The sequence below is a fragment of the Microlunatus aurantiacus genome, from assembly GCF_039536605.1.
GTDB classification, from domain to species: Bacteria; Actinomycetota; Actinomycetes; order Propionibacteriales; family Propionibacteriaceae; genus Microlunatus; species Microlunatus aurantiacus.
In genome coordinates, this window is the sequence record NZ_BAAAYX010000020.1 from 170,133 (window position 1) to 285,475 (window position 115,343).

Annotated in this window: 105 protein-coding genes (2 of these 105 cut by a window edge); 71 read left to right on the plus strand and 34 right to left on the minus strand. The window is 71.7% G+C overall.

Translation table 11 applies throughout. The features are described 5' to 3' along the window. A protein-coding gene (glgX, locus tag ABD714_RS19175) for a glycogen debranching protein GlgX (protein ID WP_344814052.1) crosses the window boundary here: on the minus strand, positions 1–717 show its beginning. It extends 1,395 nt beyond the left edge of the window; 717 of the gene's 2,112 nt are visible here — the first part of the coding sequence; its start codon is at positions 715–717; the stop codon falls past the left edge of the window. 209 nt (positions 718–926) lie between these two features. Here glgX and ABD714_RS19180 point away from each other — a divergent pair, with 209 nt between their 5' ends. The 8 genes from ABD714_RS19180 to ABD714_RS19215 all read left to right on the plus strand — a co-directional run bounded on the left by ABD714_RS19180 (position 927) and on the right by ABD714_RS19215 (position 10,178). After that, positions 927–1,709: an electron transfer flavoprotein subunit beta/FixA family protein gene (locus ABD714_RS19180; protein WP_344814053.1), complete on the plus strand. Its 783-nt coding sequence runs from the start codon at positions 927–929 to the stop codon at positions 1,707–1,709. A gap of 45 nt (positions 1,710–1,754) precedes the next feature. Then, the gene (locus tag ABD714_RS19185) at positions 1,755–2,699 is read left to right on the plus strand and encodes an electron transfer flavoprotein subunit alpha/FixB family protein (RefSeq protein ID WP_344814054.1); all 945 of its coding nucleotides are present in this window, start codon (positions 1,755–1,757) and stop codon (positions 2,697–2,699) included. A gap of 130 nt (positions 2,700–2,829) precedes the next feature. Next, positions 2,830–3,555 carry an RNA polymerase sigma factor gene (locus ABD714_RS19190; protein WP_344814055.1) on the plus strand — a complete coding sequence of 242 codons (726 nt, stop codon included), beginning with the start codon at positions 2,830–2,832 and terminating at the stop codon, positions 3,553–3,555. Continuing rightward, on the plus strand, positions 3,548–5,014 hold the full coding sequence (locus ABD714_RS19195; RefSeq protein ID WP_344814056.1) for a hypothetical protein: 1,467 nt from the start codon (positions 3,548–3,550) through the stop codon (positions 5,012–5,014). The genes ABD714_RS19190 and ABD714_RS19195 overlap by 8 nt, the downstream gene beginning before the upstream one ends. Before the next feature lie 34 nt (positions 5,015–5,048). Then, entirely contained in the window at positions 5,049–6,215 is a 1,167-nt protein-coding gene (locus ABD714_RS19200) for a cysteine desulfurase family protein (RefSeq protein ID WP_344814057.1), read from the plus strand. Between the two features lie 325 nt (positions 6,216–6,540). Further along, positions 6,541–7,680, plus strand: a complete 1,140-nt coding sequence (locus ABD714_RS19205) for an endonuclease domain-containing protein (protein WP_344814058.1) — start codon at positions 6,541–6,543, stop codon at positions 7,678–7,680. A gap of 403 nt (positions 7,681–8,083) precedes the next feature. After that, positions 8,084–9,157 (plus strand): tRNA 2-thiouridine(34) synthase MnmA, encoded by a 1,074-nt coding sequence (gene mnmA, locus ABD714_RS19210; protein WP_344814059.1) that lies wholly within the window; start codon positions 8,084–8,086, stop codon positions 9,155–9,157. Between the two features lie 16 nt (positions 9,158–9,173). After that, entirely contained in the window at positions 9,174–10,178 is a 1,005-nt protein-coding gene (locus ABD714_RS19215; RefSeq protein ID WP_344814060.1) for a uroporphyrinogen decarboxylase/cobalamine-independent methonine synthase family protein, read from the plus strand. Here ABD714_RS19215 and ABD714_RS19220 read toward each other — a convergent pair. Continuing rightward, positions 10,169–11,017, minus strand: coding sequence for an NAD-dependent epimerase/dehydratase family protein (locus tag ABD714_RS19220; RefSeq protein ID WP_344814061.1), 849 nt, complete (start codon positions 11,015–11,017; stop codon positions 10,169–10,171). The genes ABD714_RS19215 and ABD714_RS19220 overlap by 10 nt on opposite strands. Positions 11,018–11,086: 69 nt before the next feature. On the opposite strand from ABD714_RS19220, the gene ABD714_RS19225 reads away from it, so the two are divergent. Genes ABD714_RS19225 through ABD714_RS19235 form a run of 3 tightly spaced genes read left to right on the plus strand, consistent with a single transcriptional unit; the run spans position 11,087 to position 12,499 of the window. Next, on the plus strand, positions 11,087–11,722 hold the full coding sequence (locus ABD714_RS19225) for a UdgX family uracil-DNA binding protein (protein ID WP_344814062.1): 636 nt from the start codon (positions 11,087–11,089) through the stop codon (positions 11,720–11,722). 10 nt (positions 11,723–11,732) lie between these two features. Next, positions 11,733–12,035 (plus strand): MTH1187 family thiamine-binding protein, encoded by a 303-nt coding sequence (locus tag ABD714_RS19230; protein ID WP_344814063.1) that lies wholly within the window; start codon positions 11,733–11,735, stop codon positions 12,033–12,035. Next, on the plus strand, positions 12,032–12,499 hold the full coding sequence (locus tag ABD714_RS19235; protein WP_344814064.1) for a nucleoside deaminase: 468 nt from the start codon (positions 12,032–12,034) through the stop codon (positions 12,497–12,499). Before ABD714_RS19230 ends, ABD714_RS19235 begins: the two co-directional genes overlap by 4 nt. Positions 12,500–12,512: 13 nt before the next feature. Here the strand turns inward: ABD714_RS19235 and ABD714_RS19240 are convergent, their stop codons facing one another. Next, on the minus strand, positions 12,513–12,977 hold the full coding sequence (locus ABD714_RS19240; RefSeq protein WP_344814065.1) for a type II toxin-antitoxin system PemK/MazF family toxin: 465 nt from the start codon (positions 12,975–12,977) through the stop codon (positions 12,513–12,515). Positions 12,978–13,027: 50 nt separating this feature from the next. Between ABD714_RS19240 and ligA the strand changes: the two genes are divergently transcribed. Continuing rightward, the gene (gene ligA, locus ABD714_RS19245) at positions 13,028–15,178 is read left to right on the plus strand and encodes an NAD-dependent DNA ligase LigA (protein WP_344814066.1); all 2,151 of its coding nucleotides are present in this window, start codon (positions 13,028–13,030) and stop codon (positions 15,176–15,178) included. 19 nt (positions 15,179–15,197) lie between these two features. After that, positions 15,198–15,431: a hypothetical protein gene (locus ABD714_RS19250; RefSeq protein WP_344814067.1), complete on the plus strand. Its 234-nt coding sequence runs from the start codon at positions 15,198–15,200 to the stop codon at positions 15,429–15,431. A 4-nt stretch (positions 15,432–15,435) separates the two neighbouring features. On the opposite strand, the gene ABD714_RS19255 is transcribed toward ABD714_RS19250, so the two are convergent. After that, positions 15,436–15,936 (minus strand): hypothetical protein, encoded by a 501-nt coding sequence (locus ABD714_RS19255; protein ID WP_344814068.1) that lies wholly within the window; start codon positions 15,934–15,936, stop codon positions 15,436–15,438. Positions 15,937–15,974: 38 nt separating this feature from the next. Further along, positions 15,975–16,595, minus strand: coding sequence for an ACT domain-containing protein (locus ABD714_RS19260; protein WP_344814311.1), 621 nt, complete (start codon positions 16,593–16,595; stop codon positions 15,975–15,977). Positions 16,596–16,673: 78 nt separating this feature from the next. Here ABD714_RS19260 and ABD714_RS19265 point away from each other — a divergent pair, with 78 nt between their 5' ends. From ABD714_RS19265 to gatB, 4 genes are all read left to right on the plus strand, one after another. After that, a complete protein-coding gene (locus tag ABD714_RS19265; protein WP_344814069.1) occupies positions 16,674–17,828 on the plus strand; it encodes a DUF1015 family protein in 1,155 nt (384 codons plus the stop codon). 506 nt (positions 17,829–18,334) lie between these two features. Further along, positions 18,335–18,628, plus strand: a complete 294-nt coding sequence (gene gatC, locus ABD714_RS19270) for an Asp-tRNA(Asn)/Glu-tRNA(Gln) amidotransferase subunit GatC (RefSeq protein WP_344814070.1) — start codon at positions 18,335–18,337, stop codon at positions 18,626–18,628. Continuing rightward, positions 18,628–20,136, plus strand: coding sequence for an Asp-tRNA(Asn)/Glu-tRNA(Gln) amidotransferase subunit GatA (gatA, locus tag ABD714_RS19275; RefSeq protein WP_344814071.1), 1,509 nt, complete (start codon positions 18,628–18,630; stop codon positions 20,134–20,136). Before gatC ends, gatA begins: the two co-directional genes overlap by 1 nt. After that, positions 20,133–21,626 (plus strand): Asp-tRNA(Asn)/Glu-tRNA(Gln) amidotransferase subunit GatB, encoded by a 1,494-nt coding sequence (gatB, locus tag ABD714_RS19280; protein ID WP_344814072.1) that lies wholly within the window; start codon positions 20,133–20,135, stop codon positions 21,624–21,626. Before gatA ends, gatB begins: the two co-directional genes overlap by 4 nt. A 15-nt stretch (positions 21,627–21,641) precedes the next feature. Here gatB and ABD714_RS19285 read toward each other — a convergent pair whose 3' ends face one another. Beyond that, positions 21,642–22,679 (minus strand): glycoside hydrolase family 43 protein, encoded by a 1,038-nt coding sequence (locus ABD714_RS19285; RefSeq protein ID WP_344814073.1) that lies wholly within the window; start codon positions 22,677–22,679, stop codon positions 21,642–21,644. A gap of 80 nt (positions 22,680–22,759) precedes the next feature. Between ABD714_RS19285 and ABD714_RS19290 the strand changes: the two genes are divergently transcribed. The 9 genes from ABD714_RS19290 (at position 22,760) to ABD714_RS19330 (ending at position 35,274) form a co-directional block, all read left to right on the plus strand. Further along, positions 22,760–23,761, plus strand: a complete 1,002-nt coding sequence (locus ABD714_RS19290) for a LacI family DNA-binding transcriptional regulator (protein WP_344814074.1) — start codon at positions 22,760–22,762, stop codon at positions 23,759–23,761. A gap of 135 nt (positions 23,762–23,896) precedes the next feature. Further along, positions 23,897–25,423, plus strand: a complete 1,527-nt coding sequence (gene arfA / locus ABD714_RS19295; RefSeq protein WP_344814075.1) for an arabinosylfuranosidase ArfA — start codon at positions 23,897–23,899, stop codon at positions 25,421–25,423. A gap of 30 nt (positions 25,424–25,453) precedes the next feature. Continuing rightward, complete coding sequence (locus tag ABD714_RS19300) at positions 25,454–26,788, plus strand: ABC transporter substrate-binding protein (RefSeq protein ID WP_344814076.1); 1,335 nt, start codon at positions 25,454–25,456, stop codon at positions 26,786–26,788. Continuing rightward, positions 26,785–27,744, plus strand: a complete 960-nt coding sequence (locus tag ABD714_RS19305; protein ID WP_344814077.1) for a carbohydrate ABC transporter permease — start codon at positions 26,785–26,787, stop codon at positions 27,742–27,744. Before ABD714_RS19300 ends, ABD714_RS19305 begins: the two co-directional genes overlap by 4 nt. Further along, complete coding sequence (locus tag ABD714_RS19310) at positions 27,741–28,646, plus strand: carbohydrate ABC transporter permease (protein WP_344814078.1); 906 nt, start codon at positions 27,741–27,743, stop codon at positions 28,644–28,646. The genes ABD714_RS19305 and ABD714_RS19310 overlap by 4 nt, the downstream gene beginning before the upstream one ends. A gap of 11 nt (positions 28,647–28,657) precedes the next feature. Then, positions 28,658–30,451 (plus strand): glycoside hydrolase family 2 protein, encoded by a 1,794-nt coding sequence (locus tag ABD714_RS19315; protein WP_344814079.1) that lies wholly within the window; start codon positions 28,658–28,660, stop codon positions 30,449–30,451. A gap of 11 nt (positions 30,452–30,462) precedes the next feature. Continuing rightward, the gene (locus ABD714_RS19320) at positions 30,463–32,679 is read left to right on the plus strand and encodes a glycoside hydrolase family 43 protein (protein WP_344814080.1); all 2,217 of its coding nucleotides are present in this window, start codon (positions 30,463–30,465) and stop codon (positions 32,677–32,679) included. Beyond that, positions 32,676–33,554, plus strand: coding sequence for an alpha/beta fold hydrolase (locus ABD714_RS19325; RefSeq protein WP_344814081.1), 879 nt, complete (start codon positions 32,676–32,678; stop codon positions 33,552–33,554). The genes ABD714_RS19320 and ABD714_RS19325 overlap by 4 nt, the downstream gene beginning before the upstream one ends. Then, positions 33,538–35,274, plus strand: a complete 1,737-nt coding sequence (locus ABD714_RS19330) for a gamma-glutamyltransferase family protein (RefSeq protein ID WP_344814082.1) — start codon at positions 33,538–33,540, stop codon at positions 35,272–35,274. The genes ABD714_RS19325 and ABD714_RS19330 overlap by 17 nt, the downstream gene beginning before the upstream one ends. A 31-nt stretch (positions 35,275–35,305) precedes the next feature. Here ABD714_RS19330 and ABD714_RS19335 read toward each other — a convergent pair whose 3' ends face one another. Continuing rightward, entirely contained in the window at positions 35,306–36,115 is an 810-nt protein-coding gene (locus tag ABD714_RS19335) for an MBL fold metallo-hydrolase (RefSeq protein ID WP_344814083.1), read from the minus strand. Between the two features lie 168 nt (positions 36,116–36,283). Between ABD714_RS19335 and ABD714_RS19340 the strand changes: the two genes are divergently transcribed. Together ABD714_RS19340 and ABD714_RS19345 are read left to right on the plus strand one after the other, a co-directional pair. Next, positions 36,284–37,162 carry a helix-turn-helix transcriptional regulator gene (locus ABD714_RS19340; protein WP_344814084.1) on the plus strand — a complete coding sequence of 293 codons (879 nt, stop codon included), beginning with the start codon at positions 36,284–36,286 and terminating at the stop codon, positions 37,160–37,162. Continuing rightward, entirely contained in the window at positions 37,159–38,772 is a 1,614-nt protein-coding gene (locus tag ABD714_RS19345; RefSeq protein WP_344814085.1) for an MFS transporter, read from the plus strand. Before ABD714_RS19340 ends, ABD714_RS19345 begins: the two co-directional genes overlap by 4 nt. Here the strand turns inward: ABD714_RS19345 and ABD714_RS19350 are convergent. From ABD714_RS19350 to ABD714_RS19360, 3 genes are read right to left on the minus strand one after another with little or no spacing between them, the layout of a single operon-like run. Continuing rightward, entirely contained in the window at positions 38,759–40,597 is a 1,839-nt protein-coding gene (locus ABD714_RS19350) for a S9 family peptidase (protein WP_344814086.1), read from the minus strand. The genes ABD714_RS19345 and ABD714_RS19350 overlap by 14 nt on opposite strands. A 28-nt stretch (positions 40,598–40,625) precedes the next feature. After that, a complete protein-coding gene (locus tag ABD714_RS19355; RefSeq protein ID WP_344814087.1) occupies positions 40,626–42,410 on the minus strand; it encodes an N-acetylglutaminylglutamine amidotransferase in 1,785 nt (594 codons plus the stop codon). A gap of 12 nt (positions 42,411–42,422) precedes the next feature. Then, the gene (locus ABD714_RS19360; protein ID WP_344814088.1) at positions 42,423–44,942 is read right to left on the minus strand and encodes a glutamate--cysteine ligase; all 2,520 of its coding nucleotides are present in this window, start codon (positions 44,940–44,942) and stop codon (positions 42,423–42,425) included. Between the two features lie 77 nt (positions 44,943–45,019). On the opposite strand from ABD714_RS19360, the gene ABD714_RS19365 reads away from it, so the two are divergent. Genes ABD714_RS19365 through ABD714_RS19385 form a run of 5 tightly spaced genes read left to right on the plus strand, consistent with a single transcriptional unit; the run spans position 45,020 to position 48,918 of the window. Then, positions 45,020–45,610, plus strand: a complete 591-nt coding sequence (locus ABD714_RS19365; RefSeq protein WP_344814089.1) for a biotin transporter BioY — start codon at positions 45,020–45,022, stop codon at positions 45,608–45,610. Beyond that, positions 45,607–46,545 carry an AMP-binding enzyme gene (locus ABD714_RS19370; RefSeq protein WP_344814090.1) on the plus strand — a complete coding sequence of 313 codons (939 nt, stop codon included), beginning with the start codon at positions 45,607–45,609 and terminating at the stop codon, positions 46,543–46,545. The genes ABD714_RS19365 and ABD714_RS19370 overlap by 4 nt, the downstream gene beginning before the upstream one ends. Then, a complete protein-coding gene (locus ABD714_RS19375) occupies positions 46,542–47,633 on the plus strand; it encodes a thiolase family protein (RefSeq protein ID WP_344814091.1) in 1,092 nt (363 codons plus the stop codon). The genes ABD714_RS19370 and ABD714_RS19375 overlap by 4 nt, the downstream gene beginning before the upstream one ends. Beyond that, complete coding sequence (locus tag ABD714_RS19380; protein WP_344814092.1) at positions 47,624–48,319, plus strand: energy-coupling factor ABC transporter ATP-binding protein; 696 nt, start codon at positions 47,624–47,626, stop codon at positions 48,317–48,319. Before ABD714_RS19375 ends, ABD714_RS19380 begins: the two co-directional genes overlap by 10 nt. Further along, entirely contained in the window at positions 48,316–48,918 is a 603-nt protein-coding gene (locus ABD714_RS19385; RefSeq protein ID WP_344814093.1) for an energy-coupling factor transporter transmembrane component T family protein, read from the plus strand. Before ABD714_RS19380 ends, ABD714_RS19385 begins: the two co-directional genes overlap by 4 nt. A gap of 31 nt (positions 48,919–48,949) precedes the next feature. Here ABD714_RS19385 and ggt read toward each other — a convergent pair whose 3' ends face one another. The 4 genes from ggt to ABD714_RS19405 all read right to left on the minus strand — a co-directional run bounded on the left by ggt (position 48,950) and on the right by ABD714_RS19405 (position 52,804). After that, positions 48,950–50,773, minus strand: a complete 1,824-nt coding sequence (gene ggt / locus ABD714_RS19390; RefSeq protein WP_344814094.1) for a gamma-glutamyltransferase — start codon at positions 50,771–50,773, stop codon at positions 48,950–48,952. A 50-nt stretch (positions 50,774–50,823) separates the two neighbouring features. Then, on the minus strand, positions 50,824–51,240 hold the full coding sequence (locus tag ABD714_RS19395; RefSeq protein WP_344814095.1) for a hypothetical protein: 417 nt from the start codon (positions 51,238–51,240) through the stop codon (positions 50,824–50,826). Positions 51,241–51,247: 7 nt separating this feature from the next. Beyond that, positions 51,248–51,901 carry a TIGR03085 family metal-binding protein gene (locus ABD714_RS19400; protein WP_344814096.1) on the minus strand — a complete coding sequence of 218 codons (654 nt, stop codon included), beginning with the start codon at positions 51,899–51,901 and terminating at the stop codon, positions 51,248–51,250. Between the two features lie 66 nt (positions 51,902–51,967). Beyond that, a complete protein-coding gene (locus ABD714_RS19405) occupies positions 51,968–52,804 on the minus strand; it encodes a polysaccharide deacetylase family protein (RefSeq protein WP_344814097.1) in 837 nt (278 codons plus the stop codon). A 177-nt stretch (positions 52,805–52,981) separates the two neighbouring features. Between ABD714_RS19405 and hisI the strand changes: the two genes are divergently transcribed. The 11 genes from hisI to ABD714_RS19460 all read left to right on the plus strand — a co-directional run bounded on the left by hisI (position 52,982) and on the right by ABD714_RS19460 (position 61,966). Continuing rightward, entirely contained in the window at positions 52,982–53,362 is a 381-nt protein-coding gene (hisI, locus tag ABD714_RS19410) for a phosphoribosyl-AMP cyclohydrolase (RefSeq protein WP_344814098.1), read from the plus strand. Then, positions 53,359–54,885, plus strand: coding sequence for an anthranilate synthase component I (locus tag ABD714_RS19415; protein ID WP_344814099.1), 1,527 nt, complete (start codon positions 53,359–53,361; stop codon positions 54,883–54,885). The genes hisI and ABD714_RS19415 overlap by 4 nt, the downstream gene beginning before the upstream one ends. After that, positions 54,882–55,532 carry a Trp biosynthesis-associated membrane protein gene (locus ABD714_RS19420; RefSeq protein ID WP_344814100.1) on the plus strand — a complete coding sequence of 217 codons (651 nt, stop codon included), beginning with the start codon at positions 54,882–54,884 and terminating at the stop codon, positions 55,530–55,532. Before ABD714_RS19415 ends, ABD714_RS19420 begins: the two co-directional genes overlap by 4 nt. Positions 55,533–55,539: 7 nt before the next feature. Continuing rightward, the gene (locus ABD714_RS19425) at positions 55,540–55,788 is read left to right on the plus strand and encodes an HGxxPAAW family protein (protein WP_344814101.1); all 249 of its coding nucleotides are present in this window, start codon (positions 55,540–55,542) and stop codon (positions 55,786–55,788) included. A gap of 11 nt (positions 55,789–55,799) precedes the next feature. Continuing rightward, positions 55,800–56,603 (plus strand): indole-3-glycerol phosphate synthase TrpC, encoded by an 804-nt coding sequence (gene trpC / locus ABD714_RS19430; protein WP_344814102.1) that lies wholly within the window; start codon positions 55,800–55,802, stop codon positions 56,601–56,603. Between the two features lie 129 nt (positions 56,604–56,732). Further along, positions 56,733–57,995 (plus strand): tryptophan synthase subunit beta, encoded by a 1,263-nt coding sequence (trpB, locus tag ABD714_RS19435; protein ID WP_344814103.1) that lies wholly within the window; start codon positions 56,733–56,735, stop codon positions 57,993–57,995. A gap of 11 nt (positions 57,996–58,006) precedes the next feature. Beyond that, positions 58,007–58,924 (plus strand): tryptophan synthase subunit alpha, encoded by a 918-nt coding sequence (trpA, locus tag ABD714_RS19440; RefSeq protein ID WP_425562424.1) that lies wholly within the window; start codon positions 58,007–58,009, stop codon positions 58,922–58,924. Then, entirely contained in the window at positions 58,911–59,432 is a 522-nt protein-coding gene (locus ABD714_RS19445; protein WP_344814104.1) for a MauE/DoxX family redox-associated membrane protein, read from the plus strand. Before trpA ends, ABD714_RS19445 begins: the two co-directional genes overlap by 14 nt. Next, the gene (locus ABD714_RS19450; RefSeq protein ID WP_344814105.1) at positions 59,429–60,220 is read left to right on the plus strand and encodes a DsbA family protein; all 792 of its coding nucleotides are present in this window, start codon (positions 59,429–59,431) and stop codon (positions 60,218–60,220) included. The genes ABD714_RS19445 and ABD714_RS19450 overlap by 4 nt, the downstream gene beginning before the upstream one ends. After that, entirely contained in the window at positions 60,217–61,209 is a 993-nt protein-coding gene (lgt, locus tag ABD714_RS19455; RefSeq protein ID WP_344814106.1) for a prolipoprotein diacylglyceryl transferase, read from the plus strand. Before ABD714_RS19450 ends, lgt begins: the two co-directional genes overlap by 4 nt. 4 nt (positions 61,210–61,213) lie before the next feature. After that, entirely contained in the window at positions 61,214–61,966 is a 753-nt protein-coding gene (locus ABD714_RS19460) for an SDR family oxidoreductase (RefSeq protein WP_344814107.1), read from the plus strand. A gap of 1 nt (position 61,967) precedes the next feature. Here the strand turns inward: ABD714_RS19460 and ABD714_RS19465 are convergent, their stop codons facing one another. Next, entirely contained in the window at positions 61,968–62,336 is a 369-nt protein-coding gene (locus tag ABD714_RS19465; protein WP_344814108.1) for a VOC family protein, read from the minus strand. A 304-nt stretch (positions 62,337–62,640) separates the two neighbouring features. Here ABD714_RS19465 and gltB point away from each other — a divergent pair, with 304 nt between their 5' ends. Together gltB and ABD714_RS19475 are read left to right on the plus strand one after the other, a co-directional pair. After that, positions 62,641–67,212 carry a glutamate synthase large subunit gene (gltB, locus tag ABD714_RS19470; RefSeq protein WP_344814109.1) on the plus strand — a complete coding sequence of 1,524 codons (4,572 nt, stop codon included), beginning with the start codon at positions 62,641–62,643 and terminating at the stop codon, positions 67,210–67,212. Continuing rightward, complete coding sequence (locus ABD714_RS19475) at positions 67,205–68,671, plus strand: glutamate synthase subunit beta (RefSeq protein WP_344814110.1); 1,467 nt, start codon at positions 67,205–67,207, stop codon at positions 68,669–68,671. The genes gltB and ABD714_RS19475 overlap by 8 nt, the downstream gene beginning before the upstream one ends. Before the next feature lie 6 nt (positions 68,672–68,677). Here the strand turns inward: ABD714_RS19475 and ABD714_RS19480 are convergent, their stop codons facing one another. Then, complete coding sequence (locus tag ABD714_RS19480; RefSeq protein WP_344814111.1) at positions 68,678–68,857, minus strand: hypothetical protein; 180 nt, start codon at positions 68,855–68,857, stop codon at positions 68,678–68,680. 289 nt (positions 68,858–69,146) lie between these two features. On the opposite strand from ABD714_RS19480, the gene ABD714_RS19485 reads away from it, so the two are divergent. From ABD714_RS19485 to ABD714_RS19495, 3 genes are read left to right on the plus strand one after another with little or no spacing between them, the layout of a single operon-like run. Then, the gene (locus ABD714_RS19485) at positions 69,147–70,031 is read left to right on the plus strand and encodes a GH25 family lysozyme (protein WP_344814112.1); all 885 of its coding nucleotides are present in this window, start codon (positions 69,147–69,149) and stop codon (positions 70,029–70,031) included. Positions 70,032–70,070: 39 nt separating this feature from the next. Beyond that, positions 70,071–71,081: a YdcF family protein gene (locus ABD714_RS19490; RefSeq protein WP_344814113.1), complete on the plus strand. Its 1,011-nt coding sequence runs from the start codon at positions 70,071–70,073 to the stop codon at positions 71,079–71,081. A gap of 25 nt (positions 71,082–71,106) precedes the next feature. Continuing rightward, positions 71,107–72,234 carry a serine hydrolase domain-containing protein gene (locus tag ABD714_RS19495; protein ID WP_344814114.1) on the plus strand — a complete coding sequence of 376 codons (1,128 nt, stop codon included), beginning with the start codon at positions 71,107–71,109 and terminating at the stop codon, positions 72,232–72,234. On the opposite strand, the gene ABD714_RS19500 is transcribed toward ABD714_RS19495, so the two are convergent. The 5 genes from ABD714_RS19500 to cobA all read right to left on the minus strand — a co-directional run bounded on the left by ABD714_RS19500 (position 72,227) and on the right by cobA (position 78,065). Beyond that, positions 72,227–72,691: a DUF779 domain-containing protein gene (locus tag ABD714_RS19500; RefSeq protein ID WP_344814115.1), complete on the minus strand. Its 465-nt coding sequence runs from the start codon at positions 72,689–72,691 to the stop codon at positions 72,227–72,229. The two genes, ABD714_RS19495 and ABD714_RS19500, sit on opposite strands and share 8 nt — an antisense overlap. Positions 72,692–72,734: 43 nt before the next feature. After that, positions 72,735–74,258 (minus strand): aldehyde dehydrogenase, encoded by a 1,524-nt coding sequence (gene adh / locus ABD714_RS19505; RefSeq protein WP_344814116.1) that lies wholly within the window; start codon positions 74,256–74,258, stop codon positions 72,735–72,737. Between the two features lie 190 nt (positions 74,259–74,448). Further along, positions 74,449–75,738 (minus strand): GAF domain-containing protein, encoded by a 1,290-nt coding sequence (locus ABD714_RS19510; protein WP_344814117.1) that lies wholly within the window; start codon positions 75,736–75,738, stop codon positions 74,449–74,451. Positions 75,739–75,828: 90 nt separating this feature from the next. Then, positions 75,829–76,968, minus strand: coding sequence for a uroporphyrinogen-III synthase (locus ABD714_RS19515; RefSeq protein ID WP_344814118.1), 1,140 nt, complete (start codon positions 76,966–76,968; stop codon positions 75,829–75,831). Further along, positions 76,965–78,065, minus strand: a complete 1,101-nt coding sequence (cobA, locus tag ABD714_RS19520) for a uroporphyrinogen-III C-methyltransferase (RefSeq protein ID WP_344814119.1) — start codon at positions 78,063–78,065, stop codon at positions 76,965–76,967. The genes ABD714_RS19515 and cobA overlap by 4 nt, the downstream gene beginning before the upstream one ends. 254 nt (positions 78,066–78,319) lie before the next feature. Between cobA and ABD714_RS19525 the strand changes: the two genes are divergently transcribed. The 4 genes from ABD714_RS19525 to ABD714_RS19540 are packed head-to-tail and all read left to right on the plus strand — an operon-like array spanning position 78,320 to position 85,179. Next, positions 78,320–80,866: a molybdopterin oxidoreductase family protein gene (locus tag ABD714_RS19525; RefSeq protein ID WP_344814120.1), complete on the plus strand. Its 2,547-nt coding sequence runs from the start codon at positions 78,320–78,322 to the stop codon at positions 80,864–80,866. Then, on the plus strand, positions 80,866–83,412 hold the full coding sequence (gene nirB / locus ABD714_RS19530) for a nitrite reductase large subunit NirB (RefSeq protein WP_344814121.1): 2,547 nt from the start codon (positions 80,866–80,868) through the stop codon (positions 83,410–83,412). The genes ABD714_RS19525 and nirB overlap by 1 nt, the downstream gene beginning before the upstream one ends. Then, entirely contained in the window at positions 83,409–83,738 is a 330-nt protein-coding gene (locus ABD714_RS19535; protein WP_344814122.1) for a Rieske (2Fe-2S) protein, read from the plus strand. The genes nirB and ABD714_RS19535 overlap by 4 nt, the downstream gene beginning before the upstream one ends. Positions 83,739–83,778: 40 nt before the next feature. Next, positions 83,779–85,179 (plus strand): nitrate/nitrite transporter, encoded by a 1,401-nt coding sequence (locus ABD714_RS19540; protein WP_344814123.1) that lies wholly within the window; start codon positions 83,779–83,781, stop codon positions 85,177–85,179. A 16-nt stretch (positions 85,180–85,195) separates the two neighbouring features. Here ABD714_RS19540 and ABD714_RS19545 read toward each other — a convergent pair whose 3' ends face one another. Then, positions 85,196–85,819, minus strand: a complete 624-nt coding sequence (locus ABD714_RS19545; RefSeq protein WP_344814124.1) for a hypothetical protein — start codon at positions 85,817–85,819, stop codon at positions 85,196–85,198. A 142-nt stretch (positions 85,820–85,961) separates the two neighbouring features. Between ABD714_RS19545 and ABD714_RS19550 the strand changes: the two genes are divergently transcribed. Both ABD714_RS19550 and ABD714_RS19555 read left to right on the plus strand, forming a co-directional pair. Next, entirely contained in the window at positions 85,962–87,542 is a 1,581-nt protein-coding gene (locus tag ABD714_RS19550) for an NCS1 family nucleobase:cation symporter-1 (RefSeq protein WP_344814125.1), read from the plus strand. A 59-nt stretch (positions 87,543–87,601) separates the two neighbouring features. After that, positions 87,602–88,396, plus strand: a complete 795-nt coding sequence (locus ABD714_RS19555; protein WP_344814126.1) for an SDR family NAD(P)-dependent oxidoreductase — start codon at positions 87,602–87,604, stop codon at positions 88,394–88,396. On the opposite strand, the gene ABD714_RS19560 is transcribed toward ABD714_RS19555, so the two are convergent. Further along, complete coding sequence (locus ABD714_RS19560) at positions 88,363–89,271, minus strand: formylglycine-generating enzyme family protein (RefSeq protein WP_344814127.1); 909 nt, start codon at positions 89,269–89,271, stop codon at positions 88,363–88,365. The two genes, ABD714_RS19555 and ABD714_RS19560, sit on opposite strands and share 34 nt — an antisense overlap. Positions 89,272–89,393: 122 nt before the next feature. Here ABD714_RS19560 and ABD714_RS19565 point away from each other — a divergent pair, with 122 nt between their 5' ends. Further along, positions 89,394–89,831 (plus strand): hypothetical protein, encoded by a 438-nt coding sequence (locus ABD714_RS19565; RefSeq protein WP_344814128.1) that lies wholly within the window; start codon positions 89,394–89,396, stop codon positions 89,829–89,831. On the opposite strand, the gene ABD714_RS19570 is transcribed toward ABD714_RS19565, so the two are convergent. Continuing rightward, positions 89,828–91,090, minus strand: a complete 1,263-nt coding sequence (locus tag ABD714_RS19570) for an MFS transporter (protein WP_344814129.1) — start codon at positions 91,088–91,090, stop codon at positions 89,828–89,830. The genes ABD714_RS19565 and ABD714_RS19570 overlap by 4 nt on opposite strands. 73 nt (positions 91,091–91,163) lie before the next feature. On the opposite strand from ABD714_RS19570, the gene ABD714_RS19575 reads away from it, so the two are divergent. Further along, positions 91,164–92,420 (plus strand): MFS transporter, encoded by a 1,257-nt coding sequence (locus ABD714_RS19575; RefSeq protein ID WP_344814130.1) that lies wholly within the window; start codon positions 91,164–91,166, stop codon positions 92,418–92,420. Here the strand turns inward: ABD714_RS19575 and ABD714_RS19580 are convergent. After that, a complete protein-coding gene (locus tag ABD714_RS19580) occupies positions 92,399–93,913 on the minus strand; it encodes an SDR family NAD(P)-dependent oxidoreductase (protein WP_344814131.1) in 1,515 nt (504 codons plus the stop codon). The genes ABD714_RS19575 and ABD714_RS19580 overlap by 22 nt on opposite strands. A 38-nt stretch (positions 93,914–93,951) precedes the next feature. After that, positions 93,952–94,668, minus strand: a complete 717-nt coding sequence (locus ABD714_RS19585) for a type 1 glutamine amidotransferase (RefSeq protein WP_344814132.1) — start codon at positions 94,666–94,668, stop codon at positions 93,952–93,954. A 126-nt stretch (positions 94,669–94,794) separates the two neighbouring features. Between ABD714_RS19585 and dnaE the strand changes: the two genes are divergently transcribed. From dnaE to ABD714_RS19600, 3 genes are all read left to right on the plus strand, one after another. Further along, a complete protein-coding gene (gene dnaE, locus ABD714_RS19590; RefSeq protein WP_344814133.1) occupies positions 94,795–98,358 on the plus strand; it encodes a DNA polymerase III subunit alpha in 3,564 nt (1,187 codons plus the stop codon). Beyond that, a complete protein-coding gene (locus ABD714_RS19595; protein WP_344814134.1) occupies positions 98,351–98,917 on the plus strand; it encodes a hypothetical protein in 567 nt (188 codons plus the stop codon). The genes dnaE and ABD714_RS19595 overlap by 8 nt, the downstream gene beginning before the upstream one ends. A 65-nt stretch (positions 98,918–98,982) precedes the next feature. Further along, the gene (locus ABD714_RS19600) at positions 98,983–99,282 is read left to right on the plus strand and encodes an excalibur calcium-binding domain-containing protein (RefSeq protein ID WP_344814135.1); all 300 of its coding nucleotides are present in this window, start codon (positions 98,983–98,985) and stop codon (positions 99,280–99,282) included. 21 nt (positions 99,283–99,303) lie between these two features. On the opposite strand, the gene ybaK is transcribed toward ABD714_RS19600, so the two are convergent. After that, positions 99,304–99,801, minus strand: a complete 498-nt coding sequence (gene ybaK, locus ABD714_RS19605) for a Cys-tRNA(Pro) deacylase (RefSeq protein WP_344814136.1) — start codon at positions 99,799–99,801, stop codon at positions 99,304–99,306. Positions 99,802–99,828: 27 nt separating this feature from the next. Continuing rightward, complete coding sequence (locus ABD714_RS19610; RefSeq protein WP_344814137.1) at positions 99,829–100,914, minus strand: NAD/NADP-dependent octopine/nopaline dehydrogenase family protein; 1,086 nt, start codon at positions 100,912–100,914, stop codon at positions 99,829–99,831. A gap of 107 nt (positions 100,915–101,021) precedes the next feature. Here ABD714_RS19610 and ABD714_RS19615 point away from each other — a divergent pair, with 107 nt between their 5' ends. Continuing rightward, positions 101,022–101,741 (plus strand): hypothetical protein, encoded by a 720-nt coding sequence (locus ABD714_RS19615; RefSeq protein WP_344814138.1) that lies wholly within the window; start codon positions 101,022–101,024, stop codon positions 101,739–101,741. Between the two features lie 9 nt (positions 101,742–101,750). Here the strand turns inward: ABD714_RS19615 and ABD714_RS19620 are convergent, their stop codons facing one another. Genes ABD714_RS19620 through ABD714_RS19630 form a run of 3 tightly spaced genes read right to left on the minus strand, consistent with a single transcriptional unit; the run spans position 101,751 to position 103,488 of the window. Beyond that, positions 101,751–102,068, minus strand: coding sequence for an AzlD domain-containing protein (locus tag ABD714_RS19620; RefSeq protein WP_344814139.1), 318 nt, complete (start codon positions 102,066–102,068; stop codon positions 101,751–101,753). Continuing rightward, complete coding sequence (locus ABD714_RS19625) at positions 102,065–102,754, minus strand: AzlC family ABC transporter permease (protein ID WP_344814140.1); 690 nt, start codon at positions 102,752–102,754, stop codon at positions 102,065–102,067. Before ABD714_RS19625 ends, ABD714_RS19620 begins: the two co-directional genes overlap by 4 nt. Next, positions 102,751–103,488 carry a DUF554 domain-containing protein gene (locus ABD714_RS19630; RefSeq protein ID WP_344814141.1) on the minus strand — a complete coding sequence of 246 codons (738 nt, stop codon included), beginning with the start codon at positions 103,486–103,488 and terminating at the stop codon, positions 102,751–102,753. The genes ABD714_RS19625 and ABD714_RS19630 overlap by 4 nt, the downstream gene beginning before the upstream one ends. A 435-nt stretch (positions 103,489–103,923) precedes the next feature. On the opposite strand from ABD714_RS19630, the gene hisD reads away from it, so the two are divergent. From hisD to ABD714_RS19675, 9 genes are read left to right on the plus strand one after another with little or no spacing between them, the layout of a single operon-like run. Further along, positions 103,924–105,270 carry a histidinol dehydrogenase gene (gene hisD / locus ABD714_RS19635; protein WP_425562421.1) on the plus strand — a complete coding sequence of 449 codons (1,347 nt, stop codon included), beginning with the start codon at positions 103,924–103,926 and terminating at the stop codon, positions 105,268–105,270. Beyond that, entirely contained in the window at positions 105,267–106,355 is a 1,089-nt protein-coding gene (locus tag ABD714_RS19640; RefSeq protein ID WP_344814142.1) for a histidinol-phosphate transaminase, read from the plus strand. Before hisD ends, ABD714_RS19640 begins: the two co-directional genes overlap by 4 nt. Next, positions 106,352–107,035, plus strand: a complete 684-nt coding sequence (gene hisB, locus ABD714_RS19645) for an imidazoleglycerol-phosphate dehydratase HisB (protein ID WP_344814143.1) — start codon at positions 106,352–106,354, stop codon at positions 107,033–107,035. Before ABD714_RS19640 ends, hisB begins: the two co-directional genes overlap by 4 nt. Next, positions 107,032–107,688 (plus strand): imidazole glycerol phosphate synthase subunit HisH, encoded by a 657-nt coding sequence (hisH, locus tag ABD714_RS19650; RefSeq protein WP_344814144.1) that lies wholly within the window; start codon positions 107,032–107,034, stop codon positions 107,686–107,688. The genes hisB and hisH overlap by 4 nt, the downstream gene beginning before the upstream one ends. Further along, positions 107,685–108,632, plus strand: coding sequence for an HAD-IA family hydrolase (locus tag ABD714_RS19655; protein WP_344814145.1), 948 nt, complete (start codon positions 107,685–107,687; stop codon positions 108,630–108,632). Before hisH ends, ABD714_RS19655 begins: the two co-directional genes overlap by 4 nt. Positions 108,633–108,641: 9 nt before the next feature. Then, a complete protein-coding gene (locus tag ABD714_RS19660) occupies positions 108,642–109,877 on the plus strand; it encodes a DUF6716 putative glycosyltransferase (RefSeq protein WP_344814146.1) in 1,236 nt (411 codons plus the stop codon). 51 nt (positions 109,878–109,928) lie between these two features. Further along, positions 109,929–110,564: a carboxymuconolactone decarboxylase family protein gene (locus ABD714_RS19665; protein ID WP_344814147.1), complete on the plus strand. Its 636-nt coding sequence runs from the start codon at positions 109,929–109,931 to the stop codon at positions 110,562–110,564. Then, positions 110,557–111,462: an RNA polymerase sigma factor SigJ gene (gene sigJ / locus ABD714_RS19670; protein ID WP_344814148.1), complete on the plus strand. Its 906-nt coding sequence runs from the start codon at positions 110,557–110,559 to the stop codon at positions 111,460–111,462. The genes ABD714_RS19665 and sigJ overlap by 8 nt, the downstream gene beginning before the upstream one ends. 27 nt (positions 111,463–111,489) lie before the next feature. Then, on the plus strand, positions 111,490–112,311 hold the full coding sequence (locus ABD714_RS19675) for a DNA-formamidopyrimidine glycosylase family protein (RefSeq protein WP_344814149.1): 822 nt from the start codon (positions 111,490–111,492) through the stop codon (positions 112,309–112,311). Between the two features lie 13 nt (positions 112,312–112,324). Here ABD714_RS19675 and ABD714_RS19680 read toward each other — a convergent pair whose 3' ends face one another. Next, entirely contained in the window at positions 112,325–112,921 is a 597-nt protein-coding gene (locus ABD714_RS19680) for an ATP-binding protein (RefSeq protein ID WP_344814150.1), read from the minus strand. A gap of 98 nt (positions 112,922–113,019) precedes the next feature. On the opposite strand from ABD714_RS19680, the gene ABD714_RS19685 reads away from it, so the two are divergent. After that, positions 113,020–113,535, plus strand: coding sequence for a hypothetical protein (locus ABD714_RS19685; RefSeq protein ID WP_344814151.1), 516 nt, complete (start codon positions 113,020–113,022; stop codon positions 113,533–113,535). On the opposite strand, the gene ABD714_RS19690 is transcribed toward ABD714_RS19685, so the two are convergent. Beyond that, the gene (locus ABD714_RS19690) at positions 113,483–114,883 is read right to left on the minus strand and encodes a polysialyltransferase family glycosyltransferase (RefSeq protein WP_344814152.1); all 1,401 of its coding nucleotides are present in this window, start codon (positions 114,881–114,883) and stop codon (positions 113,483–113,485) included. The genes ABD714_RS19685 and ABD714_RS19690 overlap by 53 nt on opposite strands. Beyond that, on the minus strand, positions 114,880–115,343 hold the 3' portion of the coding sequence (locus ABD714_RS19695; protein WP_344814153.1) for a glycosyltransferase family 2 protein. It continues 553 nt past the right edge of the window; only the last 464 of its 1,017 coding nucleotides appear in the window; its start codon lies beyond the right edge, outside the window; its stop codon occupies positions 114,880–114,882. The genes ABD714_RS19690 and ABD714_RS19695 overlap by 4 nt, the downstream gene beginning before the upstream one ends.

Here is a 115,343-nt window from a genome sequence, read left to right on the forward strand (position 1 = left end):
GGAGTGCGGCGCGAAGAAGCCGAGCGTGTTGTAGCCCCAGTAGTTGGACAGGCCGCGGGTGATCAGGAACGGCTCGGAGACGAAGTGGTGGACCGGCAGCAGCTCGACCGAGGTGACCCCCAGCTCCTTGAGGTGCTCGATCACGGCCGGGTAGGCCAGACCGGCGTAGCTGCCGCGCAGGTGCTCGGGGACGGCCGGGTGGAGTCGGGTGAAGCCCTTCACGTGCAGCTCGTAGAGCACCGTCTCGGCCAACGGCACCGGGGACGCGAGCGGCGTCGGCGGCGGGGTGTCGGCCACCACCACCCCCAGCGGCACGGCGTTGAAGGAGTCCCGCGGATCCGGCTCGTAGTCCGAGGCCTCGGTGTGGTCCAGGATCGGACCGCGGTAGTCGACCCCGCCGGTGATCGCCCGGGCGTACGGATCCAGCAGCAGCTTGGCGGGGTTGAAGCGCGCGCCGGAGTGGGGCGCCCACCCCCCGTGCACGCGGTAGCCGTACCGCTGACCGGCGGTGACCCCGCGGACCTGGCCGAGCCAGACGCCGTCGTGACCGCGGGTCAGGTCGATGTTGCGCTGGGTCTTGTCCTCGCCGATCAGCACCAGCTCGACGCGGGAGGCGCGGGGAGCCCACAGACCGAACCGGGCGCCGTCCCCGGTGAGCCGGGCGCCGAGACAGGACGAGTCCGCCGGGGGTGGCAGGATCGCCGGGGTGGGGCTCATATCGCTCGCTCGTTCGTCATGCCGCCTGGGGCGGGTCGGATCAGTCGGGCGACGCTGCCCACCCCGTCGTGGCGGGGCCTGCCCGTGGTCCGGGGGCCTACATTGTGCCCTGCACCACACGGGCTCGCTGACCGTCCGTAAGTTACCGGCGGGTAATATGGAGCGCGGGCGTCGACGTTCCGCCCGGTCGGACACAGAGAGGTGAGGACATGGAGATCCTGGTTCTGGTGAAGTACGTCCCCGACGCCACGGGTGAGCGGGGATTCGCCGCCGATCACACGGTGGATCGCGAGGCGACCGACGGGCTGCTGTCCGAGCTCGACGAGTACGCCGTGGAGCAGGCGCTGCGGGTGGCCGAGGGGTCCGACGACGTCGAGGTCGTGGTGCTCACCGTCGGCCCCGACGATGCCGCTGCCGCGATCAAGCGGGCGCTGCAGATGGGGGCGTCCGCGGGGATCCACGTGCTCGACGACGCGATCGCCGGCTCCGACGCGCTGGCCACCAGCGAGATCCTGGCCGCAGCGATCCGCAAGGAGGCGCCCGACCTGGTGCTCTGCGGGATGGCCTCGACCGACGGCGCCATGGGCGTGGTGCCGGTGATGGTCGCCGAGCGACTCGGCTGGCCCGCGGCCACCCTCGGCGCCACCCTGGAGCTGGCGGGCGACGTGGTGACCGTGCGGCGGGACACCGACACCGCCAGCCTGACCATCGAGGCGCACCTGCCCGCCGTGGTCAGCGTCACCGACCAGTCCGGCGAGGCCCGCTACCCGTCGATGAAGGGCATCCTGGCCGCGAAGAAGAAGCCGGTCCGGACCTGGGAGCTCTCCGACCTGGGCATCGACCCCGGCTCGGTGGGGTTGGACGCGGCGTGGAGCAGTGTCGCCGAGACCACCCCGCGCCCGCCCAAGGAGGCCGGCAAGGTGGTCAGCGACGACGACGGGGCCGGCTCGGCCGCGGTCGTCGAGTTCCTGGCCGCCGGCAAGTTCATCTGAGAAAGCGTTCTTGAACCCCGGTCCTGTCGAGAGGAAACCGCAGTCATGTCTGATGTCATCGTCGTCGCCGAGGTGGCCGACGCCTCGGTCACCAAGCCCACCCTCGAGCTGCTGACCCTCGCCCGCCGGCTGGGGTCGCCGGTCGCCGTCGTCTTCGGTGACGGGTCGGCCGTCGCGGGAACCCTGGGGGAGTACGGCGCCGCAGCGGTGGTGTGGGTGGCCGACCCGGCCATCGACGAGTACCTGGTCGCCCCCAAGGCCGAGGCCCTGGCGCAGATCGTCGCGGAGCGGTCGCCCGCGGCGGTGCTCATCACCTCCTCGGCCGAGGGCAAGGAGATCGCGGGACGACTGGCGGTCAAGCTCGGTTCGGGACTCATCACCGACGCCACCGACGTGGCGGGCGACGGGTCGACCACCCAGACCGTGTTCGCCGGCAACTGGACCGTGACCGCCACGGTGGGTCACGGCGTGCCGGTCGTCACGGTGAAGCCGAACGCCGTCGCTCCGGAGGTGGCACCGGTGACGCCGGAGGTGGTCGAGGCCGCGGTCACGATCTCCGACGCCGCCAAGGGAGCGCGGATCGTGACGTCGGAGCCGAAGGCGGCGAGCGGCCGGCCCGAGCTGACCGAGGCCGCGATCGTGGTGTCCGGTGGACGGGGGACCGGCGGCGACTTCGGCGCCGTCGAGGCGCTGGCCGACGCGCTCGGCGGTGCGGTCGGTGCCTCCCGAGCCGCCGTGGACTCCGGCTGGTACCCGCACGCGTACCAGGTCGGGCAGACCGGCAAGACCGTGTCCCCTCAGCTCTACCTGGCGGCCGGCATCTCCGGCGCGATCCAGCACCGGGCCGGGATGCAGACCTCCAAGGCGATCGTCGCGGTCAACAAGGACCCGGAGGCGCCGATCTTCGCCCTGGCCGACCTCGGGGTGGTCGGCGACCTGCAGACGGTGCTGCCGGCCGTGACGGAGCAGGTCACCTCGCGGAAGGGCTGATCGCTCAGCGGAGAGCCGGGGACGCGGCAGTCTGGCGAGCGACTGTGACTCAGATCACTGGGTTCGGGACGTGGGGGTGTGAACCACCGGTCGCCAGTGGACATGGACAGGGTGTCGAGAGGAGTCGCCCATGTCCATCGCCCGCGATGCGACCCCCCGGATCTCCGGGATCGCCCGAACCGTGCCGCCCGGTGAGCCGGCGGTCTCTGCGGATCTCCCCGTGACCCACGAGTCCCTGACCGATCGGCTCCGGCGCGGCAGCCGGGCCGCGATGTCGACGGTGTTCACCGAGCACGTGGACACGATCTACAACTACTGCCGCCGTCGCACCGGGTCGTGGTCGGCAGCCGAGGACCTGACCTCGGCGGTGTTCCTCGAGGTCTGGCGGTGCCGACGCCGGGCGGTCGAGCTCGACGGGTCCGTGTTGCCGTGGCTGTACGGGGTGGCCACCAACGTCTGTCGCAACCACTCCCGCTCCGTACGACGACGATCCAGCGCGATGGCGCGACTGGAGCTGGTCGAGGGGTCCCGCGACGATCTCGGCGACGCCACCGGCGACCACGTCGCCGGCCAGCTCGACAGCGACCGGCGGGTGCGGGCCATGATCGACCGGCTCAGCAGCCTGGCCGCGGCCGACCGGGACGTCTTCCTCCTGGTCTGCTGGGAAGGACTGAGCTACCCGCAGACGGCCCAGGCGCTCGGCATCCCGGTGGGCACCGTGAAGTCCCGTCTGTCCCGGGTCCGCCGCGAGCTGCGCCTCGCCGACCCGGACGGCGCCGACGGCGGCCTGTCCGGGCCCCCCTGCGACCTTGCTGTCTCGCCCGACTCGTCCCGCCGTGGAGGCGACCATGTCTGACCCCGTCGACCCGATCGACCGTCCGCCCGCCACCCGTCCGGCTCCGGACCACCTGCGGGAGCGCATCGCCGCTGAGCTGCGTGACTCCGAGGGGCGGGGTCTCCGCCCCCGCCACGCCCTCGCCCCACTCGCGGCCGCGATCCTGATCGTGGCGGTGGTGATCGGTGCGACCAGGTTCTCCGGTCGCACCGACGCCGTCCCCGCCGGGTCTCCCTCCGCGATCCCGTCCGGCTCGGCGTCCACGGGCACGGCCCCCTCGCCGACGCCGGACTCTCCGCGGTTCGTCACCCGGGAGCTCACCGAGACCGAGATCAGCGCCGACCTGGCCACCTGCGGGGTGGACGGCCGCCTTGTGGTCGACGCGCTGACCATGCCGACGATCGTGGGCGGTGGGCGGTTCGGCAGCGCCCGCTACCTGATCGCCCAGGGCAAGGACGGCACTGCTCTCTGCGTGGACGGCAAGCAGCAGGAGTGGGACGGGGACGTGCCCGAGGCGCTGCCGAAGGGCTACGACGCCGCCTCCCGTGGAGGGTCGGGCAGCTCGGCCAGCTGCTCCGACGACCCCGGCGATCCGCAGCACCAGGTCGACGGCCTCTGGACCTGGTCGGTCAGCGACCGGGTTCGGCAGATCCGGCTGACCGCCACGAGCGGCGCGTCGGACCGTGCCTCGACGATCGTGGTCGACACGCGGCAGGGTGGCGGTGGCACGTTCGGCGCGATCGTGGCTCTGCGCGGACCGGGAGCCTGGAAGGACGTCGCCGTGGAGCTCCGTTTCCTGGGCGCCGACGGTCGGACGCTCGGGGTCGAGTCCCGGGCCACCGGTCAGAAGGGCGCGGCGACGACGGATTCCTTCGAGGTGCAGGGCTGTCAGACCCTGATGGCCGAGCAGGCCCAGGAGAACGGCGCCGACGCGCCGAAGCGCCCCGCCTCCGACGACGCCGGGGTGGCCACCTGCCGGACCATGATCACGACGTGGGCCGAGACGGCGGACCCGACCGACTTCGACCCCGAGGCGGCCACGGTCGCCGCGACGGTGTCGACGAGCAAGCAGTGGGGCACGGTGCTCGCCGACGGCGACCGGTACGTGGGTTGCAGCCTGTTTCCCACAGCGGAGTTCACCGGCGTCCGGACGGCAGGTGCGGGGACGAAGAAGAAGGACTTCGGCTGGGCCCTGAACCCCATCGACGGCGGCGGCGAGACCCTGTGGGCCGCCGGCCGGCTGCCCGGGGTCCGCTCCGTGACGTACGAGCTGCCGGGTGGCCGGACCGAGAAGGCCGCCGTCGGGCGCGAGGGGCACTGGCTGATGATGGCGCGGACCACGACCTCCTTCGGTTCGGGTGACGACGTCAGCGGCTGGCCGCCGGTCGAGGTGACGGCGGTCACCGCCACCGGCACCGTCCGCTGGACGATCGGGTGGAGCGAGAAGACGATGTGCAACCAGGTCAGCCACGGGTGCTGACGGGGCGACGCGTCAGCGGCGGCACAATGGCGCCGTGACCCGGACCTACCTCGACCACGCGTCCACCACACCGGTGGTGGCCGCGGCGGTCGAGGCCATGGTGACCCAGTGGGGCACGACCGGGAACCCGTCGTCGTTGCACGCGTCGGGACGCGGCGCGCGGCGCGTGGTGGAGGAGTCCCGCGAGCAGCTGGCCGCACTGCTCGGGGCCCGGCCGGCGGACGTGATCTTCACCTCGGGCGGCACCGAGGCCGACAACCTGGCGATCAAGGGCTCGTACGGGGCGCGTCGGGGCGACGGCCGCTCGCGGGTGGTGATCAGCGCGATCGAGCACCACGCCGTGCTGGACCCGGCCCGCTGGCTGGCGTCGAGCGCCGGCGCCGAGCTGGTCGAGGTCGGGGTCGATCCGACCGGTCGGGTCGATCTGGAGGCGCTGTCCCGGGCGATCGACGACCGTACGGCGGTGGTCTCGGTGATGTGGGCCAACAACGAGATCGGCACCGTCCAGCCGATGGCGGAGCTGGTCGAGGTCGCTCACCGGGCAGGGATCTGGGCGCACAGCGACGCCGTGCAGGCGGTCGGCCACCTGCCGGTGGACTTCGCCGCCAGCGGTCTGGACCTGTTGACGGTGAACGCGCACAAGCTGGGCGGACCGGTCGGGGTAGGGGCCCTCCTCGCGCGGCGCGAGATCGGGCTCCAGCCGGTGCAGCACGGTGGAGGTCAGGAGCGCGACGTCCGCTCCGGCACGCTCGATGTGGCCGGGGTGGCCGGCTTCGCCGCCGCGCTGCAGCTGGCCGTGACGAACCAGGTCGCCGAGCGCGAGCGGCTGGAGTCCCTGCGGGCGGGTCTCCTGGCGGCCGTCCTGGCCGCCGCCCCGGACGCGGTGGTGCACGGACCGAGCGACCCCGCGCAGCGGCTGCCCGGGGTGCTGAACGTGGAGCTGCCCGGGTGCTCGTCCGACGCGCTGCTGCTGCTGCTGGACGCGGCCGGCATCGACTGCTCCACCGGCTCGGCCTGCACGGCGGGCGTGGCCGAACCGAGTCACGTGCTGCTCGCCCTCGGCCGGACCGAACGGCAGGCGGGTTCGGCGCTGCGTTTCTCGCTCGGGCACACCTCCACCCGCGCCGACGTGGACGCCCTCGCCGCCGCCCTGCCCGAGGTGCTCAGCCGAGCCCGGGCCTTCGGCGGCGTGGCCGGCTGAGCTGGCCATCAGGCGGGTCGGCCCCTGGCGGGCTGGAATGGCAATTTCCATCCACGGGTGGCGCTTCGGCTTCCCGGGCCGGATCTCGTTCGCAATTTTCATCCACGGGTGCTGATTCGGCTTCCCGGGGCGGATCTCGTTCGCAATGTCCATCCACGGGTGCTGATTCGGCTTCCCGGGGCGGATCTAGCTCGTCATGTCCAGCCACGAATGTGATGTCGCCCCCGCTCGCTGGCGAATGCGCAGATCCCATCCACAGGCGTGATCCGGGACCGCTCGGCGCTGGCGGAGCGGCATCTCCCACCCATGGACGTGTGGCGGCAGGGTGGAACAAGGGCTGTGCGGCGTACGTCAGGTCGGCGCGAGCCTACGCAGGGACCTCGGTCTCACGAATCGAGATCGGACAGCTCGACAGCATTCTGCAGGCATCGGACAACACCGCTGGCATATCCAAGACACCTGCCGGAAACGGACAACACGTCAGCCTGGGGACAGCGGTCCACGCACGCCCACGCAGCCCGAGGGTCAGAGCATGTCCTTCGATACCAGCAGGCCCTTCACCCGTCCCGCCGCACTGGCGGCTTCGCTCAGTGATCATCAACTCCAAGGCGCGCAGTACCAACGGATCTTCCAAGGGATCTACATCCGGGCGGGGGTCCGGCTGACCTGCCGCGTTCGGGCCGCCGCCGCCATGCTGGTCGCGCCGGCAGGTTCGTACGTGAGCCATCACACCGCCGCCGTGCTGTGGGGCGGCTGGGCGCCGGACACCACCGAGACCCACATCAGCTCGCCGGGTCCGCTCGCGCGCACCCAACGCCGGGGAATCGCGGCGCATCGAGCCGACCCCACGCTGCGTCCCGTGATCAGGTCGGGTTTGACGGTCGCGCCACCCACTCGAGTCTTCCTGGATCTGGCGGCCGAAGGGCTCGGCCTGGTCGACCTCGTCGCCGTGGGGGACTCGCTGGTGGCGGCAGGGCGAACGACCCACCAGGAGCTGATCGACGCCACTTCCCTGTGGAGCGGCCCCGGATGCCGACGAGCCCGGCGAGCAGCACGGTGGGTTCGGGCCGGCGTCGATTCGGTGATGGAGACCAGGGTGCGCATGATGCTGGTGCTGGCCCGGTTGCCCGAACCCCAGATCAACGTGATCCTGCGCGCCGAGGACGGATCGTGGGACGCACGGATCGAGCTCGCTTACCGAGGGATCCTGCTGGCGATCGAGTACGAAGGACGGCAGCACGCGGAGAGCACGCAGCAGTGGAACAAGGACATCCGGCGTCGAACCAGGCTGGAGGCGCTCGGGTGGCGCTTCATCCTGGTCACGGCCGAGGGTGTCTTCGATCACCCCGGGGAGACCCTCGACGTCATCCGGAACGCCCTGCGGGATCGGGGGATGCCCACGACGCGGCGCCAGCCATCGGTGGAATGGCGCCAAGAGTTCCTTGGTGCTCGGATGGCTGTCTGAGTGTCTGATGTGAGCGCCACGACCGGGGTGAGAAGCGGAGAACGAGACCATGTGGTCAGACGCCGTCCGTCAGAAAGCCGCCTGCGGAGGAGAAATTCAACGGAGACCACGGCGTGGCGCCGGAATCGGCGTCCGTGGGTGGAAAGTGGCGGTCAGGTGACCCGATGGCACGCAGTTCTGCGTCCGCGGATGGAGATTGCGGGTCCAACCGCCACCTGAGCGGAGAACAACCGGCCGCGGATGGAAATTGCCGGCCTCATCACCAACTTGAGTGGGGAAAAGCCGGCCGTGGATGGAAATTGCCGGGCCGGCGGCCCACTCGAGGATCCGCGCTGACGCGCTGACGCGCTGACCCGTGGCCGGACCGTGACACACTGGGCGGCTGACGAGTGAGGGGGAGGCCATGAGGGTGTTGGCGGCGATGTCCGGGGGAGTCGACTCCGCCGTGGCTGCGGCGCGCGCGGTCGAGGCCGGTCACGAGGTCACCGGCGTGCACCTGGCCCTGTCGAAGAACCCGCAGTCCTACCGCACCGGCGCCCGGGGCTGCTGCTCCAAGGAGGACGCCCACGACGCGCGGCGGGCCGCGGACGTGCTGGGCATCCCGTTCTACGTCTGGGACCTGAGCGACGAGTTCGCCGCCGACGTGGTGGACGACTTCGTGGCGGAGTACGCGGCGGGGCGCACCCCCAACCCGTGCCTGCGCTGCAACGAGAAGATCAAGTTCGCCGCCGTCCTGCAGCGCGGTCTGGCGCTGGGGTTCGACGCGGTCTGCACCGGTCACTACGCCCTGCTCGCCGACAGCCCGGACGGCGTCCAGATGCACCGGGCCGTCGACACCGACAAGGACCAGTCGTACGTGCTCGGCGTGCTGACCCAGGACCAGCTGGCCCACTCGCTGTTCCCGCTGGGCGGCTCGCTGAAGAGCGAGGTCCGGACAGAGGCCGAGCGTCGCGGGCTCGCGGTCGCCGACAAGCCGGACAGCCACGACATCTGCTTCATCGCCGACGGGGACACGGCCGGCTTCCTGGACCGCCACCTCGGCACGAGGCCCGGCACCATCACCGACCAGAGCGGCACCGTCGTCGGACAACACGACGGCACGCACCACTACACCGTCGGACAGCGCAAGGGTCTCCGGATCGGCACCCCGGCGGCGGACGGCCGGCCGCGCTACGTGCTGGACATCTCACCGGTGACCAACACGGTCACCGTCGGACCGCGCAAGGCGCTGCTGGTCCGCGAGATCGCCGGCATCCGGCCGACCTGGACCGATCGGCCGGTCACCGGCCCGTGGCGGGGTCAGGTGCAGGTCCGCGCTCACGGGGCACCCGTCACCGCCGAGATCGCCTACGACGGCGATCGGGTCGTCGCCCGGTTGGACGAGCCGATCGCCGGGGTCGCCGCCGGCCAGGCCCTGGTCAGCTACCGCGGGTCGCAGGTGGTCGGCAGCGCCACCATCGCCGACACCGCCTCATGATCAACGAAGGACGCTCATGATCACGACCGACGGCGTCGTCTCCACCGGCATCGGTTCCTGGCCCGGCACCGACCTGACGGACGCACTCAAGATCACCTTCGCCGAGTGCCCGGATCTTCCTCATCTGCCAGAACTCCCCGATCGTGGTCCGCACGCCGGCCTGGTCGGTCGTGGCACCGCGCTGCTCACCGGACTGGGCGTCGACCTCCAACCCGCGGGCTGGCGGCTGACCGACGTGTCGTCCCGTGATCACCGTCGCGCGATCGGCACCCTGCGGTCCGATCTCGACCAGCTGGAGGAGATCGCCCAGGGCTACGAGGGCCCGCTCAAGGTCGCCGTCGCCGGGCCGTGGACCCTGGCCGGGTCCTTGGAGCACCCGCGCGGGGACCGGGTGCTGCCCGACACCGGTGCCCGACGGGACGTGGTCCAGTCGCTGGAGCAGGGGATCGTCGACCTGGCCGCCGAGGTGGCTCGACGCCTGCCGGACACCAGCCTGGTCATCCAGCTCGACGAGCCGTCGCTGCCGGCCGTCCTCGGCGGCGACATCGCCACCGCCAGCGGTCTCGGCCGGCACCGTGCCGTGGACATCCCCGAGGTCAGTGACGCCTACACCCGGCTGGTGGAACGCCTCGGTGACACGCCGGTCGTCGTGCACTGCTGCGCGCCCGGTGCCCCGATCGGGCTGCTGACCACGGCCGGCGTGCGCGGTCTGGCCCTCGACCTGAGCCTCCTGGGCACGGCCGACTGGGACGCCCTCGGTGCGGCCCTGGAGCAGGGCCACTGGTTGTTCGCCGGGGCCCTTCCCACCAACAACCCCTCGGCACCGCCGCCCACCGCGGACCAGGTGGCCTCGGCCGTGCTGGCGCCGATCCGGCGCCTCGAGCTGCCGCCGGAGTTCTCCACCCACACGGTGGTCACTCCGGCCTGTGGTTTGGCCGGCTTCTCCCGTACGGCAGCGATCTCGGCCTTGCGCACGGTGCGGACGGCCGCCGGCATCGTCGCCGAGGGTCTCTACGACTGAGCTGACCCGCCGCGTCCGGTCATGGCCGCGATCTCCTCGGCGAACTCGATCTCGGAGTCGTCCTGCGGCGCGTAGCCGATCACCGCGCGCGCGTTGCTGATCGACCAGAACGTCCGGGCGTTGCCGCTGACCCCGTAGAAGATCTGGAACGGCACGCCGTCGGGATCGGCGATCGAGTCGGCCTCGATCGAGCGGACGTAGAGCTGCTGCAGGTCGCGTTCGCTGATCCAGCCGGTGATGTCGCGCAGGTAGTCGACCAGCTGTCGGTCGGTGAACGACTCGGCCCTGATCGGTCGCGGGGCGACGATGCGGATCTGCACCACCTCCAGCGGTCGGCTCACCTCTCCGGTGGCGAACAGGAACCCCAGCGTCTCGTACGCGGTCTTGGCCCAGCCGTAGAAGGTGTCCGGGCGGGGGTAGTCCTCCGGGGTCACCCGGTCCCGTCGGCCCTGCTTCCAGGTCCGCTCGTACCACTTGGCGGCCTGGTTGGTGCTGGTGCAGACCACCCGTCGGACGCCCGTGGCCGCCGCCACCTCGTAGACCCGGGCCGTCATGTCCAGGTTGACCCGCTCGGCCGCGTACGAGGGTGTCCCCGACGGCGGCCGCATGCCGCAGTGCACCACCGTGTCCACCTCGCGGCACAGCTCGCTGAACCGGTCGGCGGGGTCGTCCAGCAGGTCCAGCAGCTCGACGCCCTCGACCTCCGCCCCGGTTCGGGCGTGGGTCCGGGTCACGTCCACCAGGGTCAGGTCGTAGCGGTCGCGGAACGCCGGCAGCAGCTGCCCCGCGATGTACCCCGCGGCACCGGTCACCAGCACGCGTCGTCGGTCGTCGGCCATCGCCCCAGTCTGCATCCACGCGCGCGCAGGGCTGCATCCACCACTGCGCGGGAGGGGGAACCACCGCCGATGAGTGCTGCAGAGTGGGTACCCGACCAGGCCGACGTCGCCGCCCTGCGGACGGCCGCGGCCGGCTGCGCGGGGTGCGAGCTGCACGGTCCGGCCACCCAGACCGTGTTCTCCGCCGGCAACCCGCGGGCTCCGCTGATGCTGGTGGGGGAGCAGCCCGGTGACGTGGAGGACCGCGAGGGGATCCCGTTCGTCGGTCCGGCCGGTCGGTTGCTGCAGGAGGCGGTCGACGAGGCCGGCATCGAACGGACCCGGCTCTACGTGACCAACGCCGTCAAGCACTTCCGCTTCGAGCTGCGAGGCAGACGGCGGATCCACCAGACCCCGCAGATCCGCCACCTCAAGGCCTGCCGGCCATGGCTGAGTGCAGAGATCGCCGCCGTCGCTCCCGACCTGATCGTCTGCCTGGGAGCGATCGCGGCCAAGACCCTGCTGGGCAACGACTTCCGGCTGACCCAGGACCGGGGCCGGCTGATCGACGCCGAGGTCGACGGTCGGCCGCGGCGGCTGATCGCCACAGCCCATCCGTCAGCGGTCCTGCGGACACCGGCCGGCACGGAACGGGACGAGGCGTACGCGGCGCTGGTGGCCGACCTGCGGACGGCGGCCGCAGCGTTGGAGCAGTCCTCCGACTAGGTTGTCGAGCATGCTGGTTGCCTTCTCCGTCGCGCCCTCCGGCGGCGACCCGTCCGTCGGCGACGCCGTGGCCGAAGCCGTCCGCGTGGTCCGTGAGTCGGGTCTGCCGAACGAGACCACCTCGATGTTCACCACGATCGAGGGCGAGTGGGACGAGGTGATGGACGTGGTCAAGCGCGCCACCGAGGCCGTCTCCGCCGTCTCGCCGCGGACCTCGCTGGTGCTCAAGGCCGACATCCGGCCGGGTCACACCGACATGCTGCACACCAAGGTCAGGAGGGTCGAGGACGCTCTGGCCGGAGACGCGTCGTGAGCGACCACCCGCGGCTGGATCTGGCGGTCGAGCAAGCCCGACTGGCCCGTGAGGCCGGCAACCACCCGTTCGGCGCGGTGCTGGCCGACCCCGACGGCACCGTCGTGCTGAGCGCCCAGAACACCGTGGTCACCGAGTCCGACGTGACCGGACACGCGGAAGCCAACCTGGTCCGGCTGGCCAGCACCACGATCGGCCGCGACCTGAGCGGCTACGTCCTCTACACCAGCACCGAGCCCTGCGCGATGTGCGCGGGAGCGATCTACTGGGCCGGGATCGGCAAGGTGGTCTTCGCCCTGGGCGAGGACGACCTGCGGGCGATGACCGGCGACGATCCCGAGAACCCCACCCTGGCCCTGCCCTGTCGGCAGGTGTTCGCGGCCGGTCAGCGACCCACCGAGGTCCTCGGGCCGTACGAGCTCCCCGAGGCCCGCGCCGTCCACGAGGGTTTCTGGCGCTCCTGAGGCCGAGGGCCTGTCAGCCGCGGGCCTGTCGGACCTGGACGCGCTGCACCTCGCGGGCCACCTGGGCGAAAACGGCGCGGTCCAGCGCCGCGCCCTCCCGCCGGACCGACGCGGGATCGAGCCGCAGCAGCCGGTCGAGCCGGACCTCGCTCGGTCTGCCACGGCTGTCCCAGGGCCCGGACCCGATGTCCAGCCAGAACCGACCGTGGCGCGCCTCGTCGGCGGCGTCCCGGTCATGGTCCTTGCTGGTCATGGTCAGCGCGAGCAGCACGTCGGCGTCCCGCCCGACGACCAGCACCGGACGGTCCTTGCCGCGGCCGTCCTGCTCGTCGTACGGCACCCAGGCCCACACCACCTCGCCCGGGTCGGGTCGGCCGTCGCGCCGCGGTGCGTAGTCGAACCGCGTCGGGACCGGTGCCGCGGGCGTCGGCGCGGGACGAGAGGGCAGCAGGCGACGAAGACGAGACCAGAGCGGCACGACGTCATTGTCGCGGACCCCTGTCAGTGGCGCGCACTAGTGTTCCGGACGTGACAGACCGTTTTGTGCAGGCGGAGCTCGGGGCAGCCGAGGGGGGTGCGGAGCAGACCGCACCCGACGCGAGGGCCCGGGCGCGGCACGCGGAGCTGACCGAGCGGCTGGACGAGGCGCGGTGGCGCTATCACGTGCTGGACGCCCCGACTATCTCCGACGGCGAGTTCGACGCCGCCATGCGCGAGCTGAACGCGATCGAGGAGGAGTTCCCGGCCCTGCGGACCCCCGACTCCCCGACGCAGAAGGTCGGCGGACCGCCGGCCACCACCTTCGCCGCCGTCGAGCACCCGATGCGGCTGCTCAGCCTGGACAACGTGTTCAACCGCGAGGAGCTCGACCGGTGGGCTGCTCGTGCCGTGCGGGAGCTGGGGGAGGACCAGATCGCCCGCTCGGGCTACCTGTGCGAGCTGAAGGTCGACGGTCTCGCCATCGACCTGCTCTACACCGACGGGCGGCTAACCCGGGCCGCGACCCGGGGTGACGGACGGTTCGGGGAGGACGTGACGGCCAACGTCTCCACCATCGACACCATCCCGCGGCGGTTGACCGCGAGCGACGAGCACCCGCTGCCCAGCACCTTGGAGGTGCGCGGCGAGGTGTTCTTCGCGGTCGAGGAGTTCGCCAAGCTCAACGAGTCGCTGGTGGCCGACGACAAGGCCCCGTTCGCCAACCCCCGCAACGCGGCGGCCGGCTCGCTGCGGCAGAAGGATCCCAAGATCACCGCCTCGCGTCACCTCGGTTTCGTCAGCCACGGTCTCGGCGTGATCGAGGGCGTGCGGTTGGACCGGCTGTCCACGGCGTACGACGCCCTGGAGTCGTGGGGTCTGCCGGTCAGTCCGCAGCGCAAGGTCTGCCCGGACCTGGATGCGGTGTGGGCGTTCATCGAGCACTTCGGCGTGCACCGGCACTCGGTGGTGCACGAGATCGACGGCGTGGTGATCAAGCTCGACGAGCGGTCGGTGCAGGACCAGCTCGGCTCGACCTCCCGCGCACCGCGCTGGGCGATCGCGTTCAAGTACCCGCCGGAGGAGGTCACCACCAGGCTCCTGGACATCCGCGTCAACGTGGGACGGACGGGCCGGGTCACGCCGTACGGGGTGATGGAGCCGGTGCTGGTGTCCGGCTCGACGGTCGGCATGGCCACGCTGCACAACGCCAGCGAGGTGAAGCGGAAGGGCGTGCTGATCGGCGACACCGTCGTGCTGCGCAAGGCCGGCGACGTCATCCCCGAGATCGTCGGTCCGGTGGTGGAGCTGCGCAGCGGCGACGAGACCGAGTTCGTGATGCCGACCCACTGCCCCGAGTGCGCCACTCAGCTGCGGCCGGAGAAGGAGGGCGACGCCGACCTGCGCTGCCCGAACACCCGCTCCTGCCCCGCCCAGCTGCGGGAGCGGTTGTTCCACCTGGCCAGTCGACAGGGCCTGGACATCGAGGTGCTCGGCTACCAGGCGGCCCAGGCGCTGCTCGACGCCGGGCTGATGGTCGACGAGGGCGACCTGTTCGACCTCACCGAGGAGAAGCTGCTGGGCACCGAGCTGTTCACCACCAAGGCAGGCACCCTCAGCGCCAACGGTGCCAAGCTGCTGGCCAACCTGGACGAGGCCAAGACCCGACCGCTGGACAAGTTCCTGGTGGCGCTGTCCATCCGGCACATCGGCAAGGGGGTCGCCCCGGACGTGGCCCGGGCGTTCGGCTCGATCGACGCGCTGGCTTCGGCGACACCGGAGCAGCTGGGCGAGGTGGAGGGCATCGGGCCGACGCTGGTCACCGCCATCACCGACTGGTTCGCCGTCGACTGGCACCGCGAGATCGTGCGCAAGTGGCAGGCCGCCGGCGCCGTGATGGAGGACGACCAGCCCGAGCAGCTGGACCAGTCCCTGGCCGGCCTGCCGATCGTGGTCACCGGTTCCTTGGAGGGCTTCACCCGCGACTCCGCCGCCGAGGCGATCACCTTGCGGGGCGGCAAGGTCGCCGGGTCGGTGTCGAAGAAGACCGCGTTCGTGGTGGTGGGGGAGTCGCCCGGTTCCAAGTACGACAAGGCCGTGACGCTCAAGGTCCCCATCCTGCGCGGGGCCGACGCGTTCCGGGTGCTGCTGGACGACGGACCCGAGGCCGCGACCGCCGTCGCCACGGTGGGGGAAGCCTGACGCCGACTATCCTGGCCCGGTGCCGAAGGTCTTCTCCAACCTCAATCTGAACGCGGGTACGCCGCCGCGGGTCCAGCCCAACCTGGGCGAGTGGGGTCCGGGGATGGTGCCGACGACCAGGTCGAAGCGACGGATGCGGATCTGGGTCGGTCTGGCCCTGTTCGGCGCCCTGCTCGCCTGCTTCCTGCTCGGGTGGTACGTCTACTACCTGATGACCGGCAGCTTCGGCTTCGGCCTCGGCGACCAGGGCTGACCGCTCACCAGAACGGCAGCACCCCGACCCCGTACGCGACCAGCAGGAACCGGGTGACCCGGCCGACCAGGACGATCGGGGCGAAGTAGCGCAGCTTCATGGTGGTGGCTCCGGCGAGAAGGGCGACGGCGTACAGGGGCGGGAAGCCCACGACAGCGGCCAGCAACGTGATCGGCAACCCCCAGCGCTTCGTCCCCACCAGGCGCAGCAGGGCCTGGATCGCGTCGTGCCAGGCCTGGCGCAGGCGACCGCGCGGTTCGACGCGACTCCTGGCCCGGTGCTCGCGGACGAAACGGAACCTCCGGCCACGCCGGACGCCGAGGAACAGCAGGCACTTCCCGACGGTCTGCCCGATGCCCACCCCGACCGCCACCGGCACGATGCCGGCGACCGCGGACACCTGGGACACGAGCACGTAGACCTCGGCGTTGACCACGGGCACGATGGCCGACACCACCCCGAACGCCACGGAGGTGAGCCACGCCAAGAACACCCCCCAGGTCACCGGGGCAGGGTACGCGACCGGGGGCCACGCTTCGGGGGCTACGGGATCAGCGCGGCGAGGTGGTGCAGGCGGGCGATCTCGGAGTCCAGGAACGCCGGGCCGCCCAATCGGCCGATGGCGATCGCCCGGCCCCGGTTCAGCGGGACCACCACCACCGTGGAGTCGGCCCAGCCCGGGAGCCAGCCGGAGGGGAGCTCCAGCCGGTGGGTGATGTCGAACGGCGCCAGGACCGCGGTGCTCGCCGTGTCGAAGTCCGGCGCGAGGGTGGTCGAGGCCAGGCTGACGACCTCGCCGTCGCCCACGCCCAGCAGCACCGACCAGTGCGACCGGAACACCACGGGGCTCAGCGACACCAGCGTCTCGGCCGCGTTCGCCGGGTCGGCGGTCATCCGCTCGAGGGCTTCGAGGTCGGACTGCAGCCCACCCCCCTCGGGATAGCGGGAGATCCACTCGACCCGCACGCCCTCCAGGTGGTGGCAGGCGGTGATGATGGTCTCCGGCAGCTGACCGGGGGGGAGGTCCACGATGAAGTCGTCGACGACGACGCCGGATCCCTTCTCCACGATCTCGACGGCGTTGATGTCGCCGCCCACACTGCCCATGGCACTCGCGACCGCACCCAACGAGCCGGGGCGATCGGGCAGGGCCACACGCATCAGGTACACGGACTCATCCTCTCCCATCTTGCGTTACCCGTATGTTTCAGCCCGGATGATGGCGCGTGACAGGGTGTCCCCGTGCCCCGCTTCCTTCCCTTCGCCGCTCTCCGGTACGCCGCTGTCGACCACCTAGCCCGCCTGATCGCGCCGCCGTACGACGTGCTGTCCGACGCCGACCTCGACCACTACCTGGCGTCGGACGAGCACAACATCACCCATGTCGACGTCCCGCGCGGCGGCGAGGGCCGCTACCAGATCGCTGCCGAGACCCTGGCGGACTGGCGGGGGGCCGGGGTCCTGGTCACCGACGAGCGACCGAGCTTCACCCTCTACCGCCTGGCGTTCACCGACGAGACCGGGGAGGCCCGGGAGATCGTCGGCGTGCTGGGCGGTCTCGAGGTGGTCGACGTCGACGCCGGCGGCGTGCTGCCCCACGAGCGCACCACACCGAAGGCCTCGACCGACCGGCTCGATCTCACGCGCGCGACGCAGGCCAATCTCTCCCCGATCTGGGGGTTGTCCCTGGCCCCCGGACTGGCCGCGCTGCTGGCCGAGCCGGGCGAACCGGTCGGCGAGGTGGTCGAAGGTGGGGTCACCCACCGGGTCGAGCGTGTCAGCGATCCCGAGCGGATCGCCGCGATCAGCGCCGCGATCGGGACCGACGACGTGCTGATCGCCGACGGCCACCACCGCTACGGCATCAGCCGGACCTACCGCGACGAGGTGCGCGGCGCGACGGGTCGCACCGACACCCCGGCCGAGGAGACGCTGGCCTTCGTCAGCGAGCTGGTGGCCGACCAGCTGAGCGTGGCCGCGATCCACCGGCTGTACGACCGGATGTACGCCGAGTTCAGCCACACCTTCCACCTGACCGAGATGGGCCGCCCGACGCCGGAGACCCTGGCCGCGATGCAGAACGAGGGGTTCCTGGTCCTCTACACCCGCGACCGGACCTACCGCCTCGACCCGATCCCGGGCGCCTTCCACGAGATCCGCTCGTTGGACGGGGCCTGGCTGGAGCACACCCTCGGCGACGTCCCGGTGACCTACCAGCACGGCCTCGCCGAGACCATCGCCGCCGTCGACGACGGGCGGGCCGAGGCCGCTGTGCTGATCCGGCCGGTGAGTGTGGCGGAGATCGAGCGGACCGCCCGGGAGGGCCTGCTGATGCCACCGAAGTCGACGTTCTTCACCCCCAAGCTGAAGACCGGCTTCGTGGTCCGCCCGCTGTGAACGCCCGTGCGTGCGGTGCCGCCGAGACGGGGTGGGGTGAACCGGGGAGCGTGCGGGTGACCGGGTGTGCGTTCGGGTGACCGGGTGCACGATCGTTTGACCGGACGTGACTCGGCGACGGCAACCGGGCGGCCGGGGAGGCGTGACGACTGGCCGGATGCGACTTCGAAGTCACGTACGGCGTCCCGCCCCGCGGGCCGACTGGCCGGATGTGACTCCGAAGTCACGTACGGCATCCCACCCCGCCGGCCGACTGGCCGGATGTGACTCCGAAGTCACGTACGGCGTCCCACCCCGCGGGCCGACTGGCGGGATGGGACTCGCCGGCGACGAACGGCTCTCCCGGAGGCGTGACGGTCGGCCACACGTGACTCTCGAGTCGCGAACGCCCCGCCCTCGGCGCCGTGCGCGTGCCGGAGGGGCCACCTGTCCCGGTGGCGGGCCTAGGATGGGCGACCGACTCCGTAGGCGAGTCGGCAACGACGACCTGAAGAGAGAGCTGACCCGTGGCACTGAGTCCTGACGACGTGGCCGCCCTGGCCCGGCTGGCGCGGATCGAGATGACCGCCGACGAGCTGGCCCACCTGGCGCCGCAGCTCGACGTGATCTTGGAGTCGGTGGCCAGCGTGTCCGACGTCGCGACCGAGGACATCCCGCCGACCTCGCACGCGCTGCCGCTGACCAACGTCTTCCGCGAGGACGTGGTCCGGCCGTCGCTGCCGGTGGCTGACGTGCTGGCCGGCGCGCCGGCGTCGGAGCAGGACCGCTTCCGGGTCCCGCGGATCCTCGGGGAGGCGTGATGGCCACCGACGTCACCCACGCCACCGCCGCCGACCTGGCCGCCGCCATCGCCGCGGGCGAGACCACCTCGGTCGCCGTCACCGCTGCCCACCTGGACCGGATCGCGGCCGTCGACGGCGAGGTGCACGCCTTCCTGCACGTCGACGGCGAACGGGCGCTGGAGCAGGCCGCGGTCATCGACCACCGGATCGCCGGCGGGGAGAAGCTCGGACCGCTGGCCGGGGTCCCGTTGGCCCTCAAGGACATCCTGACCTACCGCGGCGCCCCGACGACCTGCGGCTCGAAGATCCTCGAGGGCTGGCTGCCGCCGTACGACGCCACCGTCACCCGGCGGCTGCTGGACGCCGACCTGGTCATCCTGGGCAAGACCAACCTGGACGAGTTCGCCATGGGCTCCTCGACCGAGAACTCCGCGTACGGCCCGACCCGCAACCCGTGGGACACCACCCGGATCCCGGGCGGCTCCGGTGGCGGCAGTGCCGCCGCGCTGGCCGCCTTCGAGGCGCCGCTGGCCATCGGCACCGACACCGGTGGCTCGATCCGCCAGCCGGCGTCGGTCACCGGCACGGTCGGCGTGAAGCCGACCTACGGCGGCACCTCCCGCTACGGCGTGGTGGCCATGGCGTCCTCGCTGGACCAGCCCGGCCCCTGCGCCCGGACGGTGCTGGACGCCGCCCTGCTGCACGAGGTGATCGCCGGTCACGACCCGATGGACTCCACCTCGATCGACGCCCCGGTCCCCCCGGTGGTGGAGGCGGCCCGCTCCGGCGACGTGGCCGGGCTCCGGATCGGCGTGGTGAAGGAGCTGAGCGGCGAGGGCTATGCGCCCGGCGTCGAGCAGCGCTTCCGCGAGGCCGTCGAGCTGCTGGCCTCCCTCGGCGCCGAGATCGTCGAGGTGTCCTGCCCGCACTTCGTCTACGCCCTGGGTGCCTACTACCTGATCATGCCGAGCGAGGTGTCCTCCAACCTGGCCAAGTTCGACGCGATGCGGTTCGGGCTGCGGGTCGGCGACGACGGCAACCACAGCGCCGAGCAGGTGATGGGGCTGACCCGCGAAGCCGGTTTCGGGGCCGAGGTCAAGCGCCGGATCATCATCGGCACCTACGCCCTGTCCAGTGGCTACTACGACGCCTACTACGGCTCGGCCCAGAAGGTGCGGACGCTGATCAGCCGCGACTTCGCCGCCGCGTTCTCCTCCGTCGACGTGCTGGTCTCGCCGTCCACCCCCGTCACCGCGTTCCCGTTGGGGGAGAAGGTCGACGACCCGCTGGCCATGTACGCCAACGACCTGTGCACCATCCCGTCCAACCTGGCCGGCAACGCCTCGGCGTCCTTCCCCGTGGGGTTGGCGCCGGAGGACGGTCTGCCGGTCGGGTTGCAGGTGATGGCCCCCCCGCTGGCCGACGACCGGCTCTACCGGGTGGGGGCCGCGCTGGAGCGGGCTCTGACCGCTCGCTGGGGCGGACCGCTGCTGGCGCAGATCCCGGACCTGGAGGTCGCCCGATGAGTGAGCCCGTGGTCGACTACGCCGACGCCCTGGACCGGTACGACCCGGTGCTCGGGCTCGAGGTGCACGTCGAGCTGAACACCGCGTCCAAGATGTTCTGCGGCTGCTCGACGGTGTTCGGGGCCGAGCCCAACACGCAGACCTGCCCGGTCTGCCTGGGGCTGCCCGGGTCGCTGCCGGTGGTGAACGCCAAGGCCATCGAGTCCGCCATCCGGATCGGGCTGGCGCTGAACTGCTCGATCGCCGAGTGGTGCCGGTTCGCGCGGAAGAACTACTTCTACCCCGACATGCCGAAGAACTACCAGATCTCCCAGTACGACGAGCCGATCGCCTACGACGGCTGGTGCGAGGTCGAGGTGGACGGCGAGAGCTACCGGGTCGAGATCGAGCGCGCCCACATGGAGGAGGACACCGGCAAGTCGCTGCACGTCGGCGGCGCCACCGGACGCATCCACGGCGCCGACCACTCGCTGCTGGACTACAACCGCTCCGGGGTGCCGCTGATCGAGATCGTCACCAAGCCGATCGAGGGCGCGGGGGACAAGGCGCCGCAGGTCGCCCGGGCGTACGTCGGCATGCTGCGCGAGCTGCTGCGCGCCCTCGGTGTCTCCGACGTGCGGATGGAGCAGGGATCCTTGCGCTGCGACGCCAACGTGTCCCTGCGCCCGTCCCCGGACGCGGAGTTCGGGACCCGGACCGAGACCAAGAACGTCAACTCGCTGCGCAGCGTCGAGCGGGCCATCCGCTACGAGATCACCCGCCAGGCCGCGGTGCTGGACGACGGGGGGTCCGTCACGCTGGAGACCCGGCACTGGCACGAGGACACCGGGGTGACCACGTCGGGCCGGACCAAGGAGTCGGCCGAGGACTACCGCTACTTCCCCGAGCCGGACCTGGTGCCGGTCGCCCCGAGCCGGGAGTGGGTCGAGCAGCTGCGAGGCACGTTGCCCGAGCCGCCCGGGGACCGGTTGAAGCGGATCAGCGCCGAGTGGGGCTTCACCGAGATGGAGATGCGGGACGTGGTCAGCGCCGGCGCGGTGGACCTGATCGACGCCACGGTGGCCGCGGGGGCGTCGCCTCAGAGCGCCCGCAAGTGGTGGCTCACCGAGATCTCCCGGCACGCCAACGACGCCGGCCAGGAGCTGGCCGACGCACCGATCACCCCGGCCCAGGTCGCCGAGGTGCAGGCCCTGATCGAGGCCGGGACGATCAACGACAAGCTGGCCCGGCAGGTCATCGAGGGTGTCCTGGCGGGGGAGGGCTCACCGGCCGAGGTCGTGGCGTCCCGCGACCTCGCCGTGGTCTCCGACGACGGTGCCCTGGGCGCGGCCGTGGACGCGGCCATCGCCGCCAACCCGGACGTGGCCGACAAGATCCGGGCCGGCAAGGTGCAGGCCGCCGGGGCCCTGATCGGTGCGGTGATGAAGCAGATGCGCGGGCAGGCCGACGCGGCCAAGGTCCGCGAGCTGATCCTGGCCAAGCTCAGCTGAGCCCGGCCGCCGATCTCAGAGCGGGCGGCTGGGGTACTGCGTGGTCGGCGGGGTCACGACGACCTCGTCGGCGCCCAGCCGCACCTCGGTCAGCCACATGGTCCGACCGGGGATGGTGGACCCCACGGCGTCGGGCGGCCAGGCGTGGAACGCCATCCACGTCCGGTCCCCGACGGTGACCAGGGCGCAGTGCCCCGGGCCGGCGGCCACGTCGTTGCTCATCAGGACCGGATCGGGGAGCTTGGTGAACGGCCCGGTCGGCCGGGTCGCCCGGGCCACCCCCACGGCGTAGTCGGCGGAGTCGTAGGCGTTGGCGGAGTAGAACAGCCAGTACGTCCCGCTCGCCTCCACCACGAACGGGGCCTCGACCAGCGATCCCTCCCACTGCTGGTCCTGCTTGATCAGCTTGGTCGGCTTCCCGACCAGACGGGTGCCGGACGCGTCCAGCTCCTGCACCGAGATCCAGGTGTCCACACCGACCCGGTTGCCGTCGTTCTTCCAGTACAGGTAGCGCTTCCCGTCCGGAGCGGTGTACGGATGGGCGTCGATCGAGCCGCCGTCGTCGGTCTCGCAGACCAGGGGCTCGTCGGAGGAGTCGACGTACGGGCCACCGGGGGAGGTGGCGACCGCGAGCCCGATGCTCTGGATGTCGCCCCGGTCGGCCGGGGCGGGGGTGGTGTAGTACATCAGCCAGCGGCCGTCGCCGCCGCGGGCCACCTCCGGTGCCCACACGTCGCCGCCCGTCGTCCAGTCGGGTACCGACGGCAGGGAGTCCGGCATCTGGTCCCAGGTCACCAGGTCGCGGCTCCGCAGCGTCTGGATGTTGGCCCCGTTGCCGTTGGTCGCGAAGACCCACCAGCTGCCGTCGTCGTCGGCGATGATCATGGGGTCGGGCACGTTGCTGTCGATCACGGGGTTGGTGAAGCCCACCGGTCCTCCGGTCGCGGAGCCGTTCCCCGGGGCGGGATCGGCGGGGGTGGGTGAGCAGGCGGAGCCAGCCGCCCCGACCATGATCATCGCGGTGATCAGCTGCCGCCGTGTGGTCGTGGGCACCCGGGGTGACCTCCTGGTCGAGTGGCTGGGTCAGCGAAACCCCGAGGACGGAGTCCGGCATCGCTGATAGCGTCCGCGACATGCGCGCAACCGTCAAGGACGTTGCCCGCCTGGCCCAGGTGTCGCCCAAGACCGTGTCGAACGTCGTCAACGCCACCACCCCGGTGAGCGACACCGTGCGGGCCCGGGTCGAGTCGGCGATGCTCGAGCTCGACTACGTGCCGAACCTCTCGGCGCGGGCCCTGCGGAACGGCCGCAGCGGCCTGATCGCTCTCGCCCTGCCCGACCTCAGCACCCCGTACTCGGCGGAGATGGCGCACCACATCGTCACCGAGGCGCGCGACCGTGGACTCGGCGTCCAGATCGAGGAGACCGCGGGGAGCGGTGAGCGGGAGCTCAACCTGATCTTCAAGGCCCGCGCGCACCTGATCGACGGTCTGGTGCTCAACCCGGTGATGTTGCAGAACGTCAGCGTGCAGCCAGGTCTCTCGCTGCCCCCGACCGTGTTCATCGGCGAGGTCGACCAGGACGTCGGCGATCACGTCTGGGTGGACAACGTCGCGGCCGCCCGTGATCTCACCGAGCACCTGATCGGGTTGGGTCACCGGCGGATCGCGATCATGGGGTTGATGGCGTCGGAGACGTCGCGCCTGCGGCTGAAGGGCTACCGGGCCGCACTGCGTCGCGCGCGGATCCCGCGACAGGTAGCGCTCGAGATCGTCGACGCGGAGTGGTATCCCGCCGGTTCCTTCGCTGCGCTGAACGCCTACCTGGACGGCCACGAGCTGCCCGAGGCCTTCGTCTGCCTGACCGACTCGATCGCGATCGGTGTGCTCAGTGCCCTGTGGACCCGCGGTCTGCGGGTGCCGGACGACGTGTCCGTGGTGGGCTACGACAACGTGGCCGACGGCGCGTTCGCCGCACCCCCGCTGACCACCATCGACTTCGACAAGCCGGCCTACGCGGCCACCGTCCTCGACCTGCTGGGCGCCCGGATCGCCGACCCGGAGCGACCGGTCAGCCGGGTCGTGATGACCCACCGACTGGTCGTCCGTTCCAGCACCGCCCCGCCCCGCCGGTGAGCCGGGGGCGGCCGGTCCGCCCGCCGCCCGACACGGTGCAGATCGTTGTCCGCCGACCATTGCATCGTTGTAGGCCGTGCGTTAGGGTCCGTCTACACCGCCGCAATACAACGATGTAGAGAGGCTCGTCACCGAATGCCCCGTGCTCGTCTGGTCCTGGACGCCGCCTTCGCCCTGGCCCCGGTGCCGCGTCGCCTGTTCGGGTCCTTCGTCGAGCACATGGGTCGCTGCGTCTACACCGGCATCCACGAACCGGGCCACCCGACCGCTGACGACGCGGGCTTCCGCGGAGACGTCCTCGAGCTGACCCGGAGGTTGGCCCCCACGGTGGTCCGCTACCCGGGCGGCAACTTCGTCTCGGGGTACCGCTGGGAGGACGGCATCGGTCCGGTGGCCGATCGGCCGTCCCGGCTGGATCTGGCCTGGCGCTCCCGGGAGCCCAACGAGGTCGGCCTGCACGAGTTCGACAGTTGGGCCCGTGAGGTCGACACCGAGGTCATGATGGCGGTCAACCTGGGCACCCGCGGTCTGCAGGAGGCCTGCGACCTGCTCGAGTACGCCAACCACCCGGGCGGCACCTACTGGTCGGACCGCCGGATCGCCAACGGGTCCACGGATCCGTTCGGCTACCGCCTCTGGTGCCTCGGCAACGAGATGGACGGACCGTGGCAGATCGGCCACAAGACCGCGTACGAGTACGGACGGCTCGCCGCCGAGACCGGCCGGGCGATGCGGCTGGTCGACCCGGACATCGAGCTGGTCGCCTGCGGTTCGTCGCACGCGCAGATGCCGACCTTCGGTGCCTGGGAGAGCGAGGTGCTCACCCAGTGCTACGACACCGTCGACTACGTCTCGCTGCACGTCTACTACTCCGAGCACGACGGCGACACCGACAGCTACCTGGCCTCGGCCGTGGACATGGACGGCTTCATCGAGGCCGTGATCGCCACCGCGGACGCGGTCCGGGCCCGCGGGCGGCACACCAAGACCATCGACCTGTCGTTCGACGAGTGGAACGTGACGCGGCCCAGCGAACGCGGCGGTGACGACCTGGCCCGACAGGCGCCGTGGGCGCTCCACCCGCGCCTCGGGGAGAGCGAGTACGGCATCGTCGACGCCGTCGTCGTCGGCACCATGCTCAACTCCCTGCTCCGGCACGGCGACCGGGTCACCGTCGGCTGTCAGGCCCAGCTGGTGAACGTCCTCGGGCTGATCCGATCGGAGGAGCTGGGAGACGCCTGGCTGCAGACGATCGCCTATCCATTCGAGCAGATGCGTCGGCTCGCCCGGGGCAGCATCCTGCAGGTGGTCGCGAGCAGCGACCACCAGGACACCGCGCGGTTCGGGGACGTCCCGGTCGTGGACGCGACCGCCACCTACGACGCGGAGACCGGCACGGCGGCGGTCTTCGTGGCCAACCGGAGCCGCACCGAGGCGGCCCGGCTGGAGGTCGACTGCCGGGGACTTCCCGTCGGCCGGCTGACGGCGGCCACCGTGCTCGCCGTTCCGGACGGCACGCCCGTCGATCTGACCAACCGCGACCGACACGACGCGATCGTGCCGAAGCCCTTCCACGGCGCCCAGCTCGACCAGCAGATCCTGCGCGCCGACCTGCCACCCCTCAGCTGGACCGTCTTCGAGCTGGCCCGACCCGCGGCCTAGCCCTTCCCCACCCCTCTCTCAAGGAGAAGCATGACAACGTCGTTCTCGATCTCCCGCCGCTCGTTGCTGGGCGGCGCTCTCGGTCTGGCGGCCACCGCCGGGCTCGCGGCCTGCTCACCCGGCTCGGCCGGCGCCCCTGGTCAGCAGGAGTCCGTGGCCGGAGGGGGCGGCGCAGAGGGCTATGACGGCCCGGCCGTGTCGCTCGCGTTCTGGAACGGCCTCACCGGCGGTGACGGCCCGATCATGCGCAAGATGATCGACGCGTTCAACAAGGAACACCCCAACATCAAGGTCAGCATGACCGCGATCGCCTGGGCCGAGTACTTCCAGAAGCTGCCGGCGGCGGTCAGCAACGGCAAGGCCCCCGAGATCGGCCTGATGCACAACGACGACCTGGCCACCAACGCCGCACGTCAGGTCATCACGCCCCTGGACGACGTCGCCGAGGCGCTGAAGCTGTCCGAGTCCGACTTCGTCCCGATCGCCTGGAACGGCGGTCTCTACCAGGGCAAGCGCTACGGCATCCCGCTCGATGTCCACCCGGCCGGCTTGTTCTACAACAAGAACGTGCTGGAGAAGGTGGGTGCCGACCCGGAGAAGCCGCCGACCACCGGCGACGAGCTGATGGCCATCCTCGACCAGTGCAAGTCCAAGGGCATCCAGGGGATGTGGACCTCGGCCCTCAGCGTCAACGGTCTCTCCTCCCAGACGACGGTCTACCAGTTCGGCGGCAAGATGGTCAGTGACGACGGCCTCTCCGCCGACTTCGGGGAGGAGCCGGCGCAGAAGGCGATCTCCTGGTGGAAGAGCCTGATCGACAACGGCTACAGCCCCAAGAACGCGGCGAGTGACGGTGACTTCGTGTCCTTCACCAACGACAAGGCCGCGTTCATGATCAACGGACCGTGGAACACCACCCCGCTGGACGCGATCAAGAAGCTGAAGTGGGGTGCCGCCCCGGTGCCCAACATCGGTGGGGAGCAGGTCACCTGGGCCGGGTCGCACCAGTTCGTGCTGCCGAAGCAGCAGAAAGCCGACGAGAACAAGCAGGTCGCTGCCCGCGTGTTCGTCAACTGGATCTCCCAGCAGTCGCTCACCTGGGCCACCGCCGGGATGGTCCCGGCCCGCAACTCGGTCCGCGAGGATCCCGAGTTCGCCAAGATGGGCCCCGTCACCGAGTTCGCCAAGGAGGTCGACTACATCCGGTTCGTGCCGCCGATCCCCGGCGTGAACGACGTGATGCCGGAGTGGGTCACCGCCACCAGCGAGGCGATGCTGGGCAAGAAGCCGGTCAACGAGGCGCTGCCGCAGGCGGCGGAGAAGGCGAACAAGATCCTGGCCGCCAACCAGAAGAAGTACGGATGACCAGCAGCACGGTGAGCCGTGCGGAGGCGGTGGGGGCCGCGAGTCAGGCCCCCCCGCCCCGCAAGGGGAAGCTCCGGCTCAACCACACGCTCACCCCGTACCTGATGCTGCTGCCGTACGTCGCGCTGCTCTGCGCGTTCGTACTGGGCCCGGCCGTGTTCGGTCTCTGGGTGAGCCTGCACGACTGGGACTTCCTGCTGCCGAACAAGCCCTTCATCGGACTGCAGAACTACCTCGACCTGGCCGATCCGGACTCCATCACGTTCGAGCCGTTCTGGAAGGGCATGCGCGCGACAGCCATCTTCGTGGTGGCCAGCGTGCCGTTCCTGGTGTTCGTCCCACTGGGGATCGCGCTGCTGCTGAACCGCACGTTCCCCGGACGATCCTTCTTCCGGGCGATGATCTTCGCCCCGTTCGTCCTCGGCATCGCCGTCATCGGCGTGCTGTTCCGCTACCTGCTGGACAGCCAGTTCGGCCTGATCAACTACGCGCTGGGACTCGTCGGGATCCCGGCGATCGGTTGGACCCAGACCCAGCCGTGGGCCTGGGTGGGACTGGTCGGCGTGACCGTCTGGTGGACCCTCGGCTTCAACACCGTGATCTACCTGGCCGGACTCCAGGGCATCCCGCGGGACCACTACGAGGCCGCGTCGCTGGACGGCGCCGGCACGTGGGGGAAGTTCGCCTACGTCACCGTGCCCGGTCTGAGGAACATCCTCGTCTTCATCGTCACCACCACGGTGCTGGCCAGCGCCAACATGTTCGGCCAGTCCTACCTGATCACCAACGGTGGTCCCGGTGACAGCACCAAGACCGCGATCATGGTGATGACCCAGGAAGGTCTGCGCAGCTTCAAGATGGGCTCCGCGACAGCCATGAGCTACGTGCTGGCCGTCTTCCTGATCCTGATCTCGATCATCAACTTCCTGGCCCTGCGAGAGAGGGAGAAGAAATGACCACCACCGAACCCTCCAACGCCGAGCTGATCGGGAACGGCGGGCCCGCGGCACCCGCCGTACGCCGTCGCGCCTACCGCCAGGACCGCAACGGGCCGTTCTTCTGGGTGGGACTGGTCGCGCTGTCGTTGATCTTCGTGATCCCGCTGGTGTGGATGGTGCTGACGTCCTTCCGTACCGTTGAGGACTCGCGCCGGATCCCGATGACCCTGATCCCGGACGAGTACACCCTGCGCGCCTACCAGCTGATGTTCGCCGACGAGCAGAACCCGGTGTTCACCTGGGCTCTGAACTCACTGCTGGCGGCCACGGGTCACGCCATCCTGGTGCTGGTGACGGCCTCGATGGCCGCCTACGCGCTGGCCCGGATGCAGTTCCGCGGTAAGAACGTGCTGTTCGGGATCATCGTCGTCACCCTGTTCGTGCCGGGCTTCATCTTCTTGATGCCCAACTACCTGATCATGGACCAGCTCGGTTGGCTGGACACGCTGATCGCCCTGATCGTGCCCGGAGCCGCGGGTGCCTTCGGGGTGTTCTTCCTCCGGCAGTTCTTCCTGGCCATCCCCAAGGAGCTGGAGGAGAGCGCCCGGATCGACGGGGCGAACACCTGGCAGATCTTCACCAGGATCGTGCTGCCCAACTCCAAGCCGGCCCTGGTGACCCTGGCCCTGATCGCGTTCCTGGCGAACTGGAACGACTTCGTCTGGCCGATCTTCGTGTTGTTCTCGCCGGAGCGGCTGACCCTGCCGGCCGGCCTGGCCACCCTGCAGGCGGCCTACAACATCGACTACCCAGTGGTCATGGCCGGTGCCACCGTCGCCGCCCTGCCCGTGTTGATCCTGTTCGTCTTCGTCCAGCGCTACGTGATCGAAGGCGTAGCCACGAGCGGCCTGAAAGGCTGATCCCCGCCCTCATGATCCCCAAACCCGAGCACCCCCGTCCGCAGTTCCTCCGCCCCGACTGGTTGAACCTGAACGGTCACTGGCAGTTCGAGGTCGACACCGCCAACAGCGGGCTCGAACGCGGGCTGCGGACCCGAGACCTCACCGACGAGATCCTGGTGCCGTTCGCCCCCGAGAGCGAGGCGTCGGGGGTCGGCACCACCGACTTCCTGGAGGCGGTCTGGTACCGCCGGACGGTCGTCGTGCCCACCGACTGGTCCGGTCGACGGGTCGTGCTGCACTTCGGCGCCGTCGACCACGACGCCACGGTCTGGGTCAACGACGTGGAGGTGGTGCGGCACCGTGGCGGGTTCAGCTCCTTCGACACCGACATCACCGCCACGCTGGGCGGAGGCGTCGAGGCGACGATCGTGGTGCGGGCCCGCGACACCCGGCACGGTCCGCAGGCCCGGGGCAAGCAGGCCCGTGAGTACGCCAACCACGACTGCGTCTACACCCGGACCACCGGCATCTGGCAGACCGTCTGGCTGGAGGCGGTGCCGGAGGTCCACCTGCAGCGCGGGGCGGTCACCCCGAACGTCGGGGCGTCCTCGTTCACCGTGGCGCTGCCGGTCAGCCAGAACCGACCGGGCTGGACGGCCACCGCGACCCTGGCCGACAACGCCGGGCAGGTGGTGGCGGCCAGCAGCCGGGTCGACCTGGACCGGGCACCGACGGTCACGCTGGCGGTCCCGGACGACCGCGTACGGCTGTGGTCACCCGACGACCCGCACCTCTACGACCTGACCCTGGAGCTGCACGACGACACGGGCGCACTGGTCGACCGGGTGCAGAGCTACACCGGTCTGCGCTCGGTCGCCCTGGACGGCCAGGCGATCATGATCAACGGACAACGGGTGTTCCAGCGCCTGGTGCTCGACCAGGGCTACTGGGCCGACTCGTTGATGACCGCCCCGGACGACGCGGCGCTGCGCCGCGACATCGAGCTGTCCCTGGCCGCCGGGTTCAACGGCGCCCGGCTGCACCAGAAGGTGTTCGAGGAGCGGTTCTACCACCACGCCGACCGGCTCGGCTACCTGGTCTGGGGCGAGTTCGGCGACTGGGGTGCCAGCGTCGGTGGGCACGACACCGACCACCAGCAGCCGACCGCCAGCTTCGTCACCCAGTGGCTGGAGGTGCTGCGCCGGGATGTCAACCACACCAGCATCATCGGCTGGTGCCCGCTGAACGAGACCCACCAGGGTCTGCACGACCGGATCACCCAGCTGGACGACGTCACCCAGGCCATGTTCTGGGCCACCCGACTCGCCGATCCGACCCGGCCCGTGCTGGACGCCAGCGGCTACTCCCACCGGGTGGCCGAGACCGACGTCTGGGACAGCCACGACTACGAGCAGGACCCGGAGCGCTTCGCGGCCAACCACGCCGGGCTGGCCGACGGCCGGCCGTTCGCCAACCGCCACCTCGACCGGGACCTCTCGCTGCCGTACGCGGGCCAGCCCTACTTCGTCTCCGAGTTCGGCGGCATCTGGTGGAACCCGGACGCGCTGGACGCCGACGGTCGGGTCCGGACCGAGTCGTGGGGCTACGGCGACCGGGTCGGTGACGAGGAGGGCTTCTACGCCCGCTTCGAGGGACTGACCGGGGCACTGCTCGACGACCCGCGGATGTTCGGCTACTGCTACACCCAGCTGACCGACGTGTTCCAGGAGGAGAACGGCATCTACCGGTTCGACCGCAGCGACAAGCTGGACGTCGAACGGATCCGCAAGGCCCAGCAGCGGCCCTCCGCGTACGAGCTGTGAGGGAGTAGGCGGTGAGGGCGCTGATCGCGATCCTGACGGTGGTCCTGCTGCTCCTGACGACGTCGGCCCCCGCCGACGCGCGGCCCCCGCGGGAGCCGATCCGGAACCCGGTCAGTGCCTCCTTCGCCGACACGTTCGCCGACCCCGCGGTGATCCAGGGCAAGGACGGCTGGTGGTACGCCTACTCGACGGCCGACCCGCTGCGGGCCGATGACGCCCCGGGCGTCATGCACATCGCGCGGACCCGCGACTGGCGGTCCTGGAGCTACCTCGGCACGGTGTTCGACGGGAGCAACCGGCCCTCGTGGGCCACCGCGACCTCGGGGTTGTGGGCGCCCGACGTGCGCTACGTCGCCGGTCGCTACGTCCTCTACTTCACCGTCACCGACACCACCCTCCACCCGGGGGACGACTCGGCCATCGGTGTGGCGACCGCACCGACCCCGGTCGGGCCGTGGACGCCCTCGGACACCCCGGTGGTGGCGCCGCGCGCGGCGAGCGGTGGCGGGTTCCTGTGGACCTTCGACCCGGCCGCCTTCACCGACGTGGAGGGCCGTCACTACCTGTACTACGGCTCCTACTTCGGCGGGCTGTGGGTGACCCGGCTGAGTGCCGACGGTCTCACCCCGGTCGGCGCGGCCACCCAGGTGGCCATCGACAACCGCTACGAGGGCAGCTACGTGGTCCGCCACGACGGCTGGTACTACCTGATGGGCTCGGCGGCCAACTGCTGCGCCGGGCCGACCACCGGCTACTCGGTCTTCGCCGGCCGCTCGCGCTCACCCCTGGGTCCGTTCCTGGACGCCGACGGGATCTCGCTGCTGGCCTCGGCCGTCGGCGGGACCACCGTGCTCACCCAGAACGGCAACACCTGGGTGGGCGCCGGCCACCACGCCGTGGTCACCGACGCCCGCGGGCAGACGTTCGTCGTCTACCACGCCATCGACCGCAACCAGCCCTGGCTGACCGAGCCGTTCGGCATCAACCGCCGACCGATGCTGATCGACCGCCTGGACTGGATCGACGGCTGGCCGCGCACGCGTGCGGGTCTCGGACCGAGCGACGGACCGCAGGCGGCTCCGGTGACCGGCTCCGGCCTCGGCATCACCGCCGAGGATCCCGCCGCACGGGGGATCTGGGGCGCCACGGCGGGACCGACCGATCCCCAGTCCGGCCCCACGGCCCGGGTCCGCGGGGTGGCCACCACGCAGCGCCCGGCGCCGGCGGACCGGGTCCGGCTCCGGGCCGACCTGCGCGGCGACCGGGCCACCACCGTCGTGCTCGGACGCGGTGACCGTCGGCTGCGGGTGACCTTCGACCCGACCGGTCAGCGACTGACCGTCCGTGCGGGGACCGGGGCGACGGTCCGCACCCCCGTGACCTTCAGCCCGGGCTGGCGGACCCTGACCGTGACCGCGGACGGACCCCAGGTGACGGCCCAGGTGAGCTCGTCGGATCTGGCGGACCCGGCCGCCGAGGTGACCACCCGGGTGCGCGGCTTCGCGGTCTCCTCGGCCCCGGTCCAGGTGTCCGGCTCCGACACCCTGCTGGACAACCTGACCATCCGTCCGCTGGCCCGACCGCACACCACGGCGGCTCCGGTGCCGCAGGTCGGCCGGCTGCTGGGAGGCGACGAGTTCGACAGCCCGGCGCTGACCGGCTGGGACGTCGTGCGTCCCAGCGGCGACGTCACCGTCGCCGACGGCGCCCTGAGCTGGCGGCTGACCTCGACCGACCTGACCGGGGGGAGCAACAACGCCACGGTGCTGCTGCGGCAGCCGCCCGCGGGGGACTGGATCGCCGAGACCAGGCTGCGGTTGGACCTCGGCACCGACACGGTCCGCAACTACCAGCAGGCGGGTCTGGTCGCCTACCGCAGCGACGACGACTTCGCCCGGCTCGGCTCGGTGGCGATCTGGAACACCCGGCAGACCGAGTTCGGTCGGGAGCTGGTGGCCACCGCGGACGGGGGCACGTCCTACGGCGGCGCGGTCATCGGCACGCCGGCGCCGGAGGTCTGGCTCCGGCTGGCCCACACGACCGACGCGGCGGGGGAGCACCTCTTCCGGGCCGGCACCAGCCGCGACGGGCGGGCGTGGACCTGGGGGGCGACCTGGACCTTCGCGCCGGGAGCCACACCGAGGATCGGGCTGGTGGCGCACGGCGGCGCCGAGCCGGCCACCACCGCGACGTTCGACTACCTCCGGCTCTATCGTCTGGCCCCATGACCTACACCACGTCGACGCTGCCGTCAGCGACCGAGGGACTCACCCTCACCACGTACGCCTGGGAGGGGGTGGAGCAACCGAAGGCCGTGGTCCAGCTCTCGCACGGTCTGGCCGAGCACGCCGGTCGCTACGACCGGCTGGCCACCGCCCTGAACGGGGCCGGCTACCTCGTCCACGGTCACGACCACCCCGGGCACGGTGCCACCGGCGAGGCCGCCGACTCCCTGGGTTCGTTCGGCGCGGCGGGCTGGACCGGTCTGGTCGCCGACGTGGCGACCGTGGGTCGGTGGGTCGCCGCGCAGCAGCCCACGCTGCCGCGGTTCCTGATCGGCCACTCGATGGGCTCGTTCGCCCTGCAGCAGGTGATCGTCGACCACTCCGACCTGTGGTCGGGCGTGGTGCTGTCGGGCACCACCGCCCTCGACCAGCTGGCGGCGGGGATGGCGGCGAGCGCGGACGACGCGAGCGGCGACCTGAGCGCCTTCAACGCCGGCTTCGAGGACCGGACCGGCTACGAGTGGCTGAGCCGGGACGAGGCCGAGGTCGACCGCTACGTGGCCGACCCGTGGTGCGGCTTCCAGACCACGCCGGACGTGATGCCGCAGATGCTGGGTGCGGCGGACCGGCTGGCCGACGGGGCCGTGCTGGCCGGCATCCGCCCGGACCTGCCCGTGCTGGTCGTGTCGGGAGACGCGGACCCGCTCGCGGGCGGCGGCACGCTGGTCGAGCTGGTGGGTCAGCGCTACTCCGACGCCGGTCTGACCGACGTGACCGTCCGGCTCTATCCCGGGGCGCGGCACGAGATCTTCAACGAGACCAACCGCGACGAGATCACCGCCTTCGTGATCAACTGGCTGGATGCCCACACGTCCTGAGCTGGTCGGTGACCTGGGAATGGTCGCCAGCACCCACTGGATCGCCTCCGCCGTCGGGATGGGGGTGCTGGAACGCGGCGGCAACGCCGCCGACGCCGCCGTGGCGGCCGGCTTCGCCCTGCAGGTGGTCGAGCCGCACCTGAACGGGCCCGGCGGTGACCTGCCGCTGCTGCTGTGGGACCCGACCCGCGCCGAGGTGCGCGTGGTCTGCGGTCAGGGGGTCGCCCCGGCGAGCGCCACGGTGCAGGCCCTGCGTGACCGCGGCGTGGAGACGGTCCCCGGCACGGGTCTGCTGGCCGCTGTCGTCCCGGGCGCCTTCGGTGCCTGGCTGACCCTGCTGGCCGGCTGGGGCACCTGGACGGTCGCCGACGTGCTCGAGCCGGCGATCGCCCTCGCGGCGGGCGGTCACCCGCTGCTGCCGACCGCCGCCGCCACCATCAACGCCTCGGCGGAGCGGTTCCGGCGGGACTGGCCGACGTCGGCCGACCTCTGGCTGACGGCGGGTCGGGAACGGGCGGCCGGTGAGCGGATCCGGAACCCGGTCCTCGCGCGGACGTACGAGCGGATCATCGCCGAGTCGGCGGCGGCGGGCCCGGACCGGGAGGCCCAGATCGAGGCGGCCCGCCGGGCCTGGTACGAGGGCTTCGTGGCCGTGGCGGTCGACCGCTTCTCCACCGAGCAGGGCGGTCTGCTGACCGGACAGGATCTGGCCGGGTGGTCGGCGACGGTCGAGGACCCGGTGCTCGGCGGCTATGCCGGCATCACGGTGGCCAAGACCGGACCGTGGGGCCAGGGACCGGTGCTGCTGCAGCAGCTGGCCCTGCTGGAGGCGGCCGGACTCGGCGAGCACGAGCCCGGCAGTGCGGGCTGGATCCACCTGATCACCGAGGCGGCCAAGCTGGCCTTCGCCGACCGGGACGCCTGGTACGGCGACCCGACGGTGACCGACGTTCCCCTGTCCACCCTGCTGTCCGCGGCGTACGCGACCGAGCGGGCCGCCCTGATCGGCGGCGACGCCTCCCCGGAGCTGCGGCCGGGGTCGCCGGACGGGCGGGTGCCGGTGCTGCCGCCGTACTGGACCGAGGGTGCCGGAAGCGGACCGGAGGCCGGCGGCGGGGAGCCGACGCTGAACCCGCCACGGGGCGACACCTGCCACCTCGACGTCGTCGACGCGAACGGGATGATGATCTCCGCGACCCCCAGCGGCGGCTGGCTGCAGTCGTCGCCGACCATCCCCGAGCTGGGATTCTGCCTGGGCAGCCGGGCCCAGATGTTCGCGCTGGTGGACGGGCTGCCCAACACCCTGCGCCCCGGCGCACGCCCCCGGACCACGCTGTCCCCGTCGCTGGCCCTGCGGGAGGGCGAGCCCTGGCTGGCGTTCGGGACACCCGGCGGCGACAGCCAGGACCAGTGGAGTCTGCACGTGCTGCTCAACCTGCTGCACAGCGGCGACAACCTGCAGCAGGCCATCGACCGGCCGTCGTTCGACACCGCGGCGATGATCGACTCCTTCCACCCGCACGGGTTCCGACCCGCGAACCTGCGGCTGGAGGGTCGGCACGCCCGAGCGGTCCGGGACGACCTCGCCGACCGGGGCCACCGTCTCGAGGTCACGGCGGACTGGTCGCTGGGCCGGGTGAGCGCGGTGGCGCGGGAGGACGGCTGGCTGAAGGCCGGTGCCAACGCCCGTGGCCACCAGGGCTACGCCGTCGGCCGGTGACGACTCCGGCGCCGCCTGCCGGGCCGCCGCGTCAGCCCAGCCGACGCAGGGTGAAGGGCTCCCCGGGTGCGAGCACGTGGATCCGGTCCGGGTTCGTCACCCGGTCGACCAGGGTGGCCGGATCGGCGTTGAACGGCGGGAAGTCCGGGGCGTCGACCGAGCCCCAGTGGTGCAGCAGCAGCGGCGTGCTCGGGTAGGCGTTCGCCATCTCGACGGCCCCGGCCAGACCGAAGTGCCACTCGCTGTCGGAGAAGTCGAACAGCATCGCGTCGGGGGCCGGCCTGGTCAGGTGGTGATCGCGGATCAGGCGCGAGTCGCCGGGCGCCCAGATCGTCCCGTCCGGGGTGTCCAGCCAGAAGCCACAGGCGTCCTCCTTCTGGTGGATCCGATCGCTGGCCCCGGGGACCTCGTTCTGCCAGGCGTGGTCGGCGGGCGTGAGGGCGACAGCGGCGTGCCCGACCGTGAACTGCTCGCCGATGTCGTGGCCGTGGGCCGGCAGGTCGTCGGCGGCCATCAGGGACGCCACGTACCGGGTGGAGTGGTAGGCGGCGGTGACCGGTGCCAGGTCACGGCAGGTCGGGACGCTGTAGTGGTCGTTGTCGCTGTGGGTGACCAGCACCGCGTCGAGCCGTTGCACGTCGGTGGCGGCGATCGGCATCTCGATCATGATCGGCATGTCGAAGCCACCCAGCAGCGGGTCGATCATGATCGTGGTGCCACGGCTGTTGATCAGGAAGCCGGCCATGCCCAGCCAGCGCAGCACCGTGTCGGTGGTCTCGGTGAACGCCTCGGGACCGAACCGTCGGGTGGCGGGCGCCTTGGCCTGCCCGTGTTCCGCCATGGTGCTTGCTCCGTTCTTCGAGGACGCCGTCGCAGCCGGCCGGCGAGGTCGCCCGGTGGGATGCTCGTGATGATGTCACCACCTCGGTGGCGTCCGCACCAGTCCCTGGCGGAAGGGGTACTGACGGGGCCTCCCACCCGGGCCGGTCCGCGCCGTAACGTCGGGACCGTGGACAACCAGGCCGAGGTACGCGAGTTCCTGTCGTCGCGGCGCGCGAAGGTGACACCCGAGTCCGCCGGGGTGATCAGCTTCGGCGCCCGCCGGGTCCCGGGTCTGCGCCGGGCGGAGGTGGCTCAGCTGGCCGGGGTCAGCGTGGAGTACTACACCCGCCTGGAGCGCGGCAACCTGGCCGGGGTGTCGGAAGCCGTCCTCGAGGGGTTGGTCTCGGCCCTGCGGTTGGACGAGTCCGAGCGGGCCTACCTGTTCGACCTGGCTCGGGCGGCGTCCGCTCCCGCCACCCCTCGGCGGCCGCGCCGGGCGGCGGAGCTGCGCCCCAGCATCCAACGGCTGCTGGACGCGATGACCGGGCTGCCCGCGTTCGTCCGCAACGGCCGGCTCGACGTGCTGGCCGTCAACGCGATGGGCCGGGCGCTCTACAGCCAGGCGTACGAGGGCCACCGCGGAGCGCAGCCGCTGAACCTGGCCCGCTTCGTGTTCCTCGACCCGCGAGCCCACCTGCTGCACCCGAACTGGTCGGAGTCGGCCAGCACCAGCGTCTCGATCCTGCGGACCGAGGCCGGCCGGAACCCGTACGACAAGGGCCTGACCGATCTGGTCGGCGAGCTGTCCACCCGGAGCGAGGAGTTCCGGACCCGGTGGGCGGCGCACGACGTGCGGCTGCACCGCTCCGGCACCAAGCACTTCCGGCACCCGGCGGTGGGGGACCTCGAGCTCAGCTTCGACGCTCTCGAGCTGCCCGGGGAGGTGGGGCTGACGCTGACCGCCTACAGCGCCGAGCCGGGCACGCCCGCGGCCGACAACCTGGCCCTGCTGGCCAGCTGGGCCGCGACCGCTCGGGTGGCCGAGACCACCGTCGACGACCGGTGAGCGCCTCGCCGTTCGCGCCGTTCCGCCACCGCGCGTTCTTCTGGCTCTGGGTCGGGGTGGTGATCGCCAGCATCGGCACCTGGGGCCAGATGGTCGGCGCCCAGTGGCTGTTCGTGAACGACCCGAACGCGGCCACCATCGTGCCCCTGGTGCAGACGGCGAGCACGCTGCCGATGATGCTGCTGGCCCTGCCCGCCGGGGTGCTGGCCGACGCGTTCGACCGGCGCTCGATGATGATCGTGATCCAGGTCTACGTCGTCGTGGTCGCGGCACTGCTGGCCGTGCTCACCGCCCTTGGCCTGATGCCGCCCGCCCTGCTGCTGGCCTTCACCTTCGCGGTCGGCGCCGGACAGGCGATGCTCTCGCCGACCTGGCAGTCGATCATCACCGAGCTGGTGCCGCGGTCGGAGTTCGCCGCCGCGACCAGGCTCGACATGGTGAGCGTCAACGTGGCCCGGGCCGCCGGCCCGGCCCTGGCGGGCGTCGTGATCGCCACGTGGGGGGTGCCGCCGGTCTTCGCCCTCACCGCGGTCACCGGCTCCGTCCTGGCGATCATCCTGCTGGCCTGGCGACGACCGACCGTTCCGGTGACCTCCCGCGAGCGGTTCCTGCCGGCGCTGCGATCGGGCAGCCGCTACGTCCGTCACGAGCCTGTGGTGCGCACCATCCTGCTGCGGTTCGCGGTGTTCATCTTCCCGGCGGGAGCGGTCTGGGCCCTGCTCCCGCTGATCGCGAGCCAGCAGCTGGGGCAGGCCGCGAGCGGCTACGGTCTGCTGTTCGCCGCGCTGGGTACCGGGGCGGTCGTGGCCGCGCTCGGACTCGGTCCCGTCAAGCGACACCTGTCCTCGAACTCCCTCCTCACCGTCGCCGGGGTCGGCTTCGGGGCCGCCTTCGCCGGGCTGGCCCTGGCCCCGACCATGGGGGTGGCGCTGCCGCTGCTGGTGGTCTGCGGGTTCGGCTGGACCGCGACCGTGGCCACGGCGATCTCCGAGCTCCAGCTGTTCCTGCCCACCTGGGTCCGGGCCCGAGCCATCGCCATCTACCTGATGGTCTTCCTGGGGACGCAGGCCATCGCGGCGCCGCTGTGGGGTCTGCTCACCCAGTACGCCGGCCTGCGCGCCGCGCTGCTCACCGCCGCCGGACTGGTGGCGGTGAGCGCGCTGACCGGGATCGTGCTCCGGGTGCCCGACAGCCAGGGTCTGGACCGCTCGCCGCTGGCCTACTGGGACACCCCGCGGCTGGCGCTGGACCCGGACTCCGCCGACGGCCCCGTCACGGTGTCCATCCAGTACCGCCTCGACGACGCGAACCGGGACGCCTTCCTGGCCGCGATGCCGGCCATGCGGCGCTCCCGACTGCGATCGGGATCGACCCGCTGGGACCTGTACCGGGTCGGGGAGGACCCGCACCTCTACGTCGAGCAGTTCAGCGTGCCCAGCTGGGCCGAGCACGAGCGCCAGCACGAGGTGCGGCTCACGGCCGAGGACAAGGCCATCGAGGACGCCGCCTTCGCGTTCGTCACCGGCGAACCGGTGACCCGGCACCTGCTGCCGGCCACCACGACGACCCCCGCGACGACGACCCCCGACGGGGACCCTAGCCGGAGCTGACCCGCAGGGCCTCGGTCAGGAACTCCAGCATCGTGGTGATCAACAGGGTCCGCGAGTCCACCCGCCGGTACTCGTGGCCCTCGCCGTCGAGCTGGAGGTACTGCACCGGTCGGCCGAGCTCACGCAGCGCCGCCACGATCTGGTGCGCCTCGCCGATCGGCACGTTGGTGTCCAGCTCCCCGTGCACGACCAGCAGCGGCACGGCGATGTTGTCGGCGCGGTGCAGCGGCGAGATCCCGGCCAGCAGACCGGCGTCGGTCACGGGGTCGCCGTACTTGCTGACCGCGGCCGCGGCGATCCAGGGCTCGGTGTCGCGGTAGAAGGTGTGCAGGTCCGACATGCCGCAGATGTCCACCCCGCAAGCGAAGTAGCCCGGGTAGAAGGCGAGCCCGGCCATGGTCAGGTAGCCACCGTACGAGCGACCGGTGATCGCGATCCGGTCCGGGGCGGCGATCCCGAGCCGGACCAGCTCGTCGGCGCTGGTGACCACATCCTCGAAGGCGTCCCGGCGTCCGTGCACGTCGTCGGCGTGCACGAAGGCGCGACCGAAGCCGGACGACCCGCGGATGTTCGGGGCCAGCACCGCGATCCCGGCGGCCAGCATCGCCTGGTGCTGGGGGGAGAAGACGGGGCGCTCCTGCGCTTCGGGTCCGCCGTGCAGCGACAGCATGGCCGGCCCCGGCTCGGTGCGTCCCGGCACCCGGTAGAGCCAGCCGGTCAGCTCGAGGCCGTCGTGAGCGCGGTAGCGGATCAGCTCGGGCTCGACCAGCTCGTACAGGGCCCGGAACGGCACCGCACCGACCCGGGTCCAGCGCAGCGTCCGGGTGCTCAGGCACCACAGCTCGCGGGGCCGGTGCGGACCCTCGACGCTCAGGATCACCCGGCGCCCGTCCCGGCTGAGCAGCGCCCCGGAGGCAACGGCCCCGGGCATCCCCGGCAGCAGCCGACCGACCCCGGTCTCGGTGTCGAACAGCTCGAGCTCGCTGCGTCCGGCCACGTTCCAGACCAGCAGCAGCTGGCGCCCGCTGTCGTCGGCGTCCAGGCTCTCCAGCTCGGCGTCGTCGCGGGCGGCCAGCACGCCCGAGACCCCGCGCCACCCCTCGGCTCCGAGCGGCACCGCCACCAGCTGGCGGCGGGGCAGTCCCGCGTCGGTGCAGACGTAGGCGACCAGGGGCGTCGGGTCGCCCGGCGGTGACGGCCGGATGATCGCCACCTCGGTGGAGCCGGTGGCCGGGTAGGGGAGCAGCGGATGATCTTCGTCGGCGACCCGGTCCACCACCACGCAGAACTGCTTGCCCCGTTGGCCGTCCTTGATGATCAGGAGGTGCTCGTCGACGGACAGGTCGAGCACGCCGAGCAGGTCGCCGGTGGCCAACGGGTGCAGCTCGCCGGTGGTGGGGTCGGCCAGGAAGCAGTGGGTGCGGCCGTCGCCGGCGTAGTCGGGGATCACCACCGTGACCCGGTGGCCGCTCCGGGTCCAGGGACCGAGCTCGGCGTGCTGCTCGGCCGAGCCCGCGACCCGCCGGGCGTCGCGACCGTCCGGCCGCACCACCCACACCTGCGTCCGGACGCCGCCGTCGGTGGCGACCGCGCAGGCCAGCCAGGCGCCGTCGGCGGACCAGCTGACCGACACCACCGGGTCCTGGCCGAAGCTGATCAAGCGGGGTCGGTCGACGCTGCCGTCCATCCGCAGGTCGGAGACGAACACCTGCGGGCTGCCGTTGCGGTCGCTGAGGAAGGCCAGCTGCTCGGCGTGGGGGCTGAGAGTGGGTCCCCAGCTTCCCCAGGCCTCGACCAGCTCGGCACCGAGGTCCGCGGCCGGCACCTGCGGTCCCGATCGCGTCCGGACCGCGCTAGATCCCATGGTGCTGCAGCCACATCTCCAGCAGGGCCAGCTGCCACAGCGCGTTCGAGCCCAGGGTCGTCCGCGTGGTGTTCGGGTCGGCCAGGAGCCGGTCGACCAGGGCCGGGTTGAACAACCCGCGGTCCCGAGCGGCCGAGTCGGTCAGCGCCGTCCGCACCCGGTCCAGATAGGGACCTTCGAGCTGGCGGATCGCCGGAACCGGGAAGTAGCCCTTGGTCCTGTCGATCACCTCGTCCGGCACGACCCCGCGGGCCGCCCGCTTCAGCACGCCCTTGCCGCCGTCGGCGAGCTTCAGTCCCGGCGGGATCCGGCCGGCCAGCTCGACCAGCTCGTGGTCCAGGAACGGCACCCGGGCCTCGAGCCCGGCCGCCATCGTCATGTTGTCGACCCTCTTCACCGGGTCGTCGACCAGCATGATCGTGGTGTCGTTGCGCAACGCGGCATCCACCGACGTCTCGGCCCCGACCCGTCCGAAGCGGTCGGTGATGAAGGCGGTCGGCTCGTCGACCGCAGCCATCCAGTCCGGGTTCAGCACCTCGCCGAGCGCGGCCCACCGCCGGTCGAAGAACACCGACGAGTACGCCTCGACGGCGTTCGTCCGCGGCACCGTGGCCAGCGGGGGATACCAGTCGTACCCACCCAGCACCTCGTCGGCGCCCTGCCCGGACTGCACGACCTTGACGTGCCGGGACACCTCCTGGCTGAGCAGGTAGAAGGCCACGCAGTCGTGGCTGACCATCGGCTCGCTCATCGCGCCGATCGCCGCGTCGATGCCGGGCAGCAGGCGGTCCGACGGGATGGGGATGCGGTGGTGGTCGGTCCCGAAGCGCTCGGCCACCAGGGTCGAGTACTCGAACTCGTCGCCGGACTCCCCGCCGGCGGACTCGAACCCGATGCTGAACGTCTTCAGGTCGTGCTGCCCGGCTTCGGCCAGCAGCGCCACCACCAGGCTGGAGTCGATGCCACCCGACAGCAGCACACCGACCGGCACGTCGGCCACCATCCGGCGGTCGACCGCCGTCCGCAGGGAGGAGAGCAGCGCCTCCTCCCAGTCCTCGTCGGTCCAGTCGGCCTTGTCGGGGTCGCGCGAGAAGTCCGGCTCCCAGTAGAGCCAGTCGCTGCTCGTCGTCCCGTCGGCCTCGATCACCCGGACGGTCGCCGGCGGCAGCTTGGTGACCCCGGCCAGGATCGTCCGCGGCGCCGGCACCACCGAGTGGAACGTCATGTAGTACGACAACGCGGTGACGTCGACGGAGGTGTCCACCCCGCCGGCGGCCAACAGCGCCGGCAGGCTGGAGGCGAACCGGAGCCGGTCGCGGGTGTGGTCCAGGTAGAGCGGCTTGATCCCCAGCCGGTCCCGCCCGAGGACGAGACGGCCGCTCACGTGCTCGTGGATCGCGAACGCGAACATGCCCAGGAAGTGCTCGACGCAGGACAGGCCCCAGTGCGCGTACGCCTTGCCGATCACCTCGGTGTCGGAGGTGGAGAAGAACGAGAACCCGGCACCCTCCAGCTCGGCACGGAGCTGCTGGTAGTTGTAGATGCAGCCGTTGAACACCACGCTCAGTCCGAGCGGGGAGTCCACCATGGGCTGTGAACCGGCCACGCTGAGGTCGATGATCGACAGCCGGCGATGACCCAGCGCGACCGGCCCGCGGGCCCACACGCCCGACCCGTCGGGTCCGCGCGCCTCCTGGCAGTCGTTCATCCGCTCACAGGCGGCGACGTCGGCCGTCCGACCGTCGAACCTGATCTCTCCGGCGAGTCCGCACACGGTGCTTCCCCTTCACTCGTTGATGATCCAGGTGTCCTTCGCCCCGCCGCCCTGGGAGGAGTTGACCACCAGGCTGCCCTCGGGGGCGACGCGGGTGAGCCCCAGCGGGGCGAGCTCGCAGTCGTCCGGCGCCGTTCCGCGAAGGTACACGAAAGCGCGCAGATCCACGTGCCGTGGCTGCAGCGCTCCGGCGTCGAAGGTGGGGTGCGAGGACAGGGCCACGACCTCCTGCGCCACCCAGCCCGCCGGGTCGGCGGCGATCTCGGCGCGCCGCAGGGCGACCGCCGAGGCCGAGGCGTCGGGACCGATCAGCACCCCGTGCCCCCCGTGCCCGTCGACCGGTTTGGTGACGAGCTCGCCGACCCGCTCCAGCACGATCCGGCGCTCCGTCTCGTCGCTGGTGCGGTAGGTCGGCACCGACTCCAGCAGGGGCCGCTCCTGCAGGTAGTAGGCGATCAGCTCCGGCACGTAGCAGTACATCGCCTTGTCGTCGGCCACGCCGTTGCCCGGGGCGTTGGCCAGCACCACATCGCCGGCCACCGCCACCTCGAAGATCTCGGCCCCGATGTGGCGGGCGTCGGTGTCGACCACGTCGACCAGCTCGTCGTCCAGCCGGAGGTAGAGCGCTCCGACCACCTCCCCGGTGGTCCGGTGCCGGACCCGCCCGTCCACCACGTCCAGGTCGTCGGCGGTGACCAGCAGCAGCCCGCCCCGTTCGGCCAGCAACCGGTGCTCGAACCAGGCGGAGGCGCGCGGACCCGAGGAGAACACAGCCGCCGCAGTGCCGGGGCGGGCGTGCCGGAGCAGCGTCGCCTTGATCCGCGGCAGCGCGTCGGTCGGCTGCAGCAGCCCGGCGGGGCGGGGGAGATCGGGCAGCACCGCGTCCAGCAGGTCACGGATGGCGATCGCGTACGCGGCCCCGCTCGGGTTGCGGACGTTGTCCTCCAGCACCCGCCAGCCGCCGAACTCGTTGCGCACGAGGTCGAAGCCCATGATCGGGGCGCGGACGGCTCCGCTCGGCAGCCGCGTCGACTCCGGACGCCAGCCGAGGGCACCGACCACCCGGTCGGCGGGCAGGACCCCGTCGGCCAGCACCCGCTGCGGACCGTACACGTCGGCCAGGAAGAACTCGATCGCCCGGGCCCGCTGGATCAGGCCCGCCCGCAGGTTCTCCCACTCGTGCGCCCGGAGGACCCGCGGGACCAGGTCGACGGCGAAGCGCCGCGCCTCCTGCTCGACGCCGAAGGTCAGCTCGTGCTCGTCGGTCCAGGCGTCGCGGCGGTCCTCCGCCTGACGCCAGGCCTCGGGTCCCCGGGTGCGGAAGTGCTCGATGATGTCGGCGTAGACGGGTCGGGGCCGGTGTCCCAGGCCGACGGCCTCGTCCCCGGCCCGTGGACGGTAGGAGCGCAGCTCCGGCACCTGGGCCGGCAGTCCCCCCGCGGGTCCCTGGGTCTCGTTGACCACCAGCTCCACGACGTCGTCGAGCTCACCGCGCTCGGCGAGCGCCGCCCGCTGACGGTCCGCGGAGTTGCCCCGGGCCAGGGCGGTCTCGACCAGCTGCTCGACCTCGTCGAGGTCGTCCAGCTCGGTGAGGAAGGGTCGCAGCCGGTCGACCAGACCCCGGACCGCCTGGGCGGCGGGGACGGGGCGGGGGTGGCGGCTGTCGTCGAGCAGCTCACTGGTCATCCCGCCGCGAGCCGCCCGCCAGATCGCCGCCCGGTGGATGGGGGCGGGGAAGGGGACGAAGGGCTTGGCCTCGGCGATCTCGTGCTCGGCCGAGCGGATCAGGGCCCGGAACAGCCCGGCGATCAGGATCGCGTCGTCGACGATCGGGCACGCGTCGCAGACGCGCAGCTCCAGGGTCGGGGCGTGCGCGGACGGGCGGACGTCGAAGTAGGCCATCTTGCGGTCGGCGATGACCCCGCTGTTGATCAGGTCGTCGAGCAGCTCGTCGTACTCCTGGGCGGACTCGATCCGACCGGTCGCGCCCGCACTCGGCCAGCGCTGCCAGATGATCGTCCGGATGCTGGAGTAGCCGGTGTCCTGGCCGTTCCAGAACGGCGAGCTGGCCGACAGGGCCAGCAGGATCGGCAGGTGCCGCGCCACCCGCTGCATGATCTGGACGGCCAGGTCGCGGTTGGACACCCCCACGTGGATCTGCAGCCCGCAGATCAGCTGCTCGTCGACCAGCAGCCGGTACTGCTCCTGCATCCGGCCGTAGCGGCCGGTGGCCGTCAGCTCGAAGTCGGCGAACACCGACCGGGGGGCGGTCCCGGCCGAGGCGATGCCCAGGCCCTCCTCGGCCGCGACCTCGGCCAGGCCACGCCGCAGCCGGACCAGCTCCGCGCGCAGCTCGGCCAGGCTCGACACCACCTCGGTGTTGGTCTCGACCGTCGTCCGCTGGATCTCGGCCGAGTAGTTGTCCCCGGGCAGCCGGGACAGGACCTGCGGGGCACGGGCCGACAGGCTCCAGCTCTCGAGGTCGATCAGGTGCAGCTCTTCCTCGGCACCCAGCGTCAGCTCCGCGCTCATCGTCAGCAATCTAGACCGGCGTCCGTTACCTGACCGACACGCCGTCCGGACTCACGCCGTGCCGTACGATCCCGTGCGTGACGAGAGCCTTCTCCGCGACCGGGCTCGCCCTGACCGCGGTCTTCGTCGGGATCATCGCCGCCCTCGGTCTCGTCCCGGCCCTGGCGGTCCCCGGGGTCGCCGTGCCGATCACCCTGCAGACGCTGGGCGTGATGCTGGCGGGCGCGGTGCTGGGGCGCTGGCGGGGGGCGGCGGCGGTGGTGGTGTTCCTGCTGCTGGTGGCGCTCGGTCTGCCGCTGCTGGCCGGTGGTCGCGGGGGGCTGGGCGTGTTCTTCGGGCCGAGTGCGGGCTTCCTGGTCGGCTTCCCGGTCGCCGCCTTCGTGATCGGCTGGCTCAGCGAGCGGCTGGACACGGCGCGGTCGCTGGCCAAGGGGATCGCGGTGAACGTGGTCGGCGGCATCGTCGTCCTCTACCTCTTCGGCATCGCCGGGATGGCGCTGGTGCTGCACCTCAGCCTGCTCCAGGCCGCCACCGCGGCGCTGGTGTTCCTCCCCGGCGACGTCATCAAGGCCGTGCTGGCCGCCCTGGTCGCGCGCGGTGCGCACCAGGCCGTGCCCGGGTTGCTGCCGGAGATGCCGCGAGCCGACCGGGAGCCGGTCGGGGTGTGATCACCCCGGCGGCGCTCCGGACCGCGTACGCCGGCGGTGGCACCATCCGGCTGACCACCTCCGGGACCTCCGGGCGGCCGCGCCGGGTGGTGCGGACCGCGGCGTCCTGGGTGGACAGCTTCGACGTGGTGGCGGGGTTGTGCGGTCTCGACGGCAGCAGTCGCGCCTGGGTCCCGGGGCCGGTCGCCGCGAGCATGAACGCGTACGCGGTGTGCCTGGCCGATCACGTCGGGGCGTCCCTGACCGGGCTCCCCGGTGGCGCCACCCACGTGTTCTGCACGCCGGCCGCCCTGGCCGCCCTGCTGGAAGAGGACCCCGCACCGCTGACCGTCGTGGTGGCGGGGGACCGGTTGGCGCCGTCCCTGGCCGACCGGGCCGAAGCGAGCGGCCACACCGTGCACCACTACTACGGCGCGGCGCAGCTGTCGTTCGTCGGCTGGGGCCGGGACGCCGACTCCCTGCGGCTGTTTCCCGCCGTGGCCGTCGAGGTCGACGGCGGCGAGCTGTGGGTGAGCTCGCCGTGGCTCTGCCTTCGCGAGGAGGGCGAGCCCGCCGTGCTGCGGTCCTCGGTCCGGCACGGGCGGACGTGGCTGAGCGTGGGCGACCGTGGGTCCCTCTCCGACGATGGGCGACTCGTCGTCCGCGGCCGGTCCGACGCCGTCACCACCGCCGGGGCCACCGTCATCCTGGCCGACGTGGAGGCGGCGCTGCGTCCGCACGCCCGGGGCGAGGTGGTCGTGGTCGGCCGACCACACCGGCGACTGGGCGCGGTGCTGGTCGCGGTCTGCACCGATCCGGCCGACGCCGCGGCCCTGCCGGCGGTCGCCCGGCGCGCTCTGCCGGCCAGCCATCGTCCGCGCCGGTGGTCGGTGGTGGAGACGTTCCCGGTGACGGCGGCGGGCAAGGTGGACCGCGACGGGATCACGGCGTCATGACGGTCGCCGTCGTCGCGGCGCGACGGACCCCGATCGGCACCGCCGGCCACGGACTGGCCGCGCTGACGGCCGCGGACCTGGCCGCCGCGGTGCTGCCGCCGCTGCTGGTCGACGCGGGACTGACGGCCCAGGACGTGACCGAGGTGGTGCTCGGCAACTGCACCGGTCCGGGCGGCGACCTGGCCCGCGTGGCCGCGCTGCAGGCCGGGCTGGGGGTGACCGTGCCGGGGTTGACCGTCGACCGGCAGTGCGGCAGCGGACTGGCGGCGCTGGTCGTCGGCGCGGCCCTGGTGGAGGACGGACGGGCGGTGCTGGCGGGTGGCGTCGAGTCCGCCTCGACGTCGACCCGACCGGGTCGGGCTCCCTTCGCCCCCGCCGGACTGGGCGATCCGGAGATGGGGGAGGCGGCCGATCTGGTGGCCGCTGCCGCCGGGATCAGCCGCGAGCGGCAGGACGCGTACGCTCTGCGCTCCCACCGACGAGCCGTCGCCGCCGCCGACGACGGCCGGTTCGCGGCCGAGCTCGTCCCCGTCGGCGGACTGAGCCGCGACGAGCGTCCCCGACCGGGCATGACCGGCGAGCGGCTCGCCCGGATGCGACCGATCTTCTCCGCCGGCGGCACCGCCACCGCCGGCACCTCCTGCGGCATCAACGACGGGGCGGCGGTGGTCGCGCTGGTGACCGAGGCGGACCGGGTCCGGCGCGGGCTGCCGGGTCTGCGCCTGCTGGCCTCGGCCACTGTCGGGATCTCGCCCCGCACCCCCGGTCTCGGCCTCGTCCCGGCCGCGCGCGCCGCTCTCGACCGGGCCGGCGTCGGTCTGGACGACATCGCGGTGATCGAGCTCAACGAGGCGTTCGCCGGCCAGGTGCTGGCCTGCTGCGACGCCCTCGCACTGGCGCCGGAACGGGTCTGTCTCGAGGGCGGGGCGATCGCGCTCGGACATCCGTGGGGCGCCTCCGGGGCGGTGCTCGCGGTCCGGTTGTTCACCCAGCTGGTGCGTGCCGGCCGGGTGGGGGCGCTGGGGCTGGCGGCGATCGCCGTCGGCGGCGGTCAGGGTGTGGCGATCGTGGTGGAATCGTGCCGCTGATCGACGTGGACGGGGTGAGCCACGCCTATCCCGCTCAGCGCCGACCGGTCCTGCAGGACGTGACCGTCCACCTGACCGAGCGTCGGATCGGGGTGATCGGGGCCAACGGCTCCGGCAAGTCCACCTTCGCACGCCTGCTCAACGGGTTGGTCGTCCCGCAGACCGGCACCGTCACCGTCGACGGTCACGACACCCGCCGGGACGGGAGACGCGTCCGGCAGCTGGTCGGCTTCTGCTTCACCGATCCCGACGCGCAGATCGTCATGCCCACGGTGGCCGAGGACGTGGCCTTCAGCCTGCGCCGCCGCGACCTGCGCGGGCAGCGGCTGGAGGATCGGGTCCGGGCCGTGCTCGCCCGGTTCGGCCTCGACGCCCATGCCGACCACCCGGCCCACCTGCTGTCGGGTGGGCAGAAGCAGCTGCTGGCCCTGGCCTCGGTGCTGGTGACCGAGCCCGCCCTCCTGGTGCTGGACGAGCCGACCACGCTGCTCGACCTGCGCAACGCCGCCCTGATCGCCGACCTGGTCGCCGGGCTGGCCGAGCAGGTGGTGCTGCTCACCCACCAGCTCGAGCTGCTGGACGGCTTCGACCGGGTGCTGGTCTTCGACGAGGGGCGGCTGGTGGCGGACGCGGACCCGGCGACGGCGGTCGAGCACTACCGGCGGCTGATGCGGGCCCGTCGGTGAGTCTGCTCGGCCTGTACGTCCCCGGGGGCTCGCTCCTGCACCGGGCACCGGCCGGAGCCAAGCTCCTCGCCCTGATCGGGGTGGCCGTCGGGTGCCAGCTGCTGGACCGGTGGTGGCAGCGCTGCGCGCTGCTGGTCGTGGTGCTGCTGCTCTATCCGCTGGCCCGGGTCGGTCTCGGTCTCGCGCTGCGGCAGCTGCGGTCGCTGGGGTGGGTGCTGCTCGCGATCGCCGTCGCCCAGGTCCTCGTCGCGGACTGGCAGGTCGCGGTGTCCGTCACCGCGACAGTCCTGCTGCTGGTGCTGGCGGCGGGACTGGTGACCCTGACGACCACGACCACCGCCCTGACCGACGTGGTGGTCCGGGTGCTCGGCCCGTTCCGGCGGTTCGGGGTCGCCCCCGAGCGGGTGGGACTGCTGCTCGCCCTGTCCATCCGGGCCGTGCCGGTGGTGCTCGGGCTGGCCGAGCAGCTCCGCGACGCCCAGCGGGCGCGGGGGCTGCCCACCCGGGCCCGCACGTTCGCGGTGCCGCTGCTGGTGCGGGCCCTGCGGCACGCTCAGCAGATGGGTGACGCCCTGGTCGCCCGGGGCCTGGACGACTGAGCCGGCGGGCGCGGCACGGCGAGGGGGGCGGTCAGCGGCGCGTGCTCGGCACCACCACGCCGGCGGAGCCCCCGCCACGGCGGGTGGGTTCGGCGGCGGCCAGCACGTAGCCGCCCGGACGGAACTCCAGGGCCGTCACCGCCCCGATCTCGGCCGGGTTCGGGGCGAACGCGTACCCGCGTGACCTCAGCGCCTCGCCGTACCGCTCGATGAACGCCGGTTCGGCCGTCACCTCCGCGGCGTTGCGGTGGGAGGCGCGGGGGGCGGCGACAGCCTCGGGCAGGGTCAGGCCGAGATCGATCCGGTTGACCAGGGTCTGCAGCACGGTGGTGATGATCGTCGAGCCGCCCGGCGAGCCGACGGCGTACACGGGCCGGCCCTGACGGTCCAGCACGATGGTCGGCGACATCGACGACCGCGGCCGCTTGCCCCCCTGGATCCGGTTCGGATCGGTGGCGACGTAGGCGGCGCTGAAGTCGGTCAGCTCGTTGTTCAGCAAAAAGCCGCGACCCGGGACCACGATGCCGGAGCCGCCGGTCTGCTCGATCGTCAACGTGTACGAGACCACGTTGCCCCAGCGGTCGGAGGTGACCAGGTGGGTCGTGGACCTGCCCTGGTCGGTGGTGGCCGACGCACCGGCCGTACGGCAGCCGCGGCCGCTCAGATCCCCCTTGGCGGTCGGTGTGACCAGGGCCTGCTGGCGGGGGATCTGGCAGGCCCGGCTGTCGGCGAACCGCTGGGAGAGCAGGGCCTCGGTCGGCACCGGCACGAAAGCGGGATCGCCGACGTACGCGGCCCGGTCGGCGAAGGCCAGCGCCGACGCGTCGAGGTAGTAGTGCAGCGCCCGCGGCGTGGACATCCGGCCCAGGTTCACCGTGTCGAGGATGTTCAGGGCCTCGCCGACGGTGGTGCCCCCCGACGACGAGGGCGCCATCCCGTACACGTCGAGATCCCGGTAGCGGACGACTGTCGGTGCCTGGTCGACCACCCCGTACGCCGCCAGGTCCGACGACGTCAGGTACCCGGGCCTGACCGGCAGGGTGGCGTCGGGCTCCTTGGCCGGCCGCCGCACGGTGCGCACGATCTCGTCGGCGAGCGGTCCGCGGTACATCACCCGCGCACCGTCCCGGGCCATCGCGCGGTAGGTCTCGGCGAGCTCGGGGTTGCGGAAGATCGACCGGACCGCAGGGGCGTCGCCGTCGGGCAGGTAGAGCTTCGCGGTGGGGGTGATCTGGGCGAACCGCTCCTTGTTCTGGAGGGTCTGGTCGCGGAAGGTCTGGTCGACCTCGAACCCGCGGTCGGCGAGCCGGATCGCCGGCTGCAGGTTGGCGGCCAGGGACTTGCGGCCCCAGCGCTGCAGGGCTCGCTCCCAGGTGGCGGGGGTGCCCGGCACACCGACCGACGTGCCGCTGGTGACGAGCTGCTCCATCGGGTACGGCTTCCCGCTGACCGGGTCGGTGAAGGCGGTGCCGGGCATGGTCGTCGGGGCGGTCTCCCGGCCGTCGATGGTCTGCACGCGCCGCGTCTTCGCGTCGTAGTAGACGAGGTAACCGCCACCACCGATGCCGGCCGAGTAGGGCTCGGTCACGCCGAGGGCGGCCGCCGTGGCCACCGCCGCGTCCACCGCGTTGCCGCCGTCCCGCAGCACCCGCAGGCCCGCGGCGGTCGCCTCCGGGTCCACACTGGCCACCGCACCGCCCCACCCGTACGCCGTCGGGTTCTTCCGGGTCGCGCGCTGCTGCTCGGCTCCCGGGTCGGCTCCGGCCGTGGTGGGCGAGGTGCCGACGAGGAGAGTGCCGGCGAGGCAGAGGCCGAGCAGGCCGGCACCCGCCCGCTGGAGAGTGCGTCGAGCCATGCGGGAGCTCCTCAAGATGGGGACCCCCTTCCTACCCCGAACGCACGCTCTCAGTCCAGGTGGTCCGGATCCGGTGCGGCCAGCAGCCGGCGGACACCTGCGCGGGTGAGCATCAGCAGCAGGATCAGCGCGGTCACCGCGACGAACCCCCCGAGCTGGACCGAGTCCCCGAACAGCCACGCGACGAGCTCCAGCACGACGAGCTTGCTGCCGGCCATCACCAGCAGCAGCGACGCGGCAGCCAGTCCCTTGCCGATCGGTCTGCGGGCGGCGGTGAAGCGCACCTTGACCCGGTTCTTGAGAAGGACCACGACCTCGAGCACGGCCTTGAGCAGGATCGCGGTCAGCAGCGACAGCACGAAGGTCTCGGTGATCATGGCCGGGACGAACTGGGTGGCCAGGTTGAGCACGATGACGTAGGCGAACACGTCGACCACGTCGGCCGGGGCCAACCGGCGTCGCCTCATCGGGCGACTACAGGCTCAGATCGGCGCTGTGCAGCAGATCCAGCGCCTCGGGCTCACCGACCAGCTGGACGTCGGCGGCACCGGTGCGGCCGCTGGCGAACAGCATCAGCTCGCTGGGCCGGCCGACCACGGTGACGATGGTGGCCCCGGACACCGCCCGGATGGCGTCCGGCTCGTACTGGTCGGCGGTGCCCGCCCGCTCCAGCACGACGCCGACCTGGGAGCGGCGGAAGAAGGCGCGGCCGAGCAGCTTGAGCCGCCGCCACATCCAGTCCTCGATCTCGACGTCCAGCTCGCGCGGTGCCTCGGGCAGCTCGCCCGCGCGCCGCACGTCCTCGTGGTGCACGAAGTACTCGGTGGTGTTGGCGGGCTCGTCGACACCGGGCAGGGCGAACACCGAGAACCGGCCCGGACCGTTGCGGATCCGGTCGACCAGCTCGGCGAACTCCCAGCGCTGCTTCACCTCGGCCATCCGCCGGTCCAGCAACCCGGACAGCGGCTTGGCCACCATCCCGGACACCCCGATCGGATCGGTCTCGCGGATCCACAGGTGCGCGGCCAGGTCGTGGGTCAGCCAGCCCTCGCACAGGGTCGGGGCGTCGGGGCCGCGGTCATCGAAGAGGTCGCACAGAGCGGCACGCTCCGACTTGGCAAAGGTCACGAGGAGCCATGCTAGACGTCTCCGCGCCTGACGACCCGATCGCCGCGAGGGTGAGCGGTGCCCGGTTCACGCGAGGACCCGGCTGAGGGTGCCGAAGTGGCGGCCGGCGCGGATCATCTTGGGCAGCTCCTCGACGAGACCCTCAGCGGTCCTGCCGTGTGGCTGGTTGACGTGTCCCAGCGTGATGTCGGTCCGCCGCGCCCTCTTCAGGTTGGCCACGACCTGCTTCTTGCTCGCCGTCGCCCCGGCGTCGGCGTTGATGCTGAACGAGATGACCCGCAACCCGAGTCGCCCGGCGATGGCGAGGCCGACGTCGTCGGCCCACGCCGTGCCGGGTCGGTACCACCGGGGCGCCCTTCCGGTCAGCTCGGCGACGGCGTGCAGCCCGCGGACGATCTCGTCGTAGGCCTCACCCGGACCGGAGGTGCCCTTGATGCCGTACGCGGTCTGACCGGCGACGGTGAGCGGACGGTGCCGCCACCCGTGGTTGCCGAGCTCGAAGAGGGGATCGTCGGCGAGGTCGGCGGCGATCTGGGGGTGAGCCTCGATCCACCGCGCGTTGAGGAAGAGCGTGGCCGGGACGTTCCTCTTCCGCAGGGTGGAGATGACCAGCTTGTCGTAACCGCTGCCGCGGGCACCTCCACAGGCGTCGAAGGTCAGAGCCACGAGCTCCCTGCCGCGACGCACGACGCCGGGGAGGAACATGCCGAACTGACGGGGTCTGCGTCCGGCGAACTCGGCGACGATCTCGGCGCGGGTGGGGAGCCGCTCGGTGGAGCGCACCACGACCGGACCGGCCTCGGCGGTGGGAACCGCCAGTCCCGCGAGGACCAGGCCGGCCGCCGACGTCAGGAGACGCCGCCGCGACCAGGCGCCGGGGGGCGGGAGCGGATCGGTGGTCATCGCGGCTCGCCTCCGTCGTGGACTCGACCCCGGGTGCTGCGGGTCGCCAGGGAGATCGTAGGCGCAGGGAGTTCGTAGCCGCAGGGGTTCCGTAGGCGCTGGGAGTTCCATAGGCGGAGGTTGTCGGCGCGGTCCCGATCGGGAACGGCCGCGGCCCCGATCGGGAACAATGGCCCCGTGACCGATCTCCACCGCCCGCCCTCCGCCCTCGACCCCGGGGTGGCCGCCCTGCTCAAGCGCGACAGCGCCGGCCTGGTGGCCGCCGTGGTCCAGCAGTGGGACACCCACGAGGTGCTGATGGTCGGCTGGATGGACGACGAGGCGCTGCACCGCACGCTCACCACCGGCCGGGCCACCTACTTCTCCCGCAGCCGCGACGAGTACTGGGTGAAGGGGCAGACCAGCGGGCACCGGCAGTGGGTCAAGGAGGTCCGGCTGGACTGCGACGGCGACACCCTGCTGGTCGCCGTCGACCAGGAGGGCGCTGCCTGCCACACGGGCGACCGCACCTGCTTCGACGCCCGGGTCCTGCCCGGCGTGGTCGGAGCACCCCGATGAGCCCCGCCTCCTCGAGCACCCACCCGACCGGGGCGATCGAGCCGTCGCTGGCGGACTTCCGGCTGCTGGCCCCCGACCGCCGGGTCATCTCGGTGCACCGGCGGTTGCTGCTGGACACCGAGACGGCGACCGGTCTCTACCGCAAGCTGGCCGGCAGCCGGCCGGGCACCTTCCTGCTGGAGTCGGCCGAGCAGGGCGTGTGGTCGCGCTACTCCTTCATCGGCGTCAACGCCGTCGCCACCCTGACCGAGGTCGACGGGGCAGCCACCTGGACCGGCCGGGTCCCGACCGGCATGCCGAGCGGGGGCGACCCGCTCGAGGCGGTGGCCGAGACGTTGCGGCGCCTGCACACCCCCCGCGATCCCGACCTGCCGCCGTTCACCTCGGGCCTGGTCGGCTACCTGGGCTACGACATCGTCCGCCGGATCGAGAAGCTGCCCGACAGCAACCCCGACGACCTGGGCATCCCCGAGCTGGTCCAGATGGTGGTCGGCGACCTCGTCGTCCTGGACCACCACGACCAGCAGGTCTGGTTGATCGCCAACGCCGTCAACTTCGACGGCAGCGACGACCGGGTCGACGAGGCGTACGCCGACGCGGTGTCCCGGGTCGAGGCGCTGACCGAGGCCCTCGCCCGACCCACGCCGTCGGCGCCCGTCATGGTCAGCCCGGCGGGGGCCCCGGCCGTACGCCGGCAGCGCACCCCCGAGGAGTTCCAGGCCGCGGTGGCGGCCGCGGTGGAGGAGATCAAGGCCGGCGAGGCCTTCCAGATCGTGGTCAGCCAGCGGTTCGAGGTGGACACCACCGCCGACGCCCTGGACGTCTACCGGATGCTCCGGCTGACCAACCCGAGCCCGTACATGTACCTGCTGCGACTCGACGGCTTCGACATCGTCGGCTCCTCGCCCGAGGCGCTCGTGACGGTGTCCGGCGACGTCGTGCTCACCCACCCGATCGCCGGTTCCAAGCCCCGCGGCGCCACGCCCGCCGAGGACGCGGCGCTGGAGGCGGAGCTGAGAGCCGACCCCAAGGAGCGGGCCGAGCACGTGATGCTGGTCGATCTCGGCCGCAACGACCTGGGCCGGGTCTGCCGGCCGGGAACGGTCGAGGTGGTCGAGTTCATGGAGGTCCGCCGCTACAGCCACATCATGCACCTGGAGTCGACGGTCACCGGTCGGCTCGCCCACGGCCGTAAGGCGCTCGATGCCGTCCTCGCCGCGTTCCCGGCGGGCACGCTGTCCGGGGCTCCGAAGGTGCGGGCGATGGAGATCATCGACGGGCTGGAGGTGTCCCGGCGCGGTCTGTACGGCGGGGTCGTCGGCTACCTGGACCTGGCCGGTGACGCCGACGCGGCGATCGCCATCCGGACCGCCCTGCTGCGCGACGGGGTCGCCTACGTGCAGGCCGGGGGAGGGATCGTCGCCGACTCCCACCCGCCCACCGAGGACCAGGAGTCCCAGAACAAGGCGGCCGCCGTCGTCCGGGCCATCTCGGTCGCCCAGGCCTTCCGGCCCGTCCCGTGACCCGTCTCGACCGGCTGACCGGGCGCGGCCCCACGCTGGCGGCCCTGCTGGCCGGAGCCGGGCTCGGGTTCGTCGCCGCCGCCCAACCGTGGTGGCGGGCGAGCGGTGCCGGGGCGGACGTGAGCTTCAGCGGGTCCGACGCCACCGGTGGTCTGAGCCAGGCCCTGGCCGCGGTGACCCTGGCCGGGGTCCTGCTCGTCCTGGTGCTGCGGCGTCGGGGCCGCTCGATCCTGGCCGTCGGGCTGGCCCTCACGGGACTCGGGATGATCGCCACCGGTGTCCTGCAGACCGCCCCGGACGCCGAGGCCGTCCGCAACCGGGTGCGCCAGGTCAGCCTGACCGACCAGTTCGCTCTCTCCACCAGCGTCTGGCCCTGGATCTTCGCCGTCGCCGGGGTCGTCGTGGTCGGCGGGGCGGTGCTGCTGTGGACCGGGGCGGGCCGCTGGGCCGAGCGCAGCGACCGTTTCGCCCGGACGGCCGAGCCGTCCACCGGTCCCGCCGACCTCAACGAGGACCCGAACCGCGCCTGGAAGGATCTGGACGCCGGTCGGGACCCGACCGGCGAGCCCGATGCGCACGACCCCGATGTGCACGACGGGACCGAAGGCGTCACAATGGGACGGATCCACGATCCCCGGCAAGAGTGAGGACCCGATGGCCGACACAGCGCCGAAGTTCTACGAAGTCGACGACTACGAGCCCGCGCCCGGCGACAAGCACGTCCACCACGGTCGCACGGTGGCCGCGTGGGTCGGCAGCCTGATCGCGCTGATCGGCTTCATCGTGGGTGCCCTGGGGCTCGTCTTCGGGTCCTGGCTGGTCTTCTGGATCGGTGGCGCGCTGTTGATCGTCGCCCTGATCGCCACCGTGATCCTGCAGAAGATGGGAATGGGCGCCGTCTAGGCGCGAACGCTGTGGGTGCACTCGACGACATCATCGCTGGGGTCCGGGAGGACCTCGCCCTCCGCCAGGCCACGACGAGCCTCGAGCGGCTGAAGGAGCGGGTCCAGACCGTCGACGAGGCCCTCGACCCGATGCCGCTGTTCCGGGGACCCGGGGTCTCCGTGATCGCCGAGGTGAAGCGCTCCAGCCCGAGCAAGGGTGCGCTCGCCACCATCAGCGATCCCGCGGCCCTCGCCGCCCAGTACGAGGCGGGCGGCGCCGCCGCGATCTCCGTGCTCACCGAGCAGCGCCGGTTCGGCGGCACCCTGGACGATCTCGTCCGGGTGCGCCTCGCCGTGTCGGTGCCGGTGCTGCGCAAGGACTTCATCGTCACCTCCTACCAGCTGTTCGAGGCCCGGGCCGCCGGTGCCGACCTCGCCCTGCTGATCGTGGCCGCCCTGACCGACGACGAGCTCACCTCGCTGATCGAGCGGGCCCGCTCCATCGGTCTGACCCCGCTGGTCGAGGCGCACACCGCCGACGAGGTGAAGCGCGCGGTCGACGCCGGCGCCAAGGTCATCGGCATCAACGCCCGCAGCCTGCAGACCCTCGAGGTCGACCCGCAGACCTTCGCCCGGCTCGCACCGCTGATCCCCGACGGCATCGTCCGGATCGCCGAGTCCGGGGTCCGCGGTCCGCACGACGTCATCGACCTGGCCCGCAACGGGGCCGACGTGGTCCTGGTCGGGGAGGCCCTGGTCACCGGGCGCGACCCGCGCGCCGGGGTGGCCGACCTGGTGGCCGCGGGCGCGCACCCTGCCCTGCACAAGTCCTGAGGGCCCTGGACAAGTCCTGAGGGACGGGGTCGGCTCAAGACGACAGGTCCGGGACTCGCCACGATCGCGTACGTTTGCCTGTGCGGCGCACACGCACGGCGGCGTACGGCAACGATAGGAAACTGACTCGTGGTCACCCAGATCCTTCCCGACGCGACCGGTCACTTCGACCAGTTCGGCGGCAAGTTCGTCCCGGAGGCGCTCTACGCCGCCCTGCAGCAGCTGGAGGAGGAGTTCCACGCCGCGCAGGCCGACCCGGCCTTCGTCGCGGAGCTGAACGCGCTGCTCGCCGACTACACGGGTCGGCCGAGCCCGGTCACCGAGGTGCCCCGGTTCGCCGCCCACGCCATCGGGGACTCCGGGGTGGCGCCGACCATCGTGCTGAAGCGCGAGGACCTGAACCACACCGGCTCGCACAAGATCAACAACGTCCTGGGCCAGGCCCTGCTGGCCCGGCGGATGGGCAAGACCCGGGTGATCGCGGAGACCGGGGCCGGGCAGCACGGCGTGGCCACGGCCACCGCCGCCGCCCTGTTCGGGATGGAGTGCACCGTCTACATGGGGCGGGTGGACACCGAGCGGCAGGCGCTCAACGTGGCCCGGATGCGACTCCTCGGCGCCGACGTGATCTCGGTCGAGTCCGGTTCGCAGACGCTCAAGGACGCGATGAACGACGCGATGCGGGACTGGGTCTCCAGCGTCGAGCACACCCACTACCTGATCGGCACCGTGGCCGGGCCGCACCCGTTCCCGCTGCTCGTCCGGGAGTTCCAGCGGATCATCAGCACCGAGGCCCGGGCCCAGCTGCTGGACCGCTACGGCCGGCTGCCCGACGCCGTCGCCGCCTGCGTCGGCGGTGGCTCGAACGCCCTCGGCATCTTCGCCGACTTCATCCCCGACACCGACGTCGCCCTGTACGGCTTCGAAGCCGGCGGCGACGGGGTGGACACCGGCAAGCACGCCGCGACGATCTCCGCCGGCGCCATCGGGGTGCTGCACGGCATGCGGACCTACGTGCTGCAGGACGCCGACGGCCAGACCCAGGAGTCGCACTCCATCTCCGCCGGGCTCGACTACCCGGGGGTCGGACCCGAGCACTCGTGGCTGGCGCACACCGGTCGCGGTCACTACGAGCCGATCACCGACGCCGAGGCGATGGAGGCGCTGGCCCTGCTGACCCGGAGCGAGGGCATCCTGCCGGCCATCGAGTCCGCCCACGCCCTGGCCGGTGCGCTGAAGCTCGGTCGTCGGCTGCCCCTGCGGGCCGACGGCACCCCGCCGCTGATCCTGGTCAACCTGTCCGGGCGGGGGGACAAGGACGTCGACACAGCGATCACCTGGTTCGACATCGACACCTCCGGCACGCCGAGCACGGCGGGTCAGACGTCGTGAGTCCCGACGTGCTGAGCACCGCCGCCGGTGCGGTCACCGCCACGACCTTCGACCCGGGGCGCTCGGGTCGCCTGTTCGCCGACGTCAAGGCGTCCGGCCGCGGGGCGCTGGTGGGTTTCCTGCACGTCGGCTACCCCGACGTGCCCACCTCGCTGCGGGCCGTGCAGGCGCTCTGCGGGGTGGACGGCGACGAGCGCCGACCCGGTGTCGACCTGGTCGAGGTCGGGATGCCGTACAGCGACCCGATGATGGACGGGGTCACGATCCAGCGGGCCGGGACCCGGGCCCTGTCCCGTGGGGTCCGGACCCGGGACACCTTCGCCGCGGTCGAGGCGGTCGCGGCGACCGGCACCCAGGCCGTGGTGATGACGTACTGGAGCCTGATCGAGAAGTACGGTCCCGACGCCTTCGCCCGCGACCTCGCGGCCGCCGGGGGCTCGGGCGCGATCACCCCCGACCTGACGCCGGACGAGGCGGGGGCCTGGATCGCCGCCTCCGACGCCCACGACCTGGACCGGATCTTCCTGCTGTCGCCCTCGTCGACCGACCAGCGCATCGCCAGCACCCTGGCCGCCTGCCGTGGCTGGGTCTACGCGACCGCCGTGATGGGCGTGACCGGTGCCCGTTCGCAGTCGTCGTCGGCCGCGCCCGCCCTGGTCGAGCGCATCCGGCGGAGTGACCCCGGGGCGCTGGTCGGCGTCGGTCTCGGGGTCTCCACCGGGGCCCAGGCCCGTGAGGTGGTCGGCTACGCCGACGCGGCGATCGTGGGTTCGGCCCTGGTCGCCACCCTGCTGGCGGCCGAGGACGCCGGCACCCCGGACGACCTGAGCGGGCTGCGGGCCGTGGTCGACGACCTCGTCGCCGGGGTCCATGGCGACCACGTCGCCGGCGTGCAGCACGGTGGCACCGACGACGATGATCGCGCCTAGGGCCCAGACCCGCCGGTTCGACGACTGGGCCCCGTGGCTCTCCACTCTGGCGAGACTGATCCTCGGTGGGGTGCTGCTCGTGGCCGGAGCGCTCAAGGTGATCGACCCTCAGTCCTCGGTCGCGGCCGTCAGCGCGTACGAGCTGGTGCCGGGCTGGCTGGAGCGCCCGATCGGCTGGGGTCTGCCGTTCCTCGAGCTCGGGCTCGGGCTGCTGCTGGTCGCGGGCCTGCTCACCCGGCAGGCCGCCGCGGTGGCGGGGATGCTGGTCGTGATCTTCCTGGTGGCCGTCGTGTCCGCGGCGGCCCGCGGGCTGAGTCTGGACTGCGGCTGCTTCGGCGGCGGTGGCCAGGTCGCACCGGGACAGACCGCGTACGCGGGTGAGATCGTCCGTGACCTCGGGCTGCTCGGTCTGTCCGTCTGGCTGGTGTGGCGCCCGCGGAGCCGCTTCGCCCTCGACCACCCGGAGCTGACCCGAGCCGGCGAGCTCGAGCGGGAGGACCAGCGATGAGCCGGTCGCAGCGGGACCGGCCGGGTGCTCGGCAGGCCGCGCAGCGTGGGCAGGCCGCGCAGCGTGAGCAGGCTGCTCGGCAGGCCGCGCAGCGTGGACAGGCTGCTTCGCAGGCTGCGCAGCGCCGACGTGAGCGGCGGCTGCTGATGGTCGTCGTCGCCGCGGTCGTCCTGGCCCTGGTCGGCGCCGGGATCGGCTTCCAGGCCTGGCGGACCCATCGCGCACCGAGCGCCGGAACCGTCACGCCCGGACCGTCGGTCCCGGTGACGATCACCGACGGGCAGCCGATCTCCTGGGGTACGGGTCGGGCGCCGGTCACCGTCGACCTGTACGAGGACTTCCACTGCCCGCACTGCGTGGACTTCGAAGCCGACTACGGCGCGTTGCTGGCCGCCGCGCAGGCCGCCGGGACCATCCGGCTGCGGATCTTCCCGATGTCGTTCATCGACGCCGGTTCCGCCGCCGCCGCCAACGGCTTCGCCTGCGCCGCCGAAGCGGGCTTCGCCGGACCCTTCTACACCGGGCTGTTCGCCAACGACACCCTGGACTGGAGCGACTCCCAGCTCGACCAGCTGGCGGAGCGGGCGGCGGGCACCGTGCCGGCCGACTTCTCGTCCTGCGTGACCGACCGCCGGCACGCCGCGTGGGCCGACTCGATCGACGCCGCCGCGGCCGCCGCCGGCGTCACCGGTACGCCGACGATGCACCTGGACGGCCGGCCCGTCGACATCACGACCCTGACCCCCGACAGCCTCACCACGAAGATCCAGGAGGCGGCGAGCTCGTGAGCGCCCTCAACCCCATCCCCCTCGTCATCCCCGTTCCCGCGTTCATCCCCAGCCCCGCCAGCGGGGTGTGGGAGGTGTTCGGCTTCCCGTTGCGGGCGTACGCGCTCTGCATCATCGCCGGCATCATCGTCGGCATGATCATCGCCGGCCGACGCTGGCGGGCCCGCGGCGGCAGCCAGGACAGCCTCGAGCTGGTCGTCGCGGTGGCGATCCCGTGCGGCATCGTGGGCGCCCGGCTCTACCACGTGATCACCGACTACCAGCTCTACTTCGGGCCGGGACGCGACCCCATCGACGCGCTGAAGATCTGGAACGGCGGGCTCGGCATCTGGGGTGCTGTCGCCCTCGGTGCCGCGGGGGGCTACCTGGTCGCCCGCCGCAAGCAGATCCGGTTCCCGGCCCTGCTGGACGCCGTCGCCCCCGGGCTGGCCGTGGCCCAGGCGATCGGACGGCTGGGCAACTGGTTCAACCAGGAGCTCTTCGGGCGACCGACCACGCTGCCCTGGGGGCTGGAGATCGACGAGCGACACCGTCCCGACGGGTACGCCCAGTTCGCCACCTTCCACCCCACCTTCCTCTACGAGCTGGTCTGGAACCTCGGCGTGGCCGGCGTGCTGATCTGGGCCGACCGGAAGTGGAAGCTCGGTCACGGCAAGGTGTTCGCGCTCTACGTGGTGCTCTACACGGCGGGCCGGTTCTGGATCGAGGCGCTGCGGATCGACAGCGTGAACGAGATCGGCGGCTTCCGGCTGAACAACTACACCTCGCTGATCGTCTTCGTGGTCGCCCTGGTCTGGTTGGTCTGGCTGATCCGGAACCGCCCGGGTCGGGAGCTGGTGGTCGAGGGCCCCGGGGAGGTGCCGGCCGTCGCCGACGACAGCGCTGAGACCGAGGTCGTCGAGCGCGACGACGAGCCGAGTGAGACGAGTGAGCCGAAGGCCACCGAGACCGAGGTCGAGGCCCCCGGGCCGGTGGAGAAGACACCGTGAGCCGGTGGCCGTGACCGCCTGGCGGGACCGGACCGCGCTGGTGACCGGCGGCAACGGCGGCCTCGGGCTGGAGATGTGCCGGGGGCTCGGCCGCGCCGGCGCGCGGGTGCTGGTCAACGGCCGCGACCCGGAGCGCACCCAGGCAGCTGTCGACGTGCTGCGGGACGAGGGACTCGTCGCCGAGCCGGCCGCGTTCGACATCGAGCTGGCCACGGACGAGCTGCTGGCGGCGTACGGGCGGATCGACGTCCTGGTCAACAACGTCGGGCAGCGGGACCGCCGCGGGTCGCTGGAGCTGCCGGTGGACGACTTCCGGCGACTCGTCGAGATCGACCTGACCGCCGCCTACGCCCTGAGCCGGCTGGTGGCGGCCCGGATGATCACGGCCGGGATCCGCGACGGCGCCATCGTCAACGTGAGCTCGGTGGTCGGTGGCCTGCTCGGTCACCGCGGCGACGTGGCGTACGCCGCCGCCAAGGCCGGACTGGAGGGCCTCACCCGGGCGATGGCCGCCGACCTGGGGGAGCACGGCATCCGGGTCAACGCCGTGGCCCCCGGCAGCTTCCTCACAGCGGTCAACGCCCCGCTGTTCGCCACCGACGACTGGCAGCGCTGGGCGGCCGAGCGGACCCTGCTCGGCCGTTTCGGCGAGCCCGCCGAGATCGCCGGCGCCGTGACCTTCCTGGCCGGACCCGATGCCTCGTACGTCACCGGTCAGGTGCTGGTGGTCGACGGGGGACTGACGAGCCGCTTCTGAGTCAGGCTCCCCAGACGCCGAGCTCGTTCCCGGCTGGATCGAGGAAGTGGAACCGGCGCCCACCGGGGAACGCGTACGGCTCCTGGGCGATCCGACCTCCCGCGCCGACGACGGCGGCCGCCGTCGAGTCCAGATCGGCCGACCAGAGCAGCACCAGCGGTCCGCCGGGCGGGCGAGAGCCAGTCCCGCTGAGACCACCCTGCTCGCCGGGGCGGTCGGGTCGGCGGATGCCGGCGTAGCCCGGCCCGTAGTCGCTGAACTCCCAACCGAAGGCCGAGGCGTAGAACGCCTTGGCCGCAGCGACGTCGTCGACGCCGATCTCGATGTAGTCGATGGTGTGGTGGACAGGCTGGTCCGGGTCGTCGCTCATGCGCCGACCGTAGGACCGGGGACCGACAAAGCCCGACCGCGTGGTCGGCGGGGCGTGTCCGCCCGAAACCAGGACGTCGGAGCATCTCGTTCCTGGCGGTAGGCTGAGCGAGCGGAACACCACCCCCGTTCCGAGCGCCCACCAGCAACGACGCACGGAACGGGCGCACCAGCTCCTGTCACCACGGTCCCGACCCGGACCAGTGCGGGCGCGCCGATGCCACTAGACCGCCCCCCGGGGCAGCGGACGACGGACCTGGTCCGCGCTCTCCGCCTGCCACTGGCTTCGACGACGGGAGTCTTGAATGACTGTCGCTCCTGGCACCCGCCAGCTGTCCTCCACCGCCTTCTCCTCGGCCCGGCACGATGCCGCCGAGCACGGGCTCTACGACCCGGCGTTCGAGCACGACGCCTGTGGGGTGGCCTTCGTGGCGACCCTCAGCGGGGTGCCGAGCCACACCATCGTGGCCCAGGGGCTGGAGGCGCTGCGCAACCTGGACCACCGCGGCGCCACCGGCGCCGATCCGCGCACCGGTGACGGCGCCGGCATCCTGATCCAGATCCCGGACGCCTTCCTGCGGGCCGAGGCCGGCTTCGAGCTCCCCGCCGCGGGCAGCTACGCCGTGGGGATCGCGTTCCTGCCGCAGGCCGAGGACGCCGCCTCCACCGCCCGGCAGCGGATCGAGGCCATCGCCGCGGAGGAGTCGCTTGACGTGCTGGGGTGGCGCGTGGTGCCGAACGACGACAGCTCGCTGTCGGACCTGACCCGATCCAACAAGCCGCGGTTCGAGCAGCTGTTCGTGGCCGCGCCGGACCGCACCCTGAGCGGGATCGCGCTCGACCGGCTGACGTACGCGCTGCGCCGGCGCGCCCAGCACGAGGTCGGGGTCTACTTCGCCTCCCTGTCGGCCCGCACGCTGGTCTACAAGGGCATGCTCACCACCGAGCAGCTCGACCAGGTGTTCGGCGAGCTGCTGGACGAGCGGATGGCGAGTGCGTTGGCCGTCGTCCACTCCCGGTTCTCCACCAACACGTTCCCGGCCTGGGAGCTGGCGCACCCGTTCCGGATGATCGCCCACAACGGCGAGATCAACACCGCCATGGGCAACCGCAACTGGATGCGGGCCCGCGAGGCGCTGTTGGCCAGTGCGCAGCTGCCCGGCGACCTCGACCGGCTCTTCCCGATCTGCACCCCGGACGCCTCCGACTCCGCGTCCTTCGACGAGGTGGTCGAGCTGCTGCACCTCGGTGGCCGCTCGCTGCCGCACGCGATGCTGATGATGATCCCGGAGGCGTGGGAGAACAACGACCTGATGGACCGGAAGAGGAAGGACTTCTACGCCTTCCACTCGTGCCTGATGGAGCCGTGGGACGGTCCGGCCGGGGTCGTGTTCACCGACGGCACCCAGATCGGCGCCGTGCTGGACCGCAACGGTCTGCGGCCGGGCCGCTACTGGGTCACCGACGACGGCCTGGTCGTGCTGGCGTCGGAGGCCGGTGTGCTCGACATCCCCGCGGACAAGGTCGTCGAGAAGGGTCGGCTGCAGCCGGGCCGGATGTTCCTGGCCGACCTGGCCGAGCACCGGCTCATCTCCAACGACGAGATCAAGGACCAGCTGGCGTCCGAGGCGCCGTACGGGGAGTGGCTGTCCGCCGGTCGGATCCTGCTGACCGACCTGCCCGAGCGCGAGCACGTCGTGCACACCCACGCCTCGGTCACCCGACGCCAGCAGGTGTTCGGCTACACCGAGGAGGAGCTCCGGCTGATCCTGGCCCCGATGGCCACCGCTGCCGCGGAGCCGATCGGCTCGATGGGCACCGACACCCCGATCGCGGCCCTCAGTGCGAAACCGCGGCTGCTGTTCGACTACTTCTCCCAGCTGTTCGCCCAGGTGACCAACCCACCGCTGGACGCCATCCGCGAAGAGCTCGTCACCTCGCTCTACAACACCATCGGACCGGAGCAGAACCTGCTGGCCCCCGGCCCGGCCTCCTGTCGGCGCCTGGTGCTGCCGTTCCCCGTGCTGGACAACGACGCATTGGCCAAGATCGTCAAGATCAACCGGCTGGGGGACCTGCCCGGGTACGCCACGTACGTCGCCCGCGGCCTGTACGAGGTCAACGGCGGCGCCGAGGCCCTGGAGGCCAAGCTCGACCAGATCTGCGCGGAGGTCTCGGAGGCGATCGCCGGCGGCGCCCGGATCATCGTCCTGTCCGACCGCCACTCCAACGCGGAGCTGGCCCCGATCCCGTCGCTGCTGCTCACCGCCGCCGTGCACCACCACCTGGTCCGGCAGAAGAGCCGCACCCAGGTCGGTCTGGTGGTGGAGGCCGGCGACGTCCGCGAGGTGCACCACGTCGCGCTGCTGATCGGCTACGGCGCGGCGGGGGTCAACCCGTACCTGGCCATCGAGTCGGTCGAGGACCTGGCCCGCAACGGGGTCTACACCTCGGTCGAGCCGGAGGTCGCCGTCAAGAACGTCGTCAAGGCCCTCGGCAAGGGGGTGCTGAAGGTGATGTCGAAGATGGGCATCTCCACCGTGGCCTCCTACACCGGCGCGCAGATCTTCGAGGCGCTCGGACTCTCCAAGCCGCTGGTCGACCGCTACTTCACCGGCACCACCTCCAAGCTCGGCGGGATGGGGATGACCGAACTGGCGGAGGAGATCAAGCTCCGGCACCTGCGGGCGTACCCGGCCGACGGCATCCCGTTGGCCCACCGGCTGCTGCCGGTCGGCGGGGAGTACCAGTGGCGGCGCGAGGGCGAGCCGCACCTGTTCGACCCGGAGACGGTGTTCCGCCTCCAGCACTCGACCCGGTCGGGCCGCTACGACATCTTCAAGCAGTACACCTCGCACATCGACAGCCAGTCGGAGCGGTTGATGACCCTCCGCGGGTTGCTGAAGTTCGCCAGTCCCCGCGAACCGGTGCCGATCGAGGAGGTCGAGCCGGTCAGCGAGATCGTCAAGCGCTTCTCCACCGGTGCGATGTCGTACGGCTCGATCAGCCTGGAGGCCCACCAGACGCTGGCCATCGCCATGAACCGGCTGGGCGGCAAGTCCAACACCGGCGAGGGCGGCGAGGACGCCGACCGGCTCTACGACCCGGAGCGGCGCAGCGCGATCAAGCAGGTGGCCTCGGGCCGGTTCGGTGTCACCAGCGACTACCTGACCAACGCCGACGACATCCAGATCAAGATGGCCCAGGGCGCCAAGCCGGGTGAGGGCGGTCAGCTGCCCGGCCAGAAGGTCTACCCGTGGGTGGCCAGGACGCGGCACTCGACGCCCGGCGTCGGGCTCATCTCCCCGCCCCCGCACCACGACATCTACTCGATCGAGGATCTCAAGCAGCTGATCCACGACCTGAAGTGCGCCAACCCGTCCGCCCGGGTGCACGTCAAGCTGGTGGCCGAGGTCGGTGTCGGCACGGTCGCCGCCGGGGTCTCCAAGGCCAAGGCCGACGTCGTGCTGATCTCCGGTCACGACGGCGGTACCGGTGCGGCCCCGCTGACCTCGCTCAAGCACGCCGGGGGACCGTGGGAGCTCGGCCTGGCCGAGACGCAGCAGACCCTGCTGCTGAACGGCCTGCGGGACCGGATCGTGGTCCAGGTCGACGGTCAGCTCAAGACCGGGCGGGACGTCGTGATCGGTGCCCTGCTGGGCGCGGAGGAGTACGGCTTCGCCACCGCCCCGCTGGTGGTCAGCGGCTGCATCATGATGCGGGTCTGCCACCTGGACACCTGTCCCGTGGGTGTGGCCACCCAGAACCAGGAGCTGCGGGCCAAGTTCTCCGGCAAGCCGGAGTTCGTGGTGAACTTCTTCGAGTTCATCGCGGCGGAGGTGCGGGAGTACCTGGCCGAGCTCGGCTTCCGGTCGCTGGCCGAGGCCATCGGTCACGCCGAGGTGCTGGACAAGGTCGCGGCCGAGAAGCACTGGAAGGCCCACGGGCTCGACCTGGCGCCGGTGCTCTACACCCCCGAGCTGGCCGAGGGGGAGTCCCGTCTCAACACCAAGAAGCAGGACCACGGCCTCGAGGTCGCCCTGGACCAGGAGCTGATCGAGATCTGCCGCCCGGCCCTCACGTCCGGCGAGCCGGTCCGGGCCTCGTTGGCGGTGCGGAACGTGAACCGTACGGTCGGCACCATCCTCGGCCACGAGGTGACCAAGGCGACCCGGGGCTCGGGTCTGCCGGACGGCACGATCGACATCACCCTGATCGGCTCGGCGGGTCAGAGCTTCGGCGCGTTCCTGCCGGCGGGGATCACCCTGCGGCTGGAGGGGGACAGCAACGACTACCTGGCCAAGGGTCTGTCCGGCGGCCGGATCATCGTCCGACCCGACCGGGCGGCCGCCTTCGCCGCCGAGGACAACATCATCGCCGGCAACGTGATCGGCTACGGCGCGACCTCCGGCGAGATCTTCCTGCGCGGCCAGGTGGGCGAGCGCTTCTGCGTCCGCAACTCCGGGGCGACAGCGGTGGTGGAGGGCCTGGGTGACCACGGCTGCGAGTACATGACCGGGGGCGTGGCGCTGGTGCTGGGACCGACCGGTCGCAACATCGCCGCCGGCATGTCCGGCGGCGTGGCGTACTTCCTCGATCTGGACCGGGGCCGGTTGAACACCGACCTGGTCGACGCCCACACCCCGACCGAGGCCGATCTGGAGACGATCCGCCACCTCGTCACCCGCCACGCCGAGGAGACCGAGTCCACGGTGGCCCGACGGCTGCTGGCCGACTGGGAGACCTCCGCGGGTCGGTTCACCAAGGTGCTGCCGAGGGACTACGCCCGGGTGCTGGAGGCGAAGGCACTGGCCGAGTCCGAGGGCCTGGACGAGGCGACCACCACGACGCGAATGATGGAGGCCGCACATGGCTGACCCCAAGGGCTTCATGACGACCCCCCGACGGGTCGCCGACCGCCGGCCCGTGCAGGAGCGGGTGCACGACTGGAAAGAGGTGTACCCCGGCACACCGGGGCGGGCCCTGCTGCCGATCATCTCCGAGCAGGCGGGACGCTGCATGGACTGCGGCATCCCGTTCTGCCACACCGGCTGCCCGCTCGGGAACCTGATCCCCGAGTGGAACGACCTGGTCTGGCGCAGTGACTGGGACGAGGCGCTGGAGCGGCTGCACGCGACCAACAACTTCCCGGAGTTCACCGGGCGGCTGTGTCCGGCACCGTGCGAGACGGCCTGCGTGGTCGGCATCAACCGGGACGCGGTGACCATCAAGAACGTCGAGGTCGCCATCATCGACAAGGCGTGGGACGAGCGGCGGGTCAAGCCCCAGCCGCCGGAGTGGCACACGGGCAAGACGGTGGCCGTCGTCGGCTCCGGTCCCGCCGGGCTGGCCGCTGCGCAGCAGCTCACCCGGGCCGGGCACACCGTGGCCGTCTTCGAGCGGGCCGAGGAGCCGGGCGGTCTGATGCGGTACGGCATCCCCGAGTTCAAGATGGAGAAGGCGGTCCTGGACCGTCGGATCCGGCAGATGAAGGACGAGGGCACCAACTTCCGGTGCGGGGTCGAGGTGGGGAAGTCGGTCACCGGTCCGCAGCTCAAGCAGCGCTACGACGCCGTCGTGCTGGCCACCGGCTCCACCATCCCCCGCGATCTGCCGGTCCCGGGCCGCGAGCTGGGCGGCATCCTGCAGGCGATGGAGTTCCTGCCCCAGGCCAACCGGGTAGCCCGGGGTGTGCCGGTGGAGAACCAGGTGACCGCCGAGGGCAAGAACGTGGTGATCATCGGCGGCGGCGACACCGGGGCCGACTGCCTCGGCACGTCCATCCGACAGGGTGCGAAGTCGGTGACCCAGCTGGAGATCATGCCGACCCCGCCCCAGGAGCGGCCCGACCACCAGCCCTGGCCGACCTACCCGATGACCTACCGCGTCTCGTCGGCGCACGAGGAGGCGGGTGAGCGGGTCTACTCGGTGTCGACTCGCGAGTTCGTCGGGGACGAGAGCGGCCACGTGACCAAGCTGCTGCTGTCGGAGGTCCGGTTCGAGGACGGCAAGCTGGTCGCCGTGGAGGGCACCGAGCAGGAGCTGCAGGCGGAGCTGGTGCTGCTGGCCATGGGCTTCGTGGGGCCGGAGCGGGACACCGTGGTCAGCCAGCTCGGGGTCGACCTCGACCAGCGCGGCAACATCGTCCGGGACGACGACTACGCCAGCACCGTCGACGGCGTCTTCGTCTGCGGCGACGCCGGGCGGGGCCAGTCGTTGATCGTCTGGGCCATCGCCGAGGGGCGGGCGTGCGCGGCCGGGGTGGACGAGTACCTGTCGGGGAGCACCAAGCTGCCCCGGCCGATCCCGCCCACCGCCCGGCCGATGATGGTCTGAGGGGTGCTAGGCCTGCGTTCCCGAGTCGGGTAGGTCGTGGTCGGACTCGTCGGCGGTGCCGGCGAGCTCGGCTCCGTCGACGGTGCCGTCGGGATCGTCCTCGATGGTCAGGCTGCCGTACTCCTCGGTCGAGAGCACCTCGCCCTCCGCGTCATCGGGGGCGTGGTCGGGCGTGGGTGCGGACATGCGTCCTCCTGGGTCGGTTGAGTGTTCCTCGCCCGCCGCCGAGGATGCTGCTGACCTGCACGGTAGTACCCCGGCCCACGACCCCTCATCCGGGCCCTCTGACTCTCACGTTGACCCTGAGACCGATGTGACGGAAGTGGCGAATATGCACTCCTGGGGCTGACGTGAAGGTTGAGGTCTGCGTACGCTGAGCGCGCCCGTCGTCCCACCGGCCCTGGAGCGCCCCATGTCGTCGTCGACATCCTCACTCTCGACCTTCGCTGGACCCTCACGTCGACGGCGGCGCCGCGTGCGTCTCGCCACCATCGGCGGAGCGCTGGTGCTGGCGGGTGGGCTCCTCGGTCCGACCCTGGCGACGGCGAGTCCGTTGTCGGATCCCCAGGAGCCGAACACGACGGCCGCGAAGGCAGGTGTAGAGCGGGGCAACGCCACCATGGGGTGGCGGGACGGCGTGCAGCGTACGGGCGTGCCCCGCGCGGCCGGCGACACCAGGGTCACGGCGGCGTCGAAGGTGACCAGGGCCGGCAAGCTGGTGCCGATGACCGGGGTGGTCGGGATCGACGTCTCCAGCTACCAGGGCGTCGTCGACTGGGTCAGCTTCACCAAGGTGAAGCGCAGCTTCGCGTACGTGAAGGCGACCGAGGGGACCAGCTACCGCAACCCCTTCTACGCCTCCCAGTACGGCGGCGCCAAGACCGCCGGCATGTTCGCCGGCGCCTACCACTTCGCCAACCCGAGCGGCAAGAGCGGCAAGAAGCAGGCCACCTACTTCGTGCAGAACGGTGGCGCCTGGCGCAACGACGGCAAGACCCTGCCCGGGGTCCTCGACATCGAGTACAACCCGTACGGCGGCACCATGTGCTACGGCCTGTCGAAGAAGAAGATGGTCGCCTGGATCACCGACTTCCTGGTGACCTACAAGAAGCTGACCACCCGGGACGCCGTGATCTACACGACGGCCGACTGGTGGTCCACCTGCACCGGCAACACCACGAAGTTCCGCTCCACCAACCCGCTGTGGGCGGCTCGCTGGACGCCGAAGACGGGGGCCGGAAAGCTACCCGGTGGCTGGTCGTACTACACCTTCTGGCAGTACTCGGCGACGGTGATCGACCAGAACCGGTTCTCCAACACCGCGGCGCGGCTGAAGGTGCTGGCCACGAACGGGAAGTAGGCCACGGCGACGACGGTCGAGATCACCTAGGTTGGATCGGTGAGCAGCCTCCTGATCGCGCTGGTCTTCGCCGGCCTGTACGCCTGGTCCCGCCGCCGGGACCCCCGGCTGCTGCGCAACGGGCTGTTCTTCGTCGCCAGTCTCTGGTTCGCCGTGGGCGGCATCCTCACCGCCATCGCGAGCGCGTCGCCGACCTTCGCTGTGGCGGTCGTCCTGATCCTGGCGCTCACCCCGCTGACCGTCGTGGTGCTGGCCGTCTTCGCCATCGCCAACGGGGTGACCGTGATCCGGGCCGAGGGTCTCTCGGCGGCGACCTCGCTGTCGCTGCTCGCGGGCATCGGGCTGCTGGTGCTGCCGGCCGCGATGGTGGCGCTGGTGCTCACCGGCAACGGCTACGCGATCGCCACCGCCGCGGTGCTGTTCTTCGTGGCCAGCTACCTGGGGGTCGTCTTCATCGGGTTCCTGGTCTACAGCCTGGTCTACGGCCGCACGGCGCAGCAGAGTCGTCCGGCCGTCCTGGTCGTCCTCGGGTCCCGCATCATCGACGGCCAGGTCCCACCGCTGCTCCGCAGCCGGCTGGACACCGCCCTCGGCGTCTACCGCCGGGACCGGCTGACCGGACCGGCGCCGCTGCTGATCCCCTCCGGCGGCCAGGGCGCTGACGAGTCACGGTCGGAGGGGGAGGCGATGGCGGAGTACCTGATCACCCAGGGAGCCGATCCGGCCGACGTGCGACCGGAGAGCCGCGCCGTCAACACCCGGCAGAACCTCCTGCTGGCGCAGGAGATCCAGGCCGCGGCGGGTCGTCCGGGACCGGTGCTGGCCGTCACCAGCAACTACCACGTGCTGCGTGCGGCGGTGCTGGCCCGCGAGGTGGGAAGCGACGCGCAGGTGATCGGGGCGCCGACCGCCAGCTACTACGTGCCCAGCGCGTTCCTGCGCGAGTTCGTGGCCGTGCTGGTCCAGCAGCGCCGCGCCCACCTGCTGATCGTGCTGCCGTTCCTCGCGCTGACCGCGATCGCCGTGACCACGCTCCGCCTGGTCGGCTGACCGGCCGGGGTGGCAGAGTCGGACGGTGATCTCAGCGGTGACCGCCCTGCTCCAGCACCACGTCGACGCCGGCATCGTGCCCGGGGCCGTCGCGGCCCTCGGCCACGCCGACGCGTCGCCCGAGCTCGTCACGGCGGGGGTGGTCGCTCCCGGTGGGGACCCGATGCCGGCCGACGCGATCATGCGGATCACGTCGATGACCAAGGTGGTCACCGCTGTCGCGGCCCTGCGCCTGGTCGAGGCCGGCCGGATCGGTCTCGACGACAGCCTGGCGGCCTGGTTGCCGGAGCTGGCGCGGCCCCGTGTCCTCTCCTCACCCACCGCCGAGCTCGACGACACCGTCCCGGCCGCCCGACCGATCACCCTTCGACACCTGCTGACCAACACCTCCGGCTACGGGATGATCCTCACCGACTCACCGCTGCAGCGGGCGATGACGGCGAACGGGACCGGGGCCGGTCCCGAGCCGGTGAGCCTGGGCGCGGACGCGTGGTTGGCCCGCCTGACCGAGCTGCCGTTGGCCTTCCAGCCGGGCGAGGGCTGGCGCTACCACCACTCCTTCGGCATCCTCGGCGTGCTCCTCTCCCGGCTGACCGGCGGGTCGGTCGATGATCATCTGGCCGAGGACCTGTTCGGCCCGCTCGGGATGACCGACACGGGGCACTCCGTGCCGACCGAGAAGCTGGGGCGGCTGCCGGCGGCGTACCGGCTCACCGAGACCGGGCTGGTCGAGACCGAGCCGGCGGGCGGCGGCTTCTACGCCGGGCCGCCGCCCTTCGACGTGAGTCACGCCGAGCTGGTCTCGACCGCCGGGGACTATCTCCGCTTCCTCCGCCTGCTCACCGGGGGTGGCGTCGTCGACGGGGTCCGGCTGTTGTCGACAGCGCACGTGACCGCCCTGGTCACTGACCGGGTCCCGGCTGCCGCCAAGACCGCGGAGAGCTTCTTCCCGGGGTTCTGGGACGGCTCGGGCTGGGGGTTCGGGGTCGCCGTCGAGTCGACCGGGCCGCATCCGGGTCGCTACGGCTGGTCGGGCGGCCTGGGCACGGACTTCTTCGTGGACCCCGACGGAACGGTCGGGATCCTGCTCACCCAGGTCGAGATGGGCGACCTGACCTGGCCCCTGTTCGAGGCGTTCCAGCAGCTCAGGTAGGCGCCTGGACCCCGACCCTCGGTGGTGTCTCGCCCAGCTCGGCGTACTCGTCGTCGGTGAACAGCCGCGACCGGATCAGGAACCGGAACCCCGTCGGACCCTCGAGCGAGAAGCCCGCGCCCCGGCCGGGCACGATGTCGATGGTCAGGTGGGTGTGGCGCCAGTACGCGAACTGGGCCGCACTCATCCACACCTCGACCAGGTCGTCCCCGGCCGGTTCACCCTCGGCCGGTTCACCGTCGGTCGGTTCACCGTCAGTCCGGGGCGCGCGGACGTCGATGGTCCCCAGGAACGCGTCGGCGTCACCGGTGAGGAAGTCGCCCTTGGGGTAGCACATCGGGGACGACCCGTCACAGCACCCGCCGGACTGGTGGAACATCACCGGACCGTGGTCGGCCCGGAGGCGGCGGACCATGTCCGCCGCCTCGGCCGAGACGTCGACGCGCCTGACGTTCACGTCGCCGTCCCACTCCTCGCCGTCGCTGCGGCGAGAGACCTCATCAGAAGAACCCGAGGGCATCGGGGGAGTACGACACCAGGAGGTTCTTGGTCTGCTGGTAGTGGTCGAGCATCATGGCGTGGTTCTCGCGGCCGATGCCCGAGCCCTTGTAGCCGCCGAAGGCCGCGTGCGCGGGGTAGGCGTGGTAGCAGTTGGTCCACACCCGTCCGGCCTGGATGTCGCGACCGGCGCGGTACGCGGTGTTGACGTCCCGCGACCAGACACCGGCCCCGAGGCCGTACAGGGTGTCGTTGGCGATCTCGATGGCGTCGGCGTAGTCGTCGAAGCCGGTCACCGCGACCACCGGACCGAAGATCTCCTCCTGGAAGATCCGCATCTTGTTGTGGCCCTGGAAGATCGTCGGGGCGACGTAGTACCCACCGGACAGGTCGCCACCCAGATCGACGCGCTCACCGCCGGTGATGATCCGGGCACCTTCCTCGGCCCCGATCTGGATGTAGGACAGGATCTTCTCGAGCTGGTCGTTGCTGGCCTGGGCGCCCATCATGGTGTCGGTGTCCAGCGGGTTGCCCTGCTGGATCTTCTTCACCCGCTCCGTGGCGGCCGGCAGGAACGCGTCGATGATCGAGTTCTGGATCAGCGCCCGGCTCGGGCAGGTGCAGACCTCGCCCTGGTTAAGGGCGAACATGGCGAAGCCTTCCAGCGCCTTGTCATAGAAGGCGTCCTCGGTCTGGGTGACGTCGCCGAAGAAGATGTTCGGGCTCTTGCCGCCCAGCTCGAGCGTGACCGGGATCAGGTTCTGGCTGGCGTACTGCATGATCAGCCGGCCGGTCGTGGTCTCGCCGGTGAAGGCGATCTTGCGGATCCGGCTGGAGGAGGCGAGCGGCTTGCCGGCCTCGACGCCGAAGCCGTTCACCACGTTCAGCACCCCGGCCGGGAGCAGGTCGGCGATCAGCTCCATCAGCAGCATGATCGAGGCCGGCGTCTGCTCGGCGGGCTTCAGCACCACCGCGTTGCCGGCGGCCAGCGCCGGCGCCAGCTTCCAGGTGGCCATGAGAATCGGGAAGTTCCAGGGGATGATCTGACCGACGACACCGAGGGGCTCGTGGAAGTGGTAGGCGACGGTGTCCTCGTCGATCTGGGAGATCGACCCCTCCTGCGCGCGCAGCACCCCGGCGAAGTAACGGAAGTGGTCGACGGCCAGCGGCAGGTCGGCGGCCAGCGTCTCGCGGACGGCCTTGCCGTTGTCCCAGGTCTCGCCGACGGCGAGCATCTCCAGGTTCGCCTCCATCCGGTCGGCGATCTTGTTGAGGATGTCGGCCCGGACGTTGACCGCGGTCTTCCCCCAGGCGGGGGCGGCGGCGTGCGCCGCGTCCAGGGCGGCCTCGATGTCCTCGGCCGTGCCGCGGGCCACCTCGCAGAACGTCTTGCCGTTCACCGGCGACGGGTTCTCGAAGTACTGACCCTTGACCGGTGGCACCCACTCGCCGCCGATCCAGTGGTCGTACCGTGACCGGTAGGTGACGACGGAGCCTTCGGTGCCCGGTGCTGCGTACACAGTCATGTGGTGACGTCCTTGTCCGACCGGGCGAGCCCGGCCCGTTCCCCGCGCGGCCGCCCGTCGACCACGTCTACCGGCACGGTAGGTCGGGCCAGGTTGCAGCGCCGTTGCAGCCGACGTGACGCAGGCCACAGAGAAGCCTGAGGAAACGGCAGGGTCGGCAGGACGCAGGAAACAGGGGGCAGCGGTCAGGTCAGCGCAGGTGCAGGTCGAGCGACACCAGGTGCTCGGTGACCTCGGGCAGGCGGGACGACGACGGGGGCAGCACCGCCAGCACCCGGGACCAGATGTCCAGGTCCTCACGACCGTACGGGGTGTCGGCGAACGCGAGCAGCGCGTCGGGATCGCTGCCGGCCAGCAGCCGCCCCCGCAGCTGACGGTGCAGGTCGTCCCGGATCCGCTCGACGCCCGGGGCGACCGAGGCCGGCAGCACCGGACCGCGGTAGCGGGCCACCGCCGCCCGCAACCGACCCTGCTGCAGGTCGGCCCGCAGGTCCTCGACGTCGGAGGTGAGTCGGGGGAGCCGGTAGGGCCGCGACTCCAGCGGCACCGGACCGAGTTGGGGGCGCAGCCGGGACAGCTCAGCCCGGATGGTGACCATCGCCTGGTCGTCGTCACTGAGGGCGACGCCCAGCTCGGCGCTGGACAGACCGTCGGGGGAGTCGGCCAGCAGCAGCACGATCTCGCTGTGCCGCAGACTCAGCTCGGTGGTGGTGCCCGGGTGGCAGAAGCGGGCGGAACGACGGCCGAGCACCTCGAGCCGAGGGGCCGCGGAAGCGGACTCCTGCCGCTGGTCGCCCGGACCGTACGGGGTCGTCAGTCGGCTCAGCCGCAGCTCCGCCTCGACGGCGGCGACCGTCGCGCGGACCAGCGCCAGGGTCTGGGGCCCGGCCACCTCCGGACCGCCGGTGAGGTCCAGCACCCCGAGGATGGCTCCCGTGTCCGGTTCCCGGATCGGTGCGGCCGAACAGCTCCACGGAGTCACCGACCGGAGCAGGTGCTCGGGGCCGAAGATCTGCACCGGGCGGCCGAGGGCCAGGGCGGTGCCGGGGGCGTTGGTGCCGGCGGACTCCTCGCTCCAGTCCGCACCGGGGAGGAAGTGGATGTTCTCGGCCCGGGCCCGCAGGAGCGGATCGCCCTCGACCCACAGCAGCTGGCCGGCGGCGTCGCTGACCGCGACCAGCAGTCCCGCCTCGGCCGCCTCGTCGACCAGGAGCCTGCGGATGACGGGCATCCCGATGGCCAGCGGGTGCGTGGTGCGGGCGTCGGCCAGGCGGGCATCGTCCAGCGGCAGCCGGGCCAGCGACCGTTCCGGGTCGACACCACTGCGGACACTGCGCCGCCACGACTCCGACACCACCGACCGCAGGGCCGGATCGACAGCGCCCGACGACACGAACGAGTCGTGCAGCTGGCCGAGATGGCGGGTCAGCTGTCGCGGATCGGCCCCCGGCGGCATCGCCAGGGAGTCGGGGGCACCCATGCGCCCACCTTAGTCGCGCCGGTCACCCGCCGCCGGGCGTACGGAGTCCGACTGCTGTCGGCTTCGTCCCGCTCCGGCGCGGCCCGTCGCTCAGACGCGTACGGCGTTGAGCCGGTAGCCGCGCTTGACCACCGTGGTGATCAGTCCCGGGACACCCAGAGCCTGGCGCAACCGGCTCATCGCGACCTCGAGGGCGTGGTCGTCGGCCCCGTCGGGCAGGCAGCGCTGCAGCTCCTGGCGGCGGATCACGGTGTCCGCCCCGGCCAGGGCCGTGAACAGAGCCAGCGAGTTGGGGCCGAGCTTCACCGGCAACCCGTCCACGGCGACGGCGCGGCCGCGCAGCTCGAGCTCGGTGCTGCCGCTTCGCAGCCGGAGCACCCGGTGCTGGACGAGCTCCTCGGTGACCAGCCGGATGAGTGCCCCGAGGCGGTAGCGGTCCGGCATCAGCACCACGGCCCCCGCCGCCTGCAAGGGCGCGGCGGTGACCGGACCGACGGCGGCGGCCAGGACGTCGTCGGTCAGGGCGTCCACGAACTCGCTCAGCCGACCCAGCTCGCGGGCGACCGCGAGGGTCGCCTCCGCCCCGGGGGCGCTGGTGAAGGTCAGCGCGTCGAGCTGGCGTGCGCAGGTGGCCTCGATCAGCTTGGGCAGCCGATCGTGAGCGGTCGGCTTGACCCACCGGTACGGGGTCACCGTCCACACCGCCGCGCTGAGGTCGCGCAGCCGGGCCAGCTGCACCTCGTCGGTGTAACCGTGCAGCTGGATCGCGACCCGGCGACCGGTCAGACCGGACGTCTCGACCGCGTCGACCAGGGACGCGGTGGTCTCGCTGGCGCTGACCTGCACCTCCTCCAACCCGGCGGCCCGGACGGCGCCCACCGCCTTCGGCCCACGAGCCAGGATCCGGGCGGACTCCAGCACCTCCGACAGCTGGGCGCCGAGGCCGGTCGCGTCGGCCACCTCGAACCAGCGCCGCATCCCGTAGCCGGTGGTCACCAGGACCACCTCGGGCCGGGCCTCGATCAGTGCCCTTGTCTCGTCGACCAGGGCGGTGTCCTGGTCGTTGGGGGCGATCTTGAGGGCGGGCGCGTGCAGCACGTCGGCCCCCCGTCGTTGCAGGGCCGAGATGAGGTCCTCGGAGCGCCGGTCCGAGGTCACCCCGATCCGGAAGCCCGCGAGCTGCTCGACGAGTCGACCCGCCCGGCCCGAGGCTGGCGCCGACCGGCTCACCGGCCCGGATCGGGCAGCAGGGAGAGGCGGGCGGTCAGGGGATCGGCGCCCACCTGGTCGGCCGCGAACGCCGCCACGTCTCCGATCACCACCACGGCAGGCGAGGTCACGCCAACCCGGCCGACCAACCCGGGCAGGTCGGCGAGCCGTCCCGGGGTGGTGCGCTGGGAGTCGGAGAACCCGCGCTCCACCACGGCGGCCGGGGTGTCGGGTGAGAGTCCGGCCGCCACCAGCCCGGTCACGGTCTGGGTCAGGCTGGCCATCCCCATCAAGATCACCAGGGTGCCACCGAGCCCGGCCAGCGCCGTCAGCTCCGCGGTCGAGGGGGGCAGGTGTCCGGAGAGCACGGTGAACGCGCGGCTCGCGCCGCGGTGGGTGACCGGGATGCCGGCCGCCGCAGGGACGGCGACGGCACTCGTCACGCCCGGCACCACCCGCACGTCGACCCCGGCGGCGCGGCAGGCCAGGATCTCCTCGCCGCCCCGACCGAACACGAAGGGGTCTCCACCCTTCAGCCGGACCACGGTCTGGCCGCGCCGGGCCCGCTCGATGATGAGCTCCTGGATCCGGTCCTGGCTGGTCGGGTGGTGGTAGGGGAGCTTGCCGACGTCGACCAGCTCGGCCCCCGGGGCGAGACGGGCCAGGTCCGCGGTCGGCGCCAACCGGTCGTAGAAGACGACGTCGGCGTCGAGCAGGGCCTCGCAGGCCTCCAGGGTGAGCAAGCGGGTGGCACCCGGTCCGCCGCCGACGAGCACGACCCGACCTCGTGGTCCGACCGGGCCGACCGACTGGTGGGTGTGTGCGATCTTGAGCTGACCGCACAGGGACCGGACCCGGTCGCCCAGCTCGCTGGCCGGACCGGTCGTGACGACCAGCCAGGCGGGGGCGAGCAGGCGCAGCAACGCGGGGACGTCGCCGGCTGCGGGTTGCGCGACGTGGGCCACCCCGGCGGGGGTGGCTGCCGGTGGCGCCGGTTCGGTCCCGACCAGTCGCACCCGGGCGCCGGCCCGGGCGAACCGCCGGGCGGACGCGACGGCGGCCGCCGGCTCGCCGAAGATCACGACCCGTCGATCGCGGATGTCCAGATCGAGCAACATGGTGGTTCTCCGTGCGCCGGGGTCTCGTCCTCCGAGCGTACGGCGAAGATCATTTCCGATGGGTCCCAGTCGTGTTACCGGATGTTTCAGGCCCGGCTCACCCAGCGGAGGGGGGATGAGAGTCCGTCGTAACGCTCGCGAAACAACGGAACCCTAAGCATCTCTCGCCCGGTCTCGGTGGGTTGTGAGGGAACGATAACCCGCCGTTACACAAGTCAGCCGGCGATGTAACACCGCATCTCCACGATGGGCACATGCCCTCCGTCGACACCCGGACGCACTGTCCGTACTGCTCCCTGCAGTGCGGCATCGTGCTGACCGCTGGTGCTCGCCCGGCGACCTTGCGCCCGCAGGAGGACTTCCCCACCAACAGGGGCGGGCTGTGCAGCAAGGGCTGGAACGCCGCCACGCTGCTGGACCATCCGCAGCGCCTGCTGCAGCCGCTGGTCCGGACCGTCCCGGGTGACCGCAGCAGCCCGCTGCGACCGACCGACTGGGACACCGCCCTCGACCTGATCGCCGACGGGATCGTCGCCACGCAGGAGAAGTACGGCCGCGACGGGGTCGGCTGCTTCGGGGGCGGGGGACTGACCAACGAGCAGGCGTACGCCTTCGGCAAGTTCGCCCGGGTGGCGCTGCGGACGGCCATGATCGACTACAACGGCCGGTTCTGCATGAGCTCGGCGGCCACCGCCGGCAACCGCGCCTTCGGCATCGACCGCGGTCTGCCCTTCCCGTTGGCCGATCTGGCCGAGACGCAGGCGATCCTGCTGGTCGGCTCCAACCCGGCGGCCACCATGCCGCCCGCCATGCAGTACTTCGACGCCGGCCGGGCCGCCGGCGCCACCCACATCGTGGTCGACCCGCGGCGCACCGCCACCGCCGGCGGATCGAGTCTGCACCTGCAGCCCGTGCCCGGCACGGATCTCGCCCTCGCCAACGGGCTCCTCCACCTCGTGATCAAGGAAGGACTCGTCGACACCGACTACGTCGCCGAGCGCACCCGCGGCTTCGCGGCGGTCAAGGCCGGTGTCGCGTCGTACTGGCCGGATCGGGTCGAGCGCATCACCGGGGTCGGAGTGGACCAGCTGCTGGCCACGGTGCGCGGCCTGGCCGCGGCCGACTCGGCGATGATCTTGACCGCACGCGGGGCGGAGCAGCACAGCTCGGGCACCGACACCGCGCAGGCGTTCGTCAACCTCGCGCTGGCACTCGGCCTGCCGGGCAGGCCCTTCTCCGGCTACGGGACGATCACCGGACAGGGCAACGGCCAGGGTGGCCGCGAGCACGGTCAGAAGGCCGACCAGCTGCCCGGCTACCGCAAGCTGGCCGACCCGGCGCACCGGGCGTACGTCGCCGGGGTGTGGGGGATCGACCCCGACGAGCTGCCCGAGCCCGGACTGTCGGCGTACGAGATGCTCGATCGGATGGGCGCCGAGGGCGGGGTGCGCACCCTGCTCCTGATGGCCTCCAACATCGCCGTCTCCGCGCCCGACGTGAACCGGGTCCGGGACCGTCTCGCCGCGCTGGACCTGCTGGTCGTCTCCGACATCTTCCTGTCCGAGACCGCCGAGCTCGCCGACGTCGTCCTCCCCACCGCCCAGTGGGCGGAGGAGGAAGGCACCATGACGAACCTGGAGGGTCGGGTCATCCGACGCCGCCGGGCCCTGCCGCCGCCGAACGGCATCCTCGACGACCTGCAGACGATGAAGGCCCTGGCCGACCGGCTGGGTCGTGGCTCCTCCTTCTCCGCCGACCCGGTCGAGGTGTTCGACGAGCTGCGGCGGGCGTCCGCGGGCGGTATCGCCGACTACGCCGGGATCACCTACGAGCGGATCGACGCCGAGGACGGGGTCTTCTGGCCCTGCCCCACCGAGGACCACCCGGGCACCCCCCGGCTGTTCGCCGACGGCTTCCCGACCGCCGACGGCCGCGCCTCCTTCCTCCGGGTGGACTACGCCGCTCCCGCCGAGACGCCGGACGCGAGCTACCCGTACGTGCTGACCACCGGTCGGCTGATGGCGCAGTACCAGTCGGGCACCCAGACCCGACGGGTGCCGAGCCCGGCCCAGTCGAGCGTGCAACCCGAGGCCCAGCTGCATCCCGACCTGGCTCGGGCACTGGGCGTGGAGAACGCCGACATCGTCGAGCTCTCCTCCCGCCGGGGGACGGCCACGTTCCGGGCCAAGGTGAGCGACGACATCCGGACCGACACCGTCTTCGTGCCGTTCCACTGGGGCGGGGTCTCCGCGGCCAACGCCCTCACCAACCCCGTGCTGGACCCGCACTCCCGGATGCCCGCCTTCAAGGCGTGCGCCGTGAACCTGGTCCGGCTCGGCAATCCCGACGACGACCACCTGCTCACCCGACCCCCGAAGCACGAAGCAGTTCATGCGTACACCAGACCCACGCTCAACCAGCTGCTCCACCCGACTCGCCGGAAGGACATTCCCATGATCGCTCGCAATCACTTTCTCCAGGGGATCTACAGCTTCGAGGGGGCCGGTCTGGACAAGCCGGCACCGCTCAGCGCCGAGCTGTCCCACGTCGTGCCCGACGGGGTGATCAGCCAGGCCCTCTACTTCCGCGGCGGCAACTCCACCGACGAGCTGATCACCATCGTGGTGATGCGTGACGGCGTCCCGATGCGCTACTTCCCGATCGGCGCCAAGTCCGACGTGCACGTCCCGCTGCGGGTGGTGGAGGACATCGAGGGCGGCTCGGTGATCGAGCTCGCCCTGGTCGCGCCCATCGGACTCAGCGGCACCGTCGTCATCGACCTCGGCCTGGTAGAACACTGATGACGGCGGTCCTCCCCGGCAGCGCCGGCACCCTGGATCCTTGGTCGGAGAAGAGCCGTCTGGTCGTGATCGGCAACGGCATGGCCGGCGCCCGCACCATCGAGGAGATCCTCTCCCGCGGTGGTGCGGACCTGTTCTCGATCACGATGTTCGGCGACGAGCCGTACGGGAACTACAACCGCATCATGCTGAGCCACGTGCTGTCCGGGGAGGACAGCGAGGCCGACATCTTCCTGAACACCATGGAGTGGTACGTCGAGAACGACATCACCCTGCACGCCGGGGTGCGGATCCAGCGGATCGACCGGTTCGCCAAGGTCGTGTTCGGCGACGACGGATCGGTCACCCCCTACGACCAGCTGATCATCGCCACCGGCAGCCGCGCGTTCATGCCCCCGATGGACGGCATGTACAGCGCCGAGGGCGCACTGCTGCCCGGCATCTTCGCCTTCCGCACCCTGGACGACACCCGGGCCATGGTCGAGTACGCCCAGCACACCGACCACCACCGGGCGGTGGTGATCGGCGGTGGTCTGCTCGGGCTGGAGGCCGCCCGTGGGCTGCAGACGCACGGCATCGGCGTGGACGTGGTGCACTCCGGCAAGCACCTGATGAACGCCCAGCTCGGACGGGCCGGCGGCGAGATCCTGCGGCGCAGCATGGCGGAGCTCGGCATCGGTGTGTTCACCGGCAACCGGACCACCGAGGTGTGGGGGCCGGACCGGGTGCGCGGGGTGAAGCTCCGCGACCTGACCGAGATCGAGTGCGACATGATCGTGTACGCGGCCGGCATCCGCCCGAACACCGACGTGGCCACCACCTCCGGCTTCACCGTCGAGCGCGCCATCGTGGTCGACGACCAGATGCGGACGGTCGAGGACCCGGACGTGTACGCCGTGGGGGAGTGCGTGCAGCACCGCGGTGAGGTGTACGGCCTGGTCGCTCCGCTGTGGGAGCAGGCCGTCGTGCTCGCCGACCTGATCACCGGTGCGAACCCGCAGGCGCAGTACCTGGGCTCCCGGACCGCCACCAAGCTCAAGGTGGCCGGGGTCGAGGTCGCCTCCATGGGAGTCTCCGAGCCCGAGCGGGAGACCGACGAGCACATCGTGTTCTCCGAGCCCAGCAAGGGCGTCTACAAGTCGGTGGTGGTGCGCGACGGCAAGGTGATCGGCGCGACCCTGCTCGGCGACAGCAAGAAGGTCGCGTTCCTGCAGCAGGCCTTCGATCGTGGCCTGCCGTTGCCGGAGGCGCGGGCCGAGCTGCTCTTCGACCTGGGCGGACCGTCGGAGGAGGTCGGTGTCGCCGAGATGGCCGACGACGCCCAGGTCTGCAACTGCAACGGGGTCTGCAAGTCCACGATCGTCGACACGGTCAAGGCCGGCTGCAAGACCGTGACCGGGGTGATGGACGCCACGCGAGCCGGCAAGGGCTGCGGCTCCTGCAAGGGTCTGGTCGCCCAGCTGGTGGAGTTCGCAGCCGGCGGGGCGGTGGAGGAGGACCCCTCGGTCCACTACTACGTGCCGGGCATCCCGATGGACAAGCCGAAGCTGATGACCGAGATCCGCGACCGCGGTCTGCGCTCGGTGGCCGAGGTGTTCGCCGCGCTCGCCCCCGACGGCGACGAGGACGCGAAGTCCAAGATGGGTCTGGCGTCGCTGCTGAAGATGCTCTGGGGCAGCGATGCCCCCGACGACCGCGAAGGCCGGTTCATCAACGACCGGGTGCACGCCAACATCCAGAAGGACGGCACGTTCTCCGTCGTCCCCCAGATGCGGGGCGGCGTCACCACCCCCGACCAGCTGCGCCGGATCGCCGACGTCGCCGAGAAGTACCAGGTGCCGATGGTCAAGCTGACCGGCGGGCAGCGGATCGACCTGCTGGGCATCAAGAAGGAGGACCTGCCGAAGGTCTGGGCCGACCTGGACATGCCGTCGGGCTATGCGTACGGCAAGTCCATGCGCACCGTGAAGACGTGCGTGGGCCAGGAGTTCTGCCGGTTCGGCACCGGCGACTCCACCAAGCTGGGGATCGAGCTGGAGACCCGGCTGCAAGGCATGGAGAGCCCGGCCAAGATGAAGCTGGCGGTGTCCGGCTGTCCGCGCAACTGCGCGGAGTCGCTGGTCAAGGACGTCGGCATCGTGGCCATCGAGGGCGGTCGCTGGGAGATCTACGTCGGTGGCGCCGCCGGAGCCCACATCCGCAAGGGCGACCTGCTCTGCACCGTCGACGACGCCGAGACGGCCAAGCTCCTCACCGGTCGCTTCCTGCAGTACTACCGGGAGAACGCCAAGTGGCTGGAACGCACGTACGCGTTCGTGCCCCGGATCGGTCTGGACGTCATCAAGGCGATCGTGGTCGACGACAGCGAGGGCATCGCCGAGCGGCTGGACGCCGAGGTGCAGAAGCACGCCGACACCTACCGCGATCCCTGGTTGGACGGCAAGGAGCCGGCCAGCCCGGGCCAGTTCCGCACCTCGTTGCCGCTCGAGGTGCTGCCCCACGTGCCCAAGGACCGGGCCGTGACCCTGCTCGGGGGCCCCTGGTGAGCACCGACGTCGGCCCCGCGACCGGGATCCGGTACGAGCTCGGACCGGTCAGCCAGGTCCCTCCCGGTGAGGGGCGGGCGTTCGTGGTCGCGGGCGAGCAGGTCGCGATCTTCCAGCTCCGCAGCGGTGCCCTGCGCGCGGTGTCGGCGGTGTGCCCGCACAAGGGTGGTCCCATCGCGGACGGGCAGATCGACGGCCGGATGGTCCTGTGTCCACTCCACATGAACGCGTTCGACCTCACCACCGGCTGCTCGAGCACGGGCGCCGAACCGCTGAAGACCTACGACGTGCTGGTCGAGGGCGACCAGATCATCGTCGTGTGCTGATCACCCCACCCGTGTGCAGACCCTGAGAACAGGAACGACCATGAGCTCACCCGACATCGACACCAGCCCCGCCACCGGCACCGCTCACCTCAGCCCGGCCGCGAGCCGCAAGCTCGGCGGGAAGTGGATCGACGACTGGCGCCCCGAGGACCCGGACTTCTGGGCCACCACGGGCAAGTCCGTCGCCCGCCGCAACCTGATCTTCTCCGTCACCAGCGAGCACATCGGCTTCTCCGTCTGGAGCCTGTGGTCGGTGCTGGTGCTCTTCCTGGGCCCGAGCTACGGCTTCGACCCCGCCCAGAAGTTCCTGCTCACCGCGTTGCCGACCCTCGTCGGTGGTGTGCTGCGGTTGCCGTACACGTTCGCGGTGGGCATCTTCGGCGGTCGCAACTGGACCATCGTGTCGGCGCTGCTGCTGCTCGTGCCGACCACCCTGATCGCGATCTTCCTGCAGCCCGGGGTGTCGTTCACCACGTTGCTGGTCGTGGCCATGTTCGCCGGGGTCGGCGGTGGCAACTTCGCCTCGTCGATGACCAACATCAACGCCTACTACCCCGTCCGTCTCAAGGGCTGGGCCCTCGGCGTCAACGCCGGTGGCGGCAACCTCGGGGTGCCGGTGGTGCAGCTGGTGGGTCTGGTCGTGCTGGCCACGCTGGGCACGCAGCACCCGCGGGCGATGGTGGCGATCTACATCCCGCTGATCATCCTCGCCGCCGTCGGCGCGGCCGTCTTCATGGACAACCTGACCCAGAACAGCAACGCCAAGGGTGCCATCCGCGAGGTGATGGGTCACCGGGAGACCTGGATCATCTCGCTGCTCTACATCGGCACGTTCGGTTCGTTCATCGGGTTCAGCTTCGCCTTCGGCCAGGTGTTGCTGGTGCAGTTCCCCGAGCAGTTCCCGACCCCGGTCAAGGCGGCCGCCCTGACCTTCCTCGGACCGCTCCTCGGCTCGCTCATCCGGCCGTTCGGCGGCGCCCTGGCCGACCGCTACAAGGGCTCTCTGGTCAGCTTCTGGAACTTCGTCGCCATGGCCGTCGGTGCGGGCATCGTGTTGATGGCCTCCCAGATCCGCTCGCTGCCCATCTACATCATCGGCTTCACCCTGCTGTTCGTCTTCAGCGGTCTGGGCAACGGCTCCACCTACAAGATGATCCCGGCGATCTTCCACGCCAAGGCGCTGACGGAGACGTCGCAGGGCGCCGACTCGGCGGCCGCCATGACCACGGCGACCCGCCGCTCCGGTGCCCTGATCGGACTGGCCGGGGCGATCGGCGCCCTGGGCGGGGTGCTGGTGAACCTGAGCTTCCGCCAGTCGTTCCTGACCTTCAAGACCGGTGACGGTGCCTACATCGCCTTCATCGCCTTCTACGCGATCTGCTTCGCTGTCACCTGGGCGGTGTTCATCCGGCAGCGGGAGAGCAAGCTCATCGGCGTCTGAGCCGAGGACCAGCCGCTCAGTCCGCGGCGGGGAAGGCCTTGACGGTCACGAAGGACGAGCCGAAGTAGCTGGCGATGGCTGCGTACGCGTCCGGGGGTGGGGTCACGACGACCTGCGTCCGGGCCGGGATCGCGATCGGCTGCGGCGTCAGGACCACCACCTCGAGCGCGCCCTGCGGTCCGTCGGCGGGGGAGTCCAGGGCGACCGCCACCACCCGGCTGAACGCCTCCACCGAGCCGGGGTTGCCCACGGCGACGTGGGTGAAGCCGCCGCCGGACGGGAGCTCGTTGCCGGCGTCGTCCACCCCGACCGCCCGGGTGACCGGGTTCTCCGGCCGTGGCTGCTCGCGGAGCTCGACGACCTCACCGACCACGTCGGCGGTGAGCCGGGCATCGGTGCCCCGCAGGTAGAGCAGGTCGGTGTTCTCGCCGGGGGTGAGGGCCAGGTGTCCCTCGGTCGAGCCGTAGCAGGAGTGGACCGTGACGCCGTCGAGCTCACGGCCGTCCCGGTCCCGGGCGCGGTAGGCCATGATCGGCACCGCCGTCGCCCGGCCCCGGTACTGCAGGGTCATCATCAGATCGAGCGTCCCGTTCGCCCCCTGCAGGGCGAAGCTGCAGGTGACCGGTTCGCGTCGCCACATGACCTCGACCGTAGGACACCGCGTCCGACGGCCGGGGCCGGGGGCGTAGCCGAGCGGTAACACGAAGGAAACCCACCCCGTCGTCACGGCTCGTACGGTCATCTCAGCAGATCCTCAGCCTTCAACCACGCGGGAGCCAGAGATGAGTGACGACGTCGCCAGCAGGACCACCGCCCCGGGCGGGCACACCGACTTCGAGGACACTCCCGGCCACCCGGCGGGCGACGGGCTGATCAAGGACTTCTACGACGACCGGCTGGCCAACTCCGACCTGGCTCCGTTGAAGAGGCAGACCTGGTCGTCGTACAACATCTTCGCGTTCTGGATGTCGGACGTGCACAGCGTCGGTGGCTACGTCACCGCCGGGGCGTTGTTCTCCCTGGGCATCGCCAGCTGGCAGGTGCTGGTGTCCCTGGTGGTCGGCATCTTCATCGTGATGGTGTTCTGCAACCTGGTGGCGAAGCCCAGCCAGGTGACCGGGGTGCCGTTCCCGGTGATCAACCGGGCGATCTTCGGGGTGAAGGGGGCGAACATCCCGGCGATCATCCGCGGCTGCATCGCCATCGCCTGGTACGGCGTGCAGACCTATCTGGCCGCCACCTCGCTGATGATCATCTTCTTGAAGTTCATCCCGTCGAGCGTGGCGCTGACCACGACCGAGTTCCTCGGTCTCTCGCCGCTCGGCTACATCTGCTACGCGATCCTGTGGGTCGCCCAGGCGGCCGTGTTCTGGCGCGGCATGGAGGCGATCCGCCGGTTCATCGACTGGGCCGGCCCCGCCGTCTACGTGGTGATGATCATCCTGTGCGTCTACCTGGTCGCCCGGGCCGGCGGTCTGGGGGCGATCAGCCTCAACCTGAGCACGGTCCAGCGGAGCTTCGGTGAGTCGATCCCGATCATGATCGCCGCCGTCGCCATCGTGGTGTCCTACTTCTCCGGTCCGATGCTCAACTTCGGCGACTTCTCCCGCTACGCCAAGAGCTTCAAGGCCGTCCGCAAGGGCAACTGGCTCGGACTGCCGCTGAACTTCCTCTTCTTCTCGATCCTCACCGTGGTCACCGCGTCGGCCACCGTCCCGGTCTTCGGTGAGCTGATCACCGACCCGATCGAGACCGTCCAGCGGATCGACAGCGCCTTCGCCATCCTGCTCGGCGGGCTCACCTTCGTGATCGCCACCATCGGCATCAACATCGTGGCCAACTTCATCTCCCCGGCGTTCGACTTCTCCAACGTCAACCCCAAGAAGATCAGCTGGCGGATGGGCGGCATGATCGCCGCCGTCGGCTCGGTCGTCCTGACGCCGTGGAACTGGTACAACTCCTCCGAAGGGATCCTCTACACCCTCGGCATCCTGGGCGGTCTGATCGGCCCGCTGTTCGGGGTGCTGATCGCCGGCTACTACCTGGTCAGCAAGCAGCGGGTCTGGGTGGACGACATGTTCGTGATGACCACGACCGGTCGCTACTGGTTCCGCAACGGCTACAACCCCAACGCCGTGGCCGCCACCGTCATCGGCGGGCTGCCCGCGATCGCGATGGTGCTCACTGCCGGGGTCCTGTTCGGGAACTCCAAGAACATGCTGCTCTCCCACGGCGGTGACTTCAGCTGGTTCCTGGGCTGCGGTCTCGGCTTCGTGTCCTTCTGGTTGCTGGAGAAGTACAACCCGAAGATCACCGGCCTCGACGTCGACCCGGAGCTGGCCACCGACGGGACCCACCTGTAGCCGGGTGACCCTCCGACCGGTCGGGCGCGACTGTCAGACCCGGGCGGGAGGGTGTGCCGATGAGCACACTCACAGACACGGTGGCCCTGGTCACCGGAGGATCGCGGGGGATCGGCCGGGGTATCGTGCTGGCCCTCGCCGCGCACGGAGCCACGGTCTACGTCACCGGCCGGACGACGACCGACGGTTCGTCGGCGCTGCCCGTCGGCGGCAGCCTGGCCAGCACGGTCGCCGCAGCTCCCGAGGGGCGGGTGGTGGCGATCGCCTGCGACCACGCCGACGACGACCAGAGCGAGGCGGCGGTGCGGCAGGTGGTGGACGAACACGGGCGCATCGACGTCCTCGTCAACAACGCCTGGGCCGGCTACGAGGGTTACGCGACCGGCACGGCCGGCCCTCCCGACCAACCGTTCTGGGAGAGGTCGCTCGACTGGTGGGACGTCAACCAGGCGGGGCCCCGGTGGTCCTACGTGGTCACCCGCGCCGCGGCACCGGCGCTGGTGACCGCCGGCCGCGGGCTGGTGGTGACCACGAGTTTCACCTGCGATCCCGGCGACCCCGCGTACGGCGTGGCCAAGACGTCCTCGAACCGGCTCGTGGCGGAATGGCAGGCGGCGCTCGGCCCGTTCGGCGTGGTCTCGGTCGGGCTGCACCCCGGGCTGGTCAGCACCGAGATCGTGGCGCTGAACGCGCAGTACTTCGACATGTCGCAGGCCCAGTCACCCCGGCACGTGGGCGACACCGTGGCCGCCCTGGCCGGCGATGCCGAAGTCGGTCGCTGGGCCGGACGGTGCTGCACCGTCACCGAGCTGGCCGAGCACTACGGGCTGACCGACCCCGAGCCCTGGGGCTGACGCAGCAGGCAACGGAAACCGAGGTGCCCGGTGGAGGTGTCCTCGGTCTGGCCCTGCCGGGCCGCCGGCCGGTAGCGCAGGCAGTAGCTGGGCGCGCACAGGTGCGAGCCACCCTTCACGACCCGGCGGGCGAACGGCTCGGCGGCCGGCGCCGGGTTCGCCGGGGCACAGCAGCTGGGGGTGTGGTCGTCGGTCCAGGGGTCACTCGTCCACTCCCAGACGTTCCCGGTGACGTCGAGCAACCCGTAGCCGTTGGCCGGGAACGCGCCGACGGGGGAGGTGCCCGCGTAGCCGTCGTCGAGCAGGTTCTGCCAGGGGAACTCGCCCTGCCAGCTGTTCGCCTGCCGGCGGTGGTGGACCAGCTCCTCGTCGCCCCAGGCGAAGCGGGCGCCGTCCAGACCCCCACGCGCCGCGAACCCCCACTCGACCTCGGTCGGCAGCTCCTTGCCCGCCCAGGCCGCGTACGCCTGCGCGTCGAAGAAGGACACGTGCGTGACCGGGTGCCGGTCCCGGCCGGCGACGTCGCTGGTGGGACCGTCGGGATGACGCCAGTCGGCCCCGGGCGTCCACGCCCACCACCGGGTGTAGTCGTCGAGTCGGACGGGTCCGGTGGTGGGCACGAAGACCAGTGAGCCGGGCACCAGCAGGGCGGGGTCGGCACCGGGGAAGTCGGCGGCGCTCGGCGCGGTCTCGGCCGTCGTCTGGTGCCCGGTGGCCTTCACGAAGCGGCGGAACTCGGCCACGGTGACCGGGTGCTCGTCCAGCCAGAACCCTTCGATCACCTCGCGATGGACCGGCCGCTCCTCGGGGTAGAACTCCGCCGAGCCCATGCGGAACTCCCCGCCCGGGACCCAGCACATGTTCTTCGGCGGCACCAGCTGATTCTAGGCAGCGACGGACCGTCGCCCTGATCGATCAGGATTCGAGAAGCGCGGCCCGGTGCTGCCCCCTAACGTGGTGCCTCGTACGGAGCAGCGCCCACCGAGGAGGACAGGTCATGAGCGACACGAAGAGCGGGTTCAGCAGCGCCGAGCGTGAGGCGATGAAGCAGCGCGCCGCGGAGCTCAAGGAGGCGAAGGGGGTCAAGGGGGCGGCCAAGCGGGCCAAGGAGTACGACGCCTGTCTCGCCGCCATCGAGGGTCTCGACGGTGCGGACCGCCAGATCGCCGAGCGGCTGCACGTGATCGTGGCCGAGGAGGCGCCCGAGCTGCTGCCGAAGACCTGGTACGGCTTCCCCTCCTACGCCCGGGACGACAAGGTCGTGGTCTTCTACCAGCCGGCCGCCAAGTTCGACACCCGCTACGGGACGGTCGGGTTCAACCAGGACGCGGCCCTGGACGACGGCGACCTGTGGGCGACCTCGTTCGCTGTGCTGAAGGTCACCGACGAGGTGGAGTCGACGCTGCGGGCGCTGGTCGCGAAGGCCGGCGGCTAGACCGACGCCGGTCGCCCCCGGCGGACGGCCAGCACGAACAGGCCGCCGGCGGACAGCAGGCAGAGTGCGGCGGGCACGACGAACACCCCCGGCACGCCGAACCAGCCCACCCCGAGCCCGCCGGCGATGCCGCCGATGGCCGCGGAGAAGCGGATGGCGGAGAAGTAGAGCGACGAGGCCAGCCCGATCCCGCTGGGGTGCAGGTCCTGGGCCACCGTGATGCCGATGCCGCCGAGGGTGGCCCACATGGCGGAGTTCAACAGCGTCGCGCCGATCAGCACCAGCTCGCTGCCGGCGATCACGAACCCGAGGTTGGCCAGCACCCCGAGCAGCACGCTGCCCACCACCAGACGGTGGGCGCCGAACCGGTCGGCGAGCACACCGGCGATCGGGATGAAGATCAGCATGCCGACGGACTGGGTGGAGATGACGACCCCGCGCAGCCAGTCCGGGGTGCCCAGCTGCAGCTCCAGGTAGAGGGGCAGGTACGCGAACTTGATGGTGTCGCCGCACATGGCCAGGACACCCAGACCAAGGAACGTCAGCAGCGGCACGAGGCTGGCTCGCGGCGCCGGGGACGCGCCGGTCGGGCCGCCCGATCCGGTCGGGCTGTTCGGGGCGGCCGCGGACGCGGTGGGTTCGGGCACGGCCCGCTCGACCCGTCGTCCGATCATCGGCGCGGCCTGCAGCAGGGTGCAGACGCCCGCGACGACCAGGGTGACGCGGAGCCCGGCCGTGCCGCCGACCACGCTGCCCACGATCGGTCCGGTCATGAAGCCCAGGCTGAAGCCGAGCCGGACCGTGGACATGACCCGGTTGTCGGCCCCGGTGGGCACGTGGGTCAGCCGGTCCCGGACCGCGGCGAAGATCAGCGAGCTGGTCGCCCCGGCGAAGCCGATGACGACCAGGTTGACGGCGAAGGCCATCCACACCTGCGTGCTGAGGGCCATCAGCACCCAGCCGACGAGACCGACCACGGCTCCGACCCGGAAGAGCAGCAGCCGGTCGGTCAGCCGGTCCGACCAGCTGCCGACCAGGAAGCCGAAGACCGGGGCCGCGAGGTTGGTGAGGAAGAACAGTCCCGCCACCGGAAGCGACGCCCCCAGCTCCTCGACCAGGAACAGCGACAGCTGCGGCATGGCGATCGAGATCCCCAGCCCGCCCAGGAACAGGCTCACAGCGGCGCGACGGTAGAGGTCCGACCCCAGCACCAGCCGGACCGTCGAACCGGGTCGCGCGGTCACGGCTTGGTCGGGCACGTCCTCACCGTAGTCGTAGGGTGGCGTTCGACTCAATCGATTCAGACGCCCCTGGAAAGCAGCACCCTCCGACGTGACCCCGCCCGAAGCCCTCGTCGCGTCCCCGTCCGCGGGGACGCTCATCTGGCGCAGCTCCTTCCTGCGGGCAGCCTGCGCGGCCCTGTTCATCTCCGGGATCGCTGTCTCTGCGACCACGCCCCAGATGACGCTGTTCCTGGTCGACGACCTGGGTGCCTCCGTTCCGGTGGCGGGGCTGTACTACCTGGTGAACCTCGCCGCCCCGCTCGCCGGCTACTGGCTGGGGTCGCTGTCGGACCGCCAACCGGACCGGCTGCGGCTGTTCCGGGTCTGTGCGCTGGTCGGTGGACTCGGTTGGCTGGCCATGGGCCTCGCGACCGCCGTCTGGATGCCGTTCGCGATCGGAGCCCTGGCGCTCAGCATCGCCGGCGGCTCCATGGGGCTGCTGTTCGCGGCCGTGCGGGATGAGCTCAGCCGGACGGGGAGCCCGAGCGCCGCCCGGGTGATCTCGGCCGTCCGGATGGCCTTCACGGCCGGTTGGATCATCGGGCCCGTGGTCGGCAGCTGGTTCGGGGCCGTCTACGGCCTGCGGCCGCTGCTGCTGGCCACGGCGGTGCTGACGGTCGGGCAGGTCCTGCCGCTCGGGCTGCAGCGGGTGCCCCGCTACGTGTCGCCGGCGCTGACGGTTCCGATCGGGCAGGACCCCGCCGCCACCGCCGACCGGCCGGGGCCGGCGCTCCCGGCCGCCGGCTCCCGGGTGCCGCTGTTCCTGTTCGTCGGCTGCTGCGTGCTGGTGATGCACGGCGACACGATCAAGTTCGCCTACCTGCCGCTCTACATGGCCAACCAGCTCGAGATCTCCGACACCCTGCGCGGAGCGGTGATCGCGATCCAGCCGCTGGCCGAGCTCGCCCTGATGCCCCTGTTCGCCCGGCTGGCCGACCGGATCACCCCCATCCGGGTGGTCGCCTTGGGCGCGGCGTTCGGGGTGGCGGCCAACATCGCGTACGCGACCAGCGAGCACGTGCTCGGCCTGTTCGTCGGTCAGCTGCTGATGTCCTGCCTCTGGGCCGCCATCGCCGGCCTCGGGGTGACAGTCGCCCAGCAGCTCCACCCGTCCGGGGTCGGGCTCGCCTCGTCGGTGTTCATGAGCTCGATCATGCTCGGCGGTGGGCTCGGGGGTGCTGTGGGCGGGCTCGGCACCGCGCTGCTGGGGGTGCCGCACGTCTTCTACGTGTCGGCTGTGCTCGGCGCACTCGGCACGGCCGGTCTGGTGCTGATGGCCCGCCGCTACCAGGGGGCGGGGGCGTAGTCCTTGAGGAAACGCCCGTACAGGTCCTCACCGGCTTCGCCGCGGACGATCGGGTCGTAGACCCGGGCCGCGCCGTCGACCAGGTCGAGCGGGGCGTGCCAGCCCTCGGCGGCGATCCGCAGCTTCTCGTGGTGGGGGCGCTCGTCGGTGATCCACCCGGTGTCGACGGCCGTCATCAGGATCTTGTCGGTCTCGAACATCTCCTGCGCACTGGTCCGGGTGAGCATGTTGAGCGCCGCCTTGGCCATGTTGGTGTGGGGGTGGCCCGGGCCCTTGTAGCGGCGGGAGAACTGGCCCTCCATCGCCGACACGTTCACCACGTACGCGCGTTCGGTGCCGCCCCGCTCAGCCTGGCGGCGGACGGCGGCCCGCATCGCCGGGCGCAGCCGCGAGATGAGCAGGAACGGGGCGATCGAGTTGCAGAACTGCACCTCCAGCAGCTCCAGCGGGTCCACCTCGGAGACCAGCTGGGTCCAGGAGTTGTTGACCTGGGTGTCGGGCAGCAGCCCGCCGGCGTCCACCGCCGTGCCGGCCAGGTGGGCCGCCAGGGAAGCGTTGCCGGACGTCAGCGCCAGCGCCGTCAGCGACGCGGCGTTGTGCGCCGCCAGGGCCAGCTCGGCCGGTTCGCCCTCGTGGTGAGCGACCGGGTGGGCGGTCAGCGCCCCGGCGATGGCCGCCGGGTGGGCTTCGGAGATCCGGTCGAAGGTCACCATCTCCGGCAGCATCGCCAGGTCGGGGAGCGGGGCGGACTCCATCTCCAGGAGGTGCGCGTAGGCACCGGGCGACCGGCGGACGGTCTGGCAGGCGTTGTTGATCAGGATGTCCAGCGGCCCGTCGGCGGCGACGTCGTCGGTCAGCGCCAGGACCTGGGTCGGATCGCGCAGGTCGATCCCGACGATCTTGAGCCGGTGCATCCAGTCGGGACTGTCCGTCATGGTCGAGAAACGGCGGACCGCGTCGTGCGGGAACCGGGTGGTGACGGTCAAGTGGGCACCGTCGCGGAGCAGCCGCAGGGCGATGTACATGCCGATCTTGGCCCGCCCTCCGGTCAGCAGGGCCCGTCGTCCGGTGAGGTCGGTCCGCTGGTCGCGCCTGGAGTGGGAGAAGGCGGCGCAGGAGGGGCAGAGGTAGTGGTAGAACGCGTCGACCAGGGTGTAGTCGTTCTTGCAGATGTAGCAGCCCCGCGGGGTGATCAGCTCCCCGGCGAACGCGCCCGGCGCGGTCGAGACCAGCGCCAGCCCGGCGGTCTCGTCGTCGATCCGCAGCGGCGAGCCCGTGGCGGTGGCCTCGGTGACGGCGCGGTCGGCGGCGACCTCGGCGGCGCGCTGGCGGGCCCGCCGCCTGACCTTGACGGTCTTGTACATCGCCGAGGTGGCGCGCTGGATGGTGATGATGTCGGGATGGTCGGCCGGCAGCTCGTGCAGACGGTCGAGCACGCGCAGGGTCGCGGCCAGGTCGTCGGGGTCGATGCCCGGCTCGGCGTGCTCACTCACCCGCCGAGGTTAGAGCCCGTCGAGGCAGCGGGCCAATCTCAGCGAGCCGGCAGGAGTGCGGCGAAGCGCCGCACGAACGGTCGCCAGGCGGCGACGAGCGCCGCGTCGTCCCGGTCCACCTCGGCCAGCCAGGTCGCGGCCCGCTCCGGACTCAGCTGACCGGCGCCGACGTCGGTGGCCGCCCACGGGCGGACGATCGCGGGGTCGACCTCGGGGTGGAACTGCACGCCCCAGGCCGTCTCGCGCAGGCGCAGTGCCTGGACCCCCGCCGGCGTCCGGGCGAGCTCGACCGCCCCGGCCGGCAGCTCGACCACGAGGTCGTTGTTCCAGTGCGTGGCGACGGCACCTGCGGGCACGGTGCCGAACAGCTGGTCGTCGGCGGCGGCGGGCAGCAGCCCGACCGGCAGGGTCCCGCCCTGCTGGCCGCTGGTCGAGCGGGCCACCCGCCCGCCGGTCGCCACCGCCAGCAGCTGGTGGCCCAGGCAGATCCCCAGCGCCGGCACGGCCTCGACCACGGCGCGCGCCAGCAGCGTCCGGGTCGCCGGCAGCCAGGGTGCGATGTCGTCGTCGTACGCGCCCATCTCCCCGCCCAGCACCACGAGACCGGCGTGGCCGGACAGGTCGACGGGCTGGGTCTCACCCGCGTACGGTCGCCGCACGTCCAGCGCGCAGCCGGCCTCGGTCAGCCAGTCACCGACCCGACCGGGCGGGCAGACGGGGGTGTGCTGGATGACCAGGACAGGGCGGTCGGGCACGGGCGGTGGGTCCTCTCGCAGGTCGGGCGCGTCTGGCGGGAAGTGTCGGTCCGGGCGACTAACCTAGGCCCTTGCTGGTGGCGGGTGACTCGGTCGATCAGGCCGGGAGGGCGGAGGTTGCAGGGAATGTCGGACAGCTTCGTCCATCTCCACGTCCACTCCGAGTACTCGATGCTGGACGGCGCCGCCCGCGTCGGCGACCTGTTCGACGGTTGCGAGCAGATGGAGATGCCGGCGATCGCCGTCACCGACCACGGCAACCTGTTCGGGGCGTACGAGTTCTACAAGGCCTCCAAGAAGTCCTCGGTGAAGCCGATCATCGGGCTCGAGGCCTACGTCACGCCGAAGACCCACCGCAGCGAGCGCAAGCGGGTCCGCTGGGGCGACAAGAACGGCGCGCAGAGCGGCGACGACGTGTCCGGCGGTGGCGCGTTCACCCACATGACCCTGTGGGCGGAGTCGACCGCGGGGATGCACAACCTCTTCCGGATGGGGTCGCTCGCCTCGCTCGAGGGCTACTTCTACAAGCCGCGGATGGACCGCGAGCTGCTGAACACGTACCACTCGGGGCTGCTGGCCACCACCGGCTGCCCGTCGGGGGAGGTGCAGACCTACCTGCGGCTCGGCATGTACGACCAGGCCGTGGCCAGCGCCGCGGAGTTCCGCGACATCTTCGGTGCCGGCAACTACTACGTCGAGCTGATGGACCACGGGCTGTCGATCGAGAACCGGGTCCGGGCCGACCTGCTGAGGATCGCGCGTGACCTCAAGCTGCCGCTGGTGGCCACCAACGACCTGCACTACGCGGCTCGTGAGGACGCTGCCGCCCACGAGGTGCTGCTGTGCGTGCAGTCGGGCTCGACCATGGCCGACACCAACCGGTTCAAGTTCGACGGCGACGGCTACTACCTCAAGTCCCCGGCCGAGATGCGGGCCCTGTTCGCCGAGCTGCCCGAGGCCTGCGACAACACCCTGGCCATCGCCGAGCGCTGTGACATCTCCTTCACCGAGGGAGCCGGCACGTACATGCCGCGCTATCCCTGCCCGCCGGGGGAGAACGAGGAGTCCTGGTTCGTCCGGGAGGTGGAGACCGGGCTGCAGCGCCGGTTCCCCCTCGGCATCCCCGACGACGTGCGCCAGCAGGCGAAGTTCGAGACCGAGGTCATCCTCTCGATGGGCTTCGCCGGCTACTTCCTGGTGGTCGCCGACTTCATCAACTGGGCCAAGGAGAACGGCATCCGGGTCGGCCCGGGGCGCGGTTCGGGCGCCGGGTCGATGGCGGCGTACGCGATGCGGATCACCGACCTCGACCCGCTCAAGCACGGACTCATCTTCGAGCGATTCCTGAACCCCGACCGCGTCTCCATGCCCGACTTCGACATCGACTTCGACGAGCGTCGCCGGGGCGAGGTGATCCGCTACGTCACCGAGAAGTACGGCGAGGACCGGGTCAGCCAGATCGTCACCTACGGCACGATCAAGGCCAAGCAGGCCGTCAAGGACGCCTCCCGGGTGCTGGGCTACCCGTTCGCGGTCGGCGAGCGGATCACCAAGGCGATGCCCCCGCCGGTGATGGGCAAGGACGTCCCGCTCAACGGGCTCTTCGATCCGCAGCACAAGCGCTACAACGAGGGCGGCGAGTTCCGGGCCCTGGTCGACGGTGACGCCGAGGTGGCCAAGGTCGTCGAGACCGCGCGCGGGCTCGAGGGTCTGAAGCGCCAGTGGGGGGTCCACGCGGCCGGCGTCATCATGTCGTCCGACCCGCTGATCGACATCATCCCGATCATGCGCCGCGAGCAGGACGGCGCCATCATCACCCAGCTCGACTACCCGACCTGCGAGTCGCTCGGGCTGATCAAGATGGACTTCCTCGGTCTCCGGAACCTCACCGTGCTCGACGACGCGGTGGCCAACATCCAGCTCAACCGCGGCTTCGAGCTGGTGCTGGAGGACCTGGAGCTGACGGACCCGGCGTCGTACGCGCTGCTGGGCCGCGGCGACACCCTCGGGGTGTTCCAGCTCGACGGCGGACCGATGCGGTCGCTGCTGAAGCTGATGCGGCCGGACAACTTCGAGGACATCTCGGCGGTGCTGGCGCTCTACCGGCCCGGCCCGATGGGCGCCGACAGCCACACCAACTACGCCCTGCGCAAGAACGGGCGGCAGGACATCACCCCGATCCACCCGGAGCTGGAGGAGCCGCTCGCGGAGATCCTCGGCACCACCCACGGCCTGATCGTGTACCAGGAGCAGGTGATGGCCATCGCGCAGAAGGTGGCCGGCTACAGCCTGGGCCAGGCCGACCTGCTGCGCCGCGCGATGGGCAAGAAGAAGAAGGAGATCCTCGACGCCGAGTTCATCCCGTTCTCCAACGGGATGAAGGAGAGCGGCTACTCGCCGGCAGCGATCAAGGCGCTGTGGGACATCCTCGTCCCCTTCTCCGACTACGCGTTCAACAAGGCGCACACAGCGGCGTACGGGCTGGTCTCCTACTGGACGGCCTACCTCAAGGCCAACTACCCGTCCGAGTTCATGGCCGCCCTGCTGACCTCGGTGGCCGACGACAAGGACAAGATGGCGATCTACCTCGGCGAGTGCCGCCGGATGGGGATCCAGGTGCTGCCGCCGGACGTCAACGAGTCCGCCGCCAACTTCACCCCGGTCGGGACCGACATCCGCTTCGGGCTGACGGCGGTGCGCAACGTCGGGTCCAACGTGGTCGACGGCGTGGTGGCGGCCCGCACCGAGCACGGCAAGGCGGCCGACTTCTACGGCTTCCTGGACGCCGTGCCGCTGGTCGTGTGCAACAAGCGGGTGATCGAGTCGTTGATCAAGGCCGGTGCGTTCGACTCGATGGGGCACAGCCGCCGCGCCCTGATGAGCGTCTACGAGTCCGCGGTCGACGGGGTGCTCGACCTGAAGCGCAACTCCGCCCACGGCCAGGACGACCTGTTCGGGGCGGGCGGCTTCGGGGACGAGGACGGCTCGCAAGCCATGCCGCTCGGCGCGGTGCCCGAGATCGCCGACTGGGACAAGCGGACCAAGCTCGCCTTCGAGCGCGACATGCTGGGTCTCTACGTGAGCGACCACCCGCTGCAGGGGCTGGAGCACGTGCTGATCGCGGAGCGGGACATCGGCATCGGCGAGCTGATGGGCGACGACGGTCCGCGCGAGGGCCAGGTGACCATCGCCGGCATGATCACGTCCATCACCCGCAAGACCACCAAGCGCGGGGACCTCTGGGCGATCATCGCGGTCGAGGACCTGGAGGCCTCGATCGAGGTGCTGCTGTTCCCCAAGGCGTACGAGCTGGTGTCAACGGTGCTGGCCACCGACACCGTGGTGCGGGTCAAGGGCCGGGTGAAGTCCGACGACGACTCGGTGTCGCTGAACGCGCAGGAGCTGACCCTGCCGGACGTGACGGAGGCCCCGACGGGGCCGGTGGTCATCTCGCTGCCCGCCGTCCGCTGCACCCCACCGGTGGTGCAGCAGCTGTCGCAGGTGCTCCGGGCCCATCCGGGCACCACCGAGGTGCGCCTCAAGCTCGTCAAGCAGGACAAGACGATCCTGATGCGGCTGGACAACCAGCTGCGGGTGACGCCGTCGCCGCCGCTGATGGCTGATCTCAAGGCGTTGCTGGGGCCGTCGTGTCTGGCCCCGTCGGGTCGGCTCGAGAGCGCCAGTGCCTGACGCCTCGACCGAGGATGCTCGGACCACCCAGTTCACGGTTCGGGTGGTGGGCTACCTCGCCCTGGCCACCGGCTTGGGGGCGGTCGCCGGCGTGCTCTGGTGGCTGTGGGTCACCTTGCCGGCCTACCAGCTGGACTCCCAGGGACGGGCCTCGGTGTCCGAGCGCGACCTGACCCAGTTCTTCGCCGGCGACGCCTGGTTCTGCCTGCTCGGACTGGTGATCGGCGTGGGACTCGGCGTCTTCGGCTATCGGCTGCTCCGTGACCTCGGCTGGCCGCTGGTGCTGGTCGTGGTGATCGCTGCCGCTGCCGCCGGGTTGATCTGCTGGGGGGTCGGCTACCGGCTCGGTCCGGGAGAGTTCACCCCGCGGCTCGCACACGCCGACCCCGGCGGCTCGGTGCCGATCGCGCTCACCCTCCGGGCCAAGGCGGCCCTGCTGTTCTGGCCGCTGTGTGCGGTGACCCCGGTGCTGCTCGCCTCGTCGCTGGGCAAGGACAGCGAGGACCCGATGCCGCTGCTGCCGCGCCGGGGCTCAAGCAGCGGGACCAGCTTGGTCTGATCACGAAAGCGCAACGTTCGTGCGAACGTGGTACGAAGTAGCGCGGCGGACCGCATCCTCATCGGGTGACTCCTCGCGCTCGCCGCCTCGCGGCCTCCTTCGTCTCCGCGTTCGCTCTCGCCCTGCCGGTCGCCGCCGTCGCGACCGCGCCGGCGGAGGCGGCCAGCTCGACGTACAAGAACTGCACCAACCTGAACAAGAAGTACCCGCACGGCGTGGGTAAGAGCGGCGCCAAGGACAAGGTCTCCGGCTCGTCGAAGCCGGTCACGAACTTCAAGCGCAGCACCAAGATCTACAAGAAGGCGATGAAGCAGAACAAGGGCCTGGACCGCGACAAGGACGGCATCGCCTGCGAGAAGCACTGAGCCGCCGGTCGGAACCGGTGCTCAGTGGGCGACGCCGATCGAGCGCGCCTTGGTGATCTTTTGCAGGTCGGCCGGCGCGAGTTCGACCTGCAACCCACGACGGCCGGCCGACACGAAAACGGTCGCGAAGTCATCCGCCGAGGCGTCGACCACTGTGGGCAGCGGCGTCCGCTGGCCGACCGGGGAGATGCCCCCGACCACGTAGCCGGTGCTCCGAGCGGCGTGGGTCGGGTCGGCCATGGTCGCCTTCTTCGCGTCGAACGCCGCCGCCAGGGCCTTCAGGTCCAGCTGCTGCGCGACCGGGATGACGGCCACGACGAGCTTCCCGCCGACGTCGACCACCAGCGTCTTGAACATCTGGCTCTCGTCGACCCCCAGCGCGCGGGCCGCCTCCTCGCCGAAGCCGGTGGTGCCGTCCTGGTGCTCGTACGGGTGCAGGGTGAAGGTGATCCCGGCCTCGACCAGGGCCGTCGTCGCCGGCGTCGCACCGTGCGCGTGCTGCTTGCTCCTCTTGGCCACTGTCACATCCTGCCCTCGAGCACCCGCTCAGTAGCGCCGCAGGTCCTCGGCGCTCAGCTCGTCCAGTCCCAGGCTGTGCAGGGTGCGGGCCGCCTCGGACCGGAAGTCCCGGGCGAGGACGACGGACGCGATCTGCACGACCGCGTCCATCACCGGGGTGGCCACGCCGAGGGAGCGGGCGAGATCGGTGAAGAGGACCAGGGAGTAGCCGACGTCCTCGGTCAGGTAGCGGTTGTCGAGGGAGTCCTGGGCCTTGATGCCGAGGAACCCCGGGGCCGTGGAGTAGCCGGTGGTGTAGTTCGCCTCGGTCATGTAGCCCTGCAGGACCCCGATCGCCGGCTCGGAGAGGAGGGGGACCCCCAGCGCCTCCGCGATGGCGAACCGCTCGCCGTCCACGGCCTCGATGAGCCTCCCGGTCGAGGTCGTCACCCCCTCTTCGTAGAAGGCGAAGTCGCCGCCGGTGCGGTCGATCAGGGCCGCGTTCAGCAGCGTCACGGCCGGGTGGATGACCGGGTTGCCGTTCTGCAGCGCCGTCTGGAAGACCGTGGCCGCCTCCTCCGCGTGCGGCCAGACCCGTCGGAGGACCTCCAGCAGCCGCGGGGTGGCTGACCGAGGGGCGGCCGCCGCGAACAGGCCCCGGTCGAAGTGGTGGAAGACGCGGATCTCGGCCGGGCCGGTGGCGCGGACGGCGAAGGGCAGGGTGCTCGTCTCCCCGACGACGATCTCGTCGTCGTAGAGGTCGAGCCCGGCGGCGCGCTTGAAGGCGAGGCTGCCCAGGCACGACCCCGGACACACCACCACCGTCGAACCCGGCCGCAGATGGGGTCCGGCGGCGGCGCCCAACGACTCGGTGGCGTAGGCGGGTCCGACCACCAGGACGATCTCGGCTCCGGCGAGCGCCTCGGCGATGTCGGTGGTGGCCAACGCGATCGAGGCGCTACCGGTGAGCACGCCGGAGCTGGTGATCCCGCCGCGTTCGCGGATGGCACCGATCTGCTCGGCGTAGTCGGGGTGGGAGTAGATCGCCACCTCGTACCCCTGGCGGGACCACTCGAAGGCGGTGGCCAGACCGCCGTTGCCTGCACCGAGCACTGCGACCTTCGTGGCGACCATGGCCCTGACTGTACGAGCCGGCGATCACCCCGGGACCGCGGCCCGCCCGGGCCGGGACCGCTACGATCGCGGTCCGAACGGGATGCCCGAGGGCGGGAGGGTCTGGCGTGGCCCAGCTGGTGGCCGGTGACAGCCGGCGGTTTCCTGATGCCCGCGCGCAGCGGACGAAGCCCGGCTGGGTGGTCCTGCTCGACGGCCCGGCCGAACGCGTGGCCGTCCGGGGCGTCTCCCGCATGGCCGCACCGGCCGGCCTGGTGCTGGAGACCACCCCGGAGGACGCCTACCGCAGCCTCGTCGAGGCGACCCGGATCCCCGCCGCCGCGCGCGCCGCCAAGGCGCTCGCCGTCCACGCCCGGCGTCACCCGGTCGCCCGCTTCCTGTGCCACCACGGGCTCCCGCTGTGGCACGCGGGGGCGAACCCGTGCCGGGCAGAGTCCGATCCGGCCGGCGTCACCACGATCGACCTCGGGCAGGTGCGGCTGATGATGGCCGGTCTCCGCGGTCTGGAGGCCCTGGCCCGCCACGCCACCACCGGCGACGGGCCCGCCGACCCCGCGCGGGTGGCGGCCGCCCTCAGCTGGCCGATCCTGCCCGCGTACCTCACCAGGCCGGTCCGCGCGGAGACCGCCCGGGATGGCGCGCTGGTGGGGGAGCGCTGCCGGCAGATCGTGGCGACGAGCGTGCAGGTGCTGCAGGACTCCTCGCGGCTGCGTCACGACGTCGAGTGGGTCACGGCGCCCCAACGGCTGCAGCCGGTCACCCACGCCCACAGCGACCTGGCGCTCTACGTGCACGTCTTCATCGAGCGCCTGCTCCACCTCAGCTGACCGTCCGCCTCACACCAGGAGCCGCAGGCCGGCGGTGACCGCCACCGCCACCACGAAGACGACCAGCACCCCGGCCCGCAGCAGCAGCGCGACCACCGCTGCGCCGAAGCCGGCCAGCACCGGCCAGTCGACCGACCAACGGCGGTCCCCGTCGCCGTCGGCCAGCCCCACCACGACCAGGGCGGTCAGCATGGCCACCGGCAGGAACCCGGCGACCCGCTGAACTGTCGGATCGGCCAGCACCGACTCCGGCAGCGACACCCCGGCGAGCTTGAGCAGGTAGGAGCCCACCGACGCGATCACCAGGGCGACCACCAGCGCGGTCATCCGGCGGTCCCAGGGCGCGGACGGACGACCAGCCCGGCCACGACCGCGACAGCGGCAGCGGCGATCACGGGCACGCCGGCGGGTGCGACCGGGATCAGCAGCAGGGCGAGCAGCCCGCCCAGCAGCGCCACGACCTTGGCGGAGCTGCTCCGCAGCTGGGACCACAGCAGAGCCAGGAACACCGCCGGTGCCGCGGCGTCCAACCCGAATCGGGCCGGATCGATCGCCTCGCCGAGCAGGGCGCCGACCAGGCTGCCGGTCTGCCACAGGGTGAACAGGATCAGCCCGGTCGACCAGAACGCGTAGCGCTGGGCGCGGGGCTCGGCCTGGCCGACCAGCATGGCCGTGGTCTCGTCGATGACGAAGTGCGCGGTGACCAGCCGCCGCCAGCCCCGGGGGGACAGGACCTCCGACACCGGGACGCCGTAGAACGCGTTGCGCACACCGAGCAGCAGCGCGGCCGGGATGGCGGCCCAGGGCGACCCGGCCGCCGCGACACCCACGAAGGCGAACTGGGAGGCGCCGGAGAACATCACCAGGCTCAGGACCATGGTGTGACCCACGCTCAGGCCGCTGCCCACCGACACCGCCCCGAAGGTCGCCCCGAAGACCCCGGCGTAGACACCGAGACCGACCGCCGCCCGGAGCACCTGCGGGTACGCCTGCGCCAGGCTCCGCTCACTCATCGCAGCACCACCACCAGCTGCACGAGCAGCGGCGCGACGACCAGGGCGGGCAACAGGTTGCCGACCGGCACGGACTTGATCTTGAGCAGCCGGAGACCGACCCCGACCAGCAGCAGCCCGCCGGTGGCGGTGATGGCGGCCAGGTGGGCGTCGGGCAGGAAGTCGCCGATCAGCACCCCGATCAGGGTCAGCGCCCCTTGGATCACCCCGACGGCCAGCGCGGAGGCCATCACGCCGACGCCGAGGGACGCCGCGAACGCGATCGCCGCGAACCCGTCCAGGGTGGACTTGAGCAGCAGCTGCTGGGCGCCGAGCCCCAGACCGTCGGACAGCGAGCCGAGGATGGTCAGCGGGCCCACGCAGAAGACGAGGGAGGACGAGACGAAGGCCTCCACGAACCGGGACTGCGAGCCGCCGGCCCGGAACCGCTGCTGCAGCCACGACCCGAGGCCCTCGAGCCGGCGCTCGATGTCGGCGAGGGAGCCGACGATGCCGCCGACCAGCAGGGCACCGAGGACGATCAGCACCGGGGCGCTGCTGCCGACCGCGCCGGACAGCACCGCCGAGGTCACCTCGACCGCCGACAGCCCACCGATCAGCAGGGTGACCAGACCCAGGGCGTCGGTGACGGTGTCGCGGGTGCGTTCGGGCAGCCGGTGCCCGAGCAGCAGCCCGATGGCGGAGCCGATGAGGACGGTGGCGACGTTGACGAGCGTGCCGAAGCCGGGGAACACGAGCCGGCTCCCTCAGTGGTCGGCGCGGTGGTGGGCCGCGGGCTGGGGGGTGTCATGGGCGTCGAGCACGGACGCACGTTACTCGGACCGGCCGGCTCCTTCGCGGTGATTCCACCGCCGCGTCCCGCGACCCGCGACCCGCTGGACGGCGCTCACGGGCCCGGCGGATGTCGCCCGGGAGTCACGTCCGGCGGTCGGGTGGGCCGTGGGTCGTACCGGATGGCGCCCGGGAGTCACATCCGGCGTCGGCTGGGCCGCGGGTCGTACCGGATCGCGCCGGGGAGTCACGTCCGGCGGTCGGGTGGGCCGTGGGTCGTACCGGATCGCGCCGGGGAGTCGCGTACGGCGGGCGAGCCGGTCACGGAGCCTGCCGGGGGAGTTCTCGCCCGGTGGATTTCCCGGGCGTCCCGCGAGCCACCTCCGTAGACTCTCGGCGTGCTGAGAGTGATCGACCTCCGTGACCGGCTCGCCTCCGGCGAGCAGCTGGACTACGCGGCCCTGGTGCCGCGGGCCGAGTTCGACGTCGACGCCGCCGTCGAGGTGGTGCGACCGATCTGCGACGACGTCGCCGTCCGCGGCGTCAGCGCGCTGCGGCACTGGTCGGACAGGTTCGACCACGTCGTGCCCGAGGAGTTCCGGGTGCCGGCCGCGGACCTGGCCGCCGCTGTCGAGCAGCTCGACCCCGAGGTGCGGGCCGCCTTCGAGGTGGCCATCGACCGGCGCCGGCGGGTGAGTGCCGCCGAGCTCGGGGAGACGTCCACCACCGTGGAGCTCGCCCCGGGTGCGGTGGTGACGCAGCGGATGATCCCCGTGAACCGGGTGGGGCTCTACGTGCCCGGGGGGCTGGCCGCGCTCGCCTCCAGCGTGATCATGAACGTGGTCCCGGCCCAGGTCGCGGGCGTGGCGTCCCTGGCCGTGGCCTCCCCGCCGCAGGTCGACTTCGACGGGCTGCCGCACCCCAACATCCTGGCCCTGTGCCACCTGCTCGGGGTCGAGGAGGTGTACGCCGTCGGCGGCGCGCAGGCGGTGGCCATGTTCGCGTACGGGGTCGAGGACCTGTGCCCGAAGGTGGACCTGGTCACCGGACCCGGCAACATCTACGTGGTCGCGGCCAAGCGCCTGCTCAAGGGCCTGGTCAACATCGACTCCGAGGCCGGCACCACCGAGATCGCGATCCTGGCCGACGCCGAGGCCGAGCCGGTCCACGTGGCCGCCGACCTCATCTCCCAGGCCGAGCACGACCCCGCTGCCGCAGCCGTGCTGGTGACCGACGCCCCCGGGCTGGCCGACGCGGTCCAGGCGGAGCTCGCCGCGCAGGTGCCCGAGGCCAAGCACGCCGAGCGGATCACCACCGCCCTGGGCGGGCACCAGTCCGCCGTCGTCCTGGTCGACGACCTGGACCAGGGCATCGACGTGGTCAACGCGTACGCCGCCGAGCACCTCGAGCTGCACACCGTGGACGCCGCCGGGGTGGCGAGCAGGATCACCAACGCCGGTGCGATCTTCGTCGGCACCTGGTCACCGGTCTCGCTGGGCGACTACTGCGCGGGCAGCACCCACGTGCTGCCCACGGCCGGCTGCGCCTGCCACTCCTCCGGTCTGAACGTGAAGAGCTTCCTCAAGGCGGTCAACGTGATCAGCTACGACCGGGCGGCCCTGAGCGAGGTGGCCCGCCACGTGGAGGTCTTCGCCGAGTCGGAGGACCTGCCCGCCCACGGCGCTGCGGTGAGCAGGCGCTTCCCGGGTGACGCGTCGGGTCGACGCCGTCCGGGCCAGGAGTGACCGGCCTCCCGGTCCGTCCCGAGCTGGTCGGCGAGGTCCCGTACGGGGCTCCGCAGCTGGACGTGCCCTACCTGTTGAACGTCAACGAGAACCCGTACCCGCCGAGCGACGCGGTCGCGGCCGAGATCGCCACGGCGGTAGCGGCGGCGGTCAAGACGATGAACCGCTACCCCGAGCGGGACGCGGTGGCCCTGCGGGCCGACCTCGCGGCCTACCTCGGACACGGACTGACCGCCGACCAGGTGTGGGCGGCCAACGGCAGCAACGAGGTGATGCTGCACGTGCTGATGGCCTTCGGCGGTCCGGGCCGCTCGGTGCTGTCGTTCGCGCCGACGTACTCGATGTACCCGGAGTACGCCCGGGACACCCACACGGCGTGGGTCACGTTCCCCCGGCGCGACGACTTCACCATCGACCCGGTCGCTGCCGTCGACGCCATCCACGACCGGCAACCGGACGTCATCTTCGTGGCCAGCCCCAACAACCCGACCGGGACCGCCGTCCCGTCGGAGACCCTGCGCGCCATCGCGACGGCCGCCACCGGGGTCGTGGTGGTCGACGAGGCCTACCACGAGTTCGCCCGCACCGGCACGCCGAGCGCGCTGGGACTGCTGCCGGAGTTCCCGCGTCTGGCTATCACCCGGACCATGTCCAAGGCGTTCGCCTTCGCCGGCGGGCGGGTGGGCTACCTGGCCGCCTCCCGGGAGTTCGTCGACGCGCTGCGCGTGGTCCGGCTGCCGTACCACCTGTCAGCGATCACCCAGACCGTGGCCCGGGTGGCGCTGGCCCACGCCGACGAGCTGCTCGCCGCCGTCGACCGGCTGCGGGCGAACCGCGACGACCTCGCCGCCTGGCTGGCCGACAGCGGTTTGCAGGTCGCCGACTCCGACGCCAACTTCGTGCTGTTCGGGCGGTTCGCCGACCGGCAGGCCGTCTGGCAGGCTCTGCTGGACGAGGGCGTGCTGATCCGGGTCGTCGGTCCGGAGGGTTGGCTGCGGGTGTCCGCCGGCACCGACGAGGAGATGGCGGCGTTCAAGGCCGCGCTCGACCAGGTCCTGAAGACCGAGGAGGGACGACTGCAGTGAGTACGGACGCAGGGAGCACGGACGCAGGGAGCACGGATGCAGGCAGCAGGGACCACCGCACCGCCACCATCGAGCGGGCGACCTCGGAGTCGAGCGTCAAGGTCAGCCTGGATCTGGACGGGACCGGGGAGTCGACCATCAGCACCGGGGTCGGCTTCTACGACCACATGCTCACCGCCCTGGCCCGGCACGGTCTGCTCGACCTGACCGTGGAGAGCGTCGGCGACGTCCACATCGACGGCCACCACGTCGTCGAGGACACCGCTATCGTGCTCGGTCAGGCGATCCGGGAGGCCCTCGGTGACAAGCGGGGCATCCGCCGCTTCGCCGACGCCCTGGTGCCCCTGGACGAGGCGCTCGCCCAGGCCGTGGTCGACGTCTCCGGCCGCCCGTACTGCGTCCACACCGGCGAGCCGCCCGGCCAGGAGTACGCCCTCATCGGGGGCGGGACCGACCCGTCGGGTCGTGGCGGGGTCCCGTACGCCGGCTCGCTGACCCGGCACGTGCTGGAGACCCTGGCCTTCCACGCCCACCTGTGTCTGCACGTCACGGTGCTGGCCGGCCGCGACCCGCACCACATCGTGGAGGCCCAGTTCAAGGCCGTGGCCCGGGCCCTGCGCGACGCGGTCGCGCTCGACCCGCGGGTGGACGGCGTGCCGAGCACCAAGGGCGCCCTGTGACTCTGTCCGACCCTGTGACGCCTGGCCCCGACATCGTGGTGCTCGACTACGGCTCCGGCAACATCCGGTCCGCCGAGCGGGCGGTGGCCCGCACCGGGGCCCGGGTGACCGTGACCGACGACCGGCGGGCCGCCGTCGCCGCCGACGGTCTGGTGGTGCCGGGCGTGGGTGCCTTCGCCGCCTGCATGGAGGGCCTGCGGGCGGTCGACGGTCCCGCGGTGATCGCGGAGAGACTGGCCGCGGACAGGCCGGTGCTGGCCATCTGCGTCGGGCACCAGGTGCTGTTCGCCAACGGGATCGAGCACGGGGTGGAAGCCGCCGGCTGCGGCGTCTGGCCGGGGACGGTGGAGCGGCTGCACGCCGAACGCCTGCCGCACATGGGGTGGAACACGCTGACCCCGCCCCCGGGCAGCCGGCTGTTCGCCGGCATCGAGAACGAACGGTTCTACTTCGTCCACTCCTACGGCGTGCGCGCGCTGACCGGCACCGGGGACCGCGCCGTCACCTGGGCCGAGCACGGAGGCGACCGCTTCGTCGCCGCGGTCGAGGAGGGTCCGCTGTGGTCGACCCAGTTCCACCCGGAGAAGTCGGGGGCGGCGGGCGCCCTGTTGATCGCCAACTGGGTCCTGACGCTGGGCGGCGACACCCGGTGACCCGGCGTACGGCGATCTTCGATCTGGGCGGCGTCGTGCTGTCCTGGGATCCCGTACGGGCGTTCAGCGCCGTGGTGGACGCCGACGCCGCCCAGCGGCTGATGCGCGACGTCGACTTCTCGGCCTGGAACCGCCGCAACGACGCGGGCCGCCGCTACGCCGAGGGTGAGGCGGAGGTGGCCGACACCTGGCCCGAGCACGCCGAGGCCATCACCGCCTACCGGCGGCACTTCGACCGCGCGCTCACCGGCACGGTGCCCGGCACGTCGGCCGTGGTGGCCGAGCTGGCCCGGGCCGGGGTGCGGCTGCTGGGTCTGACCAACTGGTCCGACGAGACCTTCCCGGTGGCCCAGCGCCGGTTCGGGATCCTGCGGCGCCTGGAGGCGATCGTCGTCTCCGGGCGGGAGGGGATCGCCAAACCCGACCCGCGCCTCTACCGGCTGCTCCTGGACCGGTTCTCCGTGGACGCCGCGTCGGCGGTGTTCGTGGACGACAGCGAGGCCAACTGCGCGGCGGCGGCCGACCTGGGGCTGACCGCCATCCGGTTCGTCGGAGCCGACGACCTGCGCAGCCGTCTGGTCGCGCTCGGTCTGCTGGGGGAGCGACCCCGGGTGAGCGAACCGATCCTGCACATCGCCGAGCGGACCCTGTGGGACGAGGCCCGGCACACCGGCAGCTACCCGTGGTCCAGCCACGGCACCGGCTTCGAGGCCGAGGGCTTCGTCCACCTGGCCTACCGGCGCCAGGTGGCGGGGGTCCTGGACCGCTACTTCAGTCGCTTCGAACCCGAGGAGCTCGTCCTGCTCGAGCTCGATCCGGAGCGGGCCCGGCCGGTGGTCGAGGAGGGGTCGACTGAGGCCTTCCCGCATCTCTACGCCCCGCTGACCCACGAGATGGTCGTCCGGGAACTCGATGTTCACGAGCCGTTCAACCACCCTGCCTAGCCTCGCCCGGTGCCCCGCCCCGCTGATCCGCGACCCCAGGCGCTGCTGGTCGCCGCCTTCGACTCCCAGCTGAAGTGGGTCGCCGGCATCCGGGACGAGCTGGTGGCTCGGGGGTTCGACTGCCCGGTGGTGGTGCCCGACGTCCGCTCGGCGCTGTCCCCGGCCCAGATCGCGGCCGCCGGCTTCACCGGCGTCGAGTCCGTCGGCTGGCCCGAGCTGCTCGACCGGGCCGCGCTCAGCTCCGTGGTGGTCTGCGGTCTGTCGGGTCCGTTCACGCTGCGGTTCACCGTCGATCTCGCCGACCGGGTCGGGGACGGGCCCGGACCCGTCGTGGTGACCGGCTGGGTGGGGGTGATCATCGAGAAGATCACGGCGGGGTACCTGGACCGGGTCGGCTCCGACGTCGTCGCCGTCAACGGCGTCGACGACCTCGAGCACTTCGTCACCGTGGCTCAGCAGCTCGACCTCGACCCCGGCAACCTGCTGCTGTCCGGACTGCCGATCCTGGGCTCCTCGGCGGCGGCGCCGCACGGCGGGCCGATCCGTCGGGTGCTGTTCGCCGACCAGCCGACGGTGCCGGGACCGGCGCAGGAGCGCCTGCACCTCTACCGTCGGCTGCTCGACTACGCGTACGCGCACCCGGAGCGGGAGGTGCTGCTCAAGCCACGGCACCGGCTCGGCGAGGACACGTTCCACCGGATGGTCCACCACCCCGAGGACCTGCTGCTCGGGGTGGACCGACCGCCGAACTTCCGAATCGACTACACCCCGATCAGCGAGCTGCTGCCCAGCGTGGACCTGCTGCTCACCATGTCGTCGACGGCGGCCCTGGAGGCGGTCGGCAGCGGCTGCCGCGTCGGTCTGGTGCTCGACCTCGGCGTGCACGAGCGCTACGGCAACCACGTCTTCCTGGCCAGCGGCCTGCTGCGCACCTTCGACCAGCTGATCGCCGACGACATCGGCACCCCGGACCGCTTCTGGCTCGGCGGCTACTTCTTCGACCGGCCGGGCACGGCCACCGAGCAGATCGCGGATCGGGTGGAGACGCTGCTGGCCAGCGGCGAGCGGCCGTCCCGTCGGATTTGGGCGTCGGCCTACTTCCGCAGCGCCTCGGCCTACCTGCGCTCCACCCCGGTGCCCGCGGCCCCCGTCCCCGCGGGCCGGAGCCGGCTCGTCCGCGACCTGGTGCCGCCGGTCGCCCTGCGCGCCGGCCGGCGGCTGCGTCGTCGGCTCGCCCACCGCTGAGACGGAGCGCGGCGGCTGTCACACCCGGCGACTGAGCGGTGTCTCAGGGACATGACGACCGTCGACCCCGCCCGACCCTTTCTCACCGTGGCCCCGGGCCCCGGCTCCGAGCTCGCCGCGCGCCGGCAGCTGGCCAGGGTGCCGATCGACCAGCCGCCCGGCCCGACCGGACGCCTGATCGGCTGGCTGTCCCGCACGCTGTACGGCCAGGCGGCCGACAACGGCTTCGCCCTGGCGCACAACCGCAAGGTCTTGTGGAGCACCCTGCTGCACGAGCGGCGGGTCGCGAGGTTCGACCGGCTCGACCCGGGGCTGCGGGCGCTCGCCGTGATGGCGGTGGCGGCCGAGATCGGCTGCACCTGGTGCATCGACTTCGGCTTCTTCCTCGCCGACTCCCAGGGTCTCGACCTGGCCAAGCTGACCAGCGTGCCGACCTGGCGGGAGGCCGAGAACCTCAGCACCCTGGAGAAGCAGGTGATCGCGTACGCGAGGGCCGCGACGGCGACCCCGGTGGAGGTGACCGACGCGATGGTCTCGCCACTGCGCGACGCGCTCGGCGACGAGGGGCTGGTGGAGCTGACCATGATGGTGGCGATCGAGAACCAGCGGTCGCGCTTCAACGCCGCCCTCGGTCTGGTGTCGCAGGGGTTCTCGGCGAGCTGCCGGCTACCCTCGGCCCGTGGCTGAGGCAGCAGCGGCCGCCGGCGCCGACCGGCAGCAGGTCTTCGAGCGACACCGCTCGTTGCTGTTCACGGTCGCGTACGAGCTGGTGTCCTCCGTCGCCGACGCCGAGGACGTGGTGCAGGAGACGTACCTGCGGTGGGCCCAGCGCCCCGGCGACGTCGAGGTGAGCCACCCCCGCGCGTACCTGTGCCAGATCACCACCCGGCTGGCGCTCAACCGGCTGCGAACCCTCGCCCGCCGCCGGGAGGACTACGTGGGCCCCTGGCTGCCCGAGCCGTTGCTCACGGTGCCGGACGTGGCCGACGACGTCGTGCTGGCCGAGTCGGTCTCCCTCGCCCTGATGGTGGTGCTGGAGTCCCTGGGCCCGAAGGAGCGTGCGGTCTTCCTGCTGCGCGAGGTCTTCGGCTACGAGCACGCCGAGATCGCCGAGGCGCTGGGGATGACGGCCGTCGCCGTCCGCCAGACCGCGCACCGGGCGAAGCAGCACGTCGAGTCGCGCCGACCGAGGTTCTCCGCCGACGACCAGCTGGCCGACCGCGTCCGCGAGCGCTTCACGGCCGCCGTGGTCAACGGCGACGTGCAGGGGCTGATGGACCTGATGGCCCCGGACGTCGTCGTCCTCTCCGACGGCGGCGGCCAGGTGCGCGCCGCCCGCCGGCCCGTCGAGGGCGCCGACGCCGCGGCCCGGCTGCTGGTGGGGATCGCGCACAAGGCGACACCGGACCTGCGGCTCGAGGACGTCCTGATCAACGGCGGGCCGGGCTGGCGGGCCTGGGACGGCGACCGGGTGGCGGCGGCCCTGCAGCTGGTGATCGTCGACGACCGGATCGCCCAGGTGCTGATCATGATGAACCCGGACAAGCTCGGCGGACTGAGGGCGCCGCGCGAGCTCTCCCGGTGAGCTGGGCCCGCCAGGCAGGATGGGGCGGTGCCCGAAGGTGATTCCGTCTACGTGCTCGCGCGCCGACTCGACGTCCTCGTCGGCCGGACGGTGCGGCGCGGTGAGCTGCACGTGGCCCGGCACGCCATCGCCGACCTGGCCGGGCGGCGGGTCCTGGAGCAGGCGACGCACGGCAAGCACCTGCTGACCCGCTTCGACGGCGACCTCACGCTGCACACCCACCTGCGGATGGACGGGTCCTGGACCGTGGTGCGCGCCGGCCGCAGTCTGCCCCGCACCCTGATGCCCGACGTCCGGGTGCTGCTGGCGACAGAGAACGGTCCGACCGCGTACGGGCTGTCGCTGCCGGTGGTCGAGCTGGTCGAGACCTCCGACGAGGAGTCGGTGGTCGGCCACCTCGGCCCGGATCCGCTCCGGGCCGACTGGGATCTCGACGAAGCCGTCCGCCGGCTGGGTGGCGACCCGGAGCGGCCCGTCGCCGCCGCGCTGCTGGACCAGCGCAACCTCGCCGGGTTGGGCAACCTGTGGGCCAACGAGCTCTGCTTCCTGCGCGGGGTCAGCCCGTGGACCCCGGTGGGGGGCATCGACCTGCCCGCCACGGTGCGACTCGCCGTGCGAGCGCTGCGGCACTCCGCCTTGACCCCGGGGGCCTACCAGGTCACCACCGGCGACAACCGCCGCGGCCGCGACCACTGGGTCGCCGGCCGCTTCGCCCAGCCCTGCCGCCGCTGCGGCACGCCGATCGAGATGGTCGCCGAGGTGGCCGGCGACCCCGACCGGCGTCGTACCTGGTGGTGCCCGCGCTGTCAGCCCGGGCCGGGCCCCGAGCCGGGCCGCCCCCGCCGCTGACGGCGGTCGGAGGTCAGCCCGCGGGCGGAACCGACGCCAGCCAGGCGAGGACCCGCGCGGCGGTCTCCTCGGCCGACAGCGCGGCGGTGTCCAGCCGGAGGTGCGGGTGCTCGCGAAGGAACGCGTCGGCCGGCGTCGGACGGGCGCCGGTCGGGTCCGAGTTCAGCCGGTACCGCTCCAGCTCCCGCACGTTGCCGTCGGACCACGCCACGTCCCGCTTGGTCGGCTTGGCGGCGATCCGGTCTTCGCCGCGGTTGCGCTGCAGCCGGGTGGTCAGACCGGCGGACAGCTCGACGACCAGGACCTGGCCACCGTTGACCTCGTACGGCGCCACGAGCGTGCTGACCTCCCGCTCGTCGCCAGGTTCCTCGAGCTGCCAGACGAAGGTGAAGATGAGGTCGACCCGGTGCTTCGCGGCCTCCTCGATCACCCGGCGGCGGAACTCGGAGTTGAGGGTCGTGAACGGCGGCGTCCCGTGACCGAAGACCTCCACCAGCGGCTCGATCGTGTGGTGGTTGTGGAACAGCCGGAAGTCGCTGCGTCGCGCGATCTCCCGCCCCACGGTCATCTTCCCTACCGCCGGCGGACCGATGATGAGCAGCAACTGCATGCCGTCACTCTCCCAGGCGCAGCACGGTCGCCCCGGAGTATCACCGGACCCGTGGTCGCCTCCTTCCCCGTCAGGAACCACCACAGGGGGAGCACGTCATGTCGAGAACCACCAACCGGTTGGCCGCCGTCGCCCTCGGCGCGCTGGTGAGCGTCGCCGGCTCCACAGCGGCCGCCCAGGCCGATACGGGCACGATCACGGACCCGAAGCCGAACATCACCAAGGTGAAGGTCAGCCACGGCAGCACGAGCATCAAGGTCACCACCACCACCGGCGCGATCCGGCCCGGCACCTACCTGACCGTCTACCTCGACACCGACCCGGACGACCCGGGCCCGGAGTACCGACACGACCTCGTGCCGGCGAGCGAGCTGTCCCCGCTGATGCGGATCGAGAAGTTCGGTCAGCAGGGCGTGGCCGTGCCGTGCGCCGACCTCCGCGGCCGCGGAGACGTGTACGGGCCCACCACCGTGTCGGTCACCGTTCCCCGCAGCTGCGTCGGGAACCCGGACGAGGTCCGGGTGTCCGTCCGCGGCTACTTCGACCTCAAGGGTCCTGACGTCATCGACTGGGCGCCGGGGAAGAAGACGTTCGGCGGCTGGGTCGCCCGCTGACCGGTTGACCGAGGGACACCTGTGACCGGACCCGGGCCAGCCGGTGCCGGGTCCGGCTGGACCAGCCGCGCGCCGGCAACGCTCCCGGCAGACCCAGCCGGGTCAGCCGGCGCCGCTTGAAGAACAGCGCCAGCAGGTCCGGCTCGGACTCCAGCTCCCCGAGGTACGCCGCCGTCCGTGCCGCCGACCCGGGGTGCAGGTCGGGCTGCATGCAGTAGGCCACGGCCTCCACCAGCCGCTGCAGGTCCCGGCTGCCCGGATCCGGTCCGGCGAGGGCCGGCGGGCGGAAGTCGTCGCGGTGGAAGAGCGCCTCGGCGAGCACCAGCGGCACCCGGTTGCTGTTCTCGTACGGGGCCAGCCGGGAGAGCAACCGCGAGGTGCCGACAGCGACCGCCTCGAGACCCAGCAGGTAGGCGGCGGTGGAGAGACCGGTGGAGAAGCAGCTGATCACCCAGGTCGGTCGCCGCCGGTGCATGGTCAGCTCGGCGGCCTCGGGTCGCGGGTCGATCACGAGCTCGACCCCCTCCTGCCGCGCCGCGTCGGCCAGGGCGTGGGCCTGGGCCGGCGGGGCGGCGGGGTGAGGCTTGAAGACGCACACCTCGGCGCCCCGGTTCGCCGCCTCCCGCACCAGGGACCGGCTCAGCTCGGTCTCCTCGGCCCCGGTCACCAGCCCCAGGCTGCTCAGGTACTGGCCCAGCACCAGCGCTGTCGGCCGGCCCTCGGCGACGTCCGTCGCCCGGTCGGACGCCGCCCCCGAGGGCGCGTCCCGCCGCACCTCGTCGAGCACCGCCCCCAGCGCCGGCAGGCCGACCGTGCGGTGGACGACCCCGTGCTCGGCGAGCATCTGCGGGGTCAGTCCGGGCACGAGGTCGAGGTGCACGAGCCCGGTCAGTCGCTGGGAGATCGACAGGGGCAGCGTCCGCCGCGTCGGTGAGTACGTCATCAGACCGTCGGAGTGGGTCCACAGCTCCGCGTCGGCGAACACCCCGGCCAGCGACAGGCCCGGGTTCACCTGCACGAAGTCGAGCACCAGCTGCAGCGGTCCGCGACCGAGCCGCCAGTGGCTGCGCAGCAGCCGTTCCCAGACCAGGTGCTCCTCCCGGCGGGGCGCGAACTGCACGGGTCGCCGGGGGTAGAGCAGCTCGCTCAGGTCGACCACCCGGTCGAAACGGGACCGCACCACGTCGAAGCCGTCCTGCTCGGCCAACGGCACCGTCAGCTCCGGCGCCTGCGAGCCGTCGGCCAGCACCAGGATCCGCTCGGCGGCGTCCGGCAGCGCGCCCGCGTCGACCGCGGCGACCAGGGACAGGCACTGGAAGAACGTGGAGGCCAGCACCAGCTGCTTCATGCGACTCCCTGGCGCGCGCCCAGCCGGTCGAGCAGCCGCAGGCGTACGGCGGCGGCCCGCCCGAGCACCAGCGGGGCCAGCAGCGCCCGTCGTTCCGGCTTGGCCGCCGCGTACGCCCCCGTGAGCACGTCGGGCGGGATCGAGCCGAGGACCTGCCGGGCCCGGTCGCCCAGCAGGACCCGGTCGGCGGGAGTCATCTGCTCCTGACGGCTGACGTGGCGGGCCAGCACGGCCAGGAACATCCGCGCGGCCTTGGGCCACCAGCGCGCGGCCTCGGGATCGTGCCGGACCAGGTCGAAGACGCGCTCGAAGGAGGGCAGGAAGTCCAGCTGCCGCCGGTCCAGGACCTGGGTCAGCGACGTGGTGACCCCGCGGCGGTAGAGGATGCCGGGCGGGCCGGCGACGGCGTACGAGGACGCCTGCAGGTGCAGGCGCCAGCACCAGGCGCGGTCCTCGGCGG

Coding starts and splice junctions, on each gene's coding strand:
- ABD714_RS19180 (WP_344814053.1), top strand. CDS start 927: ATGGAGATCCTGGTTCTGGTGAAGTACGTCCCCGACGCCACGGGTGAG.
- ABD714_RS19185 (WP_344814054.1), top strand. CDS start 1,755: ATGTCTGATGTCATCGTCGTCGCCGAGGTGGCCGACGCCTCGGTCACC.
- ABD714_RS19190 (WP_344814055.1), top strand. CDS start 2,830: ATGTCCATCGCCCGCGATGCGACCCCCCGGATCTCCGGGATCGCCCGA.
- ABD714_RS19195 (WP_344814056.1), top strand. CDS start 3,548: ATGTCTGACCCCGTCGACCCGATCGACCGTCCGCCCGCCACCCGTCCG.
- mnmA (WP_344814059.1), top strand. CDS start 8,084: ATGAGGGTGTTGGCGGCGATGTCCGGGGGAGTCGACTCCGCCGTGGCT.
- ABD714_RS19215 (WP_344814060.1), top strand. CDS start 9,174: ATGATCACGACCGACGGCGTCGTCTCCACCGGCATCGGTTCCTGGCCC.
- ABD714_RS19220 (WP_344814061.1), bottom strand. CDS start 11,017: ATGGCCGACGACCGACGACGCGTGCTGGTGACCGGTGCCGCGGGGTAC.
- ABD714_RS19225 (WP_344814062.1), top strand. CDS start 11,087: ATGAGTGCTGCAGAGTGGGTACCCGACCAGGCCGACGTCGCCGCCCTG.
- ABD714_RS19230 (WP_344814063.1), top strand. CDS start 11,733: ATGCTGGTTGCCTTCTCCGTCGCGCCCTCCGGCGGCGACCCGTCCGTC.
- gatA (WP_344814071.1), top strand. CDS start 18,628: ATGGCCACCGACGTCACCCACGCCACCGCCGCCGACCTGGCCGCCGCC.
- gatB (WP_344814072.1), top strand. CDS start 20,133: ATGAGTGAGCCCGTGGTCGACTACGCCGACGCCCTGGACCGGTACGAC.
- ABD714_RS19290 (WP_344814074.1), top strand. CDS start 22,760: ATGCGCGCAACCGTCAAGGACGTTGCCCGCCTGGCCCAGGTGTCGCCC.
- arfA (WP_344814075.1), top strand. CDS start 23,897: ATGCCCCGTGCTCGTCTGGTCCTGGACGCCGCCTTCGCCCTGGCCCCG.
- ABD714_RS19300 (WP_344814076.1), top strand. CDS start 25,454: ATGACAACGTCGTTCTCGATCTCCCGCCGCTCGTTGCTGGGCGGCGCT.
- ABD714_RS19305 (WP_344814077.1), top strand. CDS start 26,785: ATGACCAGCAGCACGGTGAGCCGTGCGGAGGCGGTGGGGGCCGCGAGT.
- ABD714_RS19310 (WP_344814078.1), top strand. CDS start 27,741: ATGACCACCACCGAACCCTCCAACGCCGAGCTGATCGGGAACGGCGGG.
- ABD714_RS19315 (WP_344814079.1), top strand. CDS start 28,658: ATGATCCCCAAACCCGAGCACCCCCGTCCGCAGTTCCTCCGCCCCGAC.
- ABD714_RS19325 (WP_344814081.1), top strand. CDS start 32,676: ATGACCTACACCACGTCGACGCTGCCGTCAGCGACCGAGGGACTCACC.
- ABD714_RS19330 (WP_344814082.1), top strand. CDS start 33,538: ATGCCCACACGTCCTGAGCTGGTCGGTGACCTGGGAATGGTCGCCAGC.
- ABD714_RS19335 (WP_344814083.1), bottom strand. CDS start 36,115: ATGGCGGAACACGGGCAGGCCAAGGCGCCCGCCACCCGACGGTTCGGT.
- ABD714_RS19360 (WP_344814088.1), bottom strand. CDS start 44,942: ATGAGCGCGGAGCTGACGCTGGGTGCCGAGGAAGAGCTGCACCTGATC.
- ABD714_RS19375 (WP_344814091.1), top strand. CDS start 46,542: ATGACGGTCGCCGTCGTCGCGGCGCGACGGACCCCGATCGGCACCGCC.
- ggt (WP_344814094.1), bottom strand. CDS start 50,773: ATGGCTCGACGCACTCTCCAGCGGGCGGGTGCCGGCCTGCTCGGCCTC.
- ABD714_RS19395 (WP_344814095.1), bottom strand. CDS start 51,240: ATGAGGCGACGCCGGTTGGCCCCGGCCGACGTGGTCGACGTGTTCGCC.
- ABD714_RS19405 (WP_344814097.1), bottom strand. CDS start 52,804: ATGACCACCGATCCGCTCCCGCCCCCCGGCGCCTGGTCGCGGCGGCGT.
- ABD714_RS19415 (WP_344814099.1), top strand. CDS start 53,359: ATGAGCCCCGCCTCCTCGAGCACCCACCCGACCGGGGCGATCGAGCCG.
- ABD714_RS19425 (WP_344814101.1), top strand. CDS start 55,540: ATGGCCGACACAGCGCCGAAGTTCTACGAAGTCGACGACTACGAGCCC.
- ABD714_RS19445 (WP_344814104.1), top strand. CDS start 58,911: ATGATCGCGCCTAGGGCCCAGACCCGCCGGTTCGACGACTGGGCCCCG.
- ABD714_RS19450 (WP_344814105.1), top strand. CDS start 59,429: ATGAGCCGGTCGCAGCGGGACCGGCCGGGTGCTCGGCAGGCCGCGCAG.
- ABD714_RS19465 (WP_344814108.1), bottom strand. CDS start 62,336: ATGAGCGACGACCCGGACCAGCCTGTCCACCACACCATCGACTACATC.
- gltB (WP_344814109.1), top strand. CDS start 62,641: ATGACTGTCGCTCCTGGCACCCGCCAGCTGTCCTCCACCGCCTTCTCC.
- ABD714_RS19475 (WP_344814110.1), top strand. CDS start 67,205: ATGGCTGACCCCAAGGGCTTCATGACGACCCCCCGACGGGTCGCCGAC.
- ABD714_RS19480 (WP_344814111.1), bottom strand. CDS start 68,857: ATGTCCGCACCCACGCCCGACCACGCCCCCGATGACGCGGAGGGCGAG.
- adh (WP_344814116.1), bottom strand. CDS start 74,258: ATGACTGTGTACGCAGCACCGGGCACCGAAGGCTCCGTCGTCACCTAC.
- ABD714_RS19510 (WP_344814117.1), bottom strand. CDS start 75,738: ATGGGTGCCCCCGACTCCCTGGCGATGCCGCCGGGGGCCGATCCGCGA.
- cobA (WP_344814119.1), bottom strand. CDS start 78,065: ATGTTGCTCGATCTGGACATCCGCGATCGACGGGTCGTGATCTTCGGC.
- ABD714_RS19525 (WP_344814120.1), top strand. CDS start 78,320: ATGCCCTCCGTCGACACCCGGACGCACTGTCCGTACTGCTCCCTGCAG.
- nirB (WP_344814121.1), top strand. CDS start 80,866: ATGACGGCGGTCCTCCCCGGCAGCGCCGGCACCCTGGATCCTTGGTCG.
- ABD714_RS19540 (WP_344814123.1), top strand. CDS start 83,779: ATGAGCTCACCCGACATCGACACCAGCCCCGCCACCGGCACCGCTCAC.
- ABD714_RS19545 (WP_344814124.1), bottom strand. CDS start 85,819: ATGTGGCGACGCGAACCGGTCACCTGCAGCTTCGCCCTGCAGGGGGCG.
- ABD714_RS19550 (WP_344814125.1), top strand. CDS start 85,962: ATGAGTGACGACGTCGCCAGCAGGACCACCGCCCCGGGCGGGCACACC.
- ABD714_RS19555 (WP_344814126.1), top strand. CDS start 87,602: ATGAGCACACTCACAGACACGGTGGCCCTGGTCACCGGAGGATCGCGG.
- ABD714_RS19565 (WP_344814128.1), top strand. CDS start 89,394: ATGAGCGACACGAAGAGCGGGTTCAGCAGCGCCGAGCGTGAGGCGATG.
- dnaE (WP_344814133.1), top strand. CDS start 94,795: ATGTCGGACAGCTTCGTCCATCTCCACGTCCACTCCGAGTACTCGATG.
- ABD714_RS19610 (WP_344814137.1), bottom strand. CDS start 100,914: ATGGTCGCCACGAAGGTCGCAGTGCTCGGTGCAGGCAACGGCGGTCTG.
- ABD714_RS19620 (WP_344814139.1), bottom strand. CDS start 102,068: ATGACCGCGCTGGTGGTCGCCCTGGTGATCGCGTCGGTGGGCTCCTAC.
- ABD714_RS19625 (WP_344814140.1), bottom strand. CDS start 102,754: ATGAGTGAGCGGAGCCTGGCGCAGGCGTACCCGCAGGTGCTCCGGGCG.
- ABD714_RS19665 (WP_344814147.1), top strand. CDS start 109,929: ATGACGACCGTCGACCCCGCCCGACCCTTTCTCACCGTGGCCCCGGGC.
- ABD714_RS19680 (WP_344814150.1), bottom strand. CDS start 112,921: ATGCAGTTGCTGCTCATCATCGGTCCGCCGGCGGTAGGGAAGATGACC.
- ABD714_RS19685 (WP_344814151.1), top strand. CDS start 113,020: ATGTCGAGAACCACCAACCGGTTGGCCGCCGTCGCCCTCGGCGCGCTG.
- ABD714_RS19690 (WP_344814152.1), bottom strand. CDS start 114,883: ATGAAGCAGCTGGTGCTGGCCTCCACGTTCTTCCAGTGCCTGTCCCTG.